This window comes from Brevundimonas naejangsanensis, assembly GCF_000635915.2.
In the GTDB taxonomy this organism is placed as follows: domain Bacteria; phylum Pseudomonadota; class Alphaproteobacteria; order Caulobacterales; family Caulobacteraceae; genus Brevundimonas; species Brevundimonas sanguinis.
Window position 1 is genome coordinate 2,671,469 of record NZ_CP015614.1, and the last position, 112,793, is coordinate 2,784,261.

Genomic DNA, 112,793 nt, shown 5'->3' on the forward strand with positions numbered 1-112,793 from the left:
GGCCAGCCCGGCGGCGCCCTCGTCTCCGTGCGCTGGGCGCGTCAGGCGCTGGAAGTCACCGCCTCGGCGATGGATGGCGGCGGAACCTGATGTCGCAGTTGCGAGCTTGGCCCTTGACCCTGCGTCGTTGACGCACGACCTGAAACCTCAGGAGAATTTCATGTCCGAACTCGAGACCCAGATCGCCGCCCTCAACGACAAGTCCCTGCTGCTGCTGGACGATGATCAGGCGCTGCGCACCCGGCTGGGCCGGGCGCTGGAATCGCGCGGGTTCGTCGTCTCTGTCGCCGGTTCGGTGGCCGAGGCCAGCGACGCCCTGCGCCAGTCGGTCCCGGCCTTCGCGGTCCTGGACATGCGGCTGGAGGACGGCAACGGCCTGAAGGTGGTCGAGATGATCCGCGAGCGGCGCGAGGACGCCCGCATCGTCATGCTGACCGGCTACGGCGCCATCGCCACGGCCGTGGCGGCGGTCAAGGCGGGCGCGGTCGACTATCTGCAGAAGCCCGCCGACGCCGACGACGTGGTCAAGGCTCTGCTGTCGACCGGCGAAGCGCCTGAGCCGCCGGAAAACCCGATGTCGGCCGACCGGGTGCGCTGGGAGCATATCCAGCGGGTCTATGAGCTGTGCGACCACAACGTGTCGGAGACGGCGCGCCGCCTGGGCATGCACCGCCGCACCCTGCAACGCATCCTGGCCAAGCGCGCGCCGCGATAGGCTGCTTTTTGCGCGCTATGCTTGCGACGCGGTCGCTCGCGGCTTGAGCGCCTTACGCTTCTCCCTCACCCCTCGTGGGAGAAGGCGGCCCGCTCCGAGGGGAGAGGGGCGCCCAGTCGGTCAGAAGAACAGCGCGTCCGGGCGCCGTTCCTGCTGGGGCGCAGGGGGCGTCTGCGGCGGGGCGGGCCGGGCCGCCGGCGCCGGTTGCGGCTGGACCGGTTGCTGAGCCTGGCCGTCGATGATCACCGGCGGCGGAGCGTCGTAGGGCGTGGCCGTGGCGTAAGGGTCCTCGACCTGACCCATCAGATCGCCGACCGGATCGGGCGGAATCCAGCCTTCGGGCAGGGGCGGACCGTTGGGAATGGCTTGGACCGCCAGCTTGGGCAGGGCGGCTTCCATAAAGCCGCGCCAGATGGCGGCGGGCGCCGCGCCGCCAGTGACTCGGGCCATCGGCTTGTTGTCGTCCTTGCCGACCCAGACCGCGGCGACGAAGCCGCCGGTGTAGCCGACGAACCAGGCGTCCTTGTAATCCGAGGTGGTGCCGGTCTTGCCGGCGATATCGCGCCCGCCGATCGCCGCCGAGCGGCCGCTGCCCGACGTGACGACGCCGCGCAGCATCTGGTTCATGTAATAGAGCGGCGGATTATTGATGGCCTGGCCGCCTTCCGACGGGCCGTGGGTATAGATCACGCGGCCGGACGGCGTGCGGATCCGGCTGATGCCATAGGCGTCGACGCGGCGGCCGCCGTTGGCGAAGGCGTCATAGGCCTGAGCCATCTCCAGCGGGCTGACCTCGACGGCGCCGAGCGCCATGGACGGCTGCAGGCCGATCTCGCTGGAGATCCCGAGGCGACGGGCGGCGCGGGCCACGCTGTCGCGCCCGACCTGATCGGCGACATAGGCCGCGACCGTGTTGGTCGATTGGGCCACAGCCTGGGCCAGGGTCATCTGGCCCGAGAAATTGCCGGAATAGTTGCGCGGCGACCAGCCGCCGATGGTCACGGGCTGGTCCACCACCGGGGTCTGCGGCGTATAGCCCGCCTCGACGGCGGCCAGATAGACGAAGGGCTTCCAGGCCGAGCCCGCCTGACGCCGCGCATCCACCGCGCGGTTGAACTGGCTGTCGCCGTAGGAGGCGCCGCCGATCATGGCGCGCACCCGGCCGTCGCCGTCCAGGGCGACCAGGGCCGCCTGTTCGACGCCCTTGCCCTTGTCGCGGTCCAGGATGCGGCGCACGGCGCGCTCGGCGTCGGTCTGCAAGGTCAGATCGAGCGTCGTCTCGACGACCATGTCCTCGGTCGGTTCGCCGACCAGGGTGCGGATCTGCTTGTCCAGCCAGTCGATGAAGTATTGGGCGTGCTGGCTGGCCAGGGTCTTCGACACCCGCACCGGCTCGGCCACGGCGGCCTCGCGCTGGGCCGGGGTGATGGCGCCGACCTCAACCATTTCGTTCAGCACGACGTTGGCGCGTGTCGCGGCGCGCTCGCTTTCGGAGACGGGGGAATAGCGCGAGGGCGCCTTCAGTAGGCCTGCCAGCAGGGCGGCCTCGCCGACCGTCAGCTTGTCGGCGCTCTTGTCGAAATAGCGCTGCGAGGCGGATTCGATGCCGTAGGCGCCCGCGCCGAAATAGACGCGGTTCAGATACAGGGCGAGGATTTCCTTCTTGGAGAACTTCATCTCCAGCCACACGGCCAGGATCAGCTCCTGCACCTTGCGCTTCATGTTCTGATCAGGCGTCAGGAACAGGTTCTTGGCCAGCTGCTGGGTGATGGTCGAGCCGCCCTGGACCACGCGCCCGGCCCTCAGGTTCGAGGCCATGGCCCGGCTCATGCCGATCGGATCGAAGCCGGGGTGGTGATAGAAGCGGCGATCCTCGATGGCCACGAAGGCAGCGGGGACGTAGTCGGGCAGGGCGTCCAGATCGACCGGCGGCGCCATCTGGGTGCCGCGCACCGCGATCAGGGCGCCGGAGCGGTCCAGATAGGTGATCGAGGGCTGGCGATCGACTTCATACAGGCTGGAGGTGTCCGGCAGGTCGCGCGCAAAGACGGCCAGGAAGACCACGGCGAAGATCAGGCCCCAGACGGCCAGCACCGCGCCCCAGTAGAACAGGCGGCCGAAGACGGTTCGGCGCGGGCGTGCTCCACCCTGCTCGTTGCGGTCGGGTCCGCGGTCGTTGCGCGCCATGAACATCCCTCTATGCCAGCGACGTGGACCCTAGCCGTTCCCGTCGCCGGCGAAAACGCCCCCGTTTTCGATCACGGCAGCGTGTGCGCCTATTTCGCCGAAAGAATGGCGCGGCTGGCCAGTCAGACGCCGTTCCCGCCGCCGTTCTCCACCGCCAGTCCGGCCTCGGTCAGCGCGGCGCGATACGCCTCAGGGGCCAGGCTGCCGTGATAGAGGGCTTCGCCGCGCCACTCGCCGATCGCCTCGCCGTGGGCGGGTCCGGCGGTGAACATCAGCCGGCCGCCGGGCGTCACACGGGCGGCCAGGGCGGGCAGGACCGCTGTCTGCGCTTCCGGAGTCAGGTGGAACAGGCTGTGCCAGGCCAGAACCCCGTGAAAAGCGTCGTCCGGCAAGGCGTCGCGCATGTCGCCGATACGCCAGTCGCCGCCAGGCAAGGTCTTGCGCGCATGGGCGATCAGGCCGGGCGAGGCGTCGAGGCCGATGACCTCGAACCCGCGCTCCAGCAGGGCGGCGCCCATGGGCCAGCCCGAGCCGCAACCGACGTCCAGCACCCGGGCGCCGCGCGGCCAGCCCTGCGTGAAGCGGTCCAGCCAGGCGGCTTCGTTCCAGTCGCCTTCATCCCGGCGCAGGACGACGCCCCGGTCGCGAATCCAGTCGGCCGCCTTGTCCTGATAGAGGCCGACGATCCGATCCGCAGCCGGATGGCTCACTTGGCCAGGAAGGCGTCCAGCGCGCCATGGAAGGCGTCGGGCTGGTCGAACATGATGAAGTGGGCGCTGTCGTCGATGCGCTTCAGCCTGGCGCCCGGCAGGGTCGCGAACGACATCTGGTAGATGGCGTCGGTAATCGCGTCGGTCATGCGGGCGTCGTTGAACTTGACGTAGAGCACCTCGGTCGGGGCGGTGATCTTGGCCAATTCGGGTCGCAGGTCGGTGGTCACCAGTTCGCGGAAGGCGGCGGCCGAGACTTTCTGGTCGCTGCCCCGCATGTCCTTCAACGCCTCTTCGCGGCGGCTTTCGGTGTTGATCATGCCGTTGATGGAGGCCGTGGCCTGGGCGACGTAGGCCTCGCGCGGGCTGGTCGACTGGGCGGTCCAGATCTGATCGGCGACGGGGGTCACGCTCTCGGCCGTCGCGCCGGGCGCGCCGAACATGGCGCCCATGAACGGGATCATGTCCACGACCATCAGCTTGCCGACCAGCTCGGGGTGACGCGCGGCCAGCATCATGCCCATGGTGCCCCCCATGGAGTGGCCGACGACGGCGGGCTTGTTCAGATGCTGCTCGCGGATGTAGCGGGCGATGTCTTCGGCCACGGGGGCGCCGACCGGTTGGGGCGCGTCGCCCTGGGCGTTGGCTTGAGGCGCGGCGCCCGCGAAACCGGCGACGTGGATGCGGTGGATGCGATAGCGCCCGGCCAGGTGATCGACCGTCCGCTGCCAGACCGCGGGCGAGGACGACAGGCCGGGGATCAGGATCAGGTCGGGCGCGCCTTCCGGTCCGTCGACGCGGACGCTGAGGCGGTCGGAGGCGAAGGCGGCGTGCGCCGCGCCGTGGGCCGCGTGATTGACATGGCCGTCCTGAGCCACGGCGGGAGCGGCGGCCAGCAACAGGGCGGCGGCGCCGAAAAAGGCGGTGGAGGCGGTGCGGATCAAGGCGTCTCTCCCAAAGAGAATTTGAGACAGATTAATTCATCGGCTGAGGAAGGGAATGGCCTTTGGACGGCCAGCCGTCCCTGCTGCTACAAGGCGGCCATGACTGCAGACGCCGCGCCCGCACCCTCTACTGCTCCAGAAGCGAAAGCCCCGCCGACCGCTTTCGGCAAGGGCTTCATCACCGACGCCTGGTATTTCGTCGCCCTGGCGCGCGACGTGCCGGTGGCCAGCCTGAAGCGCTATGAGATTATGGGCGAGCCGGTGCTGATCGGCCGCACCCGCGCGGGGGAGGTCTATGGCATGCGCGACATCTGCCCCCACCGCGCGGCGCCGTTGTCGGCCGGACGCCTGGTCGAGAAGCCGGGCGAGGGCGAGACGATCGAGTGCCCCTATCACGGCTGGCGCTTCCGGCCTGATGGCGTCTGCGCCGCCATCCCGTCGCTGGTCGAGGATCAGGCGTTCGAGGCCAACCGCATCAAGGTGCGATCCTATCCGGTGCGCGAGAGCCAGGGCATGGTCTTCGTCTGGATGGCGGCCGACGCCCGCAATCCGTCCGAGCCGGATCAGGAACCGCCGCTGTTCCCCGGCGCCGTCGGCCAGCCGCGCCTGGTCGAGGCGATGGATTTCGACAGCCATATCGACCACGCCGTCGTCGGCCTGATGGACCCCGCCCACGGCCCCTATGTCCACCAGCAGTGGTGGTGGCGCTCCGAGCATTCCATGCACGAGAAAGCCAAAACCTTTGCCCCGGTCGACTTCGGCTGGGCCATGGTGCGCCATGCGCCGTCCTCGAACAGCCGCCTGTACAAGGTGCTGGGCGGGGCGCCTGCGACCGAAATCACCTTCCGCCTGCCGGGCTATCGCTGGGAGCATATTCAGGTGGGCGCCAAGCAGGTGCTGGCCCTGACCTGCCTGACGCCGGTGAGCGAGACCAAGACCCGCATCACCCAGATCTTCTGGTCCGACCACTGGGTGTTCGGCATCGCCAAGCCCTTCCTGCGCATGGGCGTCGTCGCCTTCCTCAAGCAGGACGGCGGCATGGTGAACCTGCAGAACGAGGGGCTGAAATACGACCCGGCCCTGATCTGGATCGATGACGCCGACAAACAGGCCAAATGGTATCAGCAGCTGAAGCGCGAATGGCTGAAGAGCCGCGCCGAGGGCCGCGCCTTCGTCAATCCGATCCAGGAGACGGTGCTGCGCTGGAAGAGCTGACGGCGGAACTCCGGCGGCTCAGCTCTGGCCGTTCCGTGCGGAACCGCGCAATCATGCCGTCATGAAGTCGGTCGCGCGCCTCTTTCGTCTGCATTTGGCCCTGTGGTTGGGGTTGGCGGTCATGGCGGCCGCGAGCGCCGTTTCGCCCGTAGCCTGGGGCTGGCCGATGCGGCTGGCGGTCGCGTGGGACGCGGGCGTGGCGGCCTTTCTGCTGCTGACCTTCGTGCGGCTCAGCCGAACCCGATCGGTGGCGAGGATCCGCGCGCGGGCGGCGGAAATGGACCAGGCGGGCAGGGCGGTTCTGCCGCTCAGCCTGTTGGCGGCGGGGGCCAGCGTCTTCGTCATCGTCTTGATGGCGGCGTCGGGGGGCAAGCCGACGGCGACGGCGGCGACGCTGATCGTGGCCACCATCGCCCTGAGCTGGCTGTTCGTGCAGACCATCTTCGCCCTGCATTACGCCCATGAATTCTATGCGCCGGCCGGGACCGGCCAGGGCGACCGCCAAGGGCTGATGTTCCCCGGCGAGGACGACGCCGACTATTGGGACTTCCTGCACTTCGCCCTGATCATCGGCGTGGCGAACCAGACCGCCGATGTGCAGATCTCCAGCCAGCGCCTGCGCCGCATCGCCACCGTCCACAGCATCCTGGCCTGGCTGTTCAACACGGTGATCCTGGCCCTGGCGGTCAATCTGGCGGTCAACCTGTTGTAGGCTTTCGGCGGGTTCGCCTTGACTTGGCCGCTATTGAGGTCCATCTGCGCTGTATCGCACAATGCGGTGACCGGCGCGTTCCAGCGCGTGTTTGGGCTTCCCTGACCGGAAGGCCTGTCTGTCGAGCGGCCGGATCATTCGATTTCATACGTCGTCCATACACGCGGGGCGGCGCCCGTTCCCCGCCCGATTTCGGGCAGGCGACGTGCGCCCTTTTGTGAAGGTCTGGTTCGTCCAGCCGCGCGCGCCGCCGTTCGTGAAAGACAGACGTGAGCGACACTCTTACTTTTGAATCCATGGGCCTGAACAAGGCTCTGCTGACCGCCCTGGCCGCAACCGGCTACGAGAAGCCGACGCCGATCCAGGCCAAGTCCATCCCCGACGTGATGAAGGGCAAGGACCTGCTGGGCATCGCCCAGACCGGCACCGGCAAGACGGCGGCCTTCGCCCTGCCGATCCTACATCGCCTGGCCGAGAACCGCGTGGCGCCCAAGCCGCGCACCACGCGCTGCCTGGTCCTGAGCCCGACGCGCGAACTGGCGACCCAGATCGCCGACAGCTTCAAGCAATACGGCGCCCACCTGGGCTTCCGCGTCGCCGTCATCTTCGGCGGCGTGAAATACGGCCCGCAGGAACGCGCCCTGCAACAGGGGCTTGATGTGCTGGTCGCGGCGCCCGGCCGCCTGCTGGACCACCTGCAACAGAAGACGCTGGACCTGTCGCAGACCGAGATCTTCGTCCTGGACGAGGCCGACCAGATGCTGGACCTGGGCTTCATCAAGCCGATCCGCCAGATCGTCAGCCGCATCCCGGCCAAGCGCCAGAACCTGTTCTTCTCGGCCACCATGCCGTCTGAGATCGGCAAGCTGGCCGGCGAGCTGCTGAAGGACCCGGTCAAGGTCCAGGTCACGCCGCAGGCCACCACGGTCGAGCGCATCCAGCAGTCGGTGATCTGGGTCGAACAGGGCAAGAAGCGCGCCCTGCTGACCGAGCTGTTCTCCGACCCCGCCTATACGCGCTGCCTGGTCTTCACCAAGACCAAGCACGGCGCCGACAAGGTCGCGGCCTATCTGGAGGCGGGCGGCGTCGAGGCCGGCGCCATCCACGGCAACAAGAGCCAGCCGCAACGCGAGCGCGCGCTTGAAGCCTTCAAGAACGGCAAGCTGCGCGTTCTGGTCGCCACCGACATCGCCGCGCGCGGGATCGACGTGGACAAGGTCACCCACGTGGTGAACTTCGAGCTGCCCTATGTGCCGGAAGCCTATGTCCACCGCATCGGCCGGACGGCCCGAGCGGGCAAGGACGGCACCGCCATCAGCTTCGTCGCCGGCGACGAGATGAAGCTGCTGAAGGACATCGAGAAGGTCACGCGCCAGAAGATCCCCGCGATCGACCGCCGCAACGACAAGGCGCTGGCCCAGCTGGACGCCTCCATCATGGCGGCGGGCGTGGCCAAGAAGGCGACCCTGCCTGAACGTGAAGGCCGCTCGGACGGCGAAGGCCGGGGCGGGCGTGGTCGCGGCGGCCGCAACCCGCACCGTGAAGGCGTCAAGCAGGAGGCCGGCGGTCAGCCGCACCGCCAGCGTCGCGGCCGCAACGGCGCGCCTGCGGTTGAGCGCGCGGCGCCGGTCTACGATCCGATGGCGGGCGATCGCGCCCGCTCGTCGGTGCGCGCAGCGCCGTCCGCCGAGCCCAAGCCGGTCGGCGAACTGCAGCGCCGCCCGCGTCGTCGTCGCCCGTCGAACGGGGGCAAGGGCCACGCCGCCCAGGGCTGATACAGCAAAGCCCGCTCGCTCCCCGAGGAGCGGGCGGCGCGGGCCGCCCGCGACAGGGTCGGGGAGGCGCGGGGCGCCTCCACCGCCTTAAAGCTTGCAAACCCGCTCAAGCCAGCAGGCGGCCGCGCCGCCTGCGTTAGCGGTCTATCAGTGCCTGAACACCCGCACGCCGGTGAAGGCCATGGCGATGTTGCGTTCGTCGGCGGCGGCGATGACTTCCTCGTCGCGGATCGAGCCGCCCGGCTGGATCACCGCCGTGGCCCCGGCGGCGACGGCTTCCAGCAGACCGTCGGCGAAGGGGAAGAAGGCTTCGGACGCGCAAGCCGAGCCTTCAGCCAGCGAATGGGCCAGACCCTTGGCCTCGCCGGCTTCCTTGGCGCGGATGGCGGCGATGCGGGCGCTGTCGCGGCGGTTCATCTGGCCGGCGCCGATGCCCGCCGTCTGGCCGTCCTTGGCGTAGACGATGGCGTTGGACTTGACGTGCTTGGCCACGGTGAAGGCGAATAGCATGTCCTGGATCTCGCTCGGCGTCGGCTGGCGGCGCGTGACGATCTTCAGATCTTCCGGCTTGATCAGCGAGCGGTCGCGCGACTGCACCAGGAAGCCGCCGGCCACCGAGCGGAACACCTCGCCCGGGCCGTGCGGGTCAGGGAGACCATTCGTGATCAACAGGCGCAGGTTCTTCTTGGCGGCGAAGACTTCCTTGGCCTCGTCGTCCGCGCCCGGCGCGATGACCACCTCGGTGAAGATGCCGGTGATGGCGCGGGCGTCCTCGCCCGTCAGCGGGCGGTTGACGGCGATGACGCCGCCGAAGGCCGACACGGCGTCGCATTCCAGCGCGCGGGCGTAGGCCTCCGACAGGGTATGGCCGACGGCCACGCCGCAGGGGTTGGCGTGTTTGACGATGACGCAGGCCGGGGCCTCGAACTCGGCGACCAGCTCATAGGCGGCGTCGGCGTCGGCGATGTTGTTGTAGCCCAGCTCCTTGCCCTGGATCTGGGTGGCGTAGGCCACGCCCGGGCGCTTCTCGCCGGTGCGGTAGAAGGCGCCGGTCTGGTGCGGGTTTTCGCCATAGCGCAGCGTTTGCGCCAGCGAACCGGCGATCGCCTTGCGCGCCGGGGCGGCGTCTTCCAGCTGACCGGCGAACCACGACGACACGGCGGCGTCATAGGCGGCGGTGCGGGCGAAGGCGCGGGCGGCCAATTGCTTGCGCAGCGCCAGCGTGGTCGTTCCGTCGGCCTTTAGCGCCTCGACGATCAGGCCGATGCTCTCGGCGTCCACGGCGACGGCGACGTGGCCGTGGTTCTTGCTGCCCGAGCGGATCATGGCCGGGCCGCCGATGTCGATATTCTCGATGGCCGCTTCAAAGCCGCCGCCGGATTCCACCGTCTTTTCGAACGGATAGAGATCGATCCAGACGATGTCGATTGGGCCGATGCCGTGCTCGCTCATGGCGGCGGCGTGGGCCTGGGCGTTGCGCACGCCCAGCAGGCCGCCGTGCACGACCGGGTGCAGGGTCTTGACCCGGCCGTCCATCATTTCCGGGAAGCCGGTCAGATCGGCCACGTCCTTGACCGGCAGGCCGAAGCCCGCGATCGCCGCCTTGGTGCCTCCGGTCGAGACCAGCTCGACGCCCAGCCCCGCCAGGGTGCGCGCGGCGTCTTCCAGCCCCGCCTTGTCCGACAGGGAGATCAGGGCGCGGACGGGCTTGATCGCGTCCGGGGCGGGCGGAAAGTCGGGAGCGGCGGGCATGGGCGGCGTCCGTTTACGGCTGGGGCGGGGAGATGGCGGGGCCTCTAGCACCAACGGGACACGGCGTCAGCCCTTGGCGGTCGTTGCTGTGCTCCCGGCGCCCGATCCTCGGGTCAAGCCCGAGGATGACGAAAGGGAGGGGGCACGTGGAGAATGTTGTCGTGTCTTGCTCACACTGCGTCATCCTCGGGCTTGACCCGAGGATCGAGTTGTCCGCCACTCACGGTTCCATGAACGAGCGCCGTCCCTTCATCGCGACCTATATTCTGGCCAGTCGCCCGCTCGGCGTTCTTTACGTCGGCATGACCTCGAACCTCTACGAACGCATCCGCCAGCATCGGGAGGACGGCATCGAAGGCTTCGCCCAGCGCTACGGCTGCAAGACGCTGGTCTGGTACGAAGCGCATGGCTTCGTCACCGAGGCGATCCGGCGCGAGAAGTCGCTGAAGCGCTGGAACCGCACCTGGAAGCTGGAGCTGATCGAGAAGACCAACCCGGAGTGGCAAGACCTCTATCCCAGCCTGTTTGGATTGGCGCCTGATCCTCGGGTCAAGCCCGAGGATGAGGGAGGGAGAGAGGGAGGCGTCGAGGCATTTCTGAAGCGCCTCGACCGGCTTTAGTCCGGATCGCCGCTCGCGCCGGCCGGGCTCAGCTTCCAGCGGACCTTGGTTTCGGCGTCGGTGCGGGCCGAGCCGCGCACGACGATCTGCAAGGAGCGGCGGGTCAGGCCTTCGTCGATGTGGACGGCGGGCTCGATGGCTACGTCGGGGCCGTCGCTGCGGAACCACCAGCCGCGTCCGGACGGGCCGCGCAGCAGGATGGAGCGGCGGTCGCGGGCCAGCGAGGCCTGGACCCCCGGCTCCAGCTGGAAGCGCAGGGCGTAGGGGGCGGCGATGGCGCGGGTCGCTTCGGGGCGGCCTTCGGGCGGGTGCAGCCGCTCCTCGGCGCGCAGTTCGTCCAGCCGCTGGTCGATGTAGAGGCGGCGCTGGTGCATCAGGCCGTACTGCGCCATCCAGCCGTCGTGCTCGACCTCCAGCCAGACGGCGCCGGCGCCTTCCTGATGCTGGCGCGTGACGTGCAGGGCGGGGCCGACGAGGCGCGGGCCCAGCAGCTCGCCCTTCCAGCCCGCCAGAGGCTCGGCCAGAGGCTGCTCGCCCAGCGTCAGGGTCGAGGCGCCCGGCGTCAGGCGCAGGGCCTGGCGGTCCAGGGCGCGCGGCGTCCATCCCGCCGAGGTGAACAGGCGGTCGCGGCCGCAGACGACCTCCAGGGCCGCGGGCTGGCCGCAGGCGGCGGCCGACCAGGCGTTGCGCGCCGGGGCCTCGACATCGACCATGACGGTCAGAAGAGGGCTGGAGACGCGCAGCAGGCCGCCGACCACGCCGCTGGGCGGGGCGGCGGGGGCGTCGTCATGCGCGCGGGCGGCGGCGATGCGCTCGGGCGTGGAGGGGCCGCCGCCCTGAAACACGGCCAGCTTCCGATCGGGCAGGGTCTGCAGGCGCAGGGCCATCGTCAGGCGCGAAATGGCCTCGGCCACCGGCTCGGGCGTGACTTCGGACAGCTGGGCCAGGGCGTCGTCCAGCGTCAGCAGGTCGAGCAGCAGCTCCAGCCCCCTTTCCGGCGCGCGCGAGGCGTGGGCGCCGTCGGGGGCGACCGTGGCGGTCAGGGCGGCGGGCAGACGTTTCAGCGCCTTGTTGCGGATGGCGGCGCCGGCCTTGCCGGTCAGGGCGCATCCCGCGACGGCGGCGGCGGTCAGGCGCTCGGCCCGGCCCAGGATCCCGCCGGGCGGCCGCAGCAGCTGGCGCGCCTGATGGGCCAGGATGTCGGTCAGCTTCAGGCGCTCGACCTCGGTCGCTGCGCCCGCCAGCCGCCGTCCGGCGCAGGCCAGGTGATAGACGCGGCGGGCCAGAATGTCCGGATCCCAGGAAAAGGGCGACCAGCGGCTGAAGACCTCATGCCAGGCCAGGGTCAGGGCCAGGACTTCGCGCACGCCGCGATCGCCCTGAGCCATCATGGCGGGCAGCCAGTTGAAGCTGTGCAGCTCGACGGCGAAGGCGCGGCTGGGCGTGGGGCTGTTCCACAGCTCGGTCGGAGTTCCGGCGTCCAGGCTCAGGCCCGCCAGCGTCAGCTTGCCCGACAACAGGGGGCGCGGGGCCTCTTCGGGCAGGGGGCGGAAGTCGCGCGGGCTGACGGCGAAACCCTCGGCGGTCGGACCGCCCAGCGTCAGGCCGTAGCCGGGCAGGCCGTACAGTTCGATCCACGCCTGGCGCGCCAACAGCCCCTTGGCGACCGAGGCCCACAGGCGCGGGTCCGGTCGGGCGCCGGAGGCGGGGCGCACGGGGGTCCGCATCGGGGCGCCCTTCAGGCCGGGGATGTGCCCTTCGGCCAGGGGGACGTCGCTGTCGCGCGGGGCGAAGGGGCCGAGGGGGCTCACGCGGCGGCGGCCTTCAGGGCCTGGATATTAGCGGCATAGGCGTCCGGCCCGCCCTTGAAGACGAAGGAGCCGGCGACCAGCGCATCGGCCCCGGCGGCGACGCAGGCCCCGGCGTTGGCGGCGACCACCCCGCCGTCCACTTGCAGGTGCGCCCTTGATCCGGCGCGGTCGAGGATGGCGCGGGCGCGCTCGATCTTCCGCAGCGAAGTCTCGATGAATTTCTGACCGCCGAAGCCTGGATTGACCGACATGATCAGCACCAGATCGACCAGTTCGACCGCCTCTTCCAGCACGCTCAGAGGCGTGGCGGGGTTGAAGACGAGGCCCGCCTTGGCGCCCAGTTGGCGGATGTGGCCGAGCGTGCGGTGGACGTGGGGGCCGCTTTCGGGATGGACGCTCATGATGTCGGCGCCCGCCGCGCGATAGGCCTCCAGCCAGTTGTCGACCGGCGCGACCATCAGGTGGACGTCGAACGGAAGGCTGGTGTGCGGGCGCAGGGCCTTCACCACGTCCGGGCCGATGGTCAGGTTAGGCACGAAATGGCCGTCCATGACATCGACGTGGATCCAGTCGGCGCCGGCCGCCTCAAGCGCCCGGATTTCCTCGCCCAGGCGAGAGAAGTCGCTGGCCAGGATGGAGGGGCAGATCAGCGGGGCGGTCGCGGCGGTCTGGGTCATGGCCCTGCGACTTACGTGGGTGTGAGGCGAGGGGCAAGCCGGGCTGCGGACGCAAGGTCGCGTCTTCTGCATGGATTTCGATCAGGCGGGGCTTTCGCCGGCGCTGGGCGGAAAGGTCATGCGGAAGCCTCAGCCGGGTCTTGGCGGAGGGGCGGGCGGTTGACCCTGGTTTGCGAACGGGTCAAGACGCCTGCGCCGTCCAGATGCCTGTCGTGGGGCGGCGTCTTTTTGGAAACCCTCAGATGAACCCCGAAGACCGAAGTCTGTCTTCAACTTCTTCGACGCTCTGAGGACGTTCGCTTCCGCGCGAGCGCCCTCGCGAAAGGAAGCAACCATGCTGAACGCCTATGACTGGCGGGCCGATCGGCTCGTGCGCCTCGATACGACCGTGGATCACGGCCCCGCCTGCTGGATCGATCTTGTCTCTCCGACCGCGCAGGAGGCGGCGGCTCTGGAGATCCTGACGGGCATCGACCTCCCCAGCCGCGACGAGATGGACGATGTCGAGCCGTCCGCCCGTCTTTACGCGGAAGACGGGGGCGTCTTCATGATCGCCGCCGTGGCGACGGATCTAGAGACCCACGATCCGATCAAGACGCCGGTGACCTTCATCCTGAAGGGCGGGCGGCTGGTGACGGTGAGCTACGGCCAGCCGCGCTCCTTCCAGACCTTCATCGCCCACGCCACCCACAAGCCCGGCGAGCGGCTGGCCAGCGGCGAGGCCGTGATGATGGGGCTGATCGAAGCGGTGATTGACCGCTACGCCGATGCCCTGGAAACCAAGGGGCTGGAGCTGGACGCCATCTCGCGGATGATCTTTCGCAAGCGCGACCCCAAGGCGATGGAGAGCCACAACCTGCAGGCCGTGATCCGCGACATCGGCCGGGCGGGCGACTTCCTGGGCCTGATCCGCGAGAGCCTGTCCAGCCTGCAGCGCCTGCTGGCCTATCATGCAGCCGTGTCGGGCGCGCGGGCCGGGAGCAAGGCCGATCGCGAGGGGCGCCAGACCGTGCGTCTGCTGCAGCGGGACGCGGCGGCGCTGAGCGAGCTCAGCGTCTCCATGTCCTCCAAGGTGACCTTCCTGATGGACGCCACCCTGGGCCTGATCAATCTGGAGCAGAACCAGATCATCAAGATCTTCTCGGTCGCGGCCGTGGCCCTGCTGCCGCCGACGCTGATTGCGTCGATCTACGGCATGAACTTCGACGTCATGCCGGAACTGCACTGGCGGTACGGCTATCCGGCGGCGGTGGGGGCGATGATCCTGTCGGCGGCTCTGCCCTACTTCGTCTTCCGCAAGAAACGCTGGCTCTAACCGTCCTGAGACGGGCCGCAGACCGCGCGGAAACCGGCGGCGGCGAAACGCACCATGTAGTCGCAGGCGCTGTCCAGGTCGCCCGACCGGCACAGGCCGCCGGACAGGCGATCCAGCCGCCCCGTCTCGCCCAGCGTCAGGGTCAGGGCGCCCGACAGGTTGTGCCAGGCCCAATAGAGCTGCTCGTCCCGCGCCTCCGGCATGATGCGTTTGACCAGTTCAAGCAGGCGTCGGATGGCCGGGTCGAAATAACGGGCCATGGTCTCGCCGCCGAAGGCAGGCTGGGCGTTCGTCTGGGCCACCAGGGCGGCGTAGTGCTTCCACCCCGGCCCGCCCTTCAGCGACCACTGGAAAGGCGGGCGCAGGAAGGCTTCGAGCAGGCCTTCCAGCGTCATGGCGGGCCCCGTCGCCTCGGCGTAGCGATCCATGGCGGCGACGCGCTCGCTGTTCCACACCTCGGCGCGGCGGTTGAAGACGGAGTCGAACAGCTCCTTCTTGGCCCCGAAATAATAGTGGACCAGGGCCGTATCCACGCCCGCCTCGCGCGCCACCTCGCGGATGGTGACGCCATAGAAGCCGTGCTTGGAAAACAGGTCCTCGGCCGCATTCATGATGGCGTCGCGGGTCTCTCCAACGGCGGACGCCTTGGATTTCTTGGGCCGACCGCGCCGCGCCGGGGCGGCGGGCGAGGGGGGAATCTGGGGCGGCGGCAGGTCGCTCTTCGTCATGGTCGGAAGCTAGTCGCGCTTTGGGGGTTAGTGCAACGGCGCCACAGGGAGGGCCTTTCCGTGACGCAAATCAGGCTTGGCCGTTTGACAGTCGGCCGAAACCCGGTCACCTATGCTGAAAATCATTGAACGCTGAATAAAAGCGTCGATCGGGCCGGAAACATGATTGGGATTGAAATGAACAGACTCGTGAAAACCGCCCTTCTGGCGGGCGCCGCCTTCGGCGTGATGGCTTCGGCCGCGCAGGCGCAACAGGCTCCGGCCATGGAGGCGCAGGCCTCGACTGTCGACGACATCATCGTCAGCGCGCGCCGCCGTGACGAAGCGCTGAAGGACGTGCCGGTGTCGGTGTCGGCCATGAGCGCCGAGCGCCTGGAGCAGACCGGCGCTTCGGACATCACCGCCCTGCAGCAGCAGACGCCCAACGCGACCGTCCAGGTGGCGCGCGGGTCCAACTCGACCCTGATTTCCTTCATTCGCGGCATCGGCCAGCAGGACCCGCTGTGGGGCTTCGAGCCGGGCGTGGGCCTGTATGTCGACGACGTCTATGTGGCGCGCCCGCAAGGCGCCGTGCTGGACATCTTCGATATCGAGCGCATCGAGGTCCTGCGCGGGCCGCAGGGGTCGCTGTACGGCCGCAACACGGTCGGCGGCGCCATCAAATACGTCACGTCGCGTCTGGACCCTGACGCGCCGGAGCTGACGCTACGCGGCGCTTACGGCAGCTACAACCAGATCGATCTGCTGGCCCAGGGCTCGATGCGGGTGACCGACAAGCTGCGCATCGGCGGCGCCGTCGCCAGCTACAACCGCGACGGCTATGGCGAGAACCTCAACACGGGCGCCGAGCACTACGACAAGGATGTCCTGGCCGGCCGCGTCAGCGTCGAGTTCCAGCCCACCGACAACACCTTCTTCCGCCTGGCCTATGATCGCGTCGAGGACCGCTCGAACCCGCGTCACGGCCACCGCGAGAAGGCCGGCGTCGGCCCCGGCGCCGGCGTTCCGGGCAGTGTCTATGACACCTACGCCGGCCTGGGCGACCGCAACAAGGTCACCACCGAAGGCGTCTCGCTGACGGCTCAGGTCGACCTCAACGACGTGTGGACGGTCAAGTCGATCACCGCCTACCGCTCGGGCGACACCGACACCCTGATCGACTTCGACAACACGCCGGCGCCGACGCTGGACGTGCCGGCCATCTACGGCGACCACCAGTTCACCCAGGAATTCCAGGCGCTGTTCAGCACCGACCGCATCCAGGGCGTGGCGGGGATATTCTACCTGGACGGCACCGCTTCGGGCGCCTTCGACACCATCGCCCAGAACTTCGGCATCGTCATCGGCACGGCCGGTTACGTGAAGACGACCAGCATCGCGCTGTTCACCGACATCAACCTGGACCTGACCGAACGTCTGCACCTGGGCCTGGGCGCGCGCTATACGGTCGACGACAAGACCGGCCACGTCTTCCGCGCCAACTATCTGGGCGCGACCCGCAGCCCGCTGCTGGGCGGCGCGGCGCGCGCCCCGATCCTGCTGCGCACCGACTACACGCGCTCGAACAGCTTCGATCAGTTCACGCCCAAGGCCTCGCTGTCCTACGACTTCTCGGACCGCATCACCGGCTACGCCTCCTACTCCAAGGGCTATAAGTCGGGCGGCTTCGACATGCGCGGCGACGCGATCCTGACGCCGAACACGGTCAACGGCTATCAGCCGGAAACGGTCGACTCGTATGAAATCGGCCTGAAGGGTTCGGCCTTCGACCGTCGCCTGAGCTTCGCCTCGGCCGTCTTCTACAATGAGTACCAGGACCAGCAGGTCACCACCCAGGTTCCGGCCGTGGGCGGCATCGCCAGCTTCGTCGACAACGTCGGTTCGTCCAAGTTCTATGGGGCTGAAGTCGAAGGCTCTCTGATCCTGACCGACAGCCTGACGGCCAACTTCGCCGTCGGCTACCTGGACTCCAAGTTCGAGCAGTTCCTGCGCTACAACCTGACCACCCAGAAGTACGAGGACATCTCCGACCTGGTCGTGCTGCAGAATGCGCCCAAGTGGACCGGCTACTTCGGCCTGACGTGGCTCGGCGAAGTGGCCGGCGGCTCGCTGGCGGTGACGCCCTCGGTCAGCTACCGCGATGACTACAGCCAGTTCGAGTTCCCCAACCCGGTGCTGGACCAGGACGCCTTCGCCCTGGTGGACCTGTCGGTCGTGTGGACGGACCCCAGCAACAAGTGGACCGTCGGCCTGTACGGCAAGAACTTGACCGATGAGGAATACCGCGTCGGCGCCTACAACTTCGCGGGCGCGGCCTACAACGACTCCCTGATCGGCTACTACGGCCCGCCGCGCACCGTCACGGCGTCGCTGCAGTACAAGTTCTGATCGGGTTTTTTCTCCTGAACGCCTGATCATCTGATCACGGGCGGCGGTTCGCTGGAGCCGCCGCCCTTCTTTTTTCGATGGCGCGGGGCGGCCAGGCCGTTACCGTCGCGGGACAGCAAACCAGTCGGGGAACGTCATGAGTGAGATCGGAGCGGCCAAGGCCGAAGCAGCGGCGGTCGACGCCCGCGCCGCTTCGCCGGGCTATCGCTACTATGTGCTGGGGATCCTGATCCTCATCTATATGCTGAACTTCCTGGACCGGCAGATCATCGGCATCCTGGCCGCGCCGCTGAAGGCGGAGTTCAACCTCAGCGACACTCAGTTCGGCCTGCTGGGCGGCCTGGCTTTCGCCCTGCTGTATTCGACCCTGGCGATCCCCATCGCCTGGCTGGCGGACCGCTTCAGCCGGGTGTGGATCATGACCGGCGCCCTGACCATCTGGTCCGGCTTCACCGCGCTTTGCGGCGTGGCGGGCGGCTTCGGCTCTCTGTTCCTGTGCCGGATGGGCGTGGGCATCGGCGAGGCGGGCGGGGTGGCCCCGGCCTATTCCCTGATTTCGGACTATTTTCCCAAGTCGCAGCGGGCGCGGGCCTTGGCGGCCTATGCTTTCGGCATTCCGCTGGGCATGGCGGCGGGCACGCTCGTGGGCGGCCTGCTGGCGGCGACCTACGGCTGGCGGACCGCCTTCATCGTCGTCGGGATTCTGGGCGTGCTGGTGGCCCCGGTGCTGCGGCTGACGGTCAAGGATCCCAAGCGCGGCGGCCTGGACGTGGAGCCCTCTACGCCGACTGCAGCGCCCGTCGAGGCGCCCAAGGCGCCGCCCTTCATGCAGGTGGTGCGCACCCTGGCGCCCAAGCCCAGCTTCTGGCTGCTGTCGTTCGGCGCGGCCGCCTCGTCGGTGTGCGGCTACGGCGTCGCCGCCTGGCTGCCCAGCTTCTTCATGCGCAGCTTCGGCCTGAGCCTGTCGCAGACCGCCTGGTATTACTCGGCCATCGTCCTGGTCGGCGGGGTGGCGGGCATCTGGTTGGGCGGGTCGATGGCGGATCGCCTGGGCAAGAAGTCCAAGTCGGCCTATCCGCTGACGCCGGCGATCGCTTTCCTGATCTCGGTGCCCTGTTTCATCCTGGCGATGAACTCAGGCGCGGTGGTCGGCGCCGTCATGCCGGGCTCGGACCCCAACGGCTTCGCCTCCCTGGCTCTGGCCTTCGCGATCTTCCTGATCCCCACGGGGCTGAACCTGGTGTGGCTGGGGCCGATCACGGCGGCGGTGCAGCATCTGGGCGGGCCGTCGATGCGGACCACGGCCTCGGCCCTGTTCCTGCTGATCAACAACCTGCTGGGGATCGCCGTCGGCATCTATTATTTCGGCTGGATGAGCGACCTGCTGCGTCCGACCTTCGGGGAGGAGAGCCTGCGCTGGGCCATCTATACCGGCATGGGCTTCTACCTGCTGTCCTCGGCCCTGTTCATCTGCGCCTCGCGGACGCTGAAGAACGACTGGGTCGACTGACCGCCTGAAAAACAGTCTGGGCGGCGGCGGCGCGGTGCAGCCGCCCAGCATTAGAAAATCCTTGTGAGGCCATAAACAGACAGGCGGTTGCGCTGGCGAAGGCGCGACGCCTATAAGCGCGGCCAAAGTTTCCACAAACCTCCCTCAGAACGGCGCGGGTCCAACATGAACATTCACGAGTATCAGGCCAAGCAGGTCCTCAAGGGCTACGGCGCTCCGGTTGCGGACGGCGTCGCCATCACCTCGGCCGACCAGGCCGAAGCCGCCGCCAAGCAACTGCCTGGCCCGCTCTATGTCGTGAAGTCGCAGATCCACGCCGGCGGCCGCGGCAAGGGCAAGTTCAAGGAACTGGGCGCCGACGCCAAGGGCGGCGTGCGCCTGGCCTTCTCGATCGAGGAAGCCGTCGCCCACGCCAAGGAAATGCTGGGCAACACCCTGGTGACCGCCCAGACGGGCGAGGCCGGCAAGCAGGTCAACCGCCTGTATATCGAAGACGGCGCCGACATCGCCCGTGAGCTGTACTGCTCGCTGCTGGTCGACCGCTCGGTCGGTCAAACCGCCTTCGTCGTCTCGACCGAAGGCGGTATGGACATCGAGGAAGTGGCCCACGCCACGCCCGAGAAGATCCACACCATCGCCATCAACCCGGAAGCCGGCGTGACCGACGAGAACATCGCCGCCATCAACGCCGCGCTGGAACTGACGGGCGACGCCGCCGAAGACGGCAAGTCGCTGTTCCCGATCCTGTACAAGGCCTTCGTCGAGAAGGACATGGACATGCTCGAGATCAACCCGCTGATCGTCATGGAGAACGGCCGCCTGCGCGTTCTGGACGCCAAGGTCTCGTTCGACGGCAACGCCCTGTACCGCCACGAAGACATCCGCGCCCTGCGCGACGAGACCGAAGAAGACGCCAAGGAAATCGAGGCCTCCAAGTGGGACCTCGCCTATGTCGCCCTGGACGGCAACATCGGCTGCATGGTCAACGGCGCCGGTCTGGCCATGGCGACGATGGACATCATCAAGCTGTACGGCAAGGAACCCGCCAACTTCTGCGACGTCGGCGGCGGCGCCTCGAAGGAGAAGGTCGCAGCGGCCTTCAAGATCATCACCGCCGACCCCAAGGTCGAAGGCATCCTGGTCAACATCTTCGGCGGCATCATGAAGTGCGACGTCATCGCTGAAGGCGTCGTCGCCGCGGTGAAGGAAGTGGGCCTGAAGGTGCCGCTGGTCGTGCGTCTGGAAGGCACGAACGTCGAACTGGGCAAGAAGATCCTGAACGAGTCGGGCCTGGCCATCACGGCCGCCGATGACCTGGACGACGCCGCCCAGAAGATCGTCGCGGCGATCGCCTAAGGCTCGGCCTTAACGACGACCGCCCCGCAGAAACACAGATTTCAGAGCACAGACACATGTCCATCCTCGTCAATAAGAACACCAAGATCCTGGTCCAGGGCCTGACCGGCAAGACCGGCAGCTTCCACACCGAACAGGCCCTGGCCTACTACGGCACGCAAATGGTCGGCGGCATCCACCCGGCCAAGGGCGGCCAGACCTGGACCGGTTCGCACGGCGAAAGCCTGCCGATCTTCGCCTCGGTCGCCGAAGGCAAGGAGCGCACCGGCGCCGACGCCTCGGTGATCTACGTCCCGCCGGCAGGCGCGGCCGACGCCATCATCGAAGCCATCGAGGCCGAAATCCCCTTCATCACCTGCATCACCGAAGGCATCCCGGTGCAGGACATGGTGCGCGTCAAGGCGCGCCTGGAGAAGTCCAAGTCGCGCCTGCTGGGCCCGAACTGCCCCGGCGTCCTGACCCCGGAAGAGTGCAAGATCGGCATCATGCCGGGCTCGATCTTCAAGAAGGGCAACGTCGGCATCGTCTCGCGCTCGGGCACCCTGACCTATGAAGCCGTGTTCCAGACCACCAACGAAGGCCTGGGCCAGACCACGGCCGTCGGCATCGGGGGCGACCCGGTCAAGGGCACCGAGTTCATCGACGTGCTGGAGATGTTCCTGGCCGACGACGCCACTGAGTCCATCATCATGATCGGCGAAATCGGCGGCGCGGCCGAAGAAGACGCCGCCCAGTTCCTGATCGACGAAGCCAAGAAGGGCCGCAAGAAGCCGATGGCCGGCTTCATCGCGGGCCGCACGGCGCCCAAGGGCCGCACCATGGGCCACGCCGGCGCCGTCGTCTCGGGCGGGAAGGGCGATGCAGAATCCAAGATCGCCGCGATGGAGGCTGCGGGCATCCGCGTCTCGCCGTCGCCCGCGCGTCTGGGCACGACCTTGGTTGAAGTGCTGAAGGGTTAAACCCTTCAGCAGCGCCTCTTTGGAGGCGCGGCGCTAACGCTCGCGACGCGGTCGCTCGCTGCTTGAGCGCCGGATTCACTCAAGGGTGGGTTCGGCGTCGGGCGGGGGCGGATTGGACTAAAGTCTAGTCGATCCGCGTTCCGGGGACGTTTTTCGCGCCGTGTGACCTTTTGTAACGCCTCCGGAATCGTCCGGAGGCGTTTTTTCTTGCGGAATCGACCAAATTCCACCCGCTCCGCCTCCCTTCGGTCATGACCAGTAAGGAAACAGGGCCTATATGAACGGCGCTGCTCTCCGCGCGGCTGTGCGCGGGCGGTTGTAAAGGGACGATTGAAAGAAAAATGGCGGACGATGCGGGTCGGCTGAACCAGGTCTTTGCCGAGACCTCCTTCCTCTATGGCGCGAACGCGGCCTTCATTGAGGACCTGCACGAAAAATGGGCCTCGGACCCCGGCTCGGTGTCGGGGGAATGGCGCGCCTTCTTCGATCAGTTGAAGGACAACGCCGACCTGGTGAAGCAGTCGGCCGCCGCCGGCTCCTGGGGCCGTTCGGGCGCGACCGAGCCGACCGAAGAGACCGCCGTGTTCGATGGTCGCTGGCCCGCCCCCAAGGTCGATCCCAAGGCCGCCGGCAAGCCCGGCGCGCGCCCGGCTCCGGCTGCAGCTGGCACCGGGGTTTCGGCCGCCGATGTGCGCGCGGCCGCCCACGACTCCATCCGCGCCCTGATGCTGATCCGCTCTTATCGCGTGAACGGCCACCTGCAGGCGAACCTGGACCCGCTGGGCATTGAGCCGCCGGTTCAGAACCCGGAGCTGACGCCCGAATTCTACGGCTTCACCGAAGCCGACATGGACCGTCCGATCTATCTCGACGGCGTGCTGGGTCTGGAGACCGGCTCGCTGCGCCAGGTGATCGAGCTGCTGCGCCGCACCTACTGCGGCAATATCGGCGTGCAGTTCATGCATATCGCCGAGCCGGAAGAAAAAGCCTGGTTGCAACAGCGCATCGAGGGCCCGGACAAATACGCCCAGAACGCCTTCACCAAGGAAGGCAAGCTGGCCATCTTCAAGAAGCTGGTCGAGGCCGAGGGCTTCGAACGCTTCCTGCACAAACGCTTCCCCGGCACCAAGCGTTTCGGTCTGGACGGCGGCGAAGCCATGGTCCCGGCGCTGGAGCAGGTGATCAAGCGCGGCGGCGCCCTGGGCGTCGACGAGATCGTTCTGGGCATGGCGCACCGTGGCCGCCTGAACGTTCTGGCCGCCGTCATGGGCAAGCCCTACAAGGCCATCTTCCACGAGTTCCAGGGCGGTTCTTCCGTCCCCTCGGACATCGAGGGCTCGGGCGACGTCAAATACCACATGGGCGCCTCGTCGGACCGTGAGTTCGACGGCCACAGCGTCCACCTGTCGCTGACCGCCAACCCCTCGCACCTTGAGATCGTCAACCCGGTCGTCCTGGGCAAGTCGCGCGCCAAGCAGGCGTTCGACATTCGCGAGGCCGAGGTCAACCTGGGCAAGCCGGACGCCGAATGGGTGCTGGACCGCTCCAAGGTCGCGCCTCTGCTGATCCACGGCGACGCCGCCTTCGCCGGCCAGGGCGTGGTCGCTGAATGCTTCGCCCTGATGGGGCTGAAGGGCTACCGCACCGGCGGCACCCTGCACTTCGTCATCAACAACCAGATCGGCTTTACGACGGCGCCGCGCAACTCGCGCTCTTCGCCCTATCCGTCGGATGTGGCCCTGATGGTTCAGGCGCCGATCTTCCACGTCAACGGCGACGACCCCGAAGCGGTCGTCTTCGCCGCCAAGGTGGCTACCGAATACCGCCAGAAGTTCCACAAGGACGTGGTGGTGGACATGTTCTGCTACCGCCGCTTCGGCCACAACGAAGGCGACGACCCGACCTTCACCCAGCCGCTGATGTACGCCAAGATCAAGAACCAGCCCTCGACGCTGGAGATCTACGCAAAGCGCCTGATCGCCGAGGGCGTCATCACCCAGGCCGAGGTCGACGCCGAGATCGCCCGCTTCGAGGCCTTCCTCGACGCCGAGTTCGACGCCGGCAAGACCTTCGAGGCCAAGAAGGCCGACTGGCTGGACGGCGAGTGGAAGGGCCTGGGCGTCGACGCCGGCGACGACCAGCAGCAACGCGGCAAGACCGCAGTCGCGGCGGACAAGCTGCGCGACTACGGCCACCGCCTGACCACCATTCCGAACAGCGTCGACGTGCACAAGACGCTGAAGCGCGTCATCGAGACCCGTCGCGAGACGGTGTCGGCCGGCGAGAACATCGACTGGGCCACGGCCGAGAGCCTGGCCTTCGCCAGCCTGCTGGACGAGGGCTACAACATCCGCCTGTCGGGCCAGGACTCGGTGCGCGGCACCTTCTCGCAGCGCCACTCGGGCATCACCGACCAGACGACCGAGCAGCGCTACTTCCCGCTGAACAACCTGCGCGAAGGCCAGGCCCATTTCGAGGTCATCGACTCGGCCCTGTCGGAAGAGGCGGTGCTGGGCTTCGAGTACGGCTATTCGCTGGCCGACCCGAACACCCTGACCATGTGGGAAGGCCAGTTCGGCGACTTCGTGAACGGCGCCCAGGTGGTGATCGACCAGTTCATCTCCTCGGGCGAGCGCAAGTGGCTGCGCATGAGCGGCCTGGTGATGCTTCTGCCGCACGGCTATGAGGGCCAGGGCCCCGAGCACTCCTCGGCGCGTCTTGAGCGCTTCCTGCAGCAGTGCGCCGAGAACAACATGCAGGTCGCCAACTGCACGACGCCGGCCAACTACTTCCACATCCTGCGTCGTCAGCTGCACCGCTCGTTCCGCAAGCCGCTGATCCTGATGACGCCCAAGTCGCTGCTGCGTCACAAGAAGGCCGTCTCGACCCTCGCCGACATGGCCGAGGGTTCGTCCTTCCACCGCGTGCTGCGCGACGACGCCCAGCTGCGTCCGGACGTGGCGGGCGTGACGCTGAAGGCCGACAAGGACATCCGCAAGGTCATCGTCTGCTCGGGCAAGGTCTATTACGACCTGCTGGACGCGCGCGAGAAGGCCGGTCGCGACGACATCTACATCCTGCGTCTGGAACAGTTCTATCCGTGGCCGATCAAGTCGATCTCGGCGGAACTGGCGCGCTTCCCCAACGCCGACCTCGTCTGGTGCCAGGAAGAGCCGAAGAACATGGGCGGCTGGACCTTCGTCGATCCGTGGCTCGAGCTGACGCTCGAGAAGCTGGACGTGAAGGCCAAGCGCGCGCGCTACGTCGGTCGTCCGGCCTCGGCCTCGACCGCTGCGGGCCTGATGAGCCGACACCTGAAGGAACTCGAGACCTTCCTCGCCGAGGCCATGGCCTGACCGCCGCGCCTGACCTAAGAAACACGTTAAGTTCAGACACGAAAAGACACTGAAGATGGCCGATATCCTCACCCCCGCCCTCGGTGAATCCGTCGCCGAAGCCTCCATCGCCAAGTGGACCAAGAAGGTCGGCGACGCCGTCAAGAAGGACGAGGTCCTGGTCGAGCTGGAAACCGACAAGGTCTCGCTGGAAGTCGTCGCCCCCGCCGACGGCGTGCTGTCGGCGATCAACGCTGACGAGGGCGACACCGTCGTCCCCGGCACGGTGCTCGGCGCTGTGACCGAAGGCGGCGCCGCCGCCGCCTCGGCTCCGGCTTCGGCCGCTGCTGTGGCGCCCGCCGCCGCTCCGGCTGCTTCGGGCGGCGCTGGCGTCGACATCGCCGTGCCGACGATGGGCGAAAGCGTCGCCGAAGGCTCGATCGGAACCTGGCTGAAGAAGTCGGGCGACACCGTCGCCAAGGACGAACTGCTGGTCGAGATCGAGACCGATAAGGTGGCCGTGGAAGTCTCGGCCCCGGCCGCCGGCGTCTTGACCATCACCGCCGCCGACGGCGCCACCGTGACCCCGGGTCAGGTGATCGGTTCGGTCGCCGCCTCTGGCGCTGCGGCTGCGGCCGCCGCCCCGGCCAACACGGGTTCGGCCCAGGTCCAAGGCCAGGACAAGGCCTCGGCGCACCTGTCGCCCGCCGTCCAGCGCGTGGTTTCCGAGAACAACCTGAACCCGGCCTCGCTGTCGGCCTCGGGTCCGAAGGGCAACATCACCAAGGCCGACGCCATCGCCGCCATCGGCGCCGCCGCCCCGGCTGCGCCCAAGGCTGCTGCAGCTCCGGCCGCTCCGCGCGCCGACCAGCCGCGCGAAGAGCGGGTGAAGATGACGCGCCTGCGTCAGACCATCGCCCGTCGCCTGAAGGAATCCCAGAACACGGCCGCCCAGCTGACCACCTTCAACGAGGTGGACATGACCAACGTCATGGCCCTGCGCGCCCAATACAAGGAAGTGTTCGAGAAGCGCCACGGCGTGAAGCTGGGCTTCATGTCCTTCTTCACCAAGGCGGTGGTGCAAGCCCTGCACGAAATCCCGGCCGTCAACGCCGAGATCGACGGCGCGGACATCATCTACAAGAACCACTACGACATCGGCATCGCCGTCGGCACCGACAAGGGCCTGGTGGTTCCGGTCCTGCGCGACGCGGATGCGCTGTCGCTGGCCGGCATCGAGAAGGGCATCGCCGCCCTGGGCAAGGCCGCCCGTGACGGCGCCCTGACCATGGATCAGATGCAAGGCGGCACCTTCACCATCACCAACGGCGGCACCTATGGCTCGCTGATGTCGACGCCGATCCTGAACACGCCGCAGTCGGGCATCCTGGGCATGCACAACATCGTGCAGCGTCCGATGGCCATCAACGGCGAGGTCAAGATCCGTCCGATGATGTACCTGGCCCTCAGCTACGATCACCGCATCGTCGACGGCAAGGAAGCCGTGACCTTCCTGGTCCGCATCAAGGAACTGCTGGAAGACCCGGCGCGCGCCCTGCTGGACCTGTAAGGTCGGCGCGACGCGAACGAGTGACGACGGCGGGATCTTCGGGTCCCGCCGTTTTCATTTGCGGGCGGCGCCGGCGTGCTAGGCTGACGCCATGAGCCTGGTCGAGATCGCCCGCTTTCAAGATGTCTACGAGGCCGATCTGGCGGCGGCCTTCCTGTCGGCGCACGACATCGAGGTGTCCGTGACCGAGCGGTTCCAGACCACGGTCGACCCCTTGATGCAGCGCGCGCTGGGCATCCGCCTGATGGGGCGGGCGGATCAGGCCGATCAGGCGCGCGACCTGCTGAAACGCGCGCGGGCCGGGGAGTTCGCCACGGAGGAGGGCGATGACCTGAACGCGCCCGAAGCGACCGTCCGTGCGGCGTCGCGCGGCTTGGCCCTGTTGGCGTTCGCGTCGGGCGCAGGCTTTGTCGGCACAAGCCTGCCGCGCCGGTTCAGCGCCTTTCAGTGGACGGGGCTGGCGATCCTGGCGGCGGCAGCGCTGCTGAGCCTGGCACTATGGGTGGTCGCAACCCTGAACGCCTAGAGGCCGACGTCCCAGACGCCCGCGTCGCGCATCCGGCATTCGCGGGCCTCGGCGGCGCGGCCGCCCATGTCATGGGCCATGCCGCGAATGGCGTCGGACACCGTGGTCTTGTGACGGCCCGGCACGACAGCGTGGATGAAGGCGCAGCCGGCCAGACGCAGCAGCTTGAAGCCGAAGCGCGACGAGGCGGCCATATGCTCGAAATAGGTCTCGTTGACCTCACGCGGGTGATCGCGGAACAGACGATTGAAAGCGTTCGACATGCAGCCAGCCTAGCGTGTTCGCGCCGGTCCCTCTACCCGGCCGCCGCATTCTGGCCTAAACCCGCGCAAGGAATAGAGGGCGCTTCGTCACGCCGCTTCAACCCCGCGTGAGGCGGGCGCGGACGAATCTTCCTTTTCAAGCTCAAGAGGACGACCCATGGCCGACGGCACTACCCCTTCCGCCCAGAAATCTTCGGGCCAGACGTTCCGCTGGGATGATCCGTTCGACCTGACGGGGCGTCTGACCGACGAAGAGCGGATGGTTCAGGACGCCGCCCGGTCCTATGCGCGCGAGGCCCTGCTGCCGCGCGTGGTCGCCGCCTTCCGCGACGAGGTCTTCGATCGCGCCATCATGACCGAGATGGGCGAGATGGGCTTCCTGGGCGCCATGCTGCCCGAGCAATACGGCGGTTCCGAAGCGTCGCACGTCGCCTATGGCCTGATCGCGCGCGAGGTCGAGGCGATCGACAGCGGCTACCGCTCGGCCATGAGCGTGCAGTCGTCGCTGGCCATGTATCCGATCTACGCCTTCGGCTCGGACGAGCAGAAGGCGAAGTTCCTGCCCAAGATGGCGGCCGGCGAACTGGTCGGCTGCTTCGGCCTGACCGAGGCCGACGGCGGGTCGGACCCGGCCTCGATGAAGACCACGGCGGTGGCGGTCGACGGCGGCTATCGCCTGAACGGCGGCAAATACTGGATCACCAACTCGCCCATCAGCGACCTGGCCATCGTCTGGGCCAAGCTTGACGGCAACATTCGCGGCTTCATCGTCGAGCGCGACTTCGACGGCTTCACCACGGGCAAGATCGGCGACAAGCTGTCCTTGCGCGCCTCGATCACCGGCGACATCGGCCTGAACGACGTCTTCGTGCCGGAAGCCAACATCCTGCCGGGCGTGCAGGGTCTGCGCGGGCCGTTCTCCTGCCTGAACAAGGCGCGTTTCGGCATCGCCTGGGGCGCGATGGGCGCCGCCGAGTTCTGCTTCCACGCCAGCCGCGACTATGTGGCCGAGCGCACCCTGTTCGGCCGCCCGCTGTCGGCGCGCCAGCTGGTGCAGAAGAAGCTGGCCGACATGCAGACCGAGATCTTCCTCGGCTTCGAAGGCGCCTATGCCTTGGGCCGCCTGCTGGACACGGGCGCCTGGGTTCCGGAGGCCATCAGCCTGATGAAGCGCAACAACTGCGGCAAGGCCCTGGCCGTCGCGCGCGAGGCTCGCGACATGCACGGCGGGGCCGGGATCACCGGCGAACTGCACGTCATGCGCCACGCGATGAACCTGGAAACCGTCAACACCTATGAAGGCGCCCACGACGTCCACGCCCTCATTCTGGGCCGCGCCATCACCGGCGAAGCCGCCTTCTGATCCAAGCGTTGCAGAAAACGCGCGGCGGGCCGATCTTTTGCCGTCGTCGCGCGTTTGTCTCGCCTGCGGGGCGGCGGTCCTCGGCAGTCTGTCGGTCCAAGGCGGTCGGCGCGTGAAGGAAATCGGAATGACCAAACACAGCCTGCTGGCCGGCGCCGCCCTGGCGATCTTCAGCGTCAGCGGCATGGCCCAGGCGGCGCCCATGACGGCCGCCGGCGCGGCGGTGCAGTCGCCGGTCGCCGCCATGCCCTATGACGCCCGGCGCGGCGTCTTCACCTTCGCCGCCGGGCTGGAGGAAAGCCTGCCCGCCGTGGTGCAGGTGACGACCCTGGGCCAGTCGCGCGGTCCCAGTTCGGCGCGCAACCCCAAGCCCTCCCAGGGCGGATCGGGCGTCATCATCGACGCGCGCGAAGGCATCATCGTCACCAACCACCACGTCATCGAGAACGGCCAGAAATTCACCGTCGACCTGATCGACGGGCGCTTGTTCGACGCCACCCTGATCGGGGCCGACAAGGCGACCGACATCGCCGTGCTGAAGATCGACGCCCCGGGCCTGTCGCAGGTGACGACGGTGGACTCCGACACCCTGCGCAGCGGCGACTTGGCGTTCGCCGTCGGCTATCCGCTGGGGTTGGACCAGACCCTGACGATGGGCGTCATCTCGGGTCTGAACCGCTCGGGCATGGGCGACGCCATCGAAGACTATATCCAGACCGATGCGGCGGTGAACTCGGGCAATTCGGGCGGCCCGCTGCTGGACAGCCGGGGACGGCTGATCGGCATCAACACCGCCATCCTGTCGGGCGGCTTCGGCGGCGGCAACGACGGCATCGCCTTCGCCGTGCCGACGCGCATCATGATGTTCGTGGTCGACCAGCTGCGCGCCTCGGGCGAGGTCAAGCGCGGCCGCGTCGGTCTGGGCCTGGGCTCGTTGACGGCCGAGCGCGCGCGAGAGATCGGGCTCAACATCGTGCGCGGCGCCGTGGTCTATGATGTCGAGCCGGGCTCCTCGGGCGAGCAGGCGGGGCTGAAGCCGGGGGACGTGCTGACCCGCATCCAGGGCCGCCCCGTGGCCAACGCCGGGTCGGTTCAGGCCACGGTCGGCATCGCTCAGGCCGGCACTCAGATGCCCGTCGTCTATCTGCGCGACGGCCGCGAGGCCTCGACCCAGCTGACGGTCGAGCCGTCTGATCCGGCCGCCGTGCGTCTGGGGACGCAGGCCGCCATCGCGCGCGGCCTGACCCTGCGCAATCCCACGTCAGGCCGGGGGGCCCAGATCGCCGTGGTCGAGGCCGGGTCTTCCGCCGCCGCGGCGGGGTTCCAGGCCGGCGATGTGGTGGTCCAGGCGGACGGCGTCGAGGTCGCCGACATGAAGGATTTGGCCCAGCGCCTTCAGGCCGCAGGCGAGGCGGTCGTGCCGATCATCGTCCTGCGCGACAACGAACGCGTCGAGATCGACCTTCCGGCCTGATCGGGGCCGTCTGAAGCTCTACGGCGTCGCCCGCGTGACCTTGTCGTCGCGCGGGCGAAGTCTTTTGCGCGGAGGGGAAGCAGACAGCAAAACGCCCGCGCTGCCGGGAGGGGGAGGGGAGGCAGGCGCGGGCGTCGCTTGGAGGAAGCATCGACCCGCCGACGCCCTTTACGCGGAAAAATCCGGGGGGCTGGGGGGGCTGTTCAGGATCCGGGACTTCTCCAGGCTCCGACGGGCCGATGCTGCTTTTGTGAGCGCCCTTCCGGGCGGACGAAGGACCGAATGGGGGCGTTTTCGTGTCGCTTCAGATTTTTCCGATCGGTGAAAATCAGACCTTGGAGAGGATAAGCGAGGCGTTGGTGCCGCCGAAGCCGAAGCTGTTGGACATGACGTGCTTCAGCTCGCCGTCGTGGCGCTGGCGCAGGATCGGCATGCCCTCGAACTCAGGGTCCAGGTTTTCGATGTGGGCGCTCTCGGCCGCAAAGCCGTGCTTCATCATCAGCAGGCAGTAGATGGCCTCCTGCGCGCCCGCTGCGCCCAGCGAGTGGCCCGTCAGCGACTTGGTCGAGGAAATCATCGGCAGGTCGTCGCCGAAGACGTTGCGGACCGCGCCCATCTCCTTGCTGTCGCCGACCGGCGTGGAGGTGCCGTGCGGATTCAGGTAGTCGATCTTGGGATTGCCGGCCATTTCCAGCGCGATCTTCATGCAGCGCTCGGCGCCTTCGCCCGAGGGGGCCACCATGTCGTAGCCGTCCGAGTTGGCGCCGTAGCCGGTGACTTCGGCGTAGATGGTCGCGCCGCGCGCCACGGCGCGTTCGTATTCTTCCAGCACGACGATGCCGGCGCCGCCGGCGATGACGAAGCCGTCGCGGGTCGTGTCATAGGCGCGGCTGGCCTTGGCGGGCGTGTCGTTGAAGTTGGAGGACATGGCGCCCATGGCGTCGAACATGTTCGACATGGACCAGTCGATATCCTCGCAGCCGCCGGCGAAGACCACGTCCTGCTTGCCCCAGGCGATCTGCTCGGCGGCCGCGCCGATGCAGTGGGCGCTGGTCGCGCAGGCCGAGCTGATCGAATAGTTGATGCCCTTCAGCTCGAACCAGGTGGCCAGCACGGCCGAGGGGCCGGACGCCATCGCCTTGGGCACGGCGAAGGGGCCGACGCGCTTGGGCGAGCCCTTTTCGACGGTCGTCTGGGCCGCCTGCAGGATGACCTGGGTCGAGGGGCCGCCCTCGCCGACGATCAGGCCGATGCGCTCGTCCTTGATCTCGTCGGCGCTCAGGCCGCTGTCCTTCAGGGCTTCTTCAAAGGCGATGTGCGCCCAAGCCGTCCCGTTGGCCAGGAAACGGGCGGCGCGGCGGTCGACCAGCGGCGCCCAGTCCTCGGCCGTATGACCCAGGGCGGGCGGCGCCCAGACCTGGGAGCGGAAGCCGTATCTGGCGTGGTCGGCGGCGTGCTGGACGCCCGACTTGGCGTTGCGCAGCGAGGCCGCGACCTCGTCTTGGCCGGTGCCGATGGAGGAGACGATGCCCAGTCCGGTGACGACGACACGCCGCATGGTGTTTCCAATCCTACAAAGTCTGCGGACGCCGCGTGGGCCGCGGCTGTCCATCAAGTGGGGTCAGGCGGCGCTCGGTTCCACCGGAGCCGCGCCGCCGAACAGGCCGACGCGCATATCCGCGCAAGTATAGATGACCTCGCCGTCCGCTTCGAGCACGCCGTCGGCGATGCCCATGACCAGCTTGCGGTTGATGACGCGCTTCAGGTGGACCTTATAGACCACCTTCTTGACGTCGGGGGTCACCTGGCCGGTGAACTTCACCTCGCCGACGCCCAGCGCCCGACCCTTGCCGGGGCCGCCGATCCAGCCCAGGTAGAAGCCGACCAGCTGCCACATGGCGTCCAGGCCCAGGCAGCCCGGCATGACCGGATCGCCGATGAAGTGGCACTGGAAGAACCAGAGGTCCGGGTTGATGTCGAGTTCGGCCTCGACATAGCCCTTGCCGTAGTCGCCGCCGTCGGCGGTGATGGTCTTGATGCGGTCGAACATCAGCATCGGCGGCGCCGGCAGCTGGGCGTTGCCCGGACCGAACAGCTCGCCCCGGCCCGAGGCCAGCAGGCCTTCGTGATCGAACGACGACGGATATTGCGACGACTGGCTCAAGATTGATCAGCTCCGAAAGGTGTTGCTGGCGGGTTACACGACCCGAAGGCCGCGCTCAACCGTGCCGTCGATATGGGGATCAGGAGGCGCGGCCGGTTCCGGCGGGGCGGGCGGCGTTGCACAGGGCGCGTTCCTGGGCGCCGAAGACGGCCCTTTGCTGCACCCAGCCGCGCAGCTTGCGCGCCCGCACGCGGCACCAGCCGTCCTCGCACTCGTCCAGCGACACCAGGGCGTGCGGCGACAGCAGGGCGCGGACCGAGGCGGTTTCCGACCGGCCCGATCGGATGGGCACAGCCTCGTCCGAACGGTTGAACACGCTGCGGCGGCCCGAGGCGACGGTGCGGTGGATCCAGGCCACCGAGCCGTCGGGGTCGCAGATCTTTCGCCACTCGCGCGTCTCGGCGATCACCTGCACCGGCAGGCCGGCGGCGCGGTATTCCCACAGAATGCGGTAGTCGAGGCCCGGCCCCTGGCGCGCCCGCACCTGCGAGGATTTCAGCGTCACCCAGCGCGGCACCTCCAGCCCGGTCGGGGTGGGGCGGCCGTCCGGCATGGTGGCGCCCGCCGACAGCAGAACGCCGGTCACCAGGACAGCGGCGAGGGCCGCGACGCGAGGCGCCCTTTTGTTCCTGACCGCAGCTTTGCTAGACACCGAATATCGACCCGTTCCGAACGGGCGCCGCCCGTGGAAAACCCAGGTCCCCTATGTCCGCTCGCAAGCTTAAGGTCGTATTAACCAGACGCCTGCCTGACGCCGTTGAGACGCGGATGCGCGAACTTTTCGACGCCGAGCTGAACCTGACCGACCGGCCGATGTCGCGCGACGAACTGGCCGCCGCCCTGCAGCGGGCCGAGGTGCTGGCGCCGACCATCACCGACCAGCTGGACGCCGAACTGATCGCAGGCGCGGGCGAGCAGCTGAAGATGATCGCCAACTTCGGCGCGGGCGTGGACCATATCGACATCGACGCCGCCGTCGGGCGCGGGATCATCGTCACCAACACGCCCGGCGTCCTGACCGAGGACACGGCCGACCTGGGCATGAGCCTGATCCTGGCGGTCAGCCGCCGCATCGTCGAAGGCGCCGCCGTCGTCGAGGCCGGGCGCTTCGAGGGCTGGAGCCCGACCTGGATGTGCGGCCGCAAACTGTGGGGCAAGCGTCTGGGCATCGTCGGCATGGGCCGCATCGGCCAGGCCCTGGCCCGCCGGGCCAAGGCCTTCGGCATGCAGGTCCACTATCACAACCGCAAACCCGTCCCGGACATGATCGCCGAAGAGCTGGGCGCGACCTGGTGGGACGATTTGGACCAGATGCTGGCGCGGATGGACGTCATCTCGCTGAACTGCCCGGCGACGAAGGAGACGCACCACCTTCTGTCGGCCGAGCGTCTGGCCCGGCTTCAGCCGCACGCCATCGTGGTCAACACCGCGCGCGGCGAACTGATCGACGAGGCGGCCCTGGTCGAGGCGCTGGACCGCCGCGCCCTGTTCGGCGTCGGTCTGGACGTGTTCGAGCACGAGCCGAAGGTCCACCCCGGCCTGATCGGCCGCCCGAACGTGGTGCTGCTGCCTCACCTGGGCTCGGCCACCATCGAGGCGCGCCAGGACATGGGCGACCGCGTCATCGCCAACATCATGACCTATCAGAACGGCCACCGCCCGCCGGATCGGGTCATTCCGGCGATGCTCTAGAGCGAAATCGGTTGAGTTGGACGCAGGTCCAACTCAACTCAGATATTCGCTCAGGACCAGTGTTTAGGCGTGACCTGACCCGCACACCGGGCAGGCGGGGTCGGCGGCGATCTTCGCCACCCGGCTGGTTCCGGCCAGCCCGTCATAGAGCATCAGGCGGCCGGTCAGCGGTTCGCCCGCCCCGGTGATCAGCTTGATCGCCTCCAGCGCCGCCATCGCCCCGATGACGCCCGCCAGGGCGCCGACCACGCCGACGCGGGCGCAGGTCTCCGCGTCGGGCGGAACCTCGGACACCAGGCACTGATAGCAGGGACGTCCCTCGAACACCGACACCTGCCCCGACCAGCGGCCCAGGGCGCCCGACACCAGCGGCTTGCCCGCGGCCACGCAGGCGGCGTTGACGGCCAGACGCGTCTCGAAATCGTCGGTCCCGTCCAGCGCCAGGTCGAAGTCCTGCATCAGGACCGCCGCGCTGTCGGGCGTGACGCGCTGATTGAAGGTCCGGACCGTGACGTGCGGGTTCAGGGCGTTGAGGCGTTCGGCGCCCGCCTCGACCTTGGCGCGGTCGGGGTCGTCGGCAGTGAAGGCGATCTGGCGCTGCAGGTTGGACAGGGCCACCGTATCGTCGTCAATCAGCCCCAGCGTGCCCACGCCGGCGGCGGCCAGATAGAGGGCGGCCGGGTTGCCCACCCCGCCCATGCCGACGATAAGCACGCGGGCGCGCTTCAGCGCCTGCTGGCCGGGGCCGCCGATCTCGGACAGCACCAGCTGGCGGGCGTAACGCTCGACCTCTTCGTCGGAAAAGCGAACCGGGGCGGCGGGGGCGGAAGGCTGGGTCACGCCGGACTGTCTAGCGCAGTCCGGCCGATGCGTCAGGCGGGAAGCGCCAGGACCTGCGACGCCGTGACCAGCAAGGCTTCGGCCTGGGCCGCGCTCAACTGATCCAGGGAGGGGCGGCTTATGTGCGGCCAGACGGGACGAGGCATCTCAACCAGCGTCATCGGCCACTCCTCGAACAGGCGCACTGTGGTGTTCTGGTCCGACAGCAGGCGGATGTTCTCATGGCGCGGGTCGGCGCGCAGCCGGTCCATCAGCCTGTCCACATCGGCGCGGCGTCCTTCGATGGCCTGAAGGAAGCGGCCGTCGTGGCGCATCAGCACCCCCGTGACGCGGTCCCGGCGATTGTTTCTGATCGAGGCGCCGAGAATTTCGGCGAGAACCAGCAGGCTCGTCGCGGCGTCGCCGACGGCGTCGCTGACGTAGATGGCGCGGTGCAGGGGCAAGACGGACTCAGGTGATCGCGTGCGGGGAGGGGCTCCTGTCACGCGGGCGCGCCAGAGGCAAGCGGAGCCATGAGCATGGCGAGCGGTTCTCTGCGGCGCCGGGTCGTCTTGCGGCGACGCCGGTTCCTCGCCATCTGACCCGCCATGAACACGACCGCTTCGAACTTTCCCGACTGGCACGGCACCACCATCCTGGCGGTGCGCAAGAACGGCCGCACCGTCATCGCCGGCGACGGCCAGGTCTCGATGGGACCGACCATCGTCAAGGGCGCGGCGCGCAAGGTGCGGACTTTGGCGAACGGCAAGGTGCTGGCGGGCTTCGCCGGGGCCACGGCCGACGCCCTGACCCTGATCGAGCGTCTGGAGGCCAAGCTGGAGCAGTATCCGGACCAGTTGGCGCGGGCCTGTGTCGAGCTGGCCAAGGACTGGCGCACCGACCGCTATCTGCGCCGGCTGGAGGCCATGCTGCTGGTCGCCGACAAATCCCAGATACTCACTGTCACCGGCGTCGGCGACGTGCTGGAGCCGGAATACGGCGTGGCCGCCGTCGGCTCGGGCGGCAACTATGCCTTGGCCGCCGCGCGCGCCCTGATCGACGAGAACAGCGAGCTGGACGCCGAGCAGATCGCCCGCAAGGCCATGAAGATCGCCGCTGATATCTGCGTCTACACCAACGGCAATCTGACCATTGAAAGTCTGTAGGGCGCTACCGCTCGCCGCGCGGCGGCTTGCTGCTTGAGCGCCTGATGTGCGTATTTCTGGACCGTCTGAACCATGACCGACCTTTCTCCCCGCGAAATCGTCTCTGAACTGGACCGCTTCATCGTCGGTCAGGACGACGCCAAGCGCGCCGTGGCCGTGGCCCTGCGCAACCGCTGGCGCCGCAAGCGCGTGCCCGACGACCTGCGCGACGAGGTCACGCCCAAGAACATCCTGATGATCGGCCCGACGGGCGTGGGCAAGACCGAGATCGCCCGGCGTCTGGCGCGGCTGGCGGGCTCGCCCTTCCTCAAGGTCGAGGCGACCAAGTTCACCGAGGTCGGCTATGTCGGCCGCGACGTCGATCAGATCATGCGCGATCTGGTCGAAAGCGCGCTCGTCATGGTGCGCGACAAGCGCCGCTCGGGCGTCAAGGCCAGGGCCGAGGGGATGGCTGAGGAGCGCATCCTCGACGCCCTGGTCGGGCCCGGTTCGCAGCCCGCCACGCGCGAGGCCTTCCGCAAGAAGCTGCGCGCGGGGGAACTGGACGACAAGGAGATCGAGATCGCCTTGGCCGACACCGCCTCGCCGCTGCAGGGGTTGGACGTGCCGGGCGGCGGCAACGTCGGCCTGCTGAACCTGTCGGAGATGCTGGGCAAGATGGGCGGCGCCCGCACCAAGACGGTCAAGCTGGCCGTCAAGGACGCCCTGACTCCCCTCGTCACCGAGGAGAGCGACAAGCTGCTGGATCAGGAAAGCCTGACCAAGGAGGCCCTGTTGCTGGCCGAGAACGAAGGCATCGTTTTCCTGGACGAGATCGACAAGGTCGCCGCGCGTCAGGATCGCGGCGGCGGCGCCGACGTGTCGCGCGAAGGGGTGCAGCGCGACCTGCTGCCCCTGATCGAGGGCACGACCGTCTCGACCAAATACGGGCCGGTGAAGACCGACCATGTGCTGTTCATCGCCTCGGGCGCCTTCCACGTCGCCAAGCCGTCGGACCTGCTGCCGGAGCTTCAGGGCCGTCTGCCGATCCGGGTCGAGCTGAAGGCCCTGACCCGCGACGACTTCAAGCGCATCCTGACCGAGCCCGAGGCCAATCTGATCCGTCAGAACCAGGCCCTGCTGGCGACCGAAGGGGTCGAGCTGGTCTTCACCGACGATGCCGTGGAGGCCATGGCCGACGCCGCCGTAGCCGCCAACTCCACCGTCGAGAACATCGGCGCGCGCCGTCTTCAGACGGTGATGGAGCGGGTGCTGGAAGAGACCAGCTTCAAGGCCTCCGACCTGTCCGGCCAGACCCTAACCTTCGACGGCGACAAGGTGCGCGAAAAGGTCGGCGACCTGGCCAAGAACGTGGATCTCAGCCGGTTTATTCTGTGACGGCCTGAGCTTCTCCTCCCCACGTCGTGGGGAGGTGGATCGGCGGCGCAGCCGCCGAGACGGAGGGGCCGTCTGGTTCTGCTGGCCGAGGCCCCTCCACCGCTACGCGGTCCCCCTCCCCATTGCATGGGGAGGAAATCAGCCCCGCATCGCCTCCACCGCGTCGACCAACCGCTCCAGCTCCGCCGGGCTCGACAGGCGGTGGTCGCCGCCTTCGATCAGGTCGAGCCGCAGGTCGCCGCCGCTCAGGCGTTCGGCCAGCTCGACCTGATGGCGCCATGGCACGACGTCGTCGGCGCGGCCCTGCAGCACGTGCACCGGGGCGGTGATGTCGATGCGCCCGTCCAGCAGCAGCCAGTCGCGGGCCTCCTCGAACATCCGCCGGGTCAGGACGTAGGAGCCGAGGCCTTCTTCTGTGATGACCGTCTCGCCGTCGCGCAGGATGGCCTGGCGTTCGTGGTCGGCCAGCCCCGGCCACATCAGCTTTTCGGTGAAGTCCTGCGCCGGGTTGACCAGCACCACCCCCTTGACCCGCTGCGGCCTCGCCAGCGTCGCCAACAGCGCCACCCAGCCGCCCATGGACGAGCCGACCGGGATCACCGGCCCCTCAAGACTGTCGATCAGGGCGATCGCGTCCTCGCGCCAGCGGCCGATGGTGGCCTGTTTCCAGTCGCCGGAAGACACGCCGTGGGCGAAGTGGTCGTAGCGGACGTAGTTCCAGCCGCGCTCGCGGGCGGCGGCGTCCAGCGCCAGGGCCTTGGTTCCCTCCATGTCCGAGCGGAAGCCGCCGATCCAGATGACCGTCGGGCCGTCGCCCGTGACCGCCTTATAGGCCAGGGTCTCGCCGTCGGGGCGGGCCAGCGTGTCGAAGTCGGACATGGAAACTCCTCGGACTGTCATTCCTCGCGGAATGGCTTTAGCAGAGACGACGATTGTTCACAGAGGCCGCGAGGCGCCCGCTTGTCTGCTCCCAAAGCCCTGTTCGTCAGCTCCAACCGGATCGGCGACTGCGTCATCTCCTCGGGCGTGATCCGCGAGATCGCGCGCCAGCTTCCGGGGGTTCAGATCACCGTCGCCTGCGGCCGGCCGCCCGCGCCCTTCTTCCGTTCGGCCCCGAACGTCGAGCGCGTCATCATCCTCGACAAGAAGAAGGCCGCCGGACACTGGCTCGATCTGTGGAAACAGGTGCGCGGCACGCAGTGGGACATGGTCGTGGACATCCGCGGCTCGGCGCTCGCCTATCTGATCCCGGCCAAGCGCCGCATCGTCTACACCCGCCGCTGGGAGACCGGCCTGCGCAAGGTCGAGATGGTGTCGGCCCTGATGGGCTCGTCCACGCCGCTGGACCCGGAAATCTTCCTCGACGATCAGGCGCGGGCCGAGGCCGCCGCCGTCATCGACCCGCAGCTGGCAGGCGGCGCCGGTCCCGGCCCGATCATCGCGCTCGCCCCCATCGCGCACCAGCCCGGCAAGTCGTGGCCCGCCGAGCGCTGGGGCCAGCTGGTGGAGAAGCTGAAGGCCGAGCCGCGCTTTGACGGTTGGCGCTTCATGCCGGTCGGCGGCCCCGGCGACCGACCGCCCGCCACCCCGGCGCTGGAGGCGGCGGGACCGCGCGGCATCGACTGCGTGGGCAAGGGCGACATCCTGTGCTCGGCCGCCGCCATCGACCGCGCGACCCTGTTTGTCGGCAACGACAGCGGCCTGATGCATGTCTCGGCGGCGCTGGGGCGGCCGACGCTGGGCCTGTTCGGTCCGACCGAGTGGTGGCTCTATGGACCCTGGGGGCCGAAGACGCGCACCGTGGCCTCGAACGAGACGCGCGGCCAGTTCGCCCCGATCGAGGACCTGAGCGTTGATCATGTGTTCGATGGGGTGCTGGCGCTGCACGACGCCTATGTCGCGAACGGGTTTAACCCCGAGAAGCCTTGAAATCCGGGCCTTCTATCGCCATATTCGCGGCGCTCGAAGAGAATGGCGCCTGGCGCCGTCCGCCTTCGTCCGCTCATTTCGCCTATCTTCTGATCACATAAGGAAACGACGCCCATTCGCCGTCCCATGCAAGCGCCGCCCGTAAAGGACGGGCCGCCCATCAACCAGGATATCCGCGCCGCCCGCGTTCTGCTCATCGACCAGAATGGGGAAAAACAGGGCGTCATGCCTTTGTCCGCCGCGCTTGAGGCCGCCGAAGAGGCTGGCCTGGACCTGGTTCAGATCGTCGCCAACGCCGAAACGCCGGTGTGCAAGATTCTCGACTACGGCAAGCATCGTTTCCAAGAACAGAAAAAGAAGGCTGAGGCGCGCAAGCGTCAGAAGGTCGTCGAGCTGAAGGAAATCAAGCTCCGCCCGAACATCGACAGCCACGATTACGATGTGAAGGCCAAGGCCATGCATCGCTTCTTCGACGACGGCGACAAGGTCAAGGTGACCATCCGCTTCCGGGGCCGCGAAATGGCCCACCCCGAACTGGGCATGAAGCTGATGCACAAGGTCCAGGCCGATTTCGAGGAAGAGGCCAAGGTCGAGTTCCATCCCAAGATGGAAGGCCGCCAAATGATCATGATCCTGGCGCCGCGCTGATCGCGCACTGAACGACAAGACTATGGACGCCCCGGCCTAGCGGCCGGGGCGTCTTACTATCCGGCGGGAAAAACACGAATGACGGCGCAGACGATCAAGGCTCCCGGCGGGGGCGCTCCGACCCTGGCGGTTCTGTTCGCGGTGGTCTTCATCAATCTGGTCGGGTTCGGCCTGGTGGTGCCCCTGCTGCCGTTCTTCGCCCAGAGCCTGCAGGCCGAGCCGTGGCAGATCACCCTGATGTTCTCGGCCTATTCCCTGGGTCAGTTCTTCGCCGAGCCCTTCTGGGGGCGGCTGTCGGACCGGATCGGGCGCAAGCCGGTGCTGCTGGTCACCTTGGCGGCCAACGCCCTGGGCTATCTGTTGCTGGCGTTTGCGCCGACCATCTGGGCGGCGATCCTGGTGCGGCTGTTCACTGGGCTGGGCGCGGGCAATATCTCGACGGTCCAGGGTTATATCGCCGATGTCACCCCGCCCGAGCGCCGGGCCGGACGCATGGGGATGATCGGCGCCGCCTTTGGTCTGGGCTTCATCGTCGGGCCAGGCTTGGGCGGGCTGCTGGTCCAGCCGCAGATGGGCCATGTCGGCTATCAACTGCCGATCTTCGCCGCCTCGGGCGCTGCCGTGCTGGCGGCGCTGGGCGTGATGTTCTTCCTGCGCGAGAGCCGCACGCGGACGGATCCGGCGGCGCCGCGTCCGGCATTCCTGTCGGGCGTCAGCTTCGCCCGCACCGATGAGGTGATCTCGCGCGTCCTGGTGGTCAGCCTGATCTATCTGGCGGGCTTTTCGGCGATGGAGGCCGCCTTCGGCCTGTGGGCCGAGCAGCGCTACGCCTGGACGGCGCGCGAGGTGGGGCTCAGCTTCATGATCGTGGGGCTGATCTCGGCGGTGAACCAGGGACTGGTGGCCGGGCGGCTGGCGCGGCGCTTCGGCGAGGCGCGGGTGCTGGCGGCCGGGATGCTGCTGTTCGGCCTGTCGTTGGTGCTTCAGGTGGCCGCGCCGGTCGCCTGGTTCCCGGCGGGGCGGATCGACCTGGGCCTGTTCAGCCTCCCGCTGGTCGCCGGCTGGATCATTCCGGTCATCATGGGGATCGGCGCATGCGGCATGTCGCTGGCCATGCCCAACATCTCGGCTCTGATCAGCCGTTCGTCGCCGCCGGACCGGCAAGGCGCCATGCTGGGGCTGAACATGGCGGCGGGCTCGATGGCGCGGATCGTCGGCCCCATCGTCGCCGGGGTGCTGTATTCGGCGGTCGGGCCGGACTGGCCCTTCCTGGTCGGCGCCGCTCTGACCCTTCCCGCAGCGGCCATGGCGATCAACGCCGGGCGCGCCGTGCGCCGTCGTTCGGCCCGGGCGTGACAAGGCCAGCGCGGACTCTTCTTGCCTCTGCGCGGCTCTTGGCGTAAAAGCCGCGCCTTCGCGTACCGGACCGCCGGGCGAACAGGCATGCCTGGGCGGTCTTGAATCAGGCTGGCGCTGGTCGGGCTCAAGTAGCTCGAAGAGCGGTAGCCCTCTAAAAGACAGAGAGTGAAAATGCCGAAGCTGAAGACGAAGTCGGGCGCCAAGAAGCGCTTCAAATTCACCGCGACGGGCAAGGTCAAGGCTGGCGTGGCCGGCAAGCGCCACCGCCTGATCAGCCACAACTCGAAGTACATCCGCCAGAACCGCGGCACTTCGGTCATGGCCGACGCCGACGCCAAGAAGATCAAGTCCTACATGCCGTACGCCTGATCGGCGCACGCAGACACGATCTCTCAACCGCTTAGAATTTGAACTAAAGCCTCTCATGCAGTGAGCCGCCGCGCGGCGAACGTCAGAGGCTTCCCGAAGGGAAATTTACAATGGCTCGCGTCACCCGGGGCGTCACCGCCCACGCCAAGCACAAGAAGATCCTGAAGCAGGCCAAGGGCTTCTACGGCCGCCGCAAGAACACCATCCGCGCCGCCAAGGCCGCGGTGGATCGCGCCGGTCAGTACGCCTACCGCGACCGTCGCAACAAGAAGCGCTCGTTCCGCGCTCTGTGGATCCAGCGCATCAACGCCGCGGCCCGCACCGAAGGCTTCACCTACTCGCAGTTCATGCACGGCCTGAACAAGGCGGGCATCGAACTGGACCGCAAGGTCCTAGCCGCCATCGCCGCCGATGAAGCCGGCTTCAAGGGCATCGCCGACAAGGTTCGCGCGGCCCTCGCTTAAGCCTTTCTCCCTCACGGGATGAAGCAAAAGCCCTCCGGTTCGCGCCGGGGGGCTTTTTGCTTTCGTTCCTAACGGCTAGACGAACCCCCATGACCGATCTCGCTCAACTGGAACTGGACCTCATCAACGCCATCGGCTCGGCCGAGAGCGTGGCGGGTCTGGAGGACATCCGCGTCGCCGCCCTCGGCAAGTCCGGCTCGATCTCGGGCCTGCTGAAAGGCATGGGGGCGCTGAGCCCGGATGAGCGCCGCGAGCGCGGCCCCGTCATCAACGGCCTGCGCGACCGGGTGTCGTCGGCCCTGAGCGCCCGTAAGGCCGAGCTGGAAGCCGCCGAACTGGACGCTCGCCTGCTGGCCGAACGCGTCGACCTGACCCTGCCCAGCCGCCCTCGACGCAAGGGCGGGGTGCACCCGACCATGCAGGTCATGGACGAGATGGTCGCCGTCTTCGCCGACATGGGCTTCTCGGTCGCCGAGGGGCCGGACATCGAGGACGACTTCCACAACTTCACGGCCCTGAACTTCCCGCCCAAGCATCCGGCGCGCGAGATGCACGACACCTTCTTCCTGAAGCCCGACCCGGAAACGGGCGAGCGCAAGGTGCTGCGCACCCACACCAGCCCGGTGCAGGTCCGCACCATGATGTCGCAGAAGCCGCCGATCCGCATCATCGCGCCGGGCCGCACCTTCCGTAAGGACAGCGACGCGACCCACACGCCGATGTTCCACCAGATCGAAGGCCTGGTGATCGACCGCGACATCCACATGGGCCACCTGAAAACGACGCTGGAGACCTTCATCGCCCGCTTCTTCGAGCTGGACGACGTGCACGCCCGTTTCCGCCCGCACCACTTCCCCTTCACCGAGCCCTCGGCCGAGATGGACATCCGCTGCGACCGCTCGGGCGGCAAGCTGACCCTGAACGAGGGCGAGGACTGGCTGGAGATTCTGGGCTGCGGCATGGTGCACCCGAACGTGCTGCGCAACTGCGGCATCGACCCGGACGAGTATCAGGGCTTCGCCTTCGGCATGGGCGTTGATCGCCTGGCCATGCTGAAATACGGGGTGCCGGACCTGCGCCCCATGTTCGAGGCCGATACGCGCTGGCTGGCGCACTACGGCTTCTCCGCCTTCGCCGCGCCGAATCCGGCGTCGGGCCTCAGCTGAACTGGAACACGCCCATGACCGACCAGACCGAGATGTCGCCCGATGAAAAACTGGGCCGCGAGATCGTCGCCCGCACCACGTTTGAGAAGGAAGCCGTCTGGCTGCCGTCCCTGGCCGTCCATCACATGAACGCCGGACAGGTCTTCATCGACGGCAAGACCTTCACCGAATGCCTGATCGAGGGCCCGGCGGTGATGGCGATCATGAACGGCACCACCTTCGACGGCTGCAACATGGGCGTGGCCGAGGACCCGCGCACCCTGTTGCTGGACCCGCGCGGCTCCATGATCGCCGGCGCGATCGGCATGTCCAACTGCCGCTTCGTGCGCTGCCGCTTCGTGCAGGTGGCCTTCACCGGCGCCAAGGAGGCGCTGGACGAACTGGAGCGGGGCCTGCTGAGCGCCCGCGCCGAGGCGCAAGCCAAGGGGTGACGCCTGCGGGCGCCGGGAGCGGCGCCGCTCGCCCCCTTCAGTGTTCTTTGAAAGATTCTCATGACTGACACTCCCATCACCCTCGAAGCGCTCGGCCCCGGCCCCACCTATGTCGGCAAGAACGTGTGGCTGCCCCAGCTGTTCATGGAGACGGCGCGCGCCGGCCTGCCCGTCATCGAGAACCGTCGCTTTGAGAACTGTCTGATGGAAGGGCCGGCCGTCCTGCTGCCGCTGGAAGGCTGCAATTTCGACGGCTGCAACATGGGCGACGCCAAGGGCGATCCGCGCAACCTGATGCTGACGCCGATGGGTCCGCAGCGCGTCACCGGGCCGATCCCGTTCAAGAACTGCCAGTTCATCAACTGCAACTTCCTGGGCGTTGGCTTCACCGGCCCGTCTGAGTTCCTCGACAATATGGCAGCGGCGCTGTCCCAGTCAGGATCGGCCCAATGAAGTTCACGCTTTCCTGGCTGAAGGCCCACCTCGATACCGAGGCGCAGGTCGATCAGGTCGCCGAGGCCATGACCATGGCCGGGCTGGAGGTCGAGGAGGTCCACGACCCCATCGCCGCCCTGGCCCCCTTCACGGTCGCCAAGATCGTCTCCGCCGAGCGTCATCCAAACGCCGACCGCCTGCAGGTCTGTCAGGTCGAGACCGTGGACGGCCTGAAGGAGATCGTCTGCGGGGCGCCCAACGCGCGGGCCGGGCTGACCACCATCTACGCCCCCATCGGCGCCTATGTGCCGGGTCTGGGCGTGACCCTGGTCGAGAAGCCGGTGCGCGGCGTGGTGTCCAACGGCATGCTGTGCTCGGCCGCCGAGCTGGAACTGGCGGACGACAGCGACGGCATTCTGGAGCTGTCCGACGACCTGCAGGTCGGCGCGCCTGCTGCGGGCGTCTTCGGCGCCGAGCCGGTCATCGACTTCGAGGTGACGCCGAACCGTCCCGACTGGCTGGGCGTGGCGGGCATCGCCCGCGACCTGGCCGCCGCCGGGCTGGGCAAGCTGACGACGCCGGAGATCGCGCCGGTCGCCGGGGCTTTCAACAGCCCCGTCTCGGTGACGCTGGAGGCGCCCGAACTGTGCCCGGTCTTCGCCGGTCGCGTGATCCGGGGCGTGCGGAACGGCCCGTCGCCGCAGTGGCTGCAACAGCGGCTGACGGCCATCGGCCTGCGTCCGATCAACCGCCTCGTCGACATCACCAACCTGATTTCCTACGACCGCGCGCGGCCGCTGCACGTCTATGACCTGGCGAGCCTGTCGGGCGAGGGGATCGTCGTGCGCGCCGGTCGCGGCGAGGCTGATCAGATCGAGGCGCTGGACGGCAAGACCTATGCGCCGGGCGCCGCCGACTGCGTCATCGCCGACGCCGGGGGCCAGCGCGCCATCGGCCTGGGCGGCGTCATGGGCGGCGTCTCGACGGGGTGCTCGGACGACACGGTCGACGTCTTCGTTGAAAGCGCCTGGTTCGACCCCATCGCCACGGCCCAGACCGGGCGCTCGCTGGGGATCAACTCGGACGCCCAGTACCGCTTTGCGCGCGGCGTCGACACGGCCTCGGTCGTGCCGGGGCTGGAGCTGGCGACGCAACTGATCCTCGACCTGTGCGGCGGCGAACCGTCGACGGTCACGGTGGCGGGCGAGGCTCCGGCCGCCCCGGCCGCCTTCGCCTTTGATCCGTCCTATGTGAAGCGCCTGTCGGGCATGGACCTCAGCGACGACCGGATCTTCGAGATCCTGTTCGCCCTGGGCTTCACCGTCATGCGCGGTTCGCCCTGGTCGGTGACGCCGCCGTCCTGGCGACGCGACGTCGAAGGCCCGGCCGATCTGGTCGAAGAGGTCGCCCGCATCGAGGGCTACGCCGCCCTGCCCGACACGCCCTTGCCGCCCGTCGCCCCGGCCCCGGGCGGGGTGCTCAGCCCGCGTCAGGCGCGCGTGCGCACGGCCCGCCGCGCCCTGGCGGCCCTGGGCTATGCCGAGGCCGTCACCTGGTCCTTCACCAAACAGTCGATCGCGGCCCTGTTCGGCGGCGGCGACGAGCGCCTGGTGCTGGAAAACCCCATCGCGGCTGATCTGGACTGCATGCGGCCCTCGGCCCTGCCGAACCTGATCCAGGCGGCGGCGCGCAACGCCGCGCGCGGCCACGCCGACGTCGCCCTGTTCGAGATCGGCCCCATCTATCTGGACGATCAGCCGAACGGCCAGCGCACGGTCATCGCCGGGTTGGTCGCGCCGCACGCCGACCGGCACTGGGGCGGAGCGGATGAAGACCCCCTGTTCGCCTTGAAGGGCGACCTGCTGGCCGTGCTGGAGGAGATCGGCGCCCCGGTCGGCTCCCTGCAGCTGGCGCAAGGGTCGAACCGCGACTGGTGGCACCCGGGCCGGTCGGCCCGGCTGCAACTGGGACCCAAGAACGTCATCGTCGAGTTCGGCGCCCTGCACCCGCGCGTGCTGAAGGCGCTGGACGCGGACGGGCCCATGCTGGCGTTCGAGATCGTGCTCGATTCCGTGCCCGAGCCTCGCGGCAAGGGCGGCAAGGCGCGCGGCGCGGCGGATCTGCCGAACCTGATGCCCCTGACCCGCGACTTCGCCTTCCTGATGGACGAGGCCAAGGCTGTGGGCGACCTGACCCGCGCCGTGGCGGGCGCTGACAAGGCGCTGATCGCCGATGTCCGCGTGTTCGACGTCTATCGCGGCCAGGGCGTGCCGGAAGGCCAGAAGTCGGTGGCCATCGAGGTCGAGATCCAGCCTCGCGCCGCCACCCTGACGGAGGCCGAGATCGAGGCTCTGATGGATAAGGTCAAGGCCGCCGCCGCCAAGGCGGGCGGAACGCTGCGCGCCTGAAGACAGATAAATCCGGCGGCCTGAGACACGGGCCGCCGGAACTTCTGCGGCCAAGCAATCTTCGGTTAACCTTAAAGCCCCAAGGCTGCCGTAAAAGGCACGGACGGTAGGCCAAGCCCGCGACGACGGGCGGACCGTCCTTAGCCGGGAGCCTCGACCATGCACCGCCGCCAACTGATCCGCACCAGCCTCGGCCTCGCCGCCGCCGGCGCCCTGCCCGCCGGCCTGGGCGCCTGCGCCAGCCGCCCGCCGGCCGATCCCAACTATCCGATCGCCTCCGACAACAACGCCCAGGCCTATACCTTCGACGAGCTGGTCGCCGCCGGGTCGCGCGAGCTGGGCATCGCGGCCGAGGCCGTGGGCGGCGCCATCGAGCGCATCTTCGCCGAACAGGGCGACCGCCCAACCGCCTATATCGCCGGCGAAGAGGGCGCAGGCGCCGTCGTGGCCGGCCTGCGCTATGGTCGCGGCGCCCTGCACATGAAGGACCTGTCGGCCTCGCAGGAGGTGTTCTGGCAGGGCGCCTCCATCGGCTGGGACTGGGGGGGCAACGCCAGCCGGGTCTTCACCCTGGTCTACGGCCTGTATCACCCCGACATGCTCTATCGCCGCTATCCGGGCGTCGAGGGCTCGGCCTATCTGATCGCGGGTCTCGGCGTGAACTATCAGCGCGCCGACGGCATCGTCCTGGCCCCGATCCGCACCGGCGTCGGCGTGCGCCTGGGCGCCAATGTCGGCACCATGAGCTACAGCCGCCAGCGCAACATATTGCCTTTCTAAGGGACGCTATGCTCGGGTCGCGGACCCTCGCGGCTTGAGCGAAAGAAGGCGCGTCGATTTCGGTCGGCGCGCCTTTTGTGTGTCAGGACTGTTCCTCGGCGAGGATCGCTTCCAGCCCTTCGCGGTAGGAGGGATAGCGTGGGCGCCAGCCCAGTTCGGCCTTGGCGCGGGCGTTGGAGACGCGCTTGGAGTCCAGGTAGAAGCGGCGCATGGCCTCGCTGACTTCGGGGGCGGTCCAGTCGACTTCGGGCGGACGCGGCAGGCCCAGGCGCTCGGCGGCCCAGGCGGTGACGACGTCGGCGGAGGTCGGTTCGTCGTCGGTCAGATTGTAGACGCCGCCGGGGCGCGGTCGGGCCATGGAGGCGAACAGGCCCGAGACGATGTCGTCCACGTGAATGCGGTTGAACACCTGGCCGGGCTTTTTCACCAGGCGCGCTGTTCCGGCGCGCAGGCGGTCGATGACGCTGCGGCCGGGACCGTAGAAGCCGGGCAGGCGGAAGACCTGCAGCGTCAGCCCCATGCCCTGGGCGCCGTCCAGCCAGTCGCGCTCGACCCGCGCGCGGCGGGCGCCTTCCAGCGTGGCGGCGTTCAGCGGATCGCCCTCGAAGGCCCAGCCGCCCGCCCGGTCGCCGTAGACGGCGGTGGAGGAGGCATAGCCGATCCAGTCGGGCCAGGCGTCAGCCGCCAGGGGCGTCAGGGCGCGCAGCGCCGGGCAGCCGTGGGCGTCCGGCGGCGTGGTGATCAGCACCGCCTGCGCGGCGGCCAGAGCCGCGCCCAGGGCCGTGGCGTCGGCCGGATCGACCGGCGTCATCCCCTGCGCCGCCAGCGCCTGACGGGTTTCGGGATCGCGCGAGGTGGCGAAGGCCCGGCCGCCGCGCCGCAGGGCCTCGCGCCCCGCCGCCTGTCCCAGATAGCCGCCGCCGAAGACCAACAGGGACGGGGCGGCGGCGGGTTCAGTCATCAGGCTTCGGCTTCTCAGGCGGACAGGATGCGGACGGGGGCGGCGGCGAAGGCCGTTTCAGCCTCGTCGCGGAGGGCGTCGGCGCGGCCGGCGTTCCAGGCGGTGACGCAAGGGATTTTGCTGCGGTCGGCGCGATCGGCGTAGCGGCGGGCGATGTCGGTCACGTCGGCCATCAGCCCCTCGGCCAGGGTGATGGGCTTGAGCCCCAGCTCGCGGAACTGATCGTTGGCGACGACCAGTTCGTTCTCGTCGGCCTCCTGACGCGGGTTGGCGACGTTGTGGACCGGGGCGCCCGTCATCTCGGCCACCATCTGCGCCAGGTCGCGCACGCGGCGGCTCTCGGTCATCTGGTTGAGGATCTTGACCCGCTCGCCGCGCTTGGGCGGATTGTTCAGCGCCAGCTCGACGCAGCGCACCGTATCCTGAATGTGGATGAAGGCCCGCGTCTGGCCGCCCGAGCCGTGGACCGTGAGCGGATAGCCCAGCGCGCCCTGCATCAGGAAGCGATTGAGCACCGTGCCGTAGTCGCCGTCGTAGTCGAAGCGATTGATCAGGCGCTCGTCCTGCTTCGTCTCCTCGGTCTGGGCGCCCCAGACGATGCCCTGATGCAGGTCGGTGATCCGCAAGGAATCGTTCTTGGCGTAGAACTGGAACAGCAGGGCGTCCTGCGTCTTGGTCATGTGATAGATGCTGCCGGGGTTCGGCGGGAACAGGATTTCCTGCTCGGTCGGGCCGTGGTCGGTATCGACCGTGACCTTCAGATAGCCCTCGGGGATGCGCAGGCCCGCCGTGGTGTAGCCGTAGACCCCCATGGTCCCCAGGTGGGCCAGGTGGACATCGCGGCCGCTTTCGACGATGGCGGCCAGCAGGTGGTTGGTGGCGTTCAGATTGTTGTCGACGGTGTAGATCTTGTGCCGCGCCGACTTCATCGAATAGGGGGCGGCGCGCTGTTCGGCGAAATGGACGACGCTGTCCGGCGCCCAATCCTTGATCAGGGCGACCAGGCGGTCGAACTCCTTGCCGACCGTCAGATTGACGAAATCGATGGTGCGGCCCGACACCTCCTTCCACGCGGCGATGCGCTCGCCCATGGTGCGGATCGGGGTCAGCGAGCGGATTTCCAGCTCATTGTCGATGTTGCGGCGGCTGAGGTTGTCGACGATCAACACCTCCCAGCCGCGCGCCGACAGGTGCAGGGCCGTGGGCCAGCCGCAGAAGCCGTCGCCGCCCAGAATCATCACGCGCATCGGTCGAACCTCGTTTTCAACGTCCCCTCTTGCCTAGCCGAACGCGTGAGCGGGCGAAAGCGTGGCGCGCGGGGAGCGGCTAAAGCGACGCAGGACGAAAAAACAGAGTCCAATTCGTCTGAATCGTCTGAAATCGGAGGGATTGGTCCGGCGCAAACGGGATCATGAGGCGATGGGATAATGAGGCGGACTGAACAGGGGACGCAGAGGGCGGGGATTTGAAATCAAAGAGGTTTTCAAAGCCTGACGTGCAGGCGTCGTTCGTCCTTCTCCCCTTGTGGGAGAAGGTGGGCGCCGAAGGCGCTCGGATGAGGGGTGTGAGCGCGACCTTTAGACGACGAGGCGGAACACTAGCGGCAGGTTTGCAAACGCGCGCCACCCCTCATCCGTCAGGCTTCGCCTGCCACCTTCTCCCACAAGGGGAGAAGGGAGTTAAAGCAGGCCCTCAATGGCGGCGCGGGCGGCGTCGCCCAGGTCCGGGCGCTTCAGGGCCAGGGCGACGTTGGCGCGCAGCAGGCCGATCTTGTCGCCGCAGTCGTGGGTCACGCCCTCATACTCATAGGCGGTGAAGGTCTGCGACTGCATCAGCCGGGCCATGGCGTCGGTCAGCTGAATCTCGCCGCCCGCGCCGCGCTCCTGCGTCTCCAGCAGGTCGAAGATTTCCGGCTGCAGGATATAGCGGCCCGAGATCGACATGTTCGACGGCGCCGTGCCCTGGGCGGGCTTTTCGACCATGCCCTTCATGCCGTAGCGGCGGCCGTCGTGGGAGGCGGGGTCGATGATGCCGTATTTGTGGGTGTCGGCCTCGGGCACGGCCTCGACGCCGATGACGTTGCCGCCGACTTCGGCGTAGACCTGGGCCAGCTGCTTCAGCGCGCCGGGCTGCGAATCCACGATCACGTCGGGCAGGATGACGGCGAACGGCTCCGGCCCGATGATGTCGCGGGCGCACCAGACCGCGTGGCCGAGGCCCTTGGGCTGCATCTGGCGGGTGAAGCTCATCTCGCCGGCCTGGGCCAGCTCGGCGTTCATGGTCGCCAGGATCTCGGTCTTGCCCTTGGCCAGGAGCTGGGCCTCGAGCTCGATCTGGTGGTCGAAATAGTCCTCGATCGCCTGTTTGGCGCGGCCGGTGACGAAGACGATGTGCTCGATCCCCGCCTCGCGCGCCTCTTCCACGATGTAGGAGAGGATCGGCCGGTCGACGACGTTCAGCAGCTCCTTGGGCGTGGTCTTGGTGCCGGGCAGAACCCGCGTGCCGAGACCGGCTACGGGCAGGACCGCCTTGCGCAGAGGGGCTGGGCGAAGGCGGGCGGGGGAGGTCGTCATGGATCGTCCTGATCAGCCTTGGGGCGCCTGTCATAGGCGCAATTTGTGAAGCTTCCAAACGCCCCCGGGCCGATCGGGTTCGCCTATTCCACCGTCACCGACTTGGCCAGGTTGCGCGGCTGGTCGACGTCGGTGCCCTTCTGGACGGCGGTGTAATAGGCGAGCAGCTGCATCGGCACGGCGTAGACCAGAGGCGCGATCAGGGCCGGACAGTCCGGGGCGTGGACGCGGCGGACGCCCGCGCCGTGCAGGGCCGGCGCCGTCTCGGGCGTGATCATGATGACCGGTCCGCCGCGCGCGGCGACTTCCTGCAGGTTGGAGGCGGTCTTCTCGAACAGGTCGTCCAGCGGGGCCAGGGCGACGGTCGGGGTGGCCTCGTCGATCAGGGCGATGGGGCCGTGCTTCAGCTCGCCCGCCGCATAGCCCTCCGCGTGGATGTAGCTGATCTCCTTCAGCTTCAGCGCGCCTTCCATGGCCAGCGGGAACATCGGGCCGCGTCCCAGGAACAGCACGTCGCGCGCCTTGGCCAGGTCGAGCGTTAGGGCGTGGATGCCCGCGTCCATCTGCAGGGCCTCGGCGATCAGGCGCGGGGCCTCGAACAGGGCCTTGACCAGCTCGGCCTCCTGAACGGCGTCGATCCGGCCGCGCGCCACGCCCGCCGCCACGGCCAGCGACAGAAGGGCGGCGACCTGGGCGGTGAAGGCCTTGGTCGAGGCGACGCCGATCTCGGGGCCGGCGTGGGTGGGCCACAGCACGTCCGCCTCGCGCGCCATGGAGGAGGTGTGGACGTTGACGACGGCGGCGGTCTTCAGTCCCTGCGCCTTGCACCATTTCAGGCCCGCCAGGGTGTCGGCGGTCTCGCCCGACTGGCTGACGGCGACGGCGAGCGTGCCGGGCGACAGGGCCGGGTCGCGGTAGCGGAACTCAGAGGCGATCTCGACGTCGCAGGGCAGGCCGGCGTACTTCTCAAAGGCGTATCGGCCGATCTGGGCGGCGTAGAAGGCGGTGCCGCAGGCGACGATCTGGATGCGGCTCAGGGCGGCGAAGTCGACGGCCTGAACCTTGGCCTTGCCGGAGACCAGGTCGAGGTATTCCGACAGGGTGTGCTGGACGCTGTCGGGCTGTTCGTGGATCTCCTTCTCCATGAAGTGGCGGTATTCGCCCTTCTCGACCAGGGCCGAAGAGGCCGAGACCTGGACCACGGCGCGGTCGGCCGGGCGGCCCGAGGCGTCGACCATGCGCGCGCCGGTGCGGGTCACGGCGACGAAATCACCCTCTTCCAGATAGGAGATCCTCTGGGTGAAGGGGCCGACCGCCAGGGCGTCCGAGCCCAGGTACATCTCGCCCTCGCCCCAGCCGACGACCAGGGGGCTGCCGCGACGCGCGCCCAGGATCAGCTCGTCCTCGCCCTCGATCAGCACGGCCAGGGCGTAGGCGCCGGTCAGACGGTCCAGGGTGGCCTTGAAGGCGTCCAGCGGCGCCATGCCGGCGGCCAGCTTGTGGTCCAGCAGGTGGGCGACGACCTCGGTGTCGGTCTGGCTTTCGAAGACGCGGCCCTCGGCCTCCATCTCTGCCTTCAGTTCGGCGAAGTTCTCGATGATGCCGTTGTGGACCAGGCAGACGCGCCCGGCCTTGTGCGGGTGGGCGTTGCTGGTGGTCGGCGCGCCGTGGGTGGCCCAGCGGGTGTGGCCGATGCCGACGGTTCCGGCGACCGGCTCGGCGGCCAGCACGGCCTCCAGCTCGCGGATCTTGCCCTTGGCGCGGCGGCGCTCGATGCGGCCCTCGGACTGGACGGCGATGCCGGCGGAATCGTAGCCGCGATACTCAAGCCGCTTCAGGCTGTCGATCAGGCGAGAGACGACGGGGCCGGTTCCGGTGACGCCGATGATGCCGCACATGAGGTCTGCTCCGATGGGCAGGCAGCCGCCGCTTTTTGCGCCGCGCCGCGAAATTGAGGTAAGCGAGAGGGTTCAGCCTCCGCCCTGGATCTCAGCTCTAGGAAATCGCGGGGGCGGCGACATCAAAAAATGGGTTTCGGAAGGTTTCTTTGCAAACTCCGGGGCCGCCAGCGAAGGACGGCCTCTTGGGCGAGAGAAAATACTTCGGCACCGATGGCATTCGCGGCCGGGCCAACACCCATCCGATGACGGCCGAGGTGGCCCTGCGCGTCGGCCTGGCCGCCGGGCGTTTGTTCCGCACCGACGACGACCGGCGCCATCTGGTGGTGATCGGCAAGGACACGCGCCTGTCGGGCTATATGATCGAGCCCGCGCTGGTGGCGGGGCTGGCCTCGGTGGGCATGGACGTGCGCACCTTCGGGCCGCTGCCGACGCCGGGCGTGGCGATGATGACCCGCTCGATGCGCGCCGATCTGGGCATCATGATCTCGGCCTCGCACAACGACTACGCCGACAACGGCATCAAGCTGTTCGGCCCGGACGGCTACAAGCTGTCGGACGAGATCGAGCTGAAGATCGAAGCCATGATGGACGAGGCCCTGGATCAGGACCTGGCGCCGTCGAACAAGCTGGGCCGGGTCAAGCGGATCGACGACGCGCCGCCCCGCTATATCGAAATCGCCAAACAGGCCTTCCCCAAGCGGCTGAGCCTGAAGGGTCTGCGCATCGCCATCGACTGCGCCAACGGCGCCGGCTATCGCGTGGCCCCGACGACCCTTTATGAGCTGGGCGCCGAGGTCTTCCCCGTCGGGGTGGAGCCGAACGGTCTGAACATCAACGCCGAGTGCGGCTCGACCCATCCCGAGACCGTGTCGGAAGCGGTCAAGCGCTATCGCTGCGACATCGGCATCGCCCTGGACGGCGACGCCGACCGGGTCATCATCTGCGACGAAAAGGGCCATGTGGTCGACGGCGATCAGATCATGGCCCTGATCGGCCTGGACTGGGCCAAGCGCGGGCGGCTGAACGGCAACGGCGTGGTCGCCACCGTCATGTCCAACCTGGGACTGGAGCGCCGCCTGAAGGCCGAGGGCCTGACGCTGGAGCGCACCAAGGTCGGCGATCGCTACGTCATGGAGCGGATGCGCGAGGGCGGCTTCAACATCGGCGGCGAACAGTCGGGCCACATCATCCTGAAGGACCATGCGACGACGGGCGACGGCCTGATGGCCGCGCTGCAGGTGCTGGCCGTCCTCGTCGAGGCGGGCGCGCCGATGAGCGAGCTGGCGCGCCAGTTCGAGCCGGTTCCGCAACTGCTGCAGAACGTCCGCTACACGGCCGGCAAGCCGCTGGAGGACGAGAAGGTCAAGGCGGCGATGGCCGAGGCGGAAGCCGCCCTGAACGGCGCGGGCCGCCTGCTGGTCCGCCCCTCGGGCACGGAAAAGCTGATCCGCGTCATGGCCGAGGGCGATGACGAGGCCCTGGTCAAGCGGGTGGTCAACGAGGTCGCCGAGGCGGTGAAGGCGGCGGGCTGATCGCGCCCGCCGCTTGCGCCGTCAGATGGCGGACAGGGCCTGATCCAGGTCGGCCCACAGGTCCTCGACGTTCTCGATGCCGACCGACAGGCGCACCAGATTGTCGCCGATGCCGCTGCGGGCCTTGGCTTCTGGCGTGTAGTCCGAATGGGTCATGCTGGAGGGGTGCGAGGCCAGGCTCTCGGCGCCGCCCAGGCTGACGGCCAGTTTGAACAGGCGAAGCGCGTTCAGCATGCGGAAGGCCTCGGCCTCGCCGCCCGGAAGTTCGAGCGAGAAGGTCGAGCCGGCGCCGTTGCACTGGGCCTCGAAGATCGCCTGCTGTTCGGGCGAGGCGTCCGGCCCGCCGGCGGTCAGGACGGCGCTGACGCGCGGGTCGGCGCGCAGGCGCTCGGCCAGGATCAGGGCGTTGTCCTGCGCGCGCTCCATGCGGATGTGTAGGGTCTCCAGACTGCGCAGCAGCAGCCAGGCGGTGTGCGGGTCGGCGGTCGTGCCGCAGATGGTCCGCATCTCGCCGACACGCGCCATGATCTCGGCTCCGCCCATGCAGCCGCCCGCGATCAGGTCCGAGTGGCCGCCGACGTATTTGGTCAGGGAATAGAGGACGAGGTCGGCGCCGAGCTCCAGCGGGCTCTGCCACAGGGGGCCGAGGAAGGTGTTGTCGACGGCGACGGCGGGCGGTTCGGCCTGATCCAGCGCCTTGGCGGCGTCGACTGCGCGGGCGATGTCGACCAGTTGGTTGGTCGGATTGGCGGGGGTCTCCAGATAGACGGCGGCCAGGCGTCCGCCGGTGGTCTTGGCCTGGTCGGCCGCCGCGATCATGGCCGCGTCCAGGGCGTCGGCGCCCTCGGCGGCGGGGACGCTGATCGCCTTGACGCCGTAGCGGGGCAGGATGCGGTCGAACAGGTATTCGGTGCCCCCATAGGCCGGGGCCGTATAGAGGATGACGTCGCCGGGCCGCACCAGGGCCAGCATGGCGGTCGAGATGGCGGCCATGCCGCTGGAGAAGACCAGGGCCTTGTCGGCCTTGTCCCAGACGGCGAGGCGGTCCTCGAGGATCTCCAGGTTCGGATTGTTGATTCGCGAATAGATCAGGCCCAGCGCCTCGTCCGGATCGCGCTGGCGCAGGCCATAGGCGACTTCGAAGAAACGCTTGCCGTCCTCGGCCGATTTGAAGACGAAGGTCGAGGCCTGGAACAGCGGCGCCTTGATCGCGCCCTCCGACAGGGCCGGATCATAGCCGTAGCCCATCATCAGGGTTTCAGGCGCGAGGGTGCGGTCGCCGAGGACGCGCGTGCGGTGGCGGTTCATTATTATGTTTCCTCTCCTGCGCCGGTGATAGCCGACCCGGAAAAGGCCCGCCAGACGCTAAGTCATGGAGGAGAGGCGCAGCGCTTTGGAAATTTCGACCGCAGGGCGGCCGGCGGGGATCAGGCCGTCAGGACGCGGGCGAGGGCCTCGATGCGCTGGCGGATATCCGGCACGGCGACGGTCTCCCAGAAGGCGGCGCGGGCGGGCGGGCCGAGCATGAACAGGCCAGGATCGGCGGCGCCGTCGGCGTGGATCACGCGCCCCTCGGCGTCGAGGTCGAGGCCCAGGCCGACGAGATCGAGGCGGGCGCGGCCCTGCGCGATCAGGGCGGCGGTCAGGGGCGCGCGGGCGGCGTCATGGCCGGGGCCGGTGCAGTCGATCAGCCAGTCGGCCGTCAGGCGCTGATCCTCGCCCTTGCAAGCGCGGATGCTCAGGGCGGCGCCATGGTCGCCCGCCTCGACCTCCTGCACGCGACCGGCCAGAACCGCCAGGCGGCCCGCGGCGATCAGGGCGTCCAGGGCGGCGGCGATCTCGGGGGCGATGCGGTGGCGGTGGACATCCCACCATGGCCTCAGGTGGCGCAGGAAGCGGGCGCGCTCGGCCGTCGTCGCCGTCCGCCACAGCTCGGCGGTGACGGGGCGATAGCCCTCCATGACGCGGCGCCAGCCGTGCTCGCGCGCCAGCCGCCGCGCCGATGCCAGGCGCAGGGATAAGGCGCCGGTCAGGGCGTCCGAGGGCAGGTCGAGCGGGGCGTCGTGATGGGGGCCGTGGGCGCGCGGCAGCAGGCCCCGGCGCGACACCACCGTCGCCCGGCCGCGCCAGCCCTGGGCCTGAAGCGCCAGCGCCACGTCGACCATGGTCAGGCCGGAGCCGAGGATCAGGACGGAATCCTCGGCGCCGACGGCGGCCAGGGCGCCGGGCGCCCACGGATCGGCGAGGCGGCGGGGGCCTTCGCCCGCCACGGCGGGGCGCGGCGGCGGGTTGCCGGTGGCCAGCGCCACGGCACGGCCGGGGATGCGGGCGCTGTCGGCGAGGATGACGGTCTCGCCTTCGATGCGGACGGCCTCGCCCTTCACACGACGGATCAGGCCGGGATGGGCGGCCTCGGCCTCGGCCAGGCGGGCCTGCACATAGAGGCCGTAGAGGCGGCGCGGGGCGAAGCCGTTCGGATCGGCGTAGGCGGGGGCGTGGAGCGCCAGCCAGTCGGTGAAGTCGGCGGGCCGGTCGGGGCGGGCGCTCATCCGCTCGGCGCGGACGTTCAGCCGGTGGTCGTCAAGCGGCGTGGAATAGGCGACGCCGGGGCCGATCCGCTCGCCGCGCTCGATCAGGACCGAGGCCTGACCCAATCCGGCCAGGCGTGCAGCCAGCATGGCGCCGGAGAACCCGCCGCCGACGATGACCACGGGGAGGGAGGCGGCGTCGTTCATCAAGGGAAGACGCCAGAGGCGGGCCGGAAGGTCAATCTTCCCTGCCCCACTTTGTAGGAAGTTAGACAGGCCCGCGTTTCTCCCTCCCCGTCCCGGGGAGGGTGGTCGCGCAGCGACCGGGTGGGGAGGGCCGGGCGAGGCGGGGCTTGGCCTGTCTCGCCACCAGCCTGCCTGGCCCCCAGCGTATCTGGCCCCTGCGTCTACATCGCCTCGCCGCCCCCACCCGTCTTCGGCTTCGCCTCAGCCACCCTCCCCGGGACGGGGAGGGAGAGGCGCGGGCCTGGCCTTTCGCGGATCGCTCAGATTTCCTGGTTGAAGGCGCCGATTTCGGGGTGGGCGGCCAGGCGCGGCTTGATCTCCTTGCGGAACAGGTCGCGCATGTCGTCGGCGGAGCGCATGCTCTCGACCACGACGACCAGTTCAGGCTTGTTGGACGAGGCGCGCACCAGCACCCAGGAGCCGTCCTCGAGGTGGACGCGCACGCCGTTGACGGTGATGGCCTCGACGATCTTGCGGCCGAGAATTTCGCCGCCGGAGGCCGCCAGGTCCTCGTACTCCTTCACGATCTTGGCCAGCACGTCATACTTCAGCTCGTCGTCGCAGTGCGGCGACATGGTCAGCGAAGTCCAGGCGTCGGCCAGGGCGGTCTTCAGTTCGCTGAGGCTCTTGCCGGGATTGCGGTCCAGCATGGCCAGCACGGCGCCCGCCGCCACCAGGCCGTCGTCATAGCCGTGGCCCAGATCGCCCGACAGGAAGAAGTGGCCCGACTTCTCGAACCCGGCCAGAGCGCCCAGTTCAGCGGTCTTGCGCTTGATGTAGGAGTGGCCGGTCTTCCAGTAGACGGTGGTCGCGCCGTTGGCCTTGAGCACCTCGTCGGTCTTGTACAGGCCGGTCGATTTCACATCGACGACGAAGGTGGCGTTCGGGTGGATGGCCGACAGGTCGCGGGCCAGCATCAGGCCGATCTTGTCGGCGAAGATCTCCTCGCCCGTGTCATCGACCACGCCGCAGCGGTCGCCGTCGCCGTCGAAGCCCAGAGCCAGGTCGGCGCCCGTCTCCTTCACCTTGGCCGCCATCTGCATCAGCATGGCGTGGTCTTCCGGGTTCGGATTGTATTTGGGGAAGGTGTAGTCGAGGTCGGTGTCCATCTCGATCACCTCGGCGCCCATCAGGCGCAGAACCTCGGGGGCGAAGGCGCCGGCCGTGCCGTTGCCGCAGGCGGCCACGACCTTCAGCGGGCGGGACAGCTTCACCTTGGACGCCACGTCCTTGATGTAGGTCTCGCGGAAGCCCTCGACGCGCTCCAGCCGACCGCCGGGGCGGGCGACGCCCTGGCCGTTCAGCACGATCTCTTTCAGGCGGCCCATTTCGTCAGGGCCGAAGGTCAGCGGCGCCTGGGCGCCCATCTTCACGCCGGTCCAGCCGTTTTCATTGTGGCTGGCGGTGACCATGGCGACGCAGGGGCAATCTAGCGCGAACTGGGCGTAATAGGCCATCGGCGACAGGGCCAAGCCGATGTCCAGCACCTCCATGCCGCCTTCCAGCAGGCCCAGGATCAGCGCCTGCTTCACCGACAGGGAATAGCCGCGGAAGTCGTGGCCGACGGCGATCTTCGGCGTCTGGCCGATCTCATGGACATAGGTGGCCAGGCCCAGGCCCAGGGCCTGAATGCCCAGCAGGTTGATCTCTTTTTCCAGGATCCAGCGGGCGTCGTATTCGCGAAAGCCGGTCGGCTTGACCAGAGGCAGGGTTTCATATTCCGCAGTGTTGGGGCGGATGTCCTGACGGGGCTTTTGCATAAGTCTTCCTAGATGGTCCCGGGGGGAGCGGGGGCTGCTATCCTGCCTTGGCCTATAGCCTTCCCCCGCTCGAGAGGCCACAACGCGCGACCCTTGTTAGGGCTGCGCTTGCGGGGCGCTTATTCGCCGATGTGCGGCGAAACCTTGACCGCGCCCGCGTCGGGGGCCTAGCGAGAACCTCAAGATACGGATGCTCCCGGAGACCTTCATGACCCGCCTGATCCTGCTGCGCCACGGCCAGAGCCAATGGAACCTGGAGAACCGCTTCACCGGATGGGTCGACGTCGACCTGACGGCCGAGGGCGAGGCCCAGGCCCGGCGCGGCGGCGAGCTGATCGCGCAGGCCGGCTTCAAGCCTGCCGTGATGTTCACCTCGGTGCTGAAGCGGGCCAAGCGCACCGGCGCCCTGGCGCTGGATTCGGCGGGATTGAAGGATGTCCCGGTGATCGAGGACTGGCGCCTGAACGAGCGCCACTACGGCGGCCTGACCGGGCTGGACAAGGCCGAGACGGCGGCCAAGCACGGCGAGGATCAGGTCAAGGTCTGGCGCCGCAGCTATGACGTGCCGCCGCCGCCGCTGGCGCCGGGCGGCGAGTTCGATTTCGACGCCGACCCCCGCTATGTCGGCAAGGAAATCCCGGACACCGAGAGCCTGAAGACGACGCTGGACCGGGTGCAGCCCTATTGGGACGCCGAGATCGCCCCGCGCCTCAAGGCGGGCGAGGACGTGCTGATCGCCGCCCATGGCAACTCCCTGCGCGCCATCGTCAAACTGCTGTTCGCCGTGCCGGACGACAGGATCGTCGACGTCGAGATCCCGACGGGCAACCCGCTGGAGATCGATCTGGACGCGGACCTGAAGCCGGTCGCCGCCCGCTATCTGGACGAGGGGCGGGCGCAGGCCCTGCCCCCAATTGCGAGAGTGATCGCGTGAGCGGGGCGGCGGACGACGCCGTCTTCATGCGGCGGGCCATTGATCTGGCCCTGAGCCGCATGGGCGAGACCTGGCCCAATCCGGCCGTCGGCTGCGTTCTGGTCAAGGACGGGGTCGTGCTGGCCGAGGCGGCGACGGCGCCGGGCGGACGTCCGCACGCCGAGGAACAGGCCGTGCCCGAGGCGGGCGAGGCCGTGAAGGGCGCGACCGCCTATGTGACGCTGGAGCCGTGCGGCGCCCGCTCGTCGGGCCGCAAATCCTGCGCCCACTTCCTGGCCGAGGCCGGGGTCGAGCGGGTGGTGATCGCGGCGCTGGACCCGTCGCCTTTCGCCTCGGGGCGGGGGACGGAGCGGTTGCGCCAGTCGGGCCTGACGGTCGAGACCGGCCTGTTGTCGGATGAGGCCGCCGTCCTGTGCGAAGGCTTCCTGCACCGGCTGGAGACGGGCCGGCCTATGGTCCGCGTCAGCCTGGACGGCGCGGGCTTTGACGGGCGGTTCGCCGCCTCCGCACGCGCCGATCTGACGACCGAGCTGAACCGGTTGGGCGAGGCGGGCTACACCCGTCTTTGGACCCAAGAGGGCGACCTGGCCGCGGCCCTGCGCGAACAGGGGCTGTTGACGGAATAGGGCGGCCAGCGGCGGGGCGGAGGCGACGGAAAAACCCTTGTTTCCGCAAAGCTTCCTTAATCCGGCGTAAGCCATAAACGGCCCCATGAGCGAGGCCGTCGAACCCGTCCGCAGGAAACTGACTCAGGAAGAGGCCGACGCCGTCTGCCTGAAGCACGACCGGCTGTGGCAGGCGCGGCCGGGCGGGGCGCGGGCGGTGTTCGCCTGGATGGACCTGTCGGGCGTGTCCCTGCGCGGGCGCAATCTGGCCGACGCCGACTTCACCGCCGCCTGCCTGATCGGCTGCGACCTGACCGGGGCCAAGCTGGACAACGCCAACTTCTTCGGCGCGGACATGCAGGATGCGACCCTAGTCGACGCCAGCCTGCGCCGGGCCGATCTGCGCGGGGCCTGCCTGCGCGGCGCGGACCTGTCGGGCGCGGACCTGTTCGAGGCTGATCTGCGCGAAGGGACCATCGCCGCCAAGGACGCCAAGCTTGGTTTTCGCGTGGTCGAGGCGCGGAAACGGACCGACACCGAGGCGCAGGGCGCCGTGCTGGCCGGCGCCAATCTGCAGCGGTCGCGCATGACCGGCGTCATCGCCGTGGCCGCCGACTTCACCGACGCCATCATGAAGGACTGCAAGCTGGTCCGGGCCAACCTGAAACAGGCCAGCTTTCGCGGCGCCGATCTGGCCGGGGCGGACCTGTCGGGGGCCGACCTGTCGGGCGCGGACCTCACCGACGCCATTCTGGTGGGGGTCAAGGCGGCCATGTGGCGGACCGACGGGGCCAATATGGACGGCGCCCTGATCGACAACCGTCCGGCGGGCGAACCGGTCAGCCAGATGCCTGCGGCCGAAATGCTGCGCGAACACGCCCAGTGGTGCGAGACGGGCGGGGCCGAGGGCCAGCCTTCGGTGTTCGACGGCGTCGATCTGCGGCCGCTGGAGAGCATTCGCGGGCTGAACCTGACGGCCCTGTCGGCCAAGGGGGCGGTCTTCTACGGCCTGGACATGGAAGGGGTGCAGCTTCAGGGGGCGCAACTGGAGGGCGCTGACCTGCGCTCGGCCAATCTGCGCCGGGCGGACCTGCGCGGCGCGCGACTGACGCGGGCGCGGCTGAACGGGGCGGACCTGCGCGAGGCCCAGCTGGGGCCGTTGATGCTGACGGCGGACCGGCTGATGCCCGCCGACCTGAGCGGGGCGAACCTGCGCGGCGCGGACCTGACGGGCGCGGACATGCGCCGGGCGGTGCTGAGCGAGGCGGACCTCAGTCGCGCCATCCTGCACGGCGCCCAGACCCGGCAGGCCGACTTCACCGGCGCCCAGACCGGCGGCGCGCGCGGGCTGGACCTGTCCGACGCGGGCGCGGGCTGAGAGCTCAGATCGGGACGGGGCGTTCCCGGTGGTCCCGGATAAGGGCTGCGCCCTTTCCGGGATGACGAGCAAGGCCGCGAGAAACACATCGTCATCCCTGCCGGAGCCGTCAGGCGCAGAGCCGGGACCGCCCGAGGCGCCGGGGCGGGCCGGCTCCTACGAAAAAGGGGCGACGCGAACGCCGCCCCTTGAACGAGTCTGTCAGGGCCAGACGGTTCAGGCCGCCTTATTGGCCGCCTTATCGGCCGTGTCCTCGGCCTTGCCTTCGATCAGGGTCGAGCCGGTGGCGATCTCGATGCTGCGGGGCTTGAGAGCCTCCGGCAGTTCGCGCTTCAGCTCGATGGTCAGCAGGCCGTGGGCCAGGGCCGCGCCCTTGACCACCACATAGTCGGCCAGTTGGAAGCGGCGCTCGAAATCGCGCTCCGCCAGGCCGCGATGCAGGAAGGTCCGCTGGGCGCCCTCGCTGTCATTGGCGGCCTTCTTGCCGGTGACGGTCAGCAGGTTTTCCTTGGCCTCGATGTTCAGCTCGTCGGCCGAGAAACCGGCGACGGCGATCTCGATGCGATAGGCGTCCTCGCCGGTCGTTTCGATATTGTAGGGAGGCCAGCCGTTTTCCGGGCCGGAGCGTGCAGCGCTTTCCAACTGGCGAACCAGACGGTCGAAGCCGACGGCGGAACGGTACAGCGGCGAGAAATCATAGGTACGCATGGGTCATCCTTCTGACATTCAGCAAGGTTGAGCCGCCCGGCGGTTTGGCCCCGGACGACGGAGGGTTTCAGCCCCGGCGGTCCGCATTCGGCCCCGTCAGGTCTGGAGAGCCCGAGGATCGGCGCTCTCGGACGAAGAGGTAGGAGGCCGTTTTTCGGGCGCAAGGGGCCGCGCGAAATCGCCGCTCCGCCGCATCGACGCCTTGCGGCGGCCGCGAAGCGCCGTAAGGATTTTACCTTCATCTTTCCGAAGCGACCGGAGCCTCCATGCGAACCTTCGCCTTCATCGCCCTCGCCGGGGCCGTCCTCGGTTCCCCCGTCCCCGCGCTGGCGCAAGCCGCGCCGTCCGACGCCGCGCCCCTGCCGCGACGCGAGGGCCTGTCGATGGAGATGCCGACCCTCAGCGAGGACGCCGCGCTTCAGGCGGCCGTGGCCTCGACCAGCCGCCCTGAAGCAGACCGGGCGCGCGACGGCGAGCGCCATCCGTTCGAAACCCTGACCTTCTGGGGACTGCAGCCGGGCCTGACCGTCGTGGAGATCGAGCCGGGCCGCTCCGGGTGGTGGCGCAATATCCTGGAGCCCTATGCGGCGGCCACCGGCGGGCGCTACGTCCCGGTCAACCGGCCGACCGAGGGGATGGGCGTCGCCGATGGAACCGCCGACATGGTCGTGGTGGCCCGCGCCTTCCACAACTGGTCGCGCGACGGCCGGGCCGAGCCCTATCTGGCCGCCTTCTTCAAGGCGCTGAAGCCCGGCGGCGTGCTGGCGGTGGAGCAGCACCGCGCGGTCGAGGGGCTCAACGTCGCCGATACGGCGCCCAGCGGCTATGTGCCCGAGAGCTGGGTCATCCACGCCGCCCGCCGCGCCGGGTTCGAACTGGAGGCGCGCAGCGAGCTGAACGCCAACCCGAAGGACGACCGGGACCACCCCTTCGGCGTGTGGAGCCTGAAGCCGACGCGCACCTCGGAGCGCGACGGCCGGACGCTGACGCCCGACGAGCGCGCGGCGCTGGACGCCATCGGCGAGAGCGACCGCATGACCCTGCGCTTCCGCAAGCCCTATGCGGCCGACTGAAGTCTCTTGATGACAATGCAGTGCGTGATTTTGACCCTGGCGCAGAAGCGCCTTAAGCCCCAAGCGAAGACATTTGGCGGCAAGAGGAAGCGCGCATGACAGACCGATCGACGCGGCGATCCGTCCTGGCCGGCGCCAGCGCCCTGGCTCTGGTCGCGCCCCTGTTCGGCCTGGCCGGCTGCGGCCGCAAGGAGGAAGCGCCGACGCCCGCCGCGCCCGAGGCGCCCAAGGGGCCGCCCGAAGGCTCGCTGGAATGGGCGGTCGCCGGTTCGTGGCGCACGGCGGACGACAAGGCGCGCGACGTCTGGCGCCACCCGATCGAGACGCTGCGCTTCTTCGGCCTGCAGCCGAAGATGACGGTCGTGGACTTCTGGCCCGGCAGCGGCTGGTACGCCGAGATCCTGGCCCCCTATCTGAACCGGGGCGGCGGGACGCTGTATCTGGCGGGCTTTGTCGAGGGGCCGAACGCCGACCCGGCCCAGGTGGCGATCAACAATGCGCTGAAGGCCCGTATCCTGGGATCCAAGAAGCTGTACGGGCCGGTGCAGTTCACCGCCTTCGGGCCAGGCTCGGACCCGGTGGCTCCGGCGGGCACGGCCGACATGGTGCTGTTCATGCGCTATGTTCACGCCTGGATGGCGGCGGGGATCGCTGAAAAGGCCTTCGCCGACGCCTTCACGGCTCTGCGGCCGGGCGGGATCCTGGGCGTGGAGCAGCACCGGCTCCAGCCGGACGAGGATCAGGACCCGGCCGCCGCCAACGGCTATGTGCAGGAAGCCTTCGTGCGCCAGCTGGCCGAAGAGGCGGGCTTCGTCTTTGTCGAGGCGTCCGAGATCAACGCCAACCCGGCCGACACCAAGGACCATCCATTCGGGGTCGAGACCCTGCCGCCGCGCCGCCTGACGGCCCCGCTGGGCCAGCCCGCCGACCCTGAGTTCGACCGCACCAAGTACGACGCCATCGGCGAAAGCGACCGTATGACCCTGAAGTTCAGGAAGCCCGAGTGAGCCGCCCCGCCGCCTTCGCCGCCCATGCGCCGTTGATGGGCGTGCCGGGCGCCGCCTGTCCGCCGGGGGGAGAGGGCGACTGGTTCCGGGGCGCCGGAGGGCTGCGTCTGCGCGCCGCCTTCTGGACGCCGTCGAGCCTGCAGGCCAAGACGCCGCGCGGGACGGTGGTGCTGAGCCCCGGCCGCACCGAGCCGATCGAGAAATACTTCGAGTTGATCGGCAACTTCCTGGCGCGCGGCTTCTGCGTCCTGGCCCACGACTGGCGCGGGCAAGGGCTGTCAGCGCGGCTGTTGCCGGATCGGCTGCGCGGCCACGCCCGGGCGGTCGAGGAGTTCCTGGACGACTACGCCCGCCTGCTGGACGCCTATGAGGCGCGCGCGCCCAAGCCCTGGATCATGGTCGGCCATTCGATGGGCGGGTGTCTGAACCTGTTGACGCTGGAGACGGGCGAGAGCCGGTTCGGCGGCGCCCTGCTGTCCAGCCCCATGTTGCGGATCAAGACCGGCAAGCGGTCGATGTGGACGGTCAAGCTGGCGGTGCGCTGGGCGCTGCGCAACGGCAAGGCGGGCGACTATGTGCTGGACGACCCCGACGACCCCTTCGACCACACGTTCGACAACGACGCCCTGACCTCGGACCGGGCGCGCTATGATCTGTGGCGACAGCAGCTTTACGCCTGTCCGCACCTGGCGCTGGGCGGGCCGACCTGGGGCTGGCTGGCCTTCGCCCTGGACGCCGGCGAGCGGGTGTTGAAGCCCAGAGCGCTGAAAGGCGTGAAGATCCCGGTGTGCGTGGTTCAGGCGGCCGAGGACGACAAGGTGTGGAAGCAGACCAATCGCTGGGCGGCCCGGCGGCTGGGGCGCGGCCGTTACGTCGAGGTGCCCACGGCCAAGCATGAGGTGATCATGGAGGTCGACGAGCTGCGCGGGGTCTTCCTGCACGAGTTCGACGCCCTGGCCGACTATGTGGCGCCGGGGCCGCAAGCGGCCTCGACCTCTGCGGGCGCGCGGACGGCCGAACCCGCCTGATCGGTCAGGCTGGGGCCAGCAGGGGCAGGGCCTGATCGGTCAAACGCGCGTCGCCGACCGCCAGCACGCGGCCGTCGGCCTCATGCGGGGGCTGGCCGCGCCAGTCGGTGAACCGGCCGCCCGCCGCCTCGACCAGCGGCTTGAGCGCCGACCAGTCCCAGACCTGAAGCTCGCTCTCGGCCACCAGGTCGATGCTCCCCGCCGCAACCATGGCGTAGGCGTAGCCGTCGCAGCCCAGGCGGGCCAGGCGAGCCGAGGCGCGCAGCCGGTCCCAGGCGGCCCGGTCGGCGCCGGTGAAGATTTCGGGGTCGGTGGTGGCGATCAGCGCCTGATCCAGGCGCGCGCAGGCGCGGGTCCTGAGCGGGGTCTCGCTGGCGCCCTTCAGCAGGCGCGCGCCGGACGGGCCGCCGAGGAAAACTTCGCCCAGATAGGGCTGGCCGACGGCGCCGACGACCGGGGCGCCGTCCTGACGCAGGGCGATCAGGGTGGTCCACAACGGCAGGCCGGCGATGAAGGCGCGGGTGCCGTCGATCGGGTCCAGCACCCAGACGTGTTCGGCCTCGGGCCGATCCTCGCCGTACTCTTCGCCGATGACGCCGTGGTCGGGATAGCGGGCGGCGATCCGGCGGCGGATGGCGGCCTCGGCGGCGCGGTCGGCTTCGGTGACGGGGTCGAAGGCGCCGGGGACGCCCTTGTCTTCCTGAGCGAAGGCGCCCCGGAAGAAGGGCAGGGCGACGCGCGCAGCCTCACGCGACAGTTCGACGGCGAAGGATTCCAGCTCGGTCATAGGGCCCGGATACACGGTCCTGGGACGCGGGGCGAGGCTGGTGGCGCCGGGCTGGGGGCGAGCGTCAGGCGGCGTTGAGCGTCGGGTGCAGGGCGGAGGTCGGCAGAGCGGCGGGCTCGGCGGACAGGCCGTCGTAGAAATAGGTGACGGGGGTTTCCAGCGCTTCGGCCAATTCCCACAGACGGGCGGCCGACAGGCGGTTGGCGCCGCATTCATATTTCTGGATCTGCTGGAAACGGACGCCCACCCGATCGCCCAGCTGTTGCTGCGTCAGGCCCAGAAGACGGCGACGTCGGCGCAGGCGACGACCCAGGTGCAGATCGATCTCGGCGGCCATGACCTTCTCCCCATCTTTAGATGTTGTGCCGGTTCGGCACGTGGCGAGGGAGGTCTCGCAAACGGCGTGCCGACTTCCCCTCAGCGGGGAAGGCGTACGACATGAGGCAACCGCCGCGGCGTACGCGCATTAACGGCCAAGGCAGACAGCCTTTTCAGGAAGGAAGAAACATGGGTGGATTTGGATTCATCGCCTGGATCATCATCGGCATCGTCGCCGGATGGCTGGCGGAGAAGATCATGAAGCGGGAACACGGCCTGCTGACCAATCTGATCGTCGGCGTGGTCGGCGCGCTGATCGGCGGGTTCCTGGCCAATAATCTTTTGGGCGTGGACGCGGCCGGCAATTGGATCGTCGGCATCTTGGTCGCCACGATCGGCGCCGTGGTGCTGCTGTTCCTGCTGGGCCTGGTGAAGCGACGGGCCTAACCGCCGGTCGCACCATCACGGACTGAGGGGCGGCCCGACGGGCCGCCCCTCTTGTCGTGCGACAGACGCTTAGTCAGGACTGTCGGTCGGCTCCTCGCCAGTCGGCTGATCGCCGGTCGGCTCGTCGCCGGTCTGCGCATCAGCCGGGGCGGCGTCCGGCGTGGCGTCCGGCGTCGGCTCGGCCGTATCCGAAGCAATCGGCGCGGCCGACTGGACATCCGAAGCGCTGGCGTCGACAACGATGTCAGCGCCGTCCTGGCGGATGCCGGCCAGCGGCACCGGGCGGACCTGGCCGTCGGCGGTGCGGACCGTCAGTTCCTGGCCGTTGGCGCCGTTCTGAACGCCGACCAGCTTGCCGATCTCGGAGCCGTCGCCGCTCTTGACGGTGGAGCCCGGGGTCAGGGTCAGGCTCTGGGGTTGAGCCGCGGCCGCCTCAGCGGGAGCCGGCTCGGGCGTCTGCGGCGTCGTGGCGTCCTGGGCGAAAGACGGGGCGGCGATGAACAGGGCGCCGGCGATGCCGGTCAGCAGGGCGGTCTTGCGGATCATGAGAAACTCCTGGAATGGCGAGCTCGGCGCTCGCGAAAAAATGAACCCGCGTGATCCAGGATGGTTTCGCCTGCCCTGAAATGACCTTTTACCGGCCGCAAACGGCCGATTCTTGCTCGATGGAGGGCGGTTGACCAAGTCTGGCGCAAAACACGACCCCTTGCGCATAACGCGGCGACTGGGCGGGTTGGCCTATGAGCTGACCCCGCAAATCTTCGCGGCGGCCACCTTTCTGCTGGGGGCAGTGATGCTGCTGACCGCGGTGACCCCCGCCTTTAACGAAAAACTCAGCGCGCTGGGCCGGTTCTATCCGCCGCTGCTGATCGACTTGTCGCACTTCGCCGCCAGCGTGACGGGCTTCGTCCTGCTGCTGATCTCGGCGGGGCTGTGGCGACGGCGGCGCGGCGCCTATTACGCGGCGCTGGCGTTCCTTCTGGTCGGGGCGGTCTTCTCGCTGCTGAGAGGACTGGACTGGCTCCAGGCGATCGAACTGACGTTGGCGGCGGCTCTGCTGACGCCATGCCGGGCGGCCTTCAACCGCCGGTCGCGCCTGGGCGAGCCGCTGCGGCCGGGGTGGCTGCTGATGCTGGCGGCGGCGGTGGCGGCCATGATTTGGCTGGGCTTCTTCGCCTACCGCGACACCGCCTATACGGACGAGCTGTGGTGGACCTTCCTGGTCGACAAGCAGGCGTCGGGCTTCCTGCGCGCCGGGGCGGTGCTGGCGCTGCTGACCCTGGCGGTGGCCATACGCTCGCTGACGACGGCGCCGGGCGCCCGCACCCACGGCCCCGCCGCCCCGGAAGAGATCGAACGCGCCCGGCAGGCGTTGGAGAGCGCCGAGGCGGCCGCTCCCGAGGCGGAACTGGCCCTGTTGGGCGACAAGGCTCTGCTGTTCAGTCCGTCTGGCCGCAGCTTCATCGCCTATCGCGTGCGGGGCCGCCGCTGGATCGCCATGGGCGAGCCGGCGGGCCTGGCGGCGGAACGGCTGGAACTGCTGTGGGCCTTCGCCCAGCTGGCCGACAGCTACGGCGGGGCGGCGGTCTTCTATTCGGTCGGCGAAGGGCTGCTGGCGGACCTGGCGACCCTGGGGCTGGCGGTCCGCAAGGTGGGCGAGGCCGCCGTGATCGACACCGCTCGCTTCACGACCGAGGGCAAGGGCAAGCAGAACCTGCGCACCGCCGTCAACCGCGCCGAACGCGAGGGCGCCGGTTTCGAAGTGGTCCCGCCCGGCGCGGCGCGCGGGCTGGAGCCCGAACTGCGCGCCGTGTCGGACGCCTGGCTGAGGCATCACAACGGCTCGGAAAAAACCTTTTCGCTCGGCCGGTTCGATATCGACTATCTGGACCGCCAGCCCCTGGCCCTGGTGCGCGAAAACGGCCGCATCGTCGCCTTCGCCAATCTGTTGCGCGGGGCGGGCGGCGGCGAGGTGATGATCGACCTGATGCGCTATGATCCCGACGGGCCGAACGGGGTGATGGACTTTCTGTTCACGCGCACCGCGCAGTGGGCGCGCGACCAGGGGGTGGCGCGGCTGGATCTGGGCATGGCGCCCCTGTCGGGCCTCGAGGATCGGCGGACGGCCCCCGTCTTCGCCCGCGTCGGGGCCCTGGTGTTCGAGGAGGGCGGCGCCGTCTACGGCTTTCAGGGCCTGCGCGCCTACAAGGCCAAGTTCGACCCCGTCTGGCGGCCGGTGTTCATCGCCGCGCCGCCCAGCACGCCCTTGCCTCTGGCCCTGTTGGACGTGGCCCTGCTGACCAGCGGCGGCTGGCGGGGGCTGTTGGGGCTGAAGCGGTAGCGCCTCCGTCATCCCGGACGCCCCGCAGGGGTGGCTCGCAGGGCGATAGGCCCAAACTAAAAAAGGCGGCCCTTGCGAGCCGCCTTTCTCATTTCGACAATGTCGGCGCAGATCAGTCGGCGCGGACGCGCTTCTTGCGGAAGGAGGGGTTCAGGACCTCCTTGCGCAGGCGGATCGACTTGGGCGTGACCTCGACCAGTTCGTCTTCCTCGATATAGGCGATGGCCTGCTCCAGGCTCATCTTGCGCGGCGGGGTCAGGCGCACGGCCTCGTCCTTGCCCGAGGCGCGGACGTTGGTCAGCTGCTTGCCCTTGATCGGGTTGACGTCCAGGTCGTCGGAGCGGCTGTTCTCGCCGATGATCATGCCCTGATAGGTCTTCTCGCCGGCGCCGACGAACATGACGCCGCGGTCTTCCAGGTTCCACAGGGCGAAGGCCGCCGTGTCGCCGTCCGAGTTCGACACCAGCACGCCCTTCAGGCGGCCTTCGATGGCGCCCTTGTGCGGCTCATAGTGGGAGAAGACGCGGTTCAGAACGCCCGAGCCGCGCGTGTCGGTCAGGAACTCGCCCTGATAGCCGATCAGCGAGCGCGACGGGCACTTCAGCTGGATGCGGGTCTTGCCGGCGCCCGAGGGGCCCATGTCGGTCAGCTCGGCCTTGCGGGCCGACAGCTTCTCGATGACCACGCCCGAGAACTCGTCGTCCACGTCGATGACGACGTCTTCGATCGGCTCCATGCGCTCGCCGTTCTCGCCGGTCTGATAGACCACGCGCGGCCGGCTGATCGACAGCTCGAAGCCTTCGCGGCGCATGTTCTCGATCAGCACGCCCAGCTGCAGTTCGCCGCGGCCGGCGACTTCATAGGCGTCGGAGTCCGGCGTCTGGGTGATGCGGATGGCGACGTTGGCCTCAGCTTCCTTCAGCAGGCGGTCGCGGATGACGCGCGACTGCACCTTGTCGCCTTCGCGGCCGGCCAGGGGGCTGTCGTTCACGCCCACGGTCATCGAGATGGTCGGCGGGTCGATCGGCAGGGCGTCCAGCGGGGTGTCGACGTCCAGCGCGCAAAGGGTGTCGGCCACGGTGGCCTTGGACATGCCGGCGATGGCGACGATGTCGCCCGCCTCGACGCCCTCGTCGATCGGCTGGCGCTTCAGGCCGCGGAAGGCCAGCACCTTGGTGATGCGGCCCTGTTCGATGGTCTTGCCGTCACGCGACAGGGCCTTGATGGCCATGCCCGGAACCGCCTTGCCCGAGTGGATGCGGCCGGTCAGCAGGCGGCCCAGGAAGGGGTCGCTTTCGATCAGGACGTTCAGGATCTTGAACGGCTCGTTGACGCGCGCCTGGGCCTCGGGAGCCGGGACGTGGTCGACGATCAGGTCGTACAGCGGGTGCAGGTTGTCGTTCGGCTGGGCCAGGTCCAGCGTCGCCCAGCCCGAACGGCCCGAGGCGTAGATGACCGGGAAGTCCAGCTGCTCGTCCGTGGCGCCCAGGGCGGCGAACAGGTCGAAGGTCTCGTTCAGCACCCGGTCCGGATCGGCGTGGGCGCGGTCGACCTTGTTGATGCACAGGATGGGACGCAGGCCCATCTTCAGCGCCTTGGTCAGCACGAACTTGGTCTGGGGCATGACGCCCTCTTCGGCGTCGACCAGCAGGACGCAGCCGTCCACCATGCCCAGGATGCGCTCGACCTCGCCGCCGAAGTCGGCGTGGCCGGGGGTGTCGATGATGTTGATGCGCGTCTCGCCCGCCTTGCCGTTCCACTGGATCGACGTGCATTTGGCCAGGATGGTGATGCCGCGCTCGCGCTCCTGATCGCCGGAGTCCATGACGCGCTCGGTCGTGGCCTCATTGGCGCGGAACAGGCCCGACTGGGCCAGCAGGGCGTCCACCATGGTCGTCTTGCCATGGTCGACGTGGGCGATGATAGCGACGTTACGAAGGTTCATATCGGGCTCGGGCGGACTGTGTTCGGTCACGGATAGGCCGCGCCGCTGCAAGAAGATTGCAGAAAAGGGAAGGGTTCGGGGCGCCTCTTACAGGGATGCGGGCCAAAACGCCAGTCCGGTGCGCGTTCAGCCGATCAACCCAGCGGGATGAGGGCGATCACCGCCAGCGCCAGCAAGCCGATCAGCAGGGCCGACAGGGCGGCGACGGCGGCCACGCGCGGCCCGGCCCGGACCACGGCGCGCGGGTCGACCATCAGCCCCAGCGCGGCCATGGCGCTCAGCGTCAGGGCCGAGACCGAGACCTGCAGCGGCTGCAGGATCGCCGCGGGCAGCCAGCCCAGGGAGCGGGCGGCCATCAGGGCCAGGAAGACCAGGATGAACCAGGGCGCCATCTGGTGCAGCTTGGGCCCGCGCCCGCCTGCGGCCTGTTTCGACCGCATCAGGCCCAGCACCAGACAGACCGGCCCCAGCATCAGCACGCGCACCAGCTTGACCACGGCGCCGGTCTGGACCGCGGCCAGGCCGGCGGGCGCGGCGGCGGCCAGCACCTGCGGCACGGCGTAGACGGTCAGACCCGCCAGCACCCCGACGCGCGTGGCGTCATAACCCATCAGCGCGCCGACCACGGGGACCAGCAGCACCACGGCGATGCCCAGAACGGCGGTGAAGCCGATGGCGGCGGCGACATCCTGTCCCTCGGCCTCGATGACGGGGGCGACGGCGGCGATGGCCGAGTTGCCGCAGATGGCGTTGCCGCAGGCGACCAGCAGGGCCATGGCGTGCGGCAGGCCGAAGGCTCGGCCCAGGGCGTAGCCGCCAAGGATGGCCAGGGCGACGACGCCGACGATGGCCAGCAGCAGCCACGGCCCCAGCGCCGCGACGGCCGCGCCGGAGACGGTGGCGCCCAGCAGCGCGACCGCAACCTCCAGCAGGGTCTTGGCGCTGAAGCTGACGCCGGGCGCCCACAGCGACGATGGCGTCCACACCAGCCGCAGGGCCGCCCCGATCAGGATGGCGAGCACCAGACCCTCGATCCACGCCTGCCCGAACAGGCGCGCCTCGAACAACTGAAGGCCGAAGGCGACGGCGCCGATGGCGGCGGACAGGGCCACGCCCGGCAGCAGGCGCAGCGGGCCGGTCAGGCGGCGAGAGGCGGCGGCGGGGTCGAGGGCGACGGTCATGCCCTCCTTATCGGCTCTGTCTTATGATCGATCCAACGCGTAGTTATGGACTTAACGATCAATATATCTGATCAATCGCGCATGACGCTGGAACAGCTCCGCATCTTCGTCGCCGTGGCCGAGCGGCTGCATATGACCCGGGCGGCCGAGGCGCTGCATCTGACCCAGTCGGCGGTCAGCGCGGCGGTTCAGGCGCTGGAGACGCGGCACGGGACGCGGCTGTTCGACCGGGTCGGACGGGGGCTGGCGCTGAATGCGGCGGGGACGGCGTTTCTGCCGGAAGCCAAGGCGGTGCTGGCGCGGGCCGAGGCGGCCGAGCGGCTGTTGGACGAACTGGCGGGGATGAAACGCGGGTCGGTGCGGCTGTTCGCCAGCCAGACCATCGCCGCCTATTGGCTGCCGCCGCGCATGGCCGCCTTCGCCCAGAGCCATCCGGGCGTGGAGCTGCATCTGTCGATCGGCAACACCCATCGCGTGGTCGAGGCTGTTCTGGGCGGCGAGGCGGAACTGGGCTTGATCGAGGGCGCCGAGGATGCGCCGCGTCTCGAGCGGACCCGCATCGGCGCCGACCGGCTGATCGTGGTGGCGGCGCCGGATCATCCGCTGGCCGGACGCGAGGCGGCGCTGGCGGCGGCGGACCTGAAAGCGCTGGACTGGGCCTTGCGCGAGCCGGGCTCGGGCACCCGCAGCGAGTTCGAGGCGGCTCTGCCGCGCGGTATGGCCGCGGCCGACCTGAAAACGGCGCTGGTGCTGCCGTCCAATGAAGCCATCCTGACGGCGGTGGCGGCCGGGGGCGGCGCCGGCGGCGGACTGGTCACCGCCATCTCGGAACTGGCCGCCCGGCCCCTGATCGAAGCGGGGCGGCTGGTCCGTCTGCCGCTCGACTTGCCCGAGCGGCCCTTTTATCGCCTGCGGCACCGCGAGCGCGGCGCCAGTCGAGCGGCGGAAGCGTTCGCCGCCGCCCTCTAGTTCGGCTTAGACCTTGGCGGCGCGGCGGCGCACCCAGGCGTACAGGGCGTAGGTCAGGCCTGCAAAGGCGATCAGCCCCGCCCACATGGCCGGCCAGCCGCTGTCGGCCGGCAGCAGGGCGAACGGCGCCTCGTTCTTGGCGCTGACGATGACGGCGGCGGTGAAGACGCCGAACAGGCTCTCGCCCACGATCAGGCCGGACGCCAGCAGCACGCCCATGCGGCGCGCCACGTCGGCGTAGCGGGTCGACTTCACCGCCCGGTCGTACAGCCAGCCGCAGACGGCGCCGACCACCAGCATGGTGGTGACGGCCGCAGGCAGATAGACGCCGATGCCGGCGGCCAGCGGCGGCAGCTTGATCTTGTCGTTCGTGGTGCGGCGCAGGACGACGTCGAGGATGATGACCAGAACGCCGACCACGGCGCCGATGCCGATCAGGTCCCAGCGCAGGTCGCCCGAGATGACGCCCTTGGCCAGGGCCGAAATCAGGGTGGCCTGGGGCGCGGCCAGGGTCTGCGAGCCTTGCACGATGGCGGGCGGGCCGCCCTCGAAGCCGAAGGCCTGGTTCATCATGTCCAGCACGAAGGGGATGACCAGCGCGCCGGCCACCACGCCGACCAGCAGGGCCGTCTGCTGACGCCAGGGGGTGGCCTCGACCAGTTGGCCGGTCTTCAGGTCCTGCAGGTTGTCGTTGGCGATGACGGCCACGGCGAAGACGATGGCGGTGACGATCAGGGCGAAGGCGATCACGGACGGATCAGCGGGCACCCCCGCCACGGCCAGCACGCCCAGCATCAGCAGCGACGCGATGATGATGGCCAGGATGCCGACGCCCGACACCGGGCTGTTCGACGAGCCGATCAGCCCGGCCATATAGCCGCAGATGGCCGCCACGGCGAAGCCGATGACCACGACATAGACCAGGCCGCCGATGACCAGCAGCGGCGCCGAACCGGCCAGAGACGTGCCCTGGGCCACGACCGCCAGCAGCACGGCGATGCCGACCAGGGCGGCGACGGACAGCAGGCCGACGATCTTGATGGGGATGTCCTGCTCGGTCAGCTCCAGCGTCTCGCCGTGGGCGCGGCGCGACTGGGCCGAGACGGCCGAGGCCAGGCCTGCGACCAGCGGCTTGGCCAGCTTGGCCAGCGTCCACAGGGCGGCCACGCCGATGACCCCTGCGCCGATGAAGCGGACTTCGCGCGCCCAGACGGTCATGGCCAGGCCTTCCGCTCCGGCGTCGGCCGGGACGGAGGCGGCGACCGACGGCAGGCCGTGGGCGGCGGCCCAGGCTGCGAACTCGGGCGAGGTCAGGATGGGCACGAAGATCAGCCAGGCCAGAACCAGGCCGAACAGCTGCGTCAGGCCGACGGCCAGGCCGATCAGGTGGCCGGCGCCCAGCAGGGCGAACTGCATGGAGAAGCCGACGCCGGTGGCTCCGCCGCCCAGGGCGGCCGGAAGGCGCAGGAAGGCGGCCGTCTCGGCCGCAAAGACCCGCGCGGCGGCCAGGAAGCCGAAGACCGCCGAGGCGATCGCCCCGCCGATGACCACGAACAGGCCCGAACGGTTCTCGCGCACGGCCTCTTCGGTCTGTTCAGCGCCGGGCGAGCCGACCTTGAGCACCTCGGCGGCGGCGACGCCTTCGGGGTAGGGCAGGCCGCCCTGAACGACCAGGGTGCGGCGCAGCGGGATGGAGAAGGTCACCCCGAGCACGCCGCCGAGGATGCAGATCATCACCGATTCCCAGAACGGGAAGTCCATCCACCAACCGATCATGACCAGGCCGGGAAGGACGAAGATGATCGAACTCATGGCGCCGCCGACCGAGGCGACGGTCTGGACGGTCATGTTCTCCCAGATGGTCGAGCCGCGGAACGCCCGCAGCAGGGCCATCGAAATGACCGCCGCCGGAATGGCCGAGGCGAAGGTCAGGCCGACCTTCAGCCCCAGATAGGTGTTGGCCGCCGTAAAGACCGCCGCCAGCAAACAGCCCAGGATCAGGGCGCGTATGGTCAGTTCGATGCGTTTGCCGGTTCCGGCGGGCGTGTCCGTCATGCGGGGCTCTTTTTCCGTTGTTGCGCGGAGGTAAGCCCGAAAGCGGCCTCGTGACAACGGGGGCTGCGCATCCCGACTGCGCGGCGATGACGGGATGACACTTCGGAACGAATACGGCACAACCCCCGCCATGTTCGACCCTCGCCCGACCGACGCCGCCTTTCCGACCCTGGACGAGGCGCGGACGCTGCTGGAGCGGGTCTGGGGCCATGCGGATTTTCGGGGCCTGCAGGCCGACGTGATCCAGGAGGTGCTGGCCGGACGCGACGTGATGGCCGTGCTGCCGACCGGCGGCGGCAAGAGCGTCTGTTATCAGGTGCCCGCCATCCTGCGGCCCGGCGTGGGTCTGGTCGTGTCGCCGCTGATCGCCCTGATGACCGATCAGGTCGAGGCGCTGAAACAGCAGGGGGTGGCCGCCGCGCGTCTGGATTCGGGCCTGACGATGGACGAGCGCTCCGCCGTGTGGCGGGCGGCGCGGGCGGGGGAGCTGGACCTGCTCTACGTCTCGCCCGAGGGGCTGGCGTCGGGCGCCATGCTGGACCGGCTGGCCGAGCTGCCGATCAGCCTGATCGCCATCGACGAGGCGCACTGCGTGTCTCAGTGGGGCCATGACTTCCGGCCCGATTACCGCACCCTGGGCCGACTGGCCGAGATCTTCCCCGGCGTGCCGCGGATCGCGGTGACGGCGACCGCCGACGCCCGCACGCGCGACGACATCCTGGCCTCGTTGCGGCTGGGCGAGGCTCGGGTCTTCGTCGACAGCTTCGCCCGGCCCAATCTTCAGCTATCGGCCGAACGCAAGGTCAACGGCTCGCGCGCCCGCACCGACGCCGCCGTCATCGAACTGGTGCGCGAGCGGCGGGGCAAGTCGGGCGTGGTCTATTGCGGCAGCCGCGACGGCTGCGAGCGGGTGGCCGACGCCCTGAGGGACGCCGGAAGCAACGCCATCGCCTATCACGCCGGTTTCGACGCCCGCGAGCGCGACCGGCGGCTGGAGCGTTTCTTGGCCGAGGACGGCGCCGTCATGGTCGCGACCATCGCCTTCGGCATGGGTGTGGACAAGCCGGACGTGCGCTTCGTCATCCACGCCGATCCGCCCGGTTCTCTGGAGGCGTACTGGCAGGAGATCGGCCGCGCGGGGCGCGACGGCGAACCGGCCGAGGGCATCACGCTTTACGGCCCGTCCGACATCGCTTGGTCCCTGCGTCGCCTTGAGGGGCGGCCGATGGCCGAGGAGGTCAAACAGGTCCAGACCCGCAAGGTGCGCCAGCTGTTCGCCATGCTGGACGGCGCGACCTGTCGGCCCCAGGCTGTGCGTCGCTATTTCGGCGAGCAGGACGCCCAGCCGTGCGGCGTCTGCGATATCTGCGGCGACCCGCCCGCCACCTTTGACGCCGTGGTGCCGGCGCAGAAGGCGCTGGCGGCGGTCCAGCGTCTGGGCGAACGCTTCGGCCGGACGCGCGTCGTCGATCACCTGCTGGGCAAGACCAAGGACGTCCAGCCGTGGGAGGCGGGGCTGTCGACCTGGGGCATCGGCGCCGACCTGTCGCTGGCCACCTGGCGCGACGTGATCGACCATCTTTTGTTCGAGGGCCTGCTGGTCGAGGACCCCAACGACGGCAAGCCGATCATTCGTCTGGGCGAGGCGCAGGCCGTGCGGGCCGTATATCGCGGGGAGCGGCCGGTGCGGGTGCGTCAGGCGCCGATCCGGGCCGTGGCGTTGGACAAGCCGCGCCGCAACGCCGGGCGCAATCTGGCGGTCGAGGGGCTGGACGCGGATGTGCGCGCCCGTTTCGAGGCCCTGCGCGCCTGGCGCCGCGACCGCGCCATCGAGCAGCGCGTGCCGCCCTATGTCATCTTCCAGGACAAGACCTTGGTCGAGATCGCCCTGCAGGAACCGCGCGGCCTGGACCAGCTGGCCGTCATCCCCGGCGTCGGGGCGGGCAAGCTGGACCGCTACGGGCCGGCGGTGCTGGAGGTTCTGGACGCCGTGGCGTGAAGCCTCAGCGCAGGAAGCGGTCGACGGCCTGCTGGAACTGACGCGGTCGGTCGATCATGACCATGTGCTCGGCGCCCTCGATCCGCTCGAAGGTCGCCGGGCGGGGCAGGGAGCGGTAGCCGTCGCGGAACAGGCCGTCGACGTGGCTGCGCGGGCTGTCGGCGTCGGGGCTCCAGCCATAGACGACCGTGACCGGCGCCTGGATCAGCGGCAGGCGCGAGCGCAGATCCACCGTCATCACCTCATACAGGCCCTGAGCCAGGACGCGCCGGTCGCCGCCCTGCCAGCCCAGGCCGTTGAACAGGCTGTCGGCCGCGCCGCCCAGCTCCAGCCCCATTGAGGCGGCCTGGGTGCGCAGGACCTGATCGCCCAGCAGCATCAGCCCTTGATAGGCCAGCCGCGCCAGAGGTTCGACATCGCCCACCGTCGAGCCGGGGCTGATCAGGGACGGGAAGAAGGGCGAGGCGTCCACCACCATGACCCGGCCGACGCGGCCGCCGCCCTCGGCCGCGACGCGCAGGGCCATCTGCCCGCCCATCGAATGGCCGATCAGGGCGGGACGATCCAGGCCCGCCTCATGGATGTAGCGCAGGATTTCCCCCGCCGACGGCCCGCCGATGCGGCCCTCGGCGTTGCCCGCCGCCGCCAGCGGGCCAAAGCCGCGCACGGTGACCAGGTGCACCCGGTAGCGGGCCTGCAGCGCGTCGGCGGTGCGGCTCCAGACCGCCGAGGTCGAGGCCAGGCCGGGGATCAGCACCACGTCCGGCCCCTGTCCGCGCGTCTCTACGACGATGCGCGAGGACTGAAACGCGGCAGGGCTTGCCGCAGACGAGACAGTGAGCGAGCGCGCCCCAGCGGGCGCCGCGGCGGTCGTCAGGCTCAGGAAAAGGGCGGTCAGGACAACGGAAAACCGGCTCATGGCGTCAACCTGCCGTCAGATAGCGGCGAAACCTCGGCGAGAGGCTCTTGGCGTGATGGATTGAATTTTACGACGATCAGGAGTGAAATCATTGGATCTGGGGAGGTTCTCATGAAGAAATCCATCATCGTCCTGTCCGCCGTTGCAGGTTTGGCTGCATCGCCCGCTCTGGCTGAAAACTGGAACGTCATTTCGCGAAGCTCGGCCACCGCCTTCATGGTGGATGTCGATTCGATCGCACAGGCCGACGGCGTGACCAGCGCCCGATTGGCGCGCGTGCCCGCCAAGGGCGAGCCGACGGATCTGTCGCACAGCATCGGGACCGTCAGCTTCCGCTGCGCCGCCAACCAGTCGAAGGCGGGCGAAGAGGTGTATTACGGTCCGGACGGCGCCGAGCAGGAGCGGATCGACGACGGCTATGATTTCGAGCCGATCGTGCGCAATTCTCTGGACTCCTACGTCAAGGAGATCGTGTGCGAGGACAAGCGCGGAACGGCGGCCTTCCCGACGATCCGCGCCTTCATCGAAGCCGGACGTCCCGACTCGCGCTGACGCGGCCGAAGGGGCCGCTTGTGCCGGTCGGCCCTTGGGGTTAAGGCCGCCCTCGGTCGATCGGGCGCCGCGTTTTTTAGTATCGAGCAGTCGTTTTGCAGCTTTCATCTGATCCTCAGGGCGGCGTGCTTTCGCGCGCCGGCGACGCCGCGTCCCTGGGCCGTTTGCGCCAACGCGTTGAAGATCATGCCGACGCCCTGGTGGCGGCCTTTTACGATGCTCTCCTGGCCGATGAAGAGGCGCGCTCCTTCCTGCATCATTCCGTGGTCCAGGAGCGGCTGAGCCCCTCGCTGCGCCGCTGGCTGGTGGATCTTTTCGCGCCCGGCGCCGACCTGGCCGGGGCGGCCTTTGCGGCCCGCCAGCAGAAGATCGGCGAGGTCCACGCCCGCATCAAGATTCCGATGCATCTGGTCATGGCCGGGGCGGCGGTGCTGAAGGGCCGGCTGGCCGACGCCCTGGCCAGCGACCCGGCCGCCTTCGACCTGTTGCGGCTGGCCGGCGAGCGCATCGACCACGCCCTGCGCCTGATGAGCCAGTCCTATGAAAAGGGCGCCAGCAATCGCGCGCGGCTGGACGAGGCCTATCGCCTGTTCTCGCTGGACCAGGACATCCATTTCGAGCGCGAGAGCCAGCGCGCCGGCCTGATGGAATGGAGCCAGAAGACCCTGTTCCGCATCCTGGCCTCGGGCGGGGTGGAGGGGGCGGGCGCGCTCAGCGCCTCGCCGTTCGGCCTGTGGATTCGCCATCGGGCCGACTTCCTGTTCGACGGCTCGCCCCACCTGACGCGGCTGAACGCGGCGATGGAGCGCATCGACGCCGAACTGCTGCCTCGCTTCACGCCGGGCGCGGCTTCGTCTGATCTGGCCGGGCCGCTGGAGGCGCTGGAGGCGGCGGTGGACGAGGTCGCCTTCCTGCTGAACGAGATGTTCCAGGGGCTGGCGGGGATGGAAGGCGGACGCGATCCGCTGACGCGCGCCTTGAATCGGCGCTTCCTGTCGTCGATCCTGAGCCGAGAGATCGGTTTCGCCAACGCCAACCACACGCCGCTGTCCGTGCTGCTGCTGGACGTGGACCACTTCAAGCGGATCAACGACACCCACGGCCACCCCATCGGCGACGAGGTGCTGCGCCAGGTGGCCGAGGCGGTCACCGAGAACGTGCGCCCCAGCGATTTCGTCTTCCGCTATGGCGGCGAGGAGTTCCTGATCGTCCTGGTCGAAACCAGCCTGCGCCAGGCTGCGACGATCGCCGAACGGATGCGCCAGGCCCTGGCGACCAAGGCCATTACGGCCTCGGGGCTGGAACCCTTCCACGTCACCGTGTCCATCGGCGCCGCCGAACACGGGGGCCACCCGGATGAGAACTATTTGGTCAAGGAAGCCGACGACGCCCTGTACCGCGCCAAGCAGAATGGCCGTAACCGGGTGGAGATCGCCTAGCCGGCTCTTCTCGGCGCTCGCGACAGCCGGCGCCGAATAAGCGCTTTCGATCTCGCAAAACAGGGTTATTAATGCGTCCCGACGATCGGGGGACGGCATGCAGGAATTCGACGCGCTCTTCGCCTTCTACGCCCTCCTGCTCGGGCTGGCGGTCGCCAACGTCGCGACGGCCTTCGCCGAAATGTACAAGGCGCGCGGCCGGGTGATGATCGGCTGGACGGTCCCTCTTCTGGGCGCCCTCGTGCTGATAGCGGCCTGCCAGCAGTGGCTGTCCCTGTTCCGCGCCCAGGCCGGCGTGAGGCTGGGGGCCGTGGAGCTTTTCATCTGTCTGGCGATGGCCCTGCCGTACATCTTCATCAGCCAGGTCATCCGGCCCCGCTATGATGAAGTCGCCTCGCTGGAGACCTATTACGCCCAGCACCGCAGGGTGATCGTCGGCGCCCTGCTGATTCCGGTGCTCGCCAGCACCATCGTCAATATCGTCTATATTCTGAAGCTGAATGAGCCGATCGCCCCGGTTATCCCGACGATGCTGATCTATCAGGGCGTCCGTTTCGCCTGCATCGTCCCCATGCTGATCTGGCCGGCCGCCGCCGTGCAGCGGGCGGGACTGATCGTCCTGCTCGCGCACACGGTCATGGTGATGCTCTAGGCGATTGTTCTGGCGCGAATATCTGAGTTGAGTCGGGCATGCACCCAACTCAACCGATTCCGCTCTGGCCGTCAGGCGTCGACGGCGGCGTCCAGGGCGTTTTCCTGGATGAACTCGCGGCGGGGCTCCACCACGTCGCCCATCAGCTTGGCGAACAGGTCGTCGGCGTCGTCGCCGTGCTCGACCTTGACCTGCAGCAGGGTGCGGGCGTTGGCGTCCAGCGTCGTCTCCCACAGCTGTTCCGGGTTCATCTCGCCCAGACCCTTGTAGCGCTGGATGGCGATGCCCTTCTTGCCCGCGTCCAGCACGGCCGCCAGCAGGTCCAGCGGGCCGCGGATGGTCGTGGTCTTGTCCTTGCGGCGATAGACCGCCGGGGTGGCGAACAGACCGTCGAAGGCGGCGGCGCGCTCGGCCAGACGGCGGGCGTCCAGCGAACGGCCCAGCACCTCGTCCAGCACGATGGTCTCGCTGACGGCGCGGCGCACGCGGGTGAAGGCCACGCCGCCCTGGGCGGCCAGTTCGCCGGTCCACGGACCGTCGCCTTCCTCGGCGTAGAGGTTCAGCCGCTCGGCTGCGCGCGCGGCGCGGTCCGCCAGCTCGCCGGCGTGTTCGTCAAACAGGCCCGCCAGGGCGCCCTGTTCGATGGCGAAGGCCGGAGCGCGGCTGGCCAGGCGGTCGACCAGGGCCTTGAACGCCTTGGCCTCGCGGACCAGTTCCTGCAGGTCCATGCTGGCGCGCACCTCGCCCGAGGCCAGCTCCAGCGTCGCCTCGGCGCTGCCTTCCTCGATCAGATAGGCGTCCATCTCCGCCTGATCCTTGATGTAGCGGTGCTGCTTGCCCTTGGAGACCTTATAGAGCGGCGGCTGGGCGATGTAGACGTGGCCGCGTTCGATCAGTTCCGGCATCTGACGATAGAAGAAGGTCAGCAGCAGGGTGCGGATGTGGGCGCCGTCGACGTCGGCGTCGGCCATCAGGATGATCTTGTGATAGCGCAGCTTGTCCGCGTCGAAATCGTCGCGGCCGATGCCGGTGCCCAGCGCCAGGATCAGGGTGCCGATGGTGTCGGACGACAGCATCCGGTCGAAGCGGGCGCGCTCGACGTTCAGGATCTTGCCGCGCAGGGGCAGGACGGCCTGGTTCTCGCGGTTGCGCGCCTGTTTGGCCGAGCCGCCGGCCGAGTCGCCCTCGACGATGAACAGTTCGGACTTGGCCGGATCGCGCTCCTGACAGTCGGCCAGCTTGCCGGGCAGGGAGGAGATCTCCAGCGCCGACTTGCGCCGGGTCAGGTCGCGCGCCTTGCGGGCGGCTTCACGCGCCGAGGCGGCCTCGATGATCTTGGAGACGACCAGCTTGGCCTCGACGGGGTGTTCCTCGAACCAGGTCGACAGACCCTCGGAGCACAGGCTTTCAACGGCCGGACGCACCTCGGACGAGACCAGCTTGTCCTTGGTCTGGGAGCTGAACTTGGGGTCCGGGACCTTGACCGACAGGACGCAGGTCAGGCCCTCGCGCGCATCCTCGCCCGAGACGGAGACCTTTTCCTTCTTGGCGAGCCCTGAGCTTTCGATATAGGCGCCCATGACGCGCGTCAGGCTGGCGCGGAAGGCCGACAGGTGGGTGCCGCCGTCTCTCTGGTTGATGTTGTTGGTGAAGCACAACATCGTCTCGTGGTAGCTGTCGTTCCACCACAGGGCGAGGTCCAGCTCGATGCCGTCCTTCTGGCCGCGGATGACGATGACGTCCTTCAGGATCGGCGTCTTGGACTTGTCGAGGTGGCGCACGAAGGCTTCGACCCCGCCCTCATAATGCAGCAGGATCTCGACCGGCTCGGGCCCGCGCTTGTCGCTCAGCTTGATGACCACGCCCGAGTTCAGGAAGGCCATTTCGCGCAGGCGGTGTTCCAGCGTCTTCAGGTCGAAGTCGATGTGGCTGAAGGTGTCGATCGACGGATAGAAGGTGACCTCGGTGCCGGTCAGCAGACGGCCCTTGTCCTCGCGCATCGGCGCGTCGCCGATGACGGCCAGCGACCGCACGGTGTCGCCGCGCTCGAAACGCACGCTGTGTTTCTTGCCCTCGCGATAGATGACCAGCTCCAGCCAGTCCGACAGGGCGTTGACCACCGAGACGCCCACGCCGTGCAGGCCGCCGGACACCTTGTAGGAGTTCTGGTCGAACTTACCGCCGGCGTGCAGCTGGGTCATGATGACCTCGGCGGCCGAGATGCCTTCCTCGGCGTGCGTGGCCACCGGAATGCCGCGCCCGTTGTCGGTCACGGTGACCGAACCGTCCTCGTTCAGGGTGACGGTGACCAGATCGGCGTGGCCGGCCAGGGCCTCGTCGATGGCGTTGTCCACCACCTCATAGACCATGTGGTGCAGGCCCGAGCCGTCGTCCGTATCGCCGATATACATGCCGGGGCGCTTGCGCACCGCGTCCAGGCCTTTGAGAACCTTGATGGAATCGGCGCCGTATTCGGGCGAGGGAGCAGTCTGTTCGGTCATGAAAACGTCGGCTCAGGGTCCGCGGGCGGACGGGGAAGAGGCGGCGGTTCGACCGCCTGTCTCAGGGGCGCAAATCAGCGCGTCCCGAAGTCTCCGATATATAGGAAATTGGACGGGAAAAGCCACTCTTTCCCTTCTCCCCTTGCGGGAGAAGGTGGGCGCCGAAGGCGCTCGGATGAGGGGTGTCTGCGTGAGGTTTAAGTACGATGGCTGAAGGCTCGGGAAAACCGGCAAGGTCGCGTGGTCACCCCTCATCCGTCGGGCTCCGCCCGCCACCTTCTCCCACAAGGGGAGAAGGGGAAGACAGCCCGCCGCCTTCCACCGCCACGAACTGCGCACGGCCTTCCAGCGCCGCGAACAGCGGCCGCTCGGTGCCCGTCATGAAGGCCTGAAGTTTCAGCGCCTCGATCTCGTCGAACAGGGCGGCGCGACGGGCTTCGTCCAGATGGGCGGGGGCTTCGTCCAGCAGGAGGATCGGTTGGGCGGGTTGCTCCGCCAGGCGCGTCACCTGCGCCAGGATCAGGTTCAGCACCAGGGCCTTCTGCTCGCCCGACGAGCCCTCCGCCGCCGGACGGTTCTTCTCGCGGTGCAGGGCGGTGAGGTCTGAGCGGTGCGGGCCGAACAGGCTGCGCCCGGCGGCGGCGTCGCGGGGTCGCGCGCGCATCAGGCCTTCGCCGAGCGCCTCGACGATGTCGGCCTCGTCGGCGCCTGCCGTCGCCATTTCTTCGGCCGGACCGGCCAACCCCAGATCGGCCTGGGGGAAGGGGCGGTCGGCGCGGGCGTCGATCCCGGCCTGAAGCTCTTGCAACGCCAAGGCGCGCGCCACGGCGGCGCGGGCGCCGCTCTCGGCCAGCCGGGCCTCCAGCGCGTCCAGCCACAGGGGATCGGGCGGGCGGGTGTCGTCGGTCAGCAGGCGCAGCCGCTCGCGCAGGGCCTTTTCATAGGTGGAGACGACGGCGGCGTGGTCAGGATGGGCGGCGAAAACCAGCCGGTCGAAGAACCGCAGCCGCTCGGCCCGCGCGTCCGAGAACAGCCGGTCCTGCTCGGGCGTGGCCCAGACCGGGCGCAGATGGTCCAGCAGCCGCCCCGGCGGGGCCGTCTCGCCGTCGATGCGCACGATGCGCCGCGCCGACGGTCCCATGGTCTGAACGCCGGTGCCCAGGCGGACCTCGTCGCCATCAGCGCCCCTAAGCGTCGCCGCCACGGCCCAGGGCCGCCCGACCGCCTCGCCCGGCTCGCGCCGCCCCATCTCCGCCGCCGTCGCCCCGCGCAGCCCCTTGCCAGGGGTCAGCAGGCTGATCGCCTCCAAGAGGTTGGTCTTGCCCGCCCCGTTCGGCCCATGCAGCACCACAGCCCCGCCGGAAACCGGCAGGCTGGCGCTCGCATAGGAACGGAAGTCGGTGAGGGCGAGGGAGCGGATCATGTATCGATCAACAAATACACCGATTTGCTGAAAGCGGGCGCTGGAGACAAAAACTTCTTCTCGCCCCCTTTCCGTATTCGCTCACATGAGAAGCTCCAACGAGCTCACGTTAAACTCAAAAAGCGCGCAAGACCCCATATTGACACAACACATGAAATATCATTGATATACTTATCTTTATTCGGGTATCCTGGTCATGAATAGCCTCGCATCCAACGCTCAAATAACTTCGGCGTCATCTTTACTCCATCAGGCCAACGCCGCTTTAGAAGACGCGCTTGCAGCCGCCTCCGCTAGCGCAGATCAAACAGCAGTAAGTGCAATCATTTCAGCGCAACTGCAGCTGCAAACTCAAATTGCAAAAAATCTTCAGGAACAGTCATCTGCAATGGAAGCCGCAGCTGCGGCTGGCTTCACCGCATTCCCAAACCACCCGGAACAAATAAAAAGTCGCAGCGAATTAGAGAACGAAATAAAAAGCTTAAGAAATTCGCTAAAAATTGCGAACGAAAGCAAATCAGAACGATCTGAAAACCACGAACAAGTTAAAAATCAGCTCGACAATCTCTCAAGACAGCTAACCGAGAGCAACGATCAGCTAGCCAATGCGGGCGGGCCTTTTTGGTTTCGAAGGTTCCACACATCGATCTCGATCGCTAGTGCCGCCGCATTTCTCGCGGTAGGAAACAAGCTGTTCACGCCAGGCATTGAAGATCAAATATTAAGATACAGCTTCTTCCCTGTGACGCTTTTTGGCGCGGCGCTAATTGTTTCCGGCTGCATACCGGCAGCCTTCTTTTTCAAGAAGAATAAGACAGGATGGGCTCTCGCGATAATCGCTTCAGCCTTATTTGTAGCTGCGGTAGTAGCCTGCACAATTGGTATATATCTAGCCGCTGGCGTGGGATCTTTATTTAAATAAAATCACACCCGCAGCGGCATCAGCACATACTGGACGCCCACGTCGGCCGGGTCGAGCACCAGGGTCGGGCTGGCCGGGTCGGCGAACTTGAAGTGGGCGGTCTCGCCGGTGATCTGGCCGGCGACGTCCAGCAGGTAGCGGGCGTTGAAGCCGATCTCGAACGGCTCGTCGGAATAGCCGATCTCGACCTCTTCCTCGGCCTGGCCGGCCTCCATGTTGCGGACGGTCAACTTCACCCGGTCGTTGTCGAAGGCCAGCTTCACCGAGCGGCTCTTCTCGGCCGAGATGGTGGCGACGCGGTCGACGGCCTTGGCGAACAGGCTGTTGTCGATGTCGGCCTGCTTGTCATTGCCCTTGGGGATGACGCGCAGATAGTCAGGGAAGGCGCCGTCGATGACCTTTGAGGTCAGGCTGGCCTGGCCGAACTCGAAGCGGATCTTCTGGGCCGAGACCTGGACCTCGACCGGGCCGGCGCCGTCGTCCAGCAGGCGGCGGACCTGATCCACCGTCTTGCGCGGCACGATGACGCCGGGGCCGCCCGCCGCGCCTTCCGGCGCCGGGGTCTCGGCCAGGGCCAGGCGGTGGCCGTCGGTGGCCACGGCGCGCAGCAGCGGAATGCCGCCGTCGGCCACGGTGTGCAGATACAGGCCGTTCAGATAGTAGCGCGTCTCTTCGGTCGAGACGGCGAAGCGCGTCTTGTCGATCAGGCGCGCCAGGTCTTCCTTGGGCAGGGTGTAGCGCGCGCCCGACGCCTCGGCCGACATGACCGGGAAGTCGCCCGCCGGCAGCACCGGCAGGTTGAAGCGCGAGCGGCCCGCCGCCACCACCAGACGCGGATCATCGCCCGAATAGGTCAGCGACACCTCAGCGCCGTCCGGCAGCTTGCGCACGATCTCATACAGGGTGTGGGCCGGAGCCGTGATCTGGCCCTCGACGTTCACCTGGGCCTCGGCCTCGTCGACCATTTCCATGTCCAGGTCGGTGGCGGCGAACGACAGGCGGTCGCGCCCGGCGCTCAGCAGCACGTTGGACAGGATCGGAATGGTGTTGCGACGCTCGACCACGCTCTGGACGTGCCCCAGGGCCCGAAGAAGCGCGGAACGTTCGATGGTCAGCTGCATATGGTCTCGCCCGGTCGCGACCCTGTCGAAGCAGCGTCGCCGTAAATATGGGCAGGAACACTAGCGCATTGAGCGAAAGGGGCAACGGGCAGAGGCGCTTGCCCCCGATTTCCACAGGCCGGATCCTCTTTCCGTCATTCTCCGGCAAGCCGCGGAGCGGCGCAGACCGGGGAACCCAGCGGCGCGCGTCAGCGCGAAGACGCGCGCGCGGCGCCTGCGGCGAAGATCGCCTTCGGCGCCGCTGGGTCCTCCGGTCAAGCCGGAGGATGACGAAAGAAGGCGGCGGTGATGCTGCCCGGCTTACCCGCGCAGCTTGCGCGTCAGGGCCTCGACGTCGCGGGCGATCTGGTCGTCCTTGGGCATCAGCTCTTCGATCTTGCGGACCCCGTGCAGGACGGTGGTGTGGTCGCGCCCGCCGAAGCGACGGCCGATGTCGGGGTAGGAGCGCGTGGTGTGCTGCTTGCACAGATACATGGCGACCTGGCGCGGGCGGGCGATGGCGCGGGTGCGGCGCTCGCTCAGCAGGTCGGCCTGCTTCAGGTTGAAGTGCTCGGCCACCGTCTTCTGGATCTCGTCCACGGTGATCCGGCGCTCGGGCCCCGTGCGCAGGGCGGCGCCCAGCAGGGTCTGGACCTCGTCGACGGTCAGGGCCGACAGGCGGCTTCCGGCCACGGCGGCCAGGGTGTTCACGGCGCCTTCCAGTTCGCGCATCGAACCGGGGGTGCGGTCCACGAGGTGCTCCAGCACCTCGGAACGAGCCTCGCCGGTGACGACGCCCAGCTTGGCCAGAGCGTTCAGACGCGATTGAGCGACGGCGACCTTCAGGTCGCGGTCCGCCGCCTCGACCGGGCAGGTCAGGCCGGCGGCCAGGTGGCTGCGCAGGCGCGGCTCGACGTCGGTCAGGGCCACCGGCGCGCGGTCGGCCGACAGGACGATGCGTTTGCCGTCCTCGATCAGGGCCGTCAGCGTGTTCAGCAGCTCTTCCTGGGTGCTCGTCTTGCCGCCGACGAACTGGACGTCGTCCAGCAGCAGCATGTCGGCCGAGCGCAGGCTTTCCTTGAAGGCGGCGGTCGAGCGGTCCTGCATGGCCCGCACGAAGGTCGACAGGAAGCGTTCGGCGGTCAGATAGACCACCTTGGCGTCCGGGCGCAGGCGTTGCGCCTCCCAGGCGATGGCGTTCAGCAGGTGGGTCTTGCCGTAGCCGTAGGGGCCGCAGAAGAAGACGGGGTTGAAGTGGCCGTCGGCCCAGGACGCCACCTGCTTGGCGATGGCCAGGGCGAAGGCGTTGCCGTGGCCCTCGACGAAGCTGTCGAAGGTCAGGCGTTCCTGCAGGCCCGCGGCGCGCACGGCGCGGGCGCCGTCGGTGGCCGGGGCGAAGGCGGGGGCGGCAGGCGCGGCCGCCGGCGCGGCGCTGATCGAGGCCAGGCGCGGGGCTTCACGCGAGGCGGAAGCCGGGGGCACGGAGCCCATCTCGGCGCGGCAGCGGACCTCAAGGCGACGCGACAGGCCGTCCAGGCCCAGCCACAGCTCGTTCATCCGACGCAGGGCGTTCTTGCGCACCCAGTCGCGCGCATAGGCGGTCGGGGTCACCAGGATCAGATTGCCCTGAGAATCCACCCGCACCGCCGAAGGCGCGATGTAGCTGCTGAAGGGTCCGTCGCCGATCTCAGTTTTCAGGCGGTCCGCCGCCTCCGTCCAGATACGGTTGGGATCCGTCATACCCGCCATCGCCACGCCCCCGATCATGAAGAACACCCGCCACAAGAGTTATCACCGACGAACGCTCTTCGAGACGAGGTCCGGGGACGACTTCTCTCGTCTCGCGGAGCCGGGCTTCGCAAGCGGGGTCGTACTCACAGACAGACATCTCGCGTCGAGGGAAATCATTGATTTCCCTCGTCTTCATCCAGACGGGATGGAAGTGCGTTACCCCCTCAACTTACCCTCGGAACGGCGGAGATCAACGCTGATTCGAGTCGAGATTCGCACTTAAATTGATTGACTCCAGCAAACCCCGGCAGGGCTTAGGAAAATGGCGATTTCGCCTTAATCGATCGCCGGAGTCGGCCGGTCTGACTTAGCAGCAGACAGCAAGACGGCGAGGGAGCTTGCGCTTCCTCGCCGTTGAAATTCTTGCATTTTTTCACGAAACGCCGGTTAAGGGCCTTCCGTGACCGTCGCATTGCGCTGTTTGACGAAGCCGTGAAGACCCGTCAGAGCGCGGTGCGAAATCAAGCGGCCGACAGCTTCTTCAGCTGGGCGGCCAGACGGCTGACCTTGCGCGAGCCGGTGTTCTTGTGAACCACGCCCTTGGACACGGCGCGCATCAGTTCCGACTGGGCGGTGATGAACGCAGCCTTGGCGGATTCCACGTCGCCGCCCGTGACGGCTTCCTGGAACTTGCGCAGGTAGGTGCGAACGCGGGTGCGGCGGGCCTTGTTCACTTCGGTCCGCGCTTCGATCTTGCGGATCGCCTTGCGGGCGCCTGCATTGTTGGCCATCGGGTAAAAACCTTCGAACGAAAACGCCGTAAACCACACGTCCACGGCGAGAAAATCTCAAGAGCGGGCGGCTATAGCGGAAAGCCTCCGAACGGTCAACGCGATCCGCCCGGAATTGAGTCGGGGCCGGGGTTTGCGCCCCATGCGGCCGGCCCCGACGCCGGACTCAGCGGCCGGTGAAGGCGGGCTTCCGCTTCTCGACGAAGGCGGCCATGCCCTCCTTCTGATCGTCGAAGGCGAACAGGGAGTGGAACAGGCGGCGCTCGAACACCACCCCTTGCGCCAGGGTCGTCTCGAAGGCGGCGTTGACCAGTTCCTTATTGGCCATGACGGCCAGGATCGATTGTCCGGCGATCTTGGCGGCGGCGGCGCGCGTCTCGTCCAGCAGGGCGTCAGACGGCACGACGCGCGACACCAGACCCGAGCGTTCGGCCTCGGCGGCGTCCATCATTCGGCCGGTCAGGCACATGTCCATCGCCTTGGCCTTGCCCACGGCGCGGGTCAGGCGCTGCGAGCCGCCGATGCCGGGCGCCACGCCCAGATTGATCTCGGGCTGGCCGAACTTGGCCGTCTCCGAGGCGATGATGAAGTCGCACAGCATGGCCAGCTCGCAGCCGCCGCCCAGGGCATAGCCCGAGACCGCCGCAATGATCGGCTTGCGGAAGCTCGCCACCCGATCATGGGCGCGGGCGAAGAAGTTGCCGCGGTACATGTCGGCATAGGCCTGGTCGGCCATCTCCTTGATGTCGGCGCCCGCCGCGAACGCCTTGGCCGAGCCGGTCAGGACCACGCAGCGCACGCTGTCGTCATCGGCCACGTTCTCCAGAAAGTCGCCCAGCTCGCCGGTCAGGGTGGTGTTCAGCGCGTTCAGCGCCTCGGGCCGGTTCAGGGTGACGACCGCATAGCCGTCCGCGTGGCGTTCGATCAGCAGGGTGGAATAGGCGTCGGCCATGAGGGGCTCCCGAAATGGCGAATGGCGAATGGCGAGTGATTAGAAGGTTCTGTCGGTCTCAGACAAGGCTTGGAGGGTCGCTGCATCGCGCCAGCCTCTTGCTTTGGCACGTCACTCGCCACTCGCCACTCGTCACTCACTTCTGGCAGACCGGGCAGAAGAAGGTCGAGCGGCCGCCCTGCACGATGCGCTTCACCACGCCGCGACAGCCTTCCGTGCGGCACGGCTCATGCTCGCGGCCATAGACGTCGAAGCGATGCTGGAAATAGCCCTGTCCGCCCTCGACATTGGCGAAGTCCTTCAGGGTCGAGCCGCCTGCGGCGATGGCGTCATGCAGGACGTTGCGGACCTCGACCGCCAATCGCTCCAGCCGGGGGCGGCTGACCTTGCCCGCCGCTGTCCGGGGCGAGATGCGCGCCCGGTAGAGCGCCTCGCACACATAGATATTGCCCAGACCGGCCACGATGCTCTGGTCCAGCAGGCTGACCTTGATGTTCTGCGCCTTGCCGGCAAAGGCCTCGGCCAGGTGCGCGCCCGAGAAGGCGTTGCCCAGCGGCTCCGGCCCCAGTTTGGCGAACCAGGCGTGCCCCTCGACCGCCTCGGTCGGGATCAGGCCCATGAAGCCGAAGCGCCGCGCATCGGCGTAGCCCAGCCGCGTCAGCACCCCGTCCCGGTCGGCGGTCAGGCTCATATGCTCATGCTTGCCCATGACGGGGGCGTTCGTTTCGAACAGGCCGGGGGCGACGCCCTCCAGGGTGAAGCGGCCGGTCATGCCTAGGTGCGTGATCCAGGTCTCGCCGGTGGACAGGGGAAACAGCAGATATTTCGCCCGCCGGTCCAGCCGCAGCACCGTCGCCCCGTCCAGCCGCTCCACGAAGCGTTCGGGAAAGGGAAAGCGCAGGTCCGGCCGGTTCTGACGCGGCGCGCTCAGGCGGGCGCCTTCCAGCACGGGCTGAAGGCCGCGACGGACGGTTTCGACTTCGGGTAATTCGGGCATGGACCACAGCTTAGGCGCGGGCGGCTTCTCGGGCGAGGGGGGAAGGGATTATAGGCGGGGGATGACCATGCTTCTCTACGGCCGCCCGCCCGCCGTGTTCGATCCGCCCGCGACGGCGATCCAGACCTCGCCCCTGATCCCCGGCTCGAGCGCGCTGGAGACGGTCGCGCCCGGCTCGGCCGAGGGCGTCATGCTCTACGCCCCGCCGGGCGCGGTGGAGCGGCGCTATACGCTGGCCCTGGCGCTGAGGGCGCTGAAGCCCGGCGGGCGGCTGGACGTCATGGCGCCCAAGGACAAGGGCGGCTCGCGCCTGGGCAAGGAGCTGAAGGGCTTCGGCCTGGAGGTCGCCGAGACGGCCAAGGCGCACCATCGCCGCTGCATCGTCATCCGCCCCGAGGCGGTCGAGGGGCTGGGCGCCGCCATCGAAGCGGGAGCGCCGCGCGTGGTCCCGGGGCTGGAGGCCTGGTCCCAGCCGGGCGTCTTCGCCTGGGACCGGATCGATCCGGGCACGGCCCTGCTGGCGCAGGTGCTGCCGCCGCTGAAGGGCGCGGGCGCCGATCTGGGCTGCGGTTTCGGGGCGCTGTCGACGGTGGTGCTGCGCGCGCCCGGCGTGACGGCGCTGCGGCTGGTCGACATCGACCGGCGCGCGGTCGAGGCGGCGCGGCGCAACGTCGAGGACGCGCGCGCCAGTTTCGACTGGGCCGATGCGCGGACGCTGGAGGGGGCGGGCGATCTGGATTTCATCGTCAGCAATCCGCCCTTCCACGACGGCGGGGCCGAGGACCGGCGGCTGGGCCAGAACTTCATCCGCAAGGCGGCCGAGATGCTGCGGAAGGGCGGGACGGCCTGGATCGTCGCCAACCGCCACCTGCCCTATGAGGCCGAGCTGGACGCGGCCTTCAAGCGGGTGCGGATGGTCGTGGATCAAGGCGGCTACAAGATTTTCGAGGCGGTGAAGTGATCCCGCCCTCAAGCAGCCCGAAGGGCGGTAGGGCGAGGCATAAGGCCTCAAGCAGCCCGAAGGGCGGTAGGGCATGAGCAAGAAGATTCCGACGTCCCGCGTGGACAAGCTGTTGGGCTCGATGGGCTACGGCTCGCGGGCCGAGATGGCGCGGCTGGGCAAGGCGGGCGGCGTCGTGCTGGACGGCGCCGATCTGACCGATGTGTCGAAGCGCATTCCGGTGACGCCCGATCTGCCGACGCGCATGGAGATCGACGGCGAGCCGCTGGATCCCGTGCCTGGTCTGGTGATCCTGTTGAACAAGCCGCTGGGCATGACTTGCTCGCACAAGGAGGACGGGGCGCTGGTCTATGACGTCCTGCCCGACCGCTGGCGGCGGCGCGACCCGGCGATCTCGACCATCGGGCGGCTGGACAAGCAGACCTCGGGCCTGCTGCTGCTGACCGACGACGGCGACCTGCTGCACCGGGTGATCAGCCCAAAGCGTCAGGTGGCCAAGGTCTATCGCGCGACGCTGGCGCGGCCGCTGAACGGGACAGAGGGGGCGCTGTTCGCCTCGGGCGAACTGGTGCTGGAGGGCGAGGACAAGCCCCTGGCGCCCGCCGTGCTGGAGGCGGTGTCGCCGACCGAGGCGCTCCTGACGGTGACGGAGGGGCGCTACCACCAGGTGCGTCGGATGTTCGCGGCGGCGGGCAACCATGTGGAGGCCCTGCATCGCGAGCGGTTGGGCGGGCTGACGCTGGGCGATGATCTGGCGCCGGGGGAGTGGCGGCTGCTGAGCGAGGATGAGATCGCCTCGATCTTCGCCTGAACCACTCTTTCGTCATCCTCCGACGAGCGTAGCGAGATCGGGGGACCCAGCGGCGCCCGTCAGGGCGAAAGACCCGCGCGCCGCGCTTGCCGCAAGGATCGCCTTCGGCGCCGCTGGGTCCCCCGGTCTGCGCCGCTTGCGCGGCTTGCCGGAGGATGACGAGGGGTAAGGGAGGGCAAGTGCGGCGCTTGACCTCTTCCCCACAGTCGCGCACCTGATTTGCGCATGACCCTGACCAAGATCTGCGGCCTGACGACGCCGGATACGCTGGATGCGGCGCTCGACGGCGGGGCGGCCTTTGTCGGGGCGGTGGTGTTTCCCAAGAGCCCGCGTCACATCCCGCCGCTGCACGCCGCCACCCTGTTCGATCGCGCGCGCGGTCGGGCGAAGATCGTGGCGGTGCTGGTCGATCCCGACGACGCCCTGCTGAGCGAAGTCGCTTTGATCCTGCGGCCTGACCTGATCCAGCTGCACGGCCACGAGACGCCGCAGCGCGCGGCCGAGGCGCGGCGGTTGACGGGGGCGGGGATCATCAAGGCCCTGCCGATCCGGGACGAGGCGGACTTCGCCTCCGTCGCCGATTGGGCGGACGTCGCCGATCACCTGCTGTTCGACGCCAAGCCGCCGAAAGGCGCCGATTTGCCCGGGGGAGTGGGGGCGTCGTTCGACTGGACCCTGATGCGCAACCGGGCGCTTCCGGCAAACTGGTTCCTCGCGGGCGGGCTGTCGCCGGAAAATCTCACCGAAGCGGTGCGGATTTCAGGGGCGCCGATGGTCGATGTCTCCTCTGGCGTCGAAAGCGCGCCGGGTGTTAAGGACCCTGACCTGATCCACGCCTTCCTCAAGGCCGTATCCCGGTCCTGATTTCGTCGCCTTCCCGCGAAAGACTGCCGCTCGTGAACGCATTTCTCCCCAATATCTACGCCTGGCCCGACGCTGACGGCCGCTTCGGCCCCTATGGCGGCCGTTTCGTGCCCGAGACCCTGATGCCGCTGATCCATGAACTGGAGGCGGCCTATAAGGCGGCCAAGGCGGACCCGAGTTTCCAGGCCGAGCTGGACGGCTATCTGGAGCACTACGTCGGTCGCGCCAGCCCGCTCTATTTCGCCGAGCGGCTGACCGAGCATTTCGGCGGCGCCAAGATCTGGCTGAAGCGCGAGGACCTGAATCACACCGGCGCGCACAAGATCAACAACTGCATGGGCCAGATCCTGCTGGCCCGCCGCATGGGCAAGACGCGCATCATCGCCGAGACCGGCGCCGGCCAGCACGGGGTCGCCTCGGCCACCGTCTGCGCCCGCTTCGGCCTGCCCTGCACCGTCTACATGGGCGCCGTCGACGTGGCCCGTCAGCAGCCGAACGTCTTCCGCATGAAGCTGCTGGGCGCCGAGGTCTCGGCGGTGACGGCCGGGGCGGCGACGCTGAAGGACGCCATGAACGAGGCGATGCGCGACTGGGTCACCAACGTCGCCGACACCTATTACATCATCGGCACGGCGGCGGGCCCGGCCCCCTATCCGGCCATGGTGCGCGACTTCCAGTCGGTGATCGGCAAGGAGATCAAGGCCCAGGCCCAGCGCCAGATCGGCCGCCTGCCCGACGCCGTCATGGCCTGCATCGGCGGCGGATCGAACGCCATCGGCGCCATGCACCCCTTCATCGAGGACGAGGGCGTGCGCCTGATCGGGGTCGAGGCGGCGGGCCACGGCCTGGACACCCCCGACCACGCCGCCAGCCTGAAGGGCGGGCGCTCGGGCGTGCTGCACGGCAACCGCACCTATCTGCTGCAGGACGCCGACGGCCAGATTCTGGAGGGCCACTCCATCTCGGCCGGTCTCGACTATCCGGGCATCGGGCCGGAGCACGCCTGGCTGCACGATCTGGGTCGCGGCGAATATCTGTCGGCCACCGACGACGAGGCGCTGGAAGCGTTCCAGACCCTGTGCAAACTGGAAGGCATCATCCCGGCGCTGGAGTCGTCGCACGCCCTGGCGCGCGCCGGCGAGGTGGCCCGGAACCTCGGCAAGGGGGGCGATCTGGTCATCGTCCTGTCCGGCCGGGGCGACAAGGACATTAACACCGTGGCTCAACACCTGGGCGTGGAGTTGTAATGATGAAGACCCTGCTGATCGCCGCCCTTCTGGCGGCCGCTTCGCCCAGCCTGACCCTGGCGCAGAACACCGCTGCGCCCGCCCAACAGGCGCCGGTGCAGACGGCGCCGACCGTCCCGCCCGGCCCGGCGGCGACCGGAATGCCGATCCTGCCTCCGGCGACAGAGGCGGCCGACTGCGGCGGCCTGCTGCGCAGCCCCGCCTTCTGCGTGACGGCGCAACTGGACCAGATCGGCGCCTTGGCCGACGCCTATACGGAACATCTGGGCACGCTGAACTGGCTGGCGGCGGACGGGGACGACAACCGCGTCATCTTCGTGCGGCGCCGCGAGGGCGGCGGCTGCGACGGCCTGCAGATGGTCGCCTTCTATGACGAGAGCAAACCGGCCGAGGCGACCGCGCCGGGCTATCTGGGCTTCGCGGTCATTCCCGGCGACGTCTGCACCTCGGGCCCGGCTTCGCCGGTCGCCGGAACCCTGCCGCAATGACGACCGCACGCATCGACGCCCGCTTCGCCAAGCTGAAGGCTGAGAACCGGGCCGGTTTCGTCCCCTATGTCATGACCGGCGACCCCAGCCGGGATGAGGCGCTGGAGATCCTGAAGGGCCTGCCCGCCGCCGGGGCCGACCTGATCGAACTGGGCCTGGCCTTCTCGGATCCGATGGCCGAGGGGCCGCCGATCCAGCGCGCCGCCCTGCGCGGGTTGAAGGCGGGGATGACCCTGCGCGGCACGCTCGACCTGGTGGCCGACTTCCGCAAGAGCGATCAGGACACGCCGCTGATCCTGATGGGCTATCTGAACCCGGTGGAATCCTACGGCTATGAGGCCTTCGCCCGCGACGCGGCCGAGGCCGGCGTGGACGGCATCATCGTCGTCGACTGCCCGCCGGAAGAGGCCGGGCCGCTGTCCGCCGCCCTGGACGCGGCCGAAGTTTCGCTGATCCGGCTGGCCACGCCGACCTCTGACGACGACCGGCTCAAGGTCATCGCCGAGGGCACGTCGGGCTTCGTCTATTACGTCTCGGTCGCCGGGGTGACCGGGGTGAAGGAGGCCGTCGCCGCCGAGGTGGCGCCCGCCGTCGAGCGCGTGCGACGCGCCGCCGGCCTGCCCGTCGCCGTCGGCTTCGGCGTCCGCACGCCCGAACGCGCCGCCGAGATCGCCCGCGTCGCCGACGCCGTCGTCGCCGGTTCGGTCTTCGTGAACGAAGTCGCCGCCGCCCTTGAGGCGAACGAAGCGGCTGTCCCCCGCGTTCTGGCCAAGGTGAAGACGCTGTCCGATGCGGTGAAAGCCGAGCGAACGAGTGCGCCCCAGAATAGTGATTTCCTCGCGGAAACCGTCTAAAGGCCCGCCCATGGTCGATAAACATCCTGAGAACAAGGCTCGCGGCGGCTGGCTGTCGCGTTTCGCGCCCGGCGTGCGCAAGATCGTCAGCCCGCGCGACACCCCGGACAATCTGTGGGTCAAGGATCCCGACACGGGCGAGATGCTGTTCCGCTCGGACCTGGAGGCGGCCCTGTGGGTCACGCCGTCGGGCCGTCATATGCGCATCAATGCGCCGACGCGCCTGAAGGCCACTTTCGACGACGGCCTGTATGAGAGCATCGATACGCCGGACGTGCCGGAAGACCCGCTCAAGTTCTCGGACGGCAAACCTTATCGCGACCGTCTGTCGGCGGCGCGCAAGGCGGCGGGCCGCAAGGACACCATGGCCATCGGCTATGGCCGCATCGGCGGCGCGCCCGCCGTGGTCATCGTCCAGGACTTCACCTTCATGGGCGGTTCGCTGGGCATGGCGGCGGGCGAGGCCTTCATCGCCGCCGCGCGCGAGGCGGTGAAGCGCAATGTTCCCTTCGTCTGCTACACCGCCGCCGGCGGGGCGCGGATGCAGGAAGGCGCCCTGTCGCTGATGCAGATGGCGCGCACCACCCTGGCCGTCCAGGAAGTGAAGGCGGCCAAGCTGCCCTACGTCGTGGTGCTGACCGACCCGACCACGGGCGGGGTCACGGCCTCCTACGCCATGCTGGGCGACGTTCACCTGGCCGAGCCGGGCGCCCTGATCGGCTTCGCCGGTCCGCGCGTGATCGAGACCACCATCCGCGAGAAGCTGCCCCCGGGCTTCCAGCGCGCCGAATACCTCAAGGACAAGGGCATGGTGGACAAGGTGGTGTCGCGCGCCGACCTGCCGACGACGCTCGGCCTGATCCTGTCCATGCTGATGAGCGGAACCGCCCAGACGCAGAAGGCGGCGTAAAGCCGGCCCTGATGGACCCGATCTCGGAACGCCTGCGCGCCCGGCATCCCCAGCGCATCGACCTGTCGCTGGATCGGATGCGGGCCTTGTGCGCCGCGCTCGGCGATCCGCAGGACAGGCTGCCGCCGGTGGTCCATGTCGCCGGCACCAACGGCAAGGGCTCGACCGTCGCCCTGATCCGGGCGATTGCAGAAGCGGCGGGCCTGCGCGTCCATGCCTATACCTCGCCGCATCTGGTGCGGTTCAACGAGCGCATCCGCCTGGCGGGACGCCTGATCGAGGATGACGCCCTGAACGCCATCCTGGACCGGGTCGAGGCGGCGATGGCCCAGACGGGCGGGCAGGCCACGGTGTTTGAAAGCACCACGGCGGCGGGCTTCCTGGCCATGAGCGAAACCCCCGCTGACCTGGCCATCGTCGAGGTCGGTCTGGGCGGATCGCTGGACGCCACCAACGTCATCGCCCGGCCGCTGCTCAGCGTCATCACCCCGGTGGACCTGGACCACGCCGAGTTCCTGGGCACGAGCATCGAGGGCGTGGCGGGCGAGAAGGCGGGCATATTGAAAGCGGGCGCGCGCGGCGTCGTGGCGCGCCAGTCCGAGGCGGCTATGGCGGTGATTGCGCGGCGTGCGGCGGAGGTGGGCTCGCCCCTGACCGTCATGGGCGTGGACTTCGACGCCTGGGCCGAGCGCGACGGCCTGGCCTATCAGGATCCGGAGCGGTTCCTGGACCTGCCCGCGCCCGCCCTGGCCGGCGCGCATCAGTTCGACAATGCGGGCGTGGCGGTCGCCGCCGCGCTGGAACTGGACCTGCCCGAAGCCGCCATCGCCGAGGGGCTGAAGGCCGTGCGCTGGCCGGCGCGGATGCAGCGGCTGACCGCCGGGCCTTATGCCGACAAGGCCCAGAAGGTCGACGCCGAGCTGTGGCTGGACGGGGGGCACAACCCGCACGCCGCCCGCGCCCTGGCCCGCGCCCTGTCCGACCGTCAGGCCCGCGCCCCGCGACCCACCGCCCTGATCGTCGGCATCCTGGCCAACAAGGACGCCGGCGGCTTCTTCGAGGCGCTGAAGGGGATCGACGCCCAGGTCTTCACTGTCGGCTTCGAGGGAGCGGCCGCCGAGCCGGAGGCCCTGGCCGCCGTCGCCCAGGGACGCGGCTTCGGCGCCATGGCGGCGGGATCGGTGGACGCCGCGCTCGACCGCGCCCTGGCCCTGGGCGCCGGACGGGTGGTTATCTGCGGCTCGCTGTATCTGGCGGGCGAGGTGCTGGGCGCCAGCCGCGAGACCTGGCCGGTCTGATCCGAGGCGCCGCGCCTCTCCCTCCCCGTACCGGGGAGGGTGGTCGCGAAGCGACCGGGTGGGGAGGGCCAGGCGATCCTGGGCGCCTCAGAACAACAGACAAGCAAAAGGCGGCGCCCCGTTCGCGGCGCCGCCCCCACCCGGTTTCGGCCTGACGGCCTCAACCCCCCTCCCCGGGACGGGGAGGGAAAAGTCGTGCGTGTGTCAGTCCGCCTTCACGCCGGCTTCGGCCAGCCATTCGACGATCTTGCCCTTGGGCATGGCGCCGACCTTCATCGAGGTCATCTGGCCGTCCTTGAACAGCATCAGGGTCGGGATGCCCTTCACGCCCATCTTGGACGGGACCATGGGGCTGTCGTCGATGTTGACCTTGGCGATGGTCACCTTGCCGGCCAGCTCGTCCGAAATCTGCTCCAGCGCCGGGCCGATCTGCTTGCAGGGGCCGCACCACTCGGCCCAGAAGTCCACCAGGACCGGGGTCGAGGATTTCAGGACGTCGGCGTCGAAGCTGTCGTCGGTGACTTTCACAGTCGCCATTTTAGTCTCCTTAAGGGCGCTATCGCTCGCCGCGCGGCGGCTCGCTGTTTGAGCGCATTTAATAGTCGCGCGCCGACGGCAGCGTCAGCGTTCGGCCACAGATGTGGGTGCGAATCCCGCACAAATCAACGCGCATTTTCGAGAGCGGCGTCCATCAGCCCTTGCGGAACCGCCATCAGCTTCGGCCCGTCGGTCCAGACCAGGGCCGCCTCGACCGCGCGGTCGGGATAGAGGCGGCGCAGAACGGCGGCGTAGATGGCCATCTGCAGCACATAGGCGGGATCGGCGTCCTCGACCCGGTCCGGGGCCGGGCGGTTGGACTTGAAGTCGACCACTAATACGCGTTGTGACGTGACCACCAGCCGGTCGATGCGGCCGGAGATCGACACGCCGGACGGCAGGTCGGGCGCGGTCCCGGTCAGGGCGACCTCGGCGCGGCTGCCGGGGCCGAAGACGGGGGCGAAGCGGGCGTCGTCCAGCACGCCGAACGCGGCGGCGATCATCTCGGCGCGCTGGTCCTCGCTCAGGTCGCGCTCGCGGGCCAGCATCCGGCGGGCGGCGTCGGGACGGTCGGACGCGGGCAGGTCGGGCAGGCGCTCCAGCAGGCGGTGGATCAGGTCGCCGCGCCGGAACCGGCCCAGACCCGCGCCTGGGCCTTCGCCGCGCGCCAGCGGCGACGGCGCCGGGATGCGTTTCTGCTCCTGCATCTGCGAGGGCGAGGCGAAGCGGGCGGCGGCGTCGCGCGGCGGGTTGGTCCGCGCCCAGGCGGGGGCCTCCGCGCGCATCTCGGCCGCGGCGACGGCGGCGGGCAGGCTGCCGGGATCGGCGCCGTAGCGGCGGACGCCGCCGTCCAACTCGCGCACCTGATCGCCCAGGCGGTCGAAGGTCTCTTCGATCACCGACCACCAGTCCCCGGCCTCGGGCGCGCGTTTCGAGCCGCGTCCCATGACGATCACCCGATCGCGCGCGCGGGTCAGGGCGACGTAGAGCAGGCGCAGAGATTCGTCGCCGACCCGCGCCTCGCGCGCCGCGCGGGCGTCGGCCGAGGCGGGGCAGTCCTCCTTGGACGAGCCGGGGCACATCAGCCAGGCCTCGGCCCCGTCCTCCAGCGGGACGGGCATCAGGGACGGCCCCTGCGCCTTCGCCTTCATCGTCGTGTCAGGCAGGATGACGACCGGCGCCTCCAGCCCCTTGGCGCCGTGGACGGTCATGACCCGGACTTCTCCGCGCGGACCCTCCAGCTCGCGTTTCACCTCGACGTCGGCGGCTTCCAGCAGGGCCAGACAGGTCTCCAGATCGGTCCCGCCGCGCCCCTCGGCGGCCAGCACCTGATTGAGGGTCTCGTCTATGGCTTCCTCGGCCTCGCGGCCCAGCCGGGTCAGGATGCGGGCGCGGCCGGACTGGCCTGTCGCGTCGACCCGGTTCAGCAGGCGTGAGAAGAAGCCGAAGGGGTCGAGGTCGCGGGCGCTGCGCGCCGCGCGCAGCAGGTCCAGCGCCCGGCCCCACTCGGGGCGTTCGTCTGCCCGGCGCTTCAGTTCGCGCCACAGGCCGTCGCGCTTTTCGCGGCCCGCCAGCTCGAACAGGCTGTCCTCGTCCACGTCGCAGAAGGGGCCGCGCAGCACCTCGGCCAGGGTCAGGTCGTCGCCGGGGAAGAGGGCGAACCGGGCCAGCGCCTTCAGGTCGTCGAAGACGATGTGCTGCGACAGCTTCAGCCGGTCGGCGCCCGCCACCGGCGCGCCGGCTGCCTTCAGGGCGCGGATGATCTCTTCAAACGTCGCGTCGCGGCGGCGGACCAGGATCAGGAAGTCGCCGTAGCCGCAGGCCCGCGCGGCGCCGCCCTTGTCGAAGACGACGACGCCGGTCTCGACCTGGCGGATGATCTCGTTCGCCAGGGTCTGGGCCAGGCGCTTGCGAGCGCTGGCGGTTCCTTCCTGATCGACGGGATCGGTCCAGGCGTCGCGCTCGGGCGGGGCCTCGTCGACGAACAGGGGCCACAGCTCGACGGCGCCGGGCTGGCCTTTTCGGGCGGCGGTGTGATGCGGGATCTCGCCCGTTTCGCCGACCAGGGCGCGGGCGCGTTCGGGCGTGCCGAAGACTGCGTCCACGAAGGTCAGCACCGCCTCGGTCGAGCGGTAGGAGGTCTCCAGCGGCACGCCCTCGAAGGCGCCGCCCGCCCCGCTGATCAGGCTGTCATAGACCTGCGATTCCTGCCGCAGCCGCTCGGGCCGGGCGCCCTGGAAGGAGTAGATGGACTGCTTCTCGTCGCCGACGGCGAAGACGGTGCGGTCGGTCCCCTCGACGGTGAAGAACTCGCCGGTCAGGGCGCGCATGATGGCCCACTGCTCGGGCGCGGTGTCCTGCGCCTCGTCGATCAGGACGTGGTCGACGCCGCCGTCCAGCTTGTACAGCACCCAGGCGGCGGTCGAGCGGACGGTCAGCAGTTCGACCGTGCGCGCCACCAGGTCGGAGAAGTCGAGCGCGCCGTGCGCCGTCTTGGCCGCCTCATAGAGGGCGGCGTGGGCATTGGCGAGAGTTAGCAGTTTGATGGTGTCGTCGGCGACCTTGGCGGCGCGTTGGCGGTCGAGCGCCGCCAGGTATTTCAACTGCACATTCGCCAGATAGGTCGTGGACGAAGCCGGCGCGGCCTTGGCCCCGAACTTCTCGCGCGCGACGCCCTTGGAGTCGAAGAAGATGTCCTTCATCGCCGCCAGTGTCGTGTCGGGCGGCATGGCGTCGCGCATGCGCTGAGCCATCTTCTGGTCGTTCTTGCCGCTGGTCGCCAGGCCGTCGGCGCAAGCGGCCCAGTCGGCAGGATTGAGCCAGCGCAGGAAGTCGGCCTCGATGTCCTCGGGCGTCTTTTGCGGATCGGCCCCGGTCAGGACATGGGGGCCGGGCGCGCGGCCGTCGGCGACGCGGGCGACATAGTCGGTCAGCTCGGCGCGCCGGTTCTCGATCAGGGCCAGCAACTCCTGGAAGCGGCCCCAGTCCAGCTCGACCGCGAAGTGGCTGTAGGCCTGGCCGACCGGCCCCTCGGCGTCATTGAGGGCGGCGCGGGCCAGGTCTTCGCGCGCGGCGTGGCTGAGGGCGATCGCCGCCTCGTTCTCCAGCACGGTGAAGCGCGGCGACACCCCCGCCTCGATAGGGAAGCGGCGCAGCAGCTTTTCGCAGAAGGCGTGGATGGTCTGGATCTTCAGCCCGCCGGGCGTCTCCAGGGCGCGGGCGAACAGGCGCCGCGCCTCGGACAGGCGGGCCGGGTTGAGGGCGGCCGGGTCGCTGTCGTCCAGTTTGGCCAGCGCAGCCGACAGTTCGCCGTCGTCCATGACGGCCCATTTGCCGAGCGTCTCGAACAGGCGGGCCTGCATCTCGGCGGCGGCGGCCTTGGTGTAGGTCACGCACAGAATGGCCGAGGGCGCGGCGCCGCCCAGCAGCAGGCGCGCCACCCGGCTGACCAGGGTGGTGGTCTTGCCCGATCCCGCGTTGGCGGTGACGAAGACCGAGCGTGCCGGGTCGGCGGCGCGGGTTTGGGGGTTGAGGGCGTCTTCGGGCCGGATGTGGAGGTTCATTCCGCCTCTCCTTCCTCGGCCCCGCCGATGACGTGCCATTCCCAGACCCGGGCCAACAGATTGTAGGGGCTGTAGCTGCCCATCAGGTGCGGCGCGGCCCACGAGAGATAGGGCGTCTCCGGCCGGTCGAACTCGGCGACGCGGGCCATCAGGCCTTGCAGCGCGGCGTCGGACAGGATCTGCGCCTCCGGCCCGGCCGCGCGCACGGCGACCTCGCCCGCCTTCTTTCGGCCGACGACCCGGACGTAGGTCAGCTCTTCGGGCGGCACGGGGCCGTTGGTCTTTTCGAAGCCGCCGGCGGCCAGGATGGCGCCGGTCAGGGTCAGCTGGGGGGCGAAGCCCGCCTTGATCTGCTTGGCGGTCGGGACCTGGCCGGTCTTGAAGTCCATGACGGCGGCCGACAGGGCGCCGACCTCGATGCGGTCGGCGTAGGCCTTGAGCGTGAAGGGGCCGCCGGGGGCCTCGAAGGTCAGGGCGCCCTGCTGTTCGATCAGTAAGGTGACGCCGCGCGCACGTCGGTTCGTCTCGAACCCGGCCAGCCAACGGGCGGCGTTTTTCGCCAGCGGCGCCTCGCGGGCCATGGCGGCGTCCTCGAAGCCGTGGGCGCCCAGCTCCTCCAGCAACAGGCGCTCGATCACCGCGTCGAGATCGTCGGGCAGCCAGTCAGGCCAGTCCTCGGTCAGGCGCTCGATGGCCTTGTGCACGGCGTTGCCGCGCGCCAGGGCCTCGGCCGAGGCGCCGGGGCGCTCCATCGGTTCGAGGTTGAGGATGCGACGGGCGTAGAGGGCGTAGGGGTCGCGGACCCAGCGCTCGACCCCGGTGACATAGAGGCTGCGCGGGCGGCGCTCGACCGGGGGTGTGGGTTTGGGCCTCGGCGCAAGTTTGGCCGGGCCGGCCGGCGGGGCGTCGAGGGCCTCGGTCCAGTCGATGACGCCCTCGGGCGCGCGGAGCCGGACCGGAGTGTCGGGCGCGTCGGCGCCGCGCGTCAGCATCTCCAGCCGCCACAGCCAGCGCGAGCGCACGGCGGGCTGGCCGCCGCGTCGTTCACAGTGGACCAGGATCGCCTCCTCGGCGCAGGCGGCCTGGACGAAATCCTGCGCCGTCTGGCCCAGGCGCCGCTCGGGCGCGGGCAGGGGCAGGGCGGCGCGCATCGGCCGTGACAGGAAGGGATCGACCGGGGCGGCGTTGGGCCAGACGCCCTCCTCCAGCCCGGCCAGGATCATGCGGTCGGCCCGCGCCAGCCGCGCCTCGATGGCGCCGAGGATGCGAAGGGACGGATGGGTGGCGCCGCCGGTGCGCACCGTCGTCTCGGCCAGCAAGGCGGCGATCAGGTCGGCGAACTCGGCGGGCGTGGTCTGGCCCAGCGGACCGCCGCCCTCGATCAGGGCCGACAGCAGAGAGGCCGCCGCCTCGCCGTCCGGCCCGGCCCACGCGTTCTGACCCGCCAGGGTTTCGATCAGGGCGGCCAGGGTGCGGGCCGCCTCGTCCGGCGCACAGGGGCGGGCCGTGGCCAGAGCCTCCAGCCGGTCGGCGAGGGCCTGCGCGCCCTTCAACCGGGCCAGCTTCCATTCGGCCAACGGCAGACCGCCGCGCCGAGGCTGGGCCGCCTTCAGCAGGCGTTCGTGAAGCTGGGACCAGCGGCGCGGGCGCGGGCCGCGCAGGGCGTGCTCCTCCAGCGCCTCGGCGGCGTCGGTGAGCGTCGTCTCGCCCAGATCGAGGCGGACCAGCGGGTGCTTCAGGACGGCCAGCAGCGTTTGCGGCTTCAGCGGCTCGGCCAGGAAGCGGGCGCAAAGGTCGACCAGGACCCCCGCCGTCATCCGCGACAGGGGCTGGCCGGTGGAGGAGTCCGGGACGATGCCCCAGCGCGCCAGCCGCGCCTCGACCCGGCGCGACAGCTGCAGGTCCGGCGTCACCAGGGCGCAGGTGATCGGGCGGCCGTCGGAGCCGCGCTGCTCCAGGCTCTCGCGCATCATCAGGGCGACGGCGGTCGCCGCCTCTTCCTCGGCGCGGACGGACAGAACGGTCAGGCCCGACAGGCCCTCGGCGATGGGGTCGGCGGCGCGGCCCGCCTCGGCCGAGCGGGCGCGCAGGCGCTTGATCTCGGCTCGCCAGTCGTCGGTGGCGTCTGCGGGGCGCAGGGCTTCGTTGATCAGGCGTTGGCGGGCCAGACCGCGCGCCTCGATCGAGGGCTCGAGGGGCGGCTGGAACCAGGGCTGGACCGCCTCGCGCGCGATCTCGGCGCGGGTCAGCAGGGCCTTCAGCGCGGCCTGCGGATGCTGGTCGTCGATGCGGTCCCAGGCGTCGGCGGCCAGATCGAGGTCGAGGCCGGGCAGGACGACCACGCCCTGCGGCGCTTTCGCCACGGCCTTCAGCACATCGGCGGCGGCGGGGACGGTGCCGGTGGAGCCGGCGGCGATGACGGGGGCCTGCGGCGGGCGGGCGTCCCACGCCTCAGCCAGACGGCGCAGCAGGGTCGCGCGGCGCCAGGCCGGATCGACCAGGCCCAGCGCCTCCAGCCGCTTGGGCCAGGCCTCGACGGCGAGGCCGAGGAAGCGCGCGCTCTCGCGCCAGTGCTCGGCCAGATCCTGTTCGGCCAGGGTGGCGACGCGCGACAGGTCGTCGACTTCCTCGAGTTGGCAGGAATCGAGGAAGGCGCCCAGCGCATCGGCCATTTCGAGCGCGCGCAGGGGCTTCATCCCCGGCTGGAAGTCTTCGGCGATCATGCGCGCCATCTCGAAGCGGCGCGTCAGGGGGGCGATGGCGGGCGGCAGGTCCAGGCCCAGCTCGCCGGGGGCGAAGGGCGGCTCGTCCTCTTCCAGATCGCCGAGCGGCCGCACCTGGGGCAGCAGGACGGGGCGCTCGCCCGCCAGCTTGCCCAGGGCGAAGGAGAAGGCGCGGGCGGCGCGGCGGTTGGGCAGCAGGATGGTGGCGTCGGTCAGGGTCTCGGGCGGGGCGTCGCCCAGCCAGTCGAGGACGCCTGCCGCCAGGTCTTCGAGGAAGGGCCGCCAGGCGGGCACGGCGCGCCAGCGCGGACCTTCACCCGAGAAAGGATCGAAGCGCCCCCCGGTCATGGTCAGATGTCCTCTTTCAGCCGCGCCTCGGCCTCGTCGCGCGCCTGCGGGTCGCCGACGTGCATCCAGTCGCCGTCCAGCACGCAGCCGAAGAGGCGACCCTCGGCGGCCGAGGCGCGCCACAGGGGGCTGAGCGAGAAGGGGCCGTCGGGGCCTCGGTCGGCGTAATCGGGCCGGGTGATGTGGACGCCCATGTAGGCGTAAGGGGCGCTGGCCGCCTCGCCTCGGAAGGTCAGGGCGCCGTCGTCGGACAGGAAGAAGTCGCCGCCGCCCTCGAAGCCGATGGCGCCCTCGCGTCGGGCCAGCAGCAGGGCGGCGTCCATGCGCTCGGGATCCCACAGGCGGATCAGATCACCGAGCGCGTCGCCGTGGTCGATCCAGACGCTGTCGATATTGGCCACGAAGACGGGATCATCGCCCAGCAGGGGACGGGCCTTCTTCAGGCCGCCGCCGGTCTCCAGCAGTTCGGCGCGTTCGTCGGAGATGCGGATGCTTGGGCGGGTGCGGGCGGCCAGATGGCTTTCCAGCCGGTCGGCGAACCAGTGCACGTTGACCACGGCATCGGTGACGCCCGCCTCGGCCAACCGGTCGAGAACGTGGTCGATCAGCGCCTTGCCGCCGACTTCTACGAGCGCCTTGGGCCGGTCGTCGGTGAGCGGGCGCATCCGCGTGCCGAGCCCGGCGGCGAGGACCATGGCGGTCTTGGGGCTAGTCATGCGCGTTCTCCGATCCTTCTCCCCTCGGGGGAGAAGGTGTCATGCGGAGCATGACGGATGAGGGGGCGGTTGGCGACGCACGCGCGATCAGACGGTAGGGGCGAGACCGGGCGTGCGAGCCCCCTCATCCGAGCCGCTGCGCGGCCCACCTTCTCCCCCGAGGGGAGAAGGAAGAGAGCGGCGGCGGTCATCGACGCACCTCCTCCGGCACGTGGCGGTCCATCCAGGCGGCGACGGCTTCGAGACCGGGGGCCTGCAGATTGGCGTTCAGATGCGCCCACATCCGCGGCATGAAGGCGACGTAGCGGGGCTTGCCGTCGCGGGCGATCAGGCGGGCGAAGATGCCGAGGATGCGCGCCTCGTTCAGCGCCGCCAGACCGGCGTAGGCGGCCATGAAGGCCTCGCGGTCGGTCTCGGGCCGCAGGGCGAAATAGTGGTCCAGCGCCAGGGCCTCCAGCTCGGGCGCCACGTCGCGGCGGGCGTCCTGCAGCAGGGAGTGGAGGTCCCAGGACGGATGGGCCTTCACCGCGTCCTGGAAGTCGATCATCCCGACCGAGGCGGCGCCGGTCTGGCCGTCCAGCCGGATCAGGTTCTCGGCGTGATAGTCGCGGTGAGCCATGACGGCGGCGCCCGCCTCGCCCGCCGCCGTGATCGGGGCCCAGGCCGCGCGCCATTCGGCGACGGCGGCGTCGTCGAAGCTCAGAGCCGGGATCAGTTTGGGCAGCCAGTCGACGAACAGGTCGGCCCCGCCTTGCAGCGCGGTCTGGTCGTAGGTCAGCAGGGGCCAGTCGCCCGCCGGACCGGTCAGCACCCCGGGCGTCGGGGCGGCGTGCAGGACGGCGAGCGCCTCGACGGCGGCGCGGTAGAGGGGGGCCGGATCGGCGCCGTCCGCGATGACGCGGGCGAACAGGGCGTCGCCGAAATCCTCGATCACGGCCAGGCCGTTGGGGGCGTCGACGGCGACGATCTCGGGCGCGGACAGGCCCAGCGACTTCAGATGGGCGGCGACGGCGGCGAAGGCCTCGATGCGTCCGGCCGACAGGCGGGCGATGGCGTTCCAGCCGTGGGCGTAGCGCTGTTCCGGCGTCCACGATGGATCGCAGGGGCGGCTCTCGGCGGTGGGGGCCTGATCCATCAGCATCAGGGATGCTCCGGAGGGCGTGGTCAGCCGCTCGTAGCGCCGCGTCGAGGCGTCGCCGGGCAGGGGCGCACGGGCGGCATCGGCCAGACCGGCCGAGCGCAGGAAGTCGAGACGGAGGGCTTCGCGGTCAGACATGGAGTTCCTTCAGTTTCGCTTCCCACGCCCCTGCGCCAGTTACGGTCGCAAGGCGGCCTTCGCCGTCCTCGGAGATGGCGATCGTCAGCCGGTCGGGCCCGAGCATCCGGCCGGGATCCTCGCCCAGCCGTTCGGGCCACTCGATCAGGGCGCAACCCTCGTCCAGCGCCTCGTCGAGGCCGACCTCGAAAGCTTCCTCGGGGCGGGTCAGGCGATAGAGGTCGAAATGGGCGACGGGCGGATCGCTCTCGTAGAACTGAACCAGGGTGAAGGTCGGCGACGGCACGTCCTCGTCGGGGCGCGTCAGGGCGCGGATCAGGCCGCGCGCCAGGGTGGACTTGCCCATGCCCAGGGGGCCGTAGAGCAGGACCGCTTCGCCCGGCGCGAGCAGGGGGGCGATGGCCTGGCCCAGGCGCGTGGTGGCGTCGGCGTGGGGGAGGACGAAGGTCGTCATGCTGAGATCATCATGCGAAGGTCGCGTCAGGATCGGCGGCGAGGGTCCGCTCGACGAAGGTCTTGAGTTTCAGGGTGGCGGCCTGGGCGTCGATGTCCAGGGTCAGCGGCGGGATGGGGCGGCCGACGATCAGGTCGAAGGCGCGCCCCTTCTTGTTCAGCAGCTCGTGGAAGAGGGTGATGTCGCGCAGCTCCTGCGACACCTTGTCGAACAAGTGGAACAGGCGGCTGGTCGGGCCGGCGACATGGATCGGAATGACCGGCGCTTCGTATTTGCGGGCGAGCGAAGCGGCGGTGGCGGCCCACTCAGGATCGGTCAGCCGGCCGTCCGGGCCGAGGCGGGCCAGGCGTCCGGCCGGGAACATGACGACGCAGCGCTCGGCCTCGAAGGCTTCCCTGGCGGCCTGGAGGGTGGCGCGGGTCTTCTCGCGCGTGCGTTTGGCCGTGACCCATTCGACGGGAATGACGGTCTCCGACAGGCGGGGCGAGACCCGCAGGGCGTCGGCGTTGGCGAAGTAGATCAGGTCGTCGCGCACCGTGCGCAGGGCGTCGTGCACCGCGAGGCCGTCGGCGATGCCGGTCGGGTGGTTGCACACCACCAGACAGCGGCCCGAGGCGGGCAGGCGGTCCAGGTGCGCCGTCCGCACCGTCAGCTCCAGCAGGTCGGAGACGTAGTCCAGCGCCTCTCGTCCGCCCATCGGGCCTATGGCGTCAGCCATGCGACGCGCCTTGGCGTAGTCGAGCAGGCGGTAGAGGGCGGGGCGGACCAGGGGCCAGGCGGCCGATGCCGTGAGCCGGGGCGCGCGCTCGGCGATCAGCACGTCGACGATGTGGGGAGCCGGACTCATCGCCTGCTTGTCGCCGAGCCGGCGGCGGCGGGCAAGCGGCTTGGCGCGGGCGAGAGACTTTGCGGGCGGCTCGCGGCGGTGTTAGGCCTTCGGCCAGACATCCCATCCGCATGAGGAGCGCCTGAATGCGCCGCCTGCCCCATCTCCTGTCCGGCCTCAGCGCCGCCGCCCTGCTGACCGCCACGGCCCTGCCGGCCCTTGCCCTGCCGACGTGGGCCGAGGGAGCGCCCGCCGCTGCGGCTGCTGCCACGGCCCCCGCGACGACCCAGGCCCGCGCCGCCTTCACCTATCAGGACATGATCTCGGCCAACCGGCTGGGCGATCCGCAGGTGTCGCCGGACGGCGAGTGGGTGGTCTATTCGCTCACCCAGACGGATGTGGCGGCCAATAAACGGTCCAGCGCCCTCTACATGCTGGGCCTGAAGGGCGAGGCTCAGCCGCAGAAGCTGGCGATCTCCGAAGGCGGCGCCAACACCGCCCGTTGGGGCGCCGACGGCAAGCTGTATTTTCTGTCGAGCCGCTCCGGCTCAAGCCAGGTGTGGGTCTCGGCCGACAAGGGCGCGACGGCGACGCAGGTCACGGCCCTGCCGACCGACGTCAACGCCTATCGCATCAACGACGCGGGCGATGCGGTGGCCGTGTCGCTGGCCGTCTATCCGGACGCTGCGGACCTGAACGCCTCGGTCGCGCGCGGAAAGACCGAGGGCGAGAAGAAGTCGACCGGCCAGGTCTATGACCGCATGTTCGTGCGCCACTGGGATACGTGGAACGACCACACCCAGAACCACCTGTTCGTCCAGTCGATCCGCGCCGACGGCAAGGCGGGCGGCGAGCCGGTCTGGGTGACCAAGGGCTTCGACGGCGATACGCCCTCCAAGCCGTTCGGCGACGCGAGCGAGTTCACCTTCGCCCCGGACGGCCAGTCGCTGGTCTTCTCGGCGCGCAAGGCCGGGAACAGCGAGCCGTGGAGCACCAACTTCGACCTGTATCAGGTGGCCGTCTCGGCGCCGGGCCAACTGACCAATCTGACCGAGGCCAACCCGGCCTGGGACACCGGCCCGGTCTTCTCGCCGGACGGCCAGACGCTGGCCTACCGCGCCATGGCCCGTCCGGGGTTCGAGGCGGACAAGTATTCGATCTTCCTGCGCGACGTGGCCACCGGCCAGACGCGCCAGATCGCGGCCAACTGGGACCGTTCGGCCGACACCCTGCAGTGGTCGAAGGACGGCAAGACTCTGTACACGACGGCGGGCGATGTCGGTCAGACCAAGCTGTTCGCCATCGACACGCGCAACGGCGTGGTCATGCCGCTGACGGGCGAAGGCCACGTCGGCGCCTTCGGTCAGACGCCCTCGGGCTTCGTCTTCGCGATGGACAGCCTGACCTCGCCCAGCGACCTCTACTTCAAAACCTGGCGCGGCCGCGAGATGCCGCGCCGCCTGACCGAGGTGAACCCGCAACTGGCGACAAAAGCCTTCGGCGAGGCTGAGCAGTTCAGCTTCCCCGGCTGGAACGACGAGACGGTCCACGGTTACGTCATCAAGCCCGCCAACTATGTCGAGGGTCAGAAGTATCCCGTCGCCTTCCTGATCCACGGCGGTCCGCAAGGTTCGTTCGGCAACAGCTGGTCCTACCGCTGGAACCCCGGGACCTATGCGGGCGCGGGCTATGCGGTGGTGATGATCGATTTCCACGGCTCGACCGGCTACGGCCAGGAATTCACCGACGCCATCAGCCAGCACTGGGGCGATCGCCCGCTGGAAGACCTGCAGAAGGGCTGGGCCTTCGCCCAGTCGAAATATGACTTCCTGGACGGCGACAACGCCTGCGCCCTGGGCGCGTCCTACGGCGGCTATATGATCAACTGGATCGCCGGCAACTGGCCGGGCGAGTTCAAATGCCTGGTCAACCACGACGGGGTCTTCGACACCTTCGGCATGGGCTACGGCACCGAGGAGCTGTGGTTCACCGAGTGGGAATACGGCGGCACGCCGTGGGAAAACCCGCAGGGCTATCAGAAGTTCAACCCGGCCAACCACGTGCAGAACTGGCGTGATCCGATGCTGGTGGTCCAGGGCGATCTCGACTTCCGCATCCCGACCTCGCAGAGCCTGTCGACCTTCACCGCCCTGCAGCGGCGCGGGATCGAGAGCCGTCTGGTCTTCTTCCCCGACGAGAACCACTGGGTGCTGAAGCCCGCCAACAGCCTGCAATGGCACAACGAAGTCTTCGGCTGGCTGGACAAGCATCTGGCCAAGTAGGCTTGGCCTGACTTCGAGGGCGCGGTTCGTCAGGGCCGCGCCCTTCGTTTTTCGGGGAGGGACGCATGACGCGACGAGGGCTGCTGGCGCCGCTGCTGGCGACCGTGGCGACAGCCGCTTGCGCGCCGTTGATCAGGCAGGAGGCGATGACGCCGGTTCCGCTGGGGCCGCCCGGCTGGCGCACGGCGCGCGCGGCCTATGGCGCCGATCCGCGTCAGACGCTGCGTCTCTATCGACCGGCGGCGGCGAGCCGCTTGCCCATCCTGATCCTGTTGCCGGACGGCGCGCCCGAAGCGGTGGACGAGCGGGCGGCGCGCGATCTGGCCGAGGGCGGCTTTATTGTCGTCCTGGCCGACCGACGCGAGGCGCCGGACAGTCCGCACCCGGCCTTCATTTCCGACGCGGCGGCGGCTGTCGCCTGGGCGGCGAAACGGGTCCAGGATCTCGGCGGCGATGCTGCACGCATCGGCGTTCTGGGACTGGGCGAGGGCGGCCGGGCGGCCCTGATGCTGGTCTTGGATCGGCGCTATCTGGCGGCGGCCGGCGGGCCTGCCGCCTTGCGCGCGGCGGCGGCTCTGGGCGCGCCCGAACGGCCGGATGCGACCTTCACCGACCCCTCGGCCTATGCCGGCGCCTCTGATTCAGCGCCGGTCTGGCGCGGACGGGCGGGCGATCTGGCGGGGGCGGTCAGCTTCCTGCGCGGGGCGCTGGGGTAGGGCCTCAGTCGCCCGCTTCGACGCGCGTCTTGAGATTGGCCAACTGGGCCGAAAGCACGCCGTCGACCGGCGCGGCCCAGGCCTCCAGTCCGCCCGTCGCATAGCCGCCGACCACATAGGTCCAGGTCAGGGTCGTTCCGTCGCCTTCCGGCTGAAGGCTGAATGTCAGGCCGCCCGCCGCGCCCTGCCCCTGCAATGGGCCGAGGCCGCCTTGCAGCACCAGTTTCGATCCCGGCTCGACCAGCACCGTTTCCAGATGACGCGAGACGCGGCCGTCCGCCGCTTGCTCGCACCAGCAGCCGCCGGGCGACAGGTCCAGCGACAGGGTCGAGGCCTTGAACCAGCGGTGGTCGCGGCTCCACCAGGTCTCGGGCGCGGTCAGCGTCGCCCAGACCCGCGCGGGCGGGGCGGCGATGGTGATGGCGCCGCCGACCTCGAAGCCGCCCGGGGCGGCTGACTTCACCTCGGCCGAGGCGGGCGCGGTGGCGGCCAGCAAGGCCGCGGCGACGAACGAAAACAGGCGTCGAACCATGGGAGTCCTCCAGCCGGATC

Annotated in this window: 97 protein-coding genes and 1 pseudogene (1 of these 98 cut by a window edge); 54 read left to right on the top strand and 44 right to left on the bottom strand. The window is 69.0% G+C overall.

Annotation, left to right across the window (positions count from 1 at the left end; all coding sequences use genetic code 11):
* Positions 1-90, top strand: the 3' end of a protein-coding gene (locus tag DA69_RS12840) for an ActS/PrrB/RegB family redox-sensitive histidine kinase (protein ID WP_025976324.1). The gene continues 1,407 nt to the left of window position 1, outside the view; the window shows 90 of its 1,497 coding nt (coding positions 1,408-1,497); the start codon falls outside the window, past its left edge; it ends in the stop codon at positions 88-90.
* Between the two features lie 70 nt (positions 91-160).
* Entirely contained in the window at positions 161-715 is a 555-nt protein-coding gene (locus DA69_RS12845; RefSeq protein WP_025976323.1) for an ActR/PrrA/RegA family redox response regulator transcription factor, read from the top strand.
* A 120-nt stretch (positions 716-835) separates the two neighbouring features.
* Here the strand turns inward: DA69_RS12845 and DA69_RS12850 are convergent, their stop codons facing one another.
* The 3 genes from DA69_RS12850 to DA69_RS12860 form a co-directional block, all read right to left on the bottom strand.
* Positions 836-2,908, bottom strand: a complete 2,073-nt coding sequence (locus DA69_RS12850; protein ID WP_029972315.1) for a transglycosylase domain-containing protein — start codon at positions 2,906-2,908, stop codon at positions 836-838.
* Between the two features lie 116 nt (positions 2,909-3,024).
* A complete protein-coding gene (locus DA69_RS12855; protein WP_029972314.1) occupies positions 3,025-3,612 on the bottom strand; it encodes a class I SAM-dependent methyltransferase in 588 nt (195 codons plus the stop codon).
* Positions 3,609-4,556 (bottom strand): alpha/beta fold hydrolase, encoded by a 948-nt coding sequence (locus tag DA69_RS12860; RefSeq protein ID WP_025976321.1) that lies wholly within the window; start codon positions 4,554-4,556, stop codon positions 3,609-3,611. Before DA69_RS12860 ends, DA69_RS12855 begins: the two co-directional genes overlap by 4 nt.
* A gap of 99 nt (positions 4,557-4,655) precedes the next feature.
* On the opposite strand from DA69_RS12860, the gene DA69_RS12865 reads away from it, so the two are divergent.
* The 3 genes from DA69_RS12865 (at position 4,656) to DA69_RS12875 (ending at position 8,258) form a co-directional block, all read left to right on the top strand.
* Positions 4,656-5,771, top strand: a complete 1,116-nt coding sequence (locus tag DA69_RS12865; protein ID WP_025976320.1) for an aromatic ring-hydroxylating oxygenase subunit alpha — start codon at positions 4,656-4,658, stop codon at positions 5,769-5,771.
* Between the two features lie 61 nt (positions 5,772-5,832).
* Complete coding sequence (locus DA69_RS12870; protein ID WP_025976319.1) at positions 5,833-6,483, top strand: DUF1345 domain-containing protein; 651 nt, start codon at positions 5,833-5,835, stop codon at positions 6,481-6,483.
* A gap of 296 nt (positions 6,484-6,779) precedes the next feature.
* On the top strand, positions 6,780-8,258 hold the full coding sequence (locus DA69_RS12875) for a DEAD/DEAH box helicase (protein WP_025976318.1): 1,479 nt from the start codon (positions 6,780-6,782) through the stop codon (positions 8,256-8,258).
* A gap of 147 nt (positions 8,259-8,405) precedes the next feature.
* Here the strand turns inward: DA69_RS12875 and purH are convergent, their stop codons facing one another.
* Complete coding sequence (gene purH, locus DA69_RS12880) at positions 8,406-10,010, bottom strand: bifunctional phosphoribosylaminoimidazolecarboxamide formyltransferase/IMP cyclohydrolase (protein ID WP_025976317.1); 1,605 nt, start codon at positions 10,008-10,010, stop codon at positions 8,406-8,408.
* Between the two features lie 230 nt (positions 10,011-10,240).
* Here purH and DA69_RS12885 point away from each other — a divergent pair, with 230 nt between their 5' ends.
* Entirely contained in the window at positions 10,241-10,630 is a 390-nt protein-coding gene (locus DA69_RS12885; protein WP_025976316.1) for a GIY-YIG nuclease family protein, read from the top strand.
* Here the strand turns inward: DA69_RS12885 and DA69_RS12890 are convergent.
* Both DA69_RS12890 and rpe read right to left on the bottom strand, forming a co-directional pair.
* Complete coding sequence (locus tag DA69_RS12890; protein WP_025976315.1) at positions 10,627-12,441, bottom strand: heparinase II/III family protein; 1,815 nt, start codon at positions 12,439-12,441, stop codon at positions 10,627-10,629. The two genes, DA69_RS12885 and DA69_RS12890, sit on opposite strands and share 4 nt — an antisense overlap.
* On the bottom strand, positions 12,438-13,118 hold the full coding sequence (rpe, locus tag DA69_RS12895) for a ribulose-phosphate 3-epimerase (RefSeq protein ID WP_025976314.1): 681 nt from the start codon (positions 13,116-13,118) through the stop codon (positions 12,438-12,440). The genes DA69_RS12890 and rpe overlap by 4 nt, the downstream gene beginning before the upstream one ends.
* Positions 13,119-13,452: 334 nt before the next feature.
* Between rpe and DA69_RS12900 the strand changes: the two genes are divergently transcribed.
* Positions 13,453-14,433: a magnesium transporter CorA family protein gene (locus DA69_RS12900; protein ID WP_025976313.1), complete on the top strand. Its 981-nt coding sequence runs from the start codon at positions 13,453-13,455 to the stop codon at positions 14,431-14,433.
* On the opposite strand, the gene DA69_RS12905 is transcribed toward DA69_RS12900, so the two are convergent.
* Positions 14,430-15,161, bottom strand: coding sequence for a TetR/AcrR family transcriptional regulator (locus tag DA69_RS12905; protein WP_025976312.1), 732 nt, complete (start codon positions 15,159-15,161; stop codon positions 14,430-14,432). The genes DA69_RS12900 and DA69_RS12905 overlap by 4 nt on opposite strands.
* A 177-nt stretch (positions 15,162-15,338) precedes the next feature.
* Between DA69_RS12905 and DA69_RS12910 the strand changes: the two genes are divergently transcribed.
* From DA69_RS12910 to DA69_RS12940, 7 genes are all read left to right on the top strand, one after another.
* A complete protein-coding gene (locus tag DA69_RS12910) occupies positions 15,339-17,549 on the top strand; it encodes a TonB-dependent receptor (protein ID WP_025976311.1) in 2,211 nt (736 codons plus the stop codon).
* 136 nt (positions 17,550-17,685) lie between these two features.
* A complete protein-coding gene (locus DA69_RS12915; RefSeq protein WP_025976310.1) occupies positions 17,686-19,059 on the top strand; it encodes a spinster family MFS transporter in 1,374 nt (457 codons plus the stop codon).
* Positions 19,060-19,224: 165 nt separating this feature from the next.
* A complete protein-coding gene (gene sucC / locus DA69_RS12920) occupies positions 19,225-20,415 on the top strand; it encodes an ADP-forming succinate--CoA ligase subunit beta (RefSeq protein ID WP_025976309.1) in 1,191 nt (396 codons plus the stop codon).
* 56 nt (positions 20,416-20,471) lie between these two features.
* Positions 20,472-21,374, top strand: coding sequence for a succinate--CoA ligase subunit alpha (gene sucD / locus DA69_RS12925; protein ID WP_025976308.1), 903 nt, complete (start codon positions 20,472-20,474; stop codon positions 21,372-21,374).
* A gap of 341 nt (positions 21,375-21,715) precedes the next feature.
* Positions 21,716-24,730, top strand: a complete 3,015-nt coding sequence (locus tag DA69_RS12930; RefSeq protein WP_025976307.1) for a 2-oxoglutarate dehydrogenase E1 component — start codon at positions 21,716-21,718, stop codon at positions 24,728-24,730.
* A 55-nt stretch (positions 24,731-24,785) separates the two neighbouring features.
* Positions 24,786-26,279 (top strand): 2-oxoglutarate dehydrogenase complex dihydrolipoyllysine-residue succinyltransferase, encoded by a 1,494-nt coding sequence (odhB, locus tag DA69_RS12935; protein WP_025976306.1) that lies wholly within the window; start codon positions 24,786-24,788, stop codon positions 26,277-26,279.
* Positions 26,280-26,370: 91 nt separating this feature from the next.
* Positions 26,371-26,805: a hypothetical protein gene (locus DA69_RS12940; protein WP_025976305.1), complete on the top strand. Its 435-nt coding sequence runs from the start codon at positions 26,371-26,373 to the stop codon at positions 26,803-26,805.
* Here the strand turns inward: DA69_RS12940 and DA69_RS12945 are convergent.
* Positions 26,802-27,068: a DUF6356 family protein gene (locus DA69_RS12945; protein WP_025976304.1), complete on the bottom strand. Its 267-nt coding sequence runs from the start codon at positions 27,066-27,068 to the stop codon at positions 26,802-26,804. The two genes, DA69_RS12940 and DA69_RS12945, sit on opposite strands and share 4 nt — an antisense overlap.
* Before the next feature lie 157 nt (positions 27,069-27,225).
* Here DA69_RS12945 and DA69_RS12950 point away from each other — a divergent pair, with 157 nt between their 5' ends.
* Together DA69_RS12950 and DA69_RS12955 are read left to right on the top strand one after the other, a co-directional pair.
* Entirely contained in the window at positions 27,226-28,431 is a 1,206-nt protein-coding gene (locus DA69_RS12950; protein WP_025976303.1) for an acyl-CoA dehydrogenase, read from the top strand.
* 127 nt (positions 28,432-28,558) lie between these two features.
* Positions 28,559-29,905, top strand: a complete 1,347-nt coding sequence (locus tag DA69_RS12955; RefSeq protein WP_025976302.1) for a S1C family serine protease — start codon at positions 28,559-28,561, stop codon at positions 29,903-29,905.
* Between the two features lie 328 nt (positions 29,906-30,233).
* Here the strand turns inward: DA69_RS12955 and fabB are convergent, their stop codons facing one another.
* From fabB to DA69_RS12970, 3 genes are all read right to left on the bottom strand, one after another.
* Positions 30,234-31,463, bottom strand: a complete 1,230-nt coding sequence (gene fabB / locus DA69_RS12960) for a beta-ketoacyl-ACP synthase I (RefSeq protein ID WP_025976301.1) — start codon at positions 31,461-31,463, stop codon at positions 30,234-30,236.
* Positions 31,464-31,526: 63 nt separating this feature from the next.
* Complete coding sequence (fabA, locus tag DA69_RS12965; protein WP_025976300.1) at positions 31,527-32,069, bottom strand: 3-hydroxyacyl-[acyl-carrier-protein] dehydratase FabA; 543 nt, start codon at positions 32,067-32,069, stop codon at positions 31,527-31,529.
* 79 nt (positions 32,070-32,148) lie between these two features.
* Positions 32,149-32,655: an SH3 domain-containing protein gene (locus DA69_RS12970; protein ID WP_025976299.1), complete on the bottom strand. Its 507-nt coding sequence runs from the start codon at positions 32,653-32,655 to the stop codon at positions 32,149-32,151.
* Between the two features lie 119 nt (positions 32,656-32,774).
* Between DA69_RS12970 and DA69_RS12975 the strand changes: the two genes are divergently transcribed.
* The gene (locus DA69_RS12975) at positions 32,775-33,761 is read left to right on the top strand and encodes a 2-hydroxyacid dehydrogenase (RefSeq protein WP_025976298.1); all 987 of its coding nucleotides are present in this window, start codon (positions 32,775-32,777) and stop codon (positions 33,759-33,761) included.
* Between the two features lie 63 nt (positions 33,762-33,824).
* Here the strand turns inward: DA69_RS12975 and DA69_RS12980 are convergent, their stop codons facing one another.
* Together DA69_RS12980 and DA69_RS12985 are read right to left on the bottom strand one after the other, a co-directional pair.
* Positions 33,825-34,601 (bottom strand): HesA/MoeB/ThiF family protein, encoded by a 777-nt coding sequence (locus tag DA69_RS12980; RefSeq protein ID WP_025976297.1) that lies wholly within the window; start codon positions 34,599-34,601, stop codon positions 33,825-33,827.
* A 32-nt stretch (positions 34,602-34,633) separates the two neighbouring features.
* Positions 34,634-35,044 (bottom strand): BLUF domain-containing protein, encoded by a 411-nt coding sequence (locus DA69_RS12985; protein ID WP_025976296.1) that lies wholly within the window; start codon positions 35,042-35,044, stop codon positions 34,634-34,636.
* Positions 35,045-35,188: 144 nt separating this feature from the next.
* On the opposite strand from DA69_RS12985, the gene hslV reads away from it, so the two are divergent.
* Together hslV and hslU are read left to right on the top strand one after the other, a co-directional pair.
* Positions 35,189-35,746 carry an ATP-dependent protease subunit HslV gene (gene hslV, locus DA69_RS12990; RefSeq protein WP_025976295.1) on the top strand — a complete coding sequence of 186 codons (558 nt, stop codon included), beginning with the start codon at positions 35,189-35,191 and terminating at the stop codon, positions 35,744-35,746.
* A gap of 72 nt (positions 35,747-35,818) precedes the next feature.
* Positions 35,819-37,123 carry an ATP-dependent protease ATPase subunit HslU gene (hslU, locus tag DA69_RS12995; protein ID WP_025976294.1) on the top strand — a complete coding sequence of 435 codons (1,305 nt, stop codon included), beginning with the start codon at positions 35,819-35,821 and terminating at the stop codon, positions 37,121-37,123.
* Positions 37,124-37,261: 138 nt separating this feature from the next.
* On the opposite strand, the gene DA69_RS13000 is transcribed toward hslU, so the two are convergent.
* Positions 37,262-38,002, bottom strand: a complete 741-nt coding sequence (locus DA69_RS13000) for an alpha/beta fold hydrolase (protein ID WP_025976293.1) — start codon at positions 38,000-38,002, stop codon at positions 37,262-37,264.
* 81 nt (positions 38,003-38,083) lie between these two features.
* Here DA69_RS13000 and DA69_RS13005 point away from each other — a divergent pair, with 81 nt between their 5' ends.
* The 10 genes from DA69_RS13005 (at position 38,084) to DA69_RS13050 (ending at position 47,112) form a co-directional block, all read left to right on the top strand.
* Complete coding sequence (locus DA69_RS13005) at positions 38,084-39,052, top strand: glycosyltransferase family 9 protein (RefSeq protein ID WP_025976292.1); 969 nt, start codon at positions 38,084-38,086, stop codon at positions 39,050-39,052.
* Between the two features lie 126 nt (positions 39,053-39,178).
* Positions 39,179-39,700 carry a translation initiation factor IF-3 gene (infC, locus tag DA69_RS13010; RefSeq protein WP_025976291.1) on the top strand — a complete coding sequence of 174 codons (522 nt, stop codon included), beginning with the start codon at positions 39,179-39,181 and terminating at the stop codon, positions 39,698-39,700.
* 78 nt (positions 39,701-39,778) lie between these two features.
* Positions 39,779-41,056 carry an MFS transporter gene (locus DA69_RS13015; protein ID WP_025976290.1) on the top strand — a complete coding sequence of 426 codons (1,278 nt, stop codon included), beginning with the start codon at positions 39,779-39,781 and terminating at the stop codon, positions 41,054-41,056.
* A gap of 174 nt (positions 41,057-41,230) precedes the next feature.
* Positions 41,231-41,428: a 50S ribosomal protein L35 gene (gene rpmI, locus DA69_RS13020; protein ID WP_003166435.1), complete on the top strand. Its 198-nt coding sequence runs from the start codon at positions 41,231-41,233 to the stop codon at positions 41,426-41,428.
* Positions 41,429-41,538: 110 nt separating this feature from the next.
* Positions 41,539-41,892: a 50S ribosomal protein L20 gene (gene rplT / locus DA69_RS13025; protein ID WP_025976289.1), complete on the top strand. Its 354-nt coding sequence runs from the start codon at positions 41,539-41,541 to the stop codon at positions 41,890-41,892.
* Positions 41,893-41,981: 89 nt separating this feature from the next.
* Positions 41,982-43,058, top strand: a complete 1,077-nt coding sequence (gene pheS / locus DA69_RS13030) for a phenylalanine--tRNA ligase subunit alpha (protein ID WP_025976288.1) — start codon at positions 41,982-41,984, stop codon at positions 43,056-43,058.
* Positions 43,059-43,072: 14 nt separating this feature from the next.
* Entirely contained in the window at positions 43,073-43,489 is a 417-nt protein-coding gene (locus tag DA69_RS13035; protein ID WP_025976287.1) for a hypothetical protein, read from the top strand.
* 60 nt (positions 43,490-43,549) lie between these two features.
* Positions 43,550-43,942, top strand: a complete 393-nt coding sequence (locus DA69_RS13040) for a pentapeptide repeat-containing protein (RefSeq protein ID WP_025976286.1) — start codon at positions 43,550-43,552, stop codon at positions 43,940-43,942.
* Positions 43,939-46,332: a phenylalanine--tRNA ligase subunit beta gene (pheT, locus tag DA69_RS13045; protein ID WP_025976285.1), complete on the top strand. Its 2,394-nt coding sequence runs from the start codon at positions 43,939-43,941 to the stop codon at positions 46,330-46,332. The genes DA69_RS13040 and pheT overlap by 4 nt, the downstream gene beginning before the upstream one ends.
* Before the next feature lie 159 nt (positions 46,333-46,491).
* On the top strand, positions 46,492-47,112 hold the full coding sequence (locus tag DA69_RS13050) for a DUF1134 domain-containing protein (protein WP_025976284.1): 621 nt from the start codon (positions 46,492-46,494) through the stop codon (positions 47,110-47,112).
* An 82-nt stretch (positions 47,113-47,194) separates the two neighbouring features.
* Here DA69_RS13050 and DA69_RS13055 read toward each other — a convergent pair whose 3' ends face one another.
* From DA69_RS13055 to glmS, 4 genes are all read right to left on the bottom strand, one after another.
* The gene (locus DA69_RS13055; RefSeq protein ID WP_025976283.1) at positions 47,195-48,073 is read right to left on the bottom strand and encodes an epimerase; all 879 of its coding nucleotides are present in this window, start codon (positions 48,071-48,073) and stop codon (positions 47,195-47,197) included.
* A 14-nt stretch (positions 48,074-48,087) separates the two neighbouring features.
* Complete coding sequence (locus DA69_RS13060) at positions 48,088-49,320, bottom strand: NAD-dependent epimerase/dehydratase family protein (RefSeq protein ID WP_025976282.1); 1,233 nt, start codon at positions 49,318-49,320, stop codon at positions 48,088-48,090.
* A gap of 432 nt (positions 49,321-49,752) precedes the next feature.
* Positions 49,753-50,646 carry a UTP--glucose-1-phosphate uridylyltransferase GalU gene (gene galU, locus DA69_RS13065; protein ID WP_025976281.1) on the bottom strand — a complete coding sequence of 298 codons (894 nt, stop codon included), beginning with the start codon at positions 50,644-50,646 and terminating at the stop codon, positions 49,753-49,755.
* A gap of 83 nt (positions 50,647-50,729) precedes the next feature.
* A complete protein-coding gene (gene glmS / locus DA69_RS13070; RefSeq protein ID WP_025976280.1) occupies positions 50,730-52,544 on the bottom strand; it encodes a glutamine--fructose-6-phosphate transaminase (isomerizing) in 1,815 nt (604 codons plus the stop codon).
* Positions 52,545-52,729: 185 nt separating this feature from the next.
* On the opposite strand from glmS, the gene glmM reads away from it, so the two are divergent.
* Positions 52,730-54,079 carry a phosphoglucosamine mutase gene (glmM, locus tag DA69_RS13075; RefSeq protein ID WP_064108295.1) on the top strand — a complete coding sequence of 450 codons (1,350 nt, stop codon included), beginning with the start codon at positions 52,730-52,732 and terminating at the stop codon, positions 54,077-54,079.
* Between the two features lie 21 nt (positions 54,080-54,100).
* On the opposite strand, the gene DA69_RS13080 is transcribed toward glmM, so the two are convergent.
* From DA69_RS13080 to DA69_RS13090, 3 genes are all read right to left on the bottom strand, one after another.
* The gene (locus tag DA69_RS13080) at positions 54,101-55,387 is read right to left on the bottom strand and encodes a cystathionine gamma-synthase family protein (protein WP_025977980.1); all 1,287 of its coding nucleotides are present in this window, start codon (positions 55,385-55,387) and stop codon (positions 54,101-54,103) included.
* Between the two features lie 119 nt (positions 55,388-55,506).
* A complete protein-coding gene (locus DA69_RS13085; RefSeq protein ID WP_025977981.1) occupies positions 55,507-56,814 on the bottom strand; it encodes an FAD/NAD(P)-binding protein in 1,308 nt (435 codons plus the stop codon).
* A gap of 299 nt (positions 56,815-57,113) precedes the next feature.
* The gene (locus DA69_RS13090) at positions 57,114-58,613 is read right to left on the bottom strand and encodes a phosphomannomutase/phosphoglucomutase (protein ID WP_025977982.1); all 1,500 of its coding nucleotides are present in this window, start codon (positions 58,611-58,613) and stop codon (positions 57,114-57,116) included.
* Positions 58,614-58,821: 208 nt separating this feature from the next.
* Between DA69_RS13090 and gpmA the strand changes: the two genes are divergently transcribed.
* From gpmA to DA69_RS13105, 3 genes are all read left to right on the top strand, one after another.
* A complete protein-coding gene (gene gpmA / locus DA69_RS13095; protein WP_025977983.1) occupies positions 58,822-59,547 on the top strand; it encodes a 2,3-diphosphoglycerate-dependent phosphoglycerate mutase in 726 nt (241 codons plus the stop codon).
* Positions 59,544-60,173 carry a bifunctional diaminohydroxyphosphoribosylaminopyrimidine deaminase/5-amino-6-(5-phosphoribosylamino)uracil reductase RibD gene (gene ribD / locus DA69_RS13100; RefSeq protein WP_025977984.1) on the top strand — a complete coding sequence of 210 codons (630 nt, stop codon included), beginning with the start codon at positions 59,544-59,546 and terminating at the stop codon, positions 60,171-60,173. The genes gpmA and ribD overlap by 4 nt, the downstream gene beginning before the upstream one ends.
* 85 nt (positions 60,174-60,258) lie before the next feature.
* Positions 60,259-61,530 carry a pentapeptide repeat-containing protein gene (locus tag DA69_RS13105; protein WP_025977985.1) on the top strand — a complete coding sequence of 424 codons (1,272 nt, stop codon included), beginning with the start codon at positions 60,259-60,261 and terminating at the stop codon, positions 61,528-61,530.
* 216 nt (positions 61,531-61,746) lie between these two features.
* Here DA69_RS13105 and DA69_RS13110 read toward each other — a convergent pair whose 3' ends face one another.
* Positions 61,747-62,238, bottom strand: coding sequence for an Hsp20 family protein (locus tag DA69_RS13110; protein WP_025977986.1), 492 nt, complete (start codon positions 62,236-62,238; stop codon positions 61,747-61,749).
* A 266-nt stretch (positions 62,239-62,504) separates the two neighbouring features.
* Here DA69_RS13110 and DA69_RS13115 point away from each other — a divergent pair, with 266 nt between their 5' ends.
* The 3 genes from DA69_RS13115 to DA69_RS13125 all read left to right on the top strand — a co-directional run bounded on the left by DA69_RS13115 (position 62,505) and on the right by DA69_RS13125 (position 65,346).
* Positions 62,505-63,311: a class I SAM-dependent methyltransferase gene (locus tag DA69_RS13115; RefSeq protein WP_025977987.1), complete on the top strand. Its 807-nt coding sequence runs from the start codon at positions 62,505-62,507 to the stop codon at positions 63,309-63,311.
* A gap of 95 nt (positions 63,312-63,406) precedes the next feature.
* A complete protein-coding gene (locus DA69_RS13120; protein ID WP_025977988.1) occupies positions 63,407-64,318 on the top strand; it encodes a class I SAM-dependent methyltransferase in 912 nt (303 codons plus the stop codon).
* The gene (locus DA69_RS13125) at positions 64,315-65,346 is read left to right on the top strand and encodes an alpha/beta fold hydrolase (RefSeq protein WP_025977989.1); all 1,032 of its coding nucleotides are present in this window, start codon (positions 64,315-64,317) and stop codon (positions 65,344-65,346) included. The genes DA69_RS13120 and DA69_RS13125 overlap by 4 nt, the downstream gene beginning before the upstream one ends.
* 4 nt (positions 65,347-65,350) lie before the next feature.
* Here DA69_RS13125 and hisN read toward each other — a convergent pair whose 3' ends face one another.
* Positions 65,351-66,133 (bottom strand): histidinol-phosphatase, encoded by a 783-nt coding sequence (hisN, locus tag DA69_RS13130; protein ID WP_025977990.1) that lies wholly within the window; start codon positions 66,131-66,133, stop codon positions 65,351-65,353.
* Between the two features lie 121 nt (positions 66,134-66,254).
* A pseudogene (locus tag DA69_RS13135) lies at positions 66,255-66,470 on the bottom strand (helix-turn-helix domain-containing protein); the annotation flags it as partial.
* Between the two features lie 170 nt (positions 66,471-66,640).
* Here DA69_RS13135 and DA69_RS13140 point away from each other — a divergent pair.
* Positions 66,641-66,898 carry a GlsB/YeaQ/YmgE family stress response membrane protein gene (locus DA69_RS13140; RefSeq protein ID WP_025977992.1) on the top strand — a complete coding sequence of 86 codons (258 nt, stop codon included), beginning with the start codon at positions 66,641-66,643 and terminating at the stop codon, positions 66,896-66,898.
* 69 nt (positions 66,899-66,967) lie between these two features.
* Here DA69_RS13140 and DA69_RS13145 read toward each other — a convergent pair whose 3' ends face one another.
* Positions 66,968-67,444 (bottom strand): hypothetical protein, encoded by a 477-nt coding sequence (locus DA69_RS13145; RefSeq protein WP_025977993.1) that lies wholly within the window; start codon positions 67,442-67,444, stop codon positions 66,968-66,970.
* 160 nt (positions 67,445-67,604) lie between these two features.
* Here DA69_RS13145 and DA69_RS13150 point away from each other — a divergent pair, with 160 nt between their 5' ends.
* The gene (locus DA69_RS13150; RefSeq protein WP_235599163.1) at positions 67,605-69,239 is read left to right on the top strand and encodes a phosphatidylglycerol lysyltransferase domain-containing protein; all 1,635 of its coding nucleotides are present in this window, start codon (positions 67,605-67,607) and stop codon (positions 69,237-69,239) included.
* A gap of 112 nt (positions 69,240-69,351) precedes the next feature.
* Here the strand turns inward: DA69_RS13150 and typA are convergent, their stop codons facing one another.
* Both typA and DA69_RS13160 read right to left on the bottom strand, forming a co-directional pair.
* The gene (typA, locus tag DA69_RS13155) at positions 69,352-71,184 is read right to left on the bottom strand and encodes a translational GTPase TypA (protein WP_025977995.1); all 1,833 of its coding nucleotides are present in this window, start codon (positions 71,182-71,184) and stop codon (positions 69,352-69,354) included.
* Positions 71,185-71,318: 134 nt separating this feature from the next.
* Positions 71,319-72,365 carry a YeiH family protein gene (locus DA69_RS13160; protein WP_025977996.1) on the bottom strand — a complete coding sequence of 349 codons (1,047 nt, stop codon included), beginning with the start codon at positions 72,363-72,365 and terminating at the stop codon, positions 71,319-71,321.
* A gap of 81 nt (positions 72,366-72,446) precedes the next feature.
* On the opposite strand from DA69_RS13160, the gene DA69_RS13165 reads away from it, so the two are divergent.
* Complete coding sequence (locus tag DA69_RS13165; RefSeq protein WP_025977997.1) at positions 72,447-73,334, top strand: LysR family transcriptional regulator; 888 nt, start codon at positions 72,447-72,449, stop codon at positions 73,332-73,334.
* Positions 73,335-73,340: 6 nt separating this feature from the next.
* Here DA69_RS13165 and DA69_RS13170 read toward each other — a convergent pair whose 3' ends face one another.
* Positions 73,341-75,389 carry an OPT family oligopeptide transporter gene (locus tag DA69_RS13170; protein WP_025977998.1) on the bottom strand — a complete coding sequence of 683 codons (2,049 nt, stop codon included), beginning with the start codon at positions 75,387-75,389 and terminating at the stop codon, positions 73,341-73,343.
* A gap of 130 nt (positions 75,390-75,519) precedes the next feature.
* Between DA69_RS13170 and recQ the strand changes: the two genes are divergently transcribed.
* A complete protein-coding gene (gene recQ, locus DA69_RS13175; RefSeq protein WP_025977999.1) occupies positions 75,520-77,388 on the top strand; it encodes a DNA helicase RecQ in 1,869 nt (622 codons plus the stop codon).
* A gap of 4 nt (positions 77,389-77,392) precedes the next feature.
* Here recQ and DA69_RS13180 read toward each other — a convergent pair whose 3' ends face one another.
* On the bottom strand, positions 77,393-78,307 hold the full coding sequence (locus tag DA69_RS13180) for an alpha/beta fold hydrolase (RefSeq protein ID WP_025978000.1): 915 nt from the start codon (positions 78,305-78,307) through the stop codon (positions 77,393-77,395).
* 111 nt (positions 78,308-78,418) lie between these two features.
* On the opposite strand from DA69_RS13180, the gene DA69_RS13185 reads away from it, so the two are divergent.
* From DA69_RS13185 to DA69_RS13195, 3 genes are all read left to right on the top strand, one after another.
* A complete protein-coding gene (locus tag DA69_RS13185; RefSeq protein ID WP_025978001.1) occupies positions 78,419-78,859 on the top strand; it encodes a hypothetical protein in 441 nt (146 codons plus the stop codon).
* A gap of 125 nt (positions 78,860-78,984) precedes the next feature.
* Positions 78,985-80,298, top strand: coding sequence for a sensor domain-containing diguanylate cyclase (locus tag DA69_RS13190; protein WP_235599164.1), 1,314 nt, complete (start codon positions 78,985-78,987; stop codon positions 80,296-80,298).
* A gap of 97 nt (positions 80,299-80,395) precedes the next feature.
* Positions 80,396-80,950: a hypothetical protein gene (locus tag DA69_RS13195; protein ID WP_025978003.1), complete on the top strand. Its 555-nt coding sequence runs from the start codon at positions 80,396-80,398 to the stop codon at positions 80,948-80,950.
* 71 nt (positions 80,951-81,021) lie between these two features.
* Here DA69_RS13195 and gyrB read toward each other — a convergent pair whose 3' ends face one another.
* Both gyrB and recF read right to left on the bottom strand, forming a co-directional pair.
* Positions 81,022-83,451: a DNA topoisomerase (ATP-hydrolyzing) subunit B gene (gyrB, locus tag DA69_RS13200; RefSeq protein ID WP_025978004.1), complete on the bottom strand. Its 2,430-nt coding sequence runs from the start codon at positions 83,449-83,451 to the stop codon at positions 81,022-81,024.
* Between the two features lie 244 nt (positions 83,452-83,695).
* Positions 83,696-84,874, bottom strand: coding sequence for a DNA replication/repair protein RecF (gene recF / locus DA69_RS13205; RefSeq protein WP_025978005.1), 1,179 nt, complete (start codon positions 84,872-84,874; stop codon positions 83,696-83,698).
* A 196-nt stretch (positions 84,875-85,070) separates the two neighbouring features.
* Here recF and DA69_RS14610 point away from each other — a divergent pair, with 196 nt between their 5' ends.
* A complete protein-coding gene (locus DA69_RS14610) occupies positions 85,071-85,796 on the top strand; it encodes a hypothetical protein (RefSeq protein WP_145915927.1) in 726 nt (241 codons plus the stop codon).
* Between the two features lie 2 nt (positions 85,797-85,798).
* Here DA69_RS14610 and dnaN read toward each other — a convergent pair whose 3' ends face one another.
* From dnaN to mutM, 5 genes are all read right to left on the bottom strand, one after another.
* The gene (gene dnaN, locus DA69_RS13210) at positions 85,799-86,917 is read right to left on the bottom strand and encodes a DNA polymerase III subunit beta (RefSeq protein WP_025978006.1); all 1,119 of its coding nucleotides are present in this window, start codon (positions 86,915-86,917) and stop codon (positions 85,799-85,801) included.
* Between the two features lie 300 nt (positions 86,918-87,217).
* Complete coding sequence (gene dnaA, locus DA69_RS13215) at positions 87,218-88,645, bottom strand: chromosomal replication initiator protein DnaA (protein WP_235599165.1); 1,428 nt, start codon at positions 88,643-88,645, stop codon at positions 87,218-87,220.
* A 503-nt stretch (positions 88,646-89,148) separates the two neighbouring features.
* Positions 89,149-89,418, bottom strand: coding sequence for a 30S ribosomal protein S20 (gene rpsT / locus DA69_RS13220; RefSeq protein WP_025978008.1), 270 nt, complete (start codon positions 89,416-89,418; stop codon positions 89,149-89,151).
* Between the two features lie 166 nt (positions 89,419-89,584).
* A complete protein-coding gene (locus DA69_RS13225) occupies positions 89,585-90,370 on the bottom strand; it encodes an enoyl-CoA hydratase (protein WP_025978009.1) in 786 nt (261 codons plus the stop codon).
* Positions 90,371-90,506: 136 nt separating this feature from the next.
* The gene (gene mutM, locus DA69_RS13230; protein ID WP_025978010.1) at positions 90,507-91,367 is read right to left on the bottom strand and encodes a bifunctional DNA-formamidopyrimidine glycosylase/DNA-(apurinic or apyrimidinic site) lyase; all 861 of its coding nucleotides are present in this window, start codon (positions 91,365-91,367) and stop codon (positions 90,507-90,509) included.
* A 61-nt stretch (positions 91,368-91,428) separates the two neighbouring features.
* Here mutM and DA69_RS13235 point away from each other — a divergent pair, with 61 nt between their 5' ends.
* The 8 genes from DA69_RS13235 (at position 91,429) to DA69_RS13270 (ending at position 98,800) form a co-directional block, all read left to right on the top strand.
* The gene (locus tag DA69_RS13235; RefSeq protein ID WP_025978011.1) at positions 91,429-92,328 is read left to right on the top strand and encodes a class I SAM-dependent methyltransferase; all 900 of its coding nucleotides are present in this window, start codon (positions 91,429-91,431) and stop codon (positions 92,326-92,328) included.
* A gap of 73 nt (positions 92,329-92,401) precedes the next feature.
* On the top strand, positions 92,402-93,139 hold the full coding sequence (locus DA69_RS13240) for a pseudouridine synthase (protein WP_025978012.1): 738 nt from the start codon (positions 92,402-92,404) through the stop codon (positions 93,137-93,139).
* 225 nt (positions 93,140-93,364) lie between these two features.
* Positions 93,365-94,003, top strand: coding sequence for a phosphoribosylanthranilate isomerase (locus DA69_RS13245; protein ID WP_025978013.1), 639 nt, complete (start codon positions 93,365-93,367; stop codon positions 94,001-94,003).
* 32 nt (positions 94,004-94,035) lie between these two features.
* Positions 94,036-95,250: a tryptophan synthase subunit beta gene (trpB, locus tag DA69_RS13250; RefSeq protein WP_025978014.1), complete on the top strand. Its 1,215-nt coding sequence runs from the start codon at positions 94,036-94,038 to the stop codon at positions 95,248-95,250.
* On the top strand, positions 95,250-95,738 hold the full coding sequence (locus tag DA69_RS13255) for a hypothetical protein (RefSeq protein WP_025978015.1): 489 nt from the start codon (positions 95,250-95,252) through the stop codon (positions 95,736-95,738). The genes trpB and DA69_RS13255 overlap by 1 nt, the downstream gene beginning before the upstream one ends.
* Entirely contained in the window at positions 95,735-96,592 is an 858-nt protein-coding gene (gene trpA / locus DA69_RS13260) for a tryptophan synthase subunit alpha (protein ID WP_025978016.1), read from the top strand. Before DA69_RS13255 ends, trpA begins: the two co-directional genes overlap by 4 nt.
* 10 nt (positions 96,593-96,602) lie before the next feature.
* A complete protein-coding gene (locus tag DA69_RS13265; RefSeq protein ID WP_025978017.1) occupies positions 96,603-97,502 on the top strand; it encodes an acetyl-CoA carboxylase carboxyltransferase subunit beta in 900 nt (299 codons plus the stop codon).
* A gap of 11 nt (positions 97,503-97,513) precedes the next feature.
* Entirely contained in the window at positions 97,514-98,800 is a 1,287-nt protein-coding gene (locus DA69_RS13270; RefSeq protein ID WP_025978018.1) for a bifunctional folylpolyglutamate synthase/dihydrofolate synthase, read from the top strand.
* A gap of 204 nt (positions 98,801-99,004) precedes the next feature.
* Here DA69_RS13270 and trxA read toward each other — a convergent pair whose 3' ends face one another.
* The 7 genes from trxA to DA69_RS13305 form a co-directional block, all read right to left on the bottom strand.
* Positions 99,005-99,337, bottom strand: coding sequence for a thioredoxin (gene trxA, locus DA69_RS13275; protein WP_025978019.1), 333 nt, complete (start codon positions 99,335-99,337; stop codon positions 99,005-99,007).
* A gap of 125 nt (positions 99,338-99,462) precedes the next feature.
* On the bottom strand, positions 99,463-102,900 hold the full coding sequence (gene addA / locus DA69_RS13280; RefSeq protein WP_025978020.1) for a double-strand break repair helicase AddA: 3,438 nt from the start codon (positions 102,898-102,900) through the stop codon (positions 99,463-99,465).
* Complete coding sequence (addB, locus tag DA69_RS13285; RefSeq protein ID WP_025978021.1) at positions 102,897-105,971, bottom strand: double-strand break repair protein AddB; 3,075 nt, start codon at positions 105,969-105,971, stop codon at positions 102,897-102,899. Before addB ends, addA begins: the two co-directional genes overlap by 4 nt.
* 2 nt (positions 105,972-105,973) lie before the next feature.
* Positions 105,974-106,687 carry an N-acetylmuramate alpha-1-phosphate uridylyltransferase MurU gene (gene murU, locus DA69_RS13290; protein WP_025978022.1) on the bottom strand — a complete coding sequence of 238 codons (714 nt, stop codon included), beginning with the start codon at positions 106,685-106,687 and terminating at the stop codon, positions 105,974-105,976.
* A 187-nt stretch (positions 106,688-106,874) separates the two neighbouring features.
* Positions 106,875-107,963, bottom strand: coding sequence for an N-acetylmuramate/N-acetylglucosamine kinase AmgK (amgK, locus tag DA69_RS13295; RefSeq protein WP_025978023.1), 1,089 nt, complete (start codon positions 107,961-107,963; stop codon positions 106,875-106,877).
* Positions 107,956-108,417, bottom strand: coding sequence for a tRNA (adenosine(37)-N6)-threonylcarbamoyltransferase complex ATPase subunit type 1 TsaE (tsaE, locus tag DA69_RS13300; RefSeq protein WP_025978024.1), 462 nt, complete (start codon positions 108,415-108,417; stop codon positions 107,956-107,958). The genes amgK and tsaE overlap by 8 nt, the downstream gene beginning before the upstream one ends.
* A gap of 10 nt (positions 108,418-108,427) precedes the next feature.
* Complete coding sequence (locus DA69_RS13305) at positions 108,428-109,264, bottom strand: 1-acyl-sn-glycerol-3-phosphate acyltransferase (protein WP_025978025.1); 837 nt, start codon at positions 109,262-109,264, stop codon at positions 108,428-108,430.
* Positions 109,265-109,389: 125 nt separating this feature from the next.
* Here DA69_RS13305 and DA69_RS13310 point away from each other — a divergent pair, with 125 nt between their 5' ends.
* Positions 109,390-111,525 (top strand): alpha/beta hydrolase family protein, encoded by a 2,136-nt coding sequence (locus DA69_RS13310; protein ID WP_025978026.1) that lies wholly within the window; start codon positions 109,390-109,392, stop codon positions 111,523-111,525.
* 65 nt (positions 111,526-111,590) lie between these two features.
* Positions 111,591-112,241, top strand: a complete 651-nt coding sequence (locus DA69_RS13315) for an alpha/beta hydrolase fold domain-containing protein (RefSeq protein ID WP_025978027.1) — start codon at positions 111,591-111,593, stop codon at positions 112,239-112,241.
* Between the two features lie 4 nt (positions 112,242-112,245).
* Here DA69_RS13315 and DA69_RS13320 read toward each other — a convergent pair whose 3' ends face one another.
* Positions 112,246-112,773 (bottom strand): SRPBCC family protein, encoded by a 528-nt coding sequence (locus tag DA69_RS13320; RefSeq protein WP_025978028.1) that lies wholly within the window; start codon positions 112,771-112,773, stop codon positions 112,246-112,248.
* Between the last annotated feature and the right edge of the window lie 20 nt (positions 112,774-112,793).

What these genes read in the sequence shown, in the direction of transcription:
- DA69_RS13105 (WP_025977985.1), top strand. Translation starts at nt 60,259, where the DNA reads ATGAGCGAGGCCGTCGAACCCGTCCGCAGGAAACTGACTCAGGAAGAG.
- amgK (WP_025978023.1), bottom strand. Translation starts at nt 107,963, where the DNA reads ATGTCTGACCGCGAAGCCCTCCGTCTCGACTTCCTGCGCTCGGCCGGT.
- DA69_RS13310 (WP_025978026.1), top strand. Translation starts at nt 109,390, where the DNA reads ATGCGCCGCCTGCCCCATCTCCTGTCCGGCCTCAGCGCCGCCGCCCTG.
- hisN (WP_025977990.1), bottom strand. Translation starts at nt 66,133, where the DNA reads ATGACCGAGCTGGAATCCTTCGCCGTCGAACTGTCGCGTGAGGCTGCG.
- DA69_RS14610 (WP_145915927.1), top strand. Translation starts at nt 85,071, where the DNA reads ATGAATAGCCTCGCATCCAACGCTCAAATAACTTCGGCGTCATCTTTA.
- DA69_RS12940 (WP_025976305.1), top strand. Translation starts at nt 26,371, where the DNA reads ATGAGCCTGGTCGAGATCGCCCGCTTTCAAGATGTCTACGAGGCCGAT.
- DA69_RS12885 (WP_025976316.1), top strand. Translation starts at nt 10,241, where the DNA reads ATGAACGAGCGCCGTCCCTTCATCGCGACCTATATTCTGGCCAGTCGC.
- DA69_RS13080 (WP_025977980.1), bottom strand. Translation starts at nt 55,387, where the DNA reads ATGAACCGCCACCGCACGCGCGTCCTCGGCGACCGCACCCTCGCGCCT.
- dnaA (WP_235599165.1), bottom strand. Translation starts at nt 88,645, where the DNA reads ATGGCGGGTATGACGGATCCCAACCGTATCTGGACGGAGGCGGCGGAC.
- DA69_RS12900 (WP_025976313.1), top strand. Translation starts at nt 13,453, where the DNA reads ATGCTGAACGCCTATGACTGGCGGGCCGATCGGCTCGTGCGCCTCGAT.
- DA69_RS13235 (WP_025978011.1), top strand. Translation starts at nt 91,429, where the DNA reads ATGACCATGCTTCTCTACGGCCGCCCGCCCGCCGTGTTCGATCCGCCC.
- rplT (WP_025976289.1), top strand. Translation starts at nt 41,539, where the DNA reads ATGGCTCGCGTCACCCGGGGCGTCACCGCCCACGCCAAGCACAAGAAG.
- addA (WP_025978020.1), bottom strand. Translation starts at nt 102,900, where the DNA reads ATGAACCTCCACATCCGGCCCGAAGACGCCCTCAACCCCCAAACCCGC.
- DA69_RS13115 (WP_025977987.1), top strand. Translation starts at nt 62,505, where the DNA reads ATGCGAACCTTCGCCTTCATCGCCCTCGCCGGGGCCGTCCTCGGTTCC.
- DA69_RS12865 (WP_025976320.1), top strand. Translation starts at nt 4,656, where the DNA reads ATGACTGCAGACGCCGCGCCCGCACCCTCTACTGCTCCAGAAGCGAAA.
- murU (WP_025978022.1), bottom strand. Translation starts at nt 106,687, where the DNA reads ATGACTAGCCCCAAGACCGCCATGGTCCTCGCCGCCGGGCTCGGCACG.
- DA69_RS13015 (WP_025976290.1), top strand. Translation starts at nt 39,779, where the DNA reads ATGACGGCGCAGACGATCAAGGCTCCCGGCGGGGGCGCTCCGACCCTG.
- DA69_RS13315 (WP_025978027.1), top strand. Translation starts at nt 111,591, where the DNA reads ATGACGCGACGAGGGCTGCTGGCGCCGCTGCTGGCGACCGTGGCGACA.
- typA (WP_025977995.1), bottom strand. Translation starts at nt 71,184, where the DNA reads ATGAACCTTCGTAACGTCGCTATCATCGCCCACGTCGACCATGGCAAG.
- DA69_RS13120 (WP_025977988.1), top strand. Translation starts at nt 63,407, where the DNA reads ATGACAGACCGATCGACGCGGCGATCCGTCCTGGCCGGCGCCAGCGCC.
- DA69_RS12870 (WP_025976319.1), top strand. Translation starts at nt 5,833, where the DNA reads ATGAAGTCGGTCGCGCGCCTCTTTCGTCTGCATTTGGCCCTGTGGTTG.
- DA69_RS12850 (WP_029972315.1), bottom strand. Translation starts at nt 2,908, where the DNA reads ATGTTCATGGCGCGCAACGACCGCGGACCCGACCGCAACGAGCAGGGT.
- DA69_RS12915 (WP_025976310.1), top strand. Translation starts at nt 17,686, where the DNA reads ATGAGTGAGATCGGAGCGGCCAAGGCCGAAGCAGCGGCGGTCGACGCC.
- DA69_RS12945 (WP_025976304.1), bottom strand. Translation starts at nt 27,068, where the DNA reads ATGTCGAACGCTTTCAATCGTCTGTTCCGCGATCACCCGCGTGAGGTC.
- hslU (WP_025976294.1), top strand. Translation starts at nt 35,819, where the DNA reads ATGACCGACCTTTCTCCCCGCGAAATCGTCTCTGAACTGGACCGCTTC.
- DA69_RS13040 (WP_025976286.1), top strand. Translation starts at nt 43,550, where the DNA reads ATGACTGACACTCCCATCACCCTCGAAGCGCTCGGCCCCGGCCCCACC.
- trpA (WP_025978016.1), top strand. Translation starts at nt 95,735, where the DNA reads ATGACGACCGCACGCATCGACGCCCGCTTCGCCAAGCTGAAGGCTGAG.
- dnaN (WP_025978006.1), bottom strand. Translation starts at nt 86,917, where the DNA reads ATGCAGCTGACCATCGAACGTTCCGCGCTTCTTCGGGCCCTGGGGCAC.
- DA69_RS13195 (WP_025978003.1), top strand. Translation starts at nt 80,396, where the DNA reads ATGCAGGAATTCGACGCGCTCTTCGCCTTCTACGCCCTCCTGCTCGGG.
- DA69_RS13055 (WP_025976283.1), bottom strand. Translation starts at nt 48,073, where the DNA reads ATGACTGAACCCGCCGCCGCCCCGTCCCTGTTGGTCTTCGGCGGCGGC.
- rpmI (WP_003166435.1), top strand. Translation starts at nt 41,231, where the DNA reads ATGCCGAAGCTGAAGACGAAGTCGGGCGCCAAGAAGCGCTTCAAATTC.
- DA69_RS13225 (WP_025978009.1), bottom strand. Translation starts at nt 90,370, where the DNA reads ATGGCCGACGCCTATTCCACCCTGCTGATCGAACGCCACGCGGACGGC.
- trxA (WP_025978019.1), bottom strand. Translation starts at nt 99,337, where the DNA reads ATGGCGACTGTGAAAGTCACCGACGACAGCTTCGACGCCGACGTCCTG.
- galU (WP_025976281.1), bottom strand. Translation starts at nt 50,646, where the DNA reads ATGACGACCTCCCCCGCCCGCCTTCGCCCAGCCCCTCTGCGCAAGGCG.
- gyrB (WP_025978004.1), bottom strand. Translation starts at nt 83,451, where the DNA reads ATGACCGAACAGACTGCTCCCTCGCCCGAATACGGCGCCGATTCCATC.
- DA69_RS13090 (WP_025977982.1), bottom strand. Translation starts at nt 58,613, where the DNA reads ATGCAAAAGCCCCGTCAGGACATCCGCCCCAACACTGCGGAATATGAA.
- sucC (WP_025976309.1), top strand. Translation starts at nt 19,225, where the DNA reads ATGAACATTCACGAGTATCAGGCCAAGCAGGTCCTCAAGGGCTACGGC.
- DA69_RS13265 (WP_025978017.1), top strand. Translation starts at nt 96,603, where the DNA reads ATGGTCGATAAACATCCTGAGAACAAGGCTCGCGGCGGCTGGCTGTCG.
- DA69_RS13000 (WP_025976293.1), bottom strand. Translation starts at nt 38,002, where the DNA reads ATGTCCGACTTCGACACGCTGGCCCGCCCCGACGGCGAGACCCTGGCC.
- DA69_RS13165 (WP_025977997.1), top strand. Translation starts at nt 72,447, where the DNA reads ATGACGCTGGAACAGCTCCGCATCTTCGTCGCCGTGGCCGAGCGGCTG.
- DA69_RS12950 (WP_025976303.1), top strand. Translation starts at nt 27,226, where the DNA reads ATGGCCGACGGCACTACCCCTTCCGCCCAGAAATCTTCGGGCCAGACG.
- DA69_RS13185 (WP_025978001.1), top strand. Translation starts at nt 78,419, where the DNA reads ATGAAGAAATCCATCATCGTCCTGTCCGCCGTTGCAGGTTTGGCTGCA.
- DA69_RS12845 (WP_025976323.1), top strand. Translation starts at nt 161, where the DNA reads ATGTCCGAACTCGAGACCCAGATCGCCGCCCTCAACGACAAGTCCCTG.
- DA69_RS13245 (WP_025978013.1), top strand. Translation starts at nt 93,365, where the DNA reads ATGACCCTGACCAAGATCTGCGGCCTGACGACGCCGGATACGCTGGAT.
- DA69_RS13270 (WP_025978018.1), top strand. Translation starts at nt 97,514, where the DNA reads ATGGACCCGATCTCGGAACGCCTGCGCGCCCGGCATCCCCAGCGCATC.
- DA69_RS13110 (WP_025977986.1), bottom strand. Translation starts at nt 62,238, where the DNA reads ATGCGTACCTATGATTTCTCGCCGCTGTACCGTTCCGCCGTCGGCTTC.
- DA69_RS13320 (WP_025978028.1), bottom strand. Translation starts at nt 112,773, where the DNA reads ATGGTTCGACGCCTGTTTTCGTTCGTCGCCGCGGCCTTGCTGGCCGCC.
- pheS (WP_025976288.1), top strand. Translation starts at nt 41,982, where the DNA reads ATGACCGATCTCGCTCAACTGGAACTGGACCTCATCAACGCCATCGGC.
- DA69_RS13035 (WP_025976287.1), top strand. Translation starts at nt 43,073, where the DNA reads ATGACCGACCAGACCGAGATGTCGCCCGATGAAAAACTGGGCCGCGAG.
- DA69_RS13160 (WP_025977996.1), bottom strand. Translation starts at nt 72,365, where the DNA reads ATGACCGTCGCCCTCGACCCCGCCGCCGCCTCTCGCCGCCTGACCGGC.
- DA69_RS13085 (WP_025977981.1), bottom strand. Translation starts at nt 56,814, where the DNA reads ATGAACGACGCCGCCTCCCTCCCCGTGGTCATCGTCGGCGGCGGGTTC.
- gpmA (WP_025977983.1), top strand. Translation starts at nt 58,822, where the DNA reads ATGACCCGCCTGATCCTGCTGCGCCACGGCCAGAGCCAATGGAACCTG.
- mutM (WP_025978010.1), bottom strand. Translation starts at nt 91,367, where the DNA reads ATGCCCGAATTACCCGAAGTCGAAACCGTCCGTCGCGGCCTTCAGCCC.
- DA69_RS12955 (WP_025976302.1), top strand. Translation starts at nt 28,559, where the DNA reads ATGACCAAACACAGCCTGCTGGCCGGCGCCGCCCTGGCGATCTTCAGC.
- DA69_RS13140 (WP_025977992.1), top strand. Translation starts at nt 66,641, where the DNA reads ATGGGTGGATTTGGATTCATCGCCTGGATCATCATCGGCATCGTCGCC.
- DA69_RS13255 (WP_025978015.1), top strand. Translation starts at nt 95,250, where the DNA reads ATGATGAAGACCCTGCTGATCGCCGCCCTTCTGGCGGCCGCTTCGCCC.
- DA69_RS12910 (WP_025976311.1), top strand. Translation starts at nt 15,339, where the DNA reads ATGAACAGACTCGTGAAAACCGCCCTTCTGGCGGGCGCCGCCTTCGGC.
- DA69_RS12905 (WP_025976312.1), bottom strand. Translation starts at nt 15,161, where the DNA reads ATGACGAAGAGCGACCTGCCGCCGCCCCAGATTCCCCCCTCGCCCGCC.
- sucD (WP_025976308.1), top strand. Translation starts at nt 20,472, where the DNA reads ATGTCCATCCTCGTCAATAAGAACACCAAGATCCTGGTCCAGGGCCTG.
- glmS (WP_025976280.1), bottom strand. Translation starts at nt 52,544, where the DNA reads ATGTGCGGCATCATCGGCGTCACCGGAACCGGCCCCGTCGTCTCTCGC.
- DA69_RS13240 (WP_025978012.1), top strand. Translation starts at nt 92,402, where the DNA reads ATGAGCAAGAAGATTCCGACGTCCCGCGTGGACAAGCTGTTGGGCTCG.
- rpsT (WP_025978008.1), bottom strand. Translation starts at nt 89,418, where the DNA reads ATGGCCAACAATGCAGGCGCCCGCAAGGCGATCCGCAAGATCGAAGCG.
- recQ (WP_025977999.1), top strand. Translation starts at nt 75,520, where the DNA reads ATGTTCGACCCTCGCCCGACCGACGCCGCCTTTCCGACCCTGGACGAG.
- DA69_RS13145 (WP_025977993.1), bottom strand. Translation starts at nt 67,444, where the DNA reads ATGATCCGCAAGACCGCCCTGCTGACCGGCATCGCCGGCGCCCTGTTC.
- DA69_RS13180 (WP_025978000.1), bottom strand. Translation starts at nt 78,307, where the DNA reads ATGAGCCGGTTTTCCGTTGTCCTGACCGCCCTTTTCCTGAGCCTGACG.
- DA69_RS13060 (WP_025976282.1), bottom strand. Translation starts at nt 49,320, where the DNA reads ATGCGCGTGATGATTCTGGGCGGCGACGGCTTCTGCGGCTGGCCCACG.
- purH (WP_025976317.1), bottom strand. Translation starts at nt 10,010, where the DNA reads ATGCCCGCCGCTCCCGACTTTCCGCCCGCCCCGGACGCGATCAAGCCC.
- DA69_RS12875 (WP_025976318.1), top strand. Translation starts at nt 6,780, where the DNA reads ATGGGCCTGAACAAGGCTCTGCTGACCGCCCTGGCCGCAACCGGCTAC.
- rpe (WP_025976314.1), bottom strand. Translation starts at nt 13,118, where the DNA reads ATGACCCAGACCGCCGCGACCGCCCCGCTGATCTGCCCCTCCATCCTG.
- DA69_RS13050 (WP_025976284.1), top strand. Translation starts at nt 46,492, where the DNA reads ATGCACCGCCGCCAACTGATCCGCACCAGCCTCGGCCTCGCCGCCGCC.
- DA69_RS13305 (WP_025978025.1), bottom strand. Translation starts at nt 109,264, where the DNA reads ATGAGTCCGGCTCCCCACATCGTCGACGTGCTGATCGCCGAGCGCGCG.
- DA69_RS12930 (WP_025976307.1), top strand. Translation starts at nt 21,716, where the DNA reads ATGGCGGACGATGCGGGTCGGCTGAACCAGGTCTTTGCCGAGACCTCC.
- infC (WP_025976291.1), top strand. Translation starts at nt 39,179, where the DNA reads ATGCAAGCGCCGCCCGTAAAGGACGGGCCGCCCATCAACCAGGATATC.
- pheT (WP_025976285.1), top strand. Translation starts at nt 43,939, where the DNA reads ATGAAGTTCACGCTTTCCTGGCTGAAGGCCCACCTCGATACCGAGGCG.
- hslV (WP_025976295.1), top strand. Translation starts at nt 35,189, where the DNA reads ATGAACACGACCGCTTCGAACTTTCCCGACTGGCACGGCACCACCATC.
- fabB (WP_025976301.1), bottom strand. Translation starts at nt 31,463, where the DNA reads ATGCGGCGTGTCGTCGTCACCGGACTGGGCATCGTCTCCTCCATCGGC.
- addB (WP_025978021.1), bottom strand. Translation starts at nt 105,971, where the DNA reads ATGACCGGGGGGCGCTTCGATCCTTTCTCGGGTGAAGGTCCGCGCTGG.
- DA69_RS12975 (WP_025976298.1), top strand. Translation starts at nt 32,775, where the DNA reads ATGTCCGCTCGCAAGCTTAAGGTCGTATTAACCAGACGCCTGCCTGAC.
- odhB (WP_025976306.1), top strand. Translation starts at nt 24,786, where the DNA reads ATGGCCGATATCCTCACCCCCGCCCTCGGTGAATCCGTCGCCGAAGCC.
- DA69_RS13170 (WP_025977998.1), bottom strand. Translation starts at nt 75,389, where the DNA reads ATGACGGACACGCCCGCCGGAACCGGCAAACGCATCGAACTGACCATA.
- tsaE (WP_025978024.1), bottom strand. Translation starts at nt 108,417, where the DNA reads ATGACGACCTTCGTCCTCCCCCACGCCGACGCCACCACGCGCCTGGGC.
- recF (WP_025978005.1), bottom strand. Translation starts at nt 84,874, where the DNA reads ATGATCCGCTCCCTCGCCCTCACCGACTTCCGTTCCTATGCGAGCGCC.